We start from the raw sequence: 113,168 nt of genomic DNA on the forward strand, positions 1-113,168 counted from the left end.
AGACGGTGACCTCGTCAGAGACCGATCTTGTCCGCGTCCTCGAGGCGGATGGCCGCTTCGCGCCCAGTCCTGCCGCCGAGCAGTATCTGCCGCTGATCGAAGCGATCAGTGATGCAGAGCTCGAGCAGTTCTATCGCGACATGGTCGTCATCCGCGCCATCGACAATCAAGCCACGAACCTGCAGCGCCAGGGACAGTTGGCGCTCTGGCCGCCGAGTCGCGGACAGGAGGCGGCGCAGGTGGGATCCGCCCGCGCAGCGCGCACGCAGGACACGCTGTTCCCCTCGTACCGCGAGCACGCCGTCGCACGCATCCGCGGCGTCGATCCGATCGGCATCATCAAGCTGATGCGCGGAATCTCGCACGGCGGCTGGGATCCGACGGATCCCGCCAACGGCAACACGCGGCTGTACACGCTGGTGCTCGGCTCTCAGGTGCTGCACGCCACCGGCTACGCCATGGGCCTGAACTTCGGGGACCGCTCCGGCACCGGCGATCCGGAGCGCGATGAAGCCGTGATCGTCTACTACGGCGACGGCGCATCCAGTCAGGGCGACGTGCACGAGGCGATGGTCTTCGCCGCCAGCTATCAGACCCCGACGGTCTTCTTCCTGCAGAACAACCAGTGGGCGATCTCCGTTCCGGTCGCGACGCAGACCCGGGTGCCGTTCGCGCAGCGCAGCGCCGGTTACGGCATCGACAGCATCCGCGTCGACGGCAACGACGTGCTCGCAAGCTACGCCGTCTCGCGCGTCGCGCTCGACGAGGCGCGCGCGGGCAAGGGTCCCCGCGCGATCGAGGCGGAGACCTACCGCCTCGGCGCGCACACGACCAGCGACGACCCGACGAAGTACCGCACCAGCGACGAGGAGCGCTCGTGGGAGCTGCGGGATCCGATCCCGCGCATGCGCACCTTCCTCGAGGGGCGCGGCGCCGCCGGATCGCTCTTCGACGACGTGGATGCCGAGGCTGCGGATGCTGCGGATGATCTCCGCGTCCGCACACTCGCGATCGAGTCGCCGCCGGCGAACAAGATCTTCGATCACGTCTACAGCGAACCGCATCCGCTGATGGATGAGCAGCGCGCCTGGCGCGAGCAGTACGAAGCATCCTTCGAGCAGCCGGGAGCCTACGCATGACGCTCGAGACGATGCCGCTGAGCAAGGCCCTCAACGCCGGCATGCGCAAGGCCATGGAGAACGACCCGAGCGTGCTGCTGATGGGCGAGGACATCGGGAAGCTCGGCGGGGTGTTCCGCATCACCGAGAACCTGCAGCGCGACTTCGGCGAGAAGCGCGTGCTGGACACGCCGCTCGCGGAGTCCGGCATCGTGGGAACGGCGATCGGTCTCGCGATGGCGGGTTTCCGCCCGGTCTGCGAGATCCAGTTCGACGGCTTCGTGTTCCCGGCATTCGACCAGATCACCTCGCAGTTGGCGAAGATCACCAACCGGCACGAGGGTGCGCTCTCGATGCCGATCGTGATCCGCATCCCCTACGGCGGGCACATCGGTGCGATCGAGCATCACCAGGAGAGCCCCGAGGCCTACTTCGCGCACACCCCTGGTCTGCGGGTCGTGTCGCCGTCGACGCCGAATGACGCGTACTGGATGATCCAGGAGGCCATCGCCTCGAACGATCCGGTCATCTTCCTGGAGCCGAAGAGCAAGTACTGGCAGAAGGGCGAGGTCGAACTGGAGCAGTCCGCGGCCCCGCTGCACTCGTCGCGCGTGGTGCGCACCGGCACGGATGTCACTCTGGTCGGTCACGGGGCCATAGTCACGACACTCCTGCAGGCCGCCGCGCTCGCCGAGAGCGAGGGCACGAGCTGCGAGGTCGTCGATGTGCGTTCGCTGTCGCCGGTCGACTACGGTCCCATCCTCGACTCGGCCCGCAAGACCGGTCGTGTGGTCTACGCGCAGGAGGCTGCGGGCTTCACGAGTGTCGGCAGCGAGATCGCCGCGACGGTGATGGAGCGCGCGTTCTACGCCCTCGAGGCTCCGGTGCTGCGGGTGTCGGGCTACGACGCCCCGTTCCCGCCCGCGAAGCTCGAGGGCACCTTCCTCCCGGATGCCGACCGCATCCTCGAGGCCGTCGACCGGTCACTGGCCTACTGAACTTGAGTGAGCCGAATCCCGCGGGTCGTTGAGCGAACGAAGTGAGACGAAACGCATTGAGTGAGCGCAGCGAGTCGAAATGGCTTGCCCGAGCGAAAGGCACACCGCAATGAGCACGCAGAACTTCAACCTCCCCGATGTCGGCGAGGGGCTGACCGAGGCCGAGATCGTCACGTGGAAGGTCGCCCCCGGCGACGACGTCGCGATCAACGACGTGATCTGCGAGATCGAGACGGCCAAGTCTCTCGTCGAGCTGCCGTCGCCGTACTCCGGCGTCGTCGGCGATCTGCTGGTCGGCGAGGGCACGACCGTCGAGGTCGGCACCCCCATCATCAGCTTCGTATCGGATGCTGCGCCCGCTGCAGTCCCGCAGCCCGCTGCTCCTGCGGAGGAGGCCGGCGGCTCGGTACTCGTCGGTTACGGCACCGGCGCCGGCGCGACCTCTCGTCGTACCCGTGCCGCCGTGCGGCCGGTGCGTTCGTCGGTGGGAGTCATCGCGAAGCCCCCGATCCGCAAGCTCGCCCGCGACCTCAATGTCGACCTGTCCTCGGTCAGCCCGACAGGCGCTGACGGCGAGGTCACCCGCGACGACGTGGTGAAGCAGGCCTCGCAGGCGAGCGTGTTCCGCAACATCGAGACTCCGGAGTGGGGCGCAGTGCGCGAGGAGACCGTGGCGCCGAAGAGCGCACCGGTCGGGCTCGCTCGCGGGGTCGCCGCATCGGCTGCTCACGATTCGGATGCGCGCACCGAGTCGATCCCCGTCAAGGGCGTGCGCAAGGTCAGCGCCTCCGCCATGGTGCAGAGCGCGTACACCGCGCCGCACGTCACGGTCTGGAAGGAAGTCGACGCGACGCGCACGATGGAGCTCGTCAAGCGCCTGAAGACCTCAGCGGACTACGCCGACATCAAGGTGTCGCCGCTGCTGATCGTGGCGCGCGCCGTGATCTGGGCCGTACGCCGCAACCCGATGGTCAACGCGGCCTGGGTCGAGACCGAGGGCGGCGCCGAGATATCGGTGCGCCACTACGTCAACCTCGGCATCGCCGCGGCGACCCCGCGCGGGCTGCTCGTGCCCAACATCAAGGACGCGCAGGACCTCAACATGCGAGAGCTCGCGCGGGCGCTCAACCGCCTCACCCTGACCGCACGCGAGGGCAAGACGCCACCTGCCGATCAGCAGGGCGGCACGATCACGATCACCAACATCGGAGTGTTCGGGATGGATGCCGGCACCCCGATCATCAACCCCGGCGAGGCCGGTATCGTGGCGATGGGCACGATCAGCCAGAAGCCGTGGGTCGTCGACGGCGAGGTGCGTCCGCGGTACGTCACCACGGTCGCAGGGTCCTTCGATCACCGCGTCATCGACGGCGACGGCATGAGCCGCTTCATCGCCGACGTCGCCTCCATCCTGGAAGAGCCCGCGCTGCTGGTGGACTGATGTGAGACCTCGTTGAACGACCAAGGGAGGGGCGTCTACTGATGTCAAACTTTGCTGATGACCTCAACGCGTGGGTTGGGCGACAGGCCCAGTCCTCTGTGGAAGAGCAGATACTCGCCGCCTATGCGGAGGAGCATCCTGCTCCCGAGGGGCAGGAATGGTTTGTGGCGGGGCAGCAACGCGAGAGCGATGGGATCGCCTACCGCTTCGACTTGCGAGATGCCTCGGAGTGACGAGAAATCGCCGCTAGGCGAGCTCGCTGAGCCGCTGCTCCGCCAGTCGGGGCACCGCCCGCTCGCGCGCCGCACGACGTGCGGTCGCGATGGCCCCGACGGAGACGACCTCGGCGCCCAGCGTTGATGCGAGGATCTCCGGCGCCGGCAGATGAAGCTCATCGGGGAGGATGCGCCGGGCTGCGGCGAGCACGGGCTCGATGCTCTCGGCGACCGCCCCGCACACGATCACGCGCGACGGGTCGTACATGCTGCCGAGCACTCCGACGACGCGCGCGAGGGTCGCGCCGACGCGGTCGGTGATGCGCACGGCGTCGGCGTCTCCCGAGGCGGCGAGCGTCAGCACGAGGCGTGGGTCGATGTGCCGCCTACCGGCAAGGTGTCCGAGGGCGCTGTCGACCGTGATCTCGCCGTTCTCGACCGCGGCGCGAACCTGATCCTGAACGGCGTATCTGAGCCCGAAGGCCGAGCCGACACCCACGATGTGGTCGAACACGATGCTCTCGCCGACGCCGCCGTGCGCACCGTGCAGCACGTGCCCGTCGACGACGACTCCACCGCCGAAGCGCTCGCTGGCGAGCAGGGCGACGTAGTCGCGGCATCCGATCGCCGCTCCGACCGCGCCTTCGGCGATCGCAGCGAGCTGCGCGTCGTTCTTGATCTCCACGACGGGAGCCCAGTCGCGCAGTGCGTCGGCGAGGCCGGGGTTCGTCCGCTCCCAGAAACCGTCGGGATGCGGTGGCGAGACGCCGTCGCGGTTCACGGGGGCGGCGACGCCGGCGCAGAGCGCGAGCACACGGTCGCGGAGGATGCCCGCCTCCTCGAGCGCTGCACGCAGCCGCTCGAGGATCGTGCCCCTGCGCTCGTCGGCCGACTGGTCCGAGGAGATCTCCACCCGATGATGCACGAGCGTGCGGTCGAGCGGATCCGCGACGGTCACGGCGAGGTGCGTGTCGCCGGCGTCGATCCCGACGACGACGCCGAGATCGGGGGAGAGGGCGAAGCGCCGTGCGGGGCGACCGGAGCGGTAGCTCCCGGCGGCGCGGGCGTTGGGGAGTTCATGCAGCATGTCGGCGCCGACCAGGGTTTCGATCGCATCGATCGCGGTGGAACGCGTGAGCGAGGTGCTGGCCATGACGTCGCTGGCGGTGAACTCGCCGGCGTCCCAGGCGAAGTCGAGCACGGCGCCGACGCTCGCGCGTCCGGTTCCGAGACCTCTCGAGACTTCTGTCACACCCCTTGACCTTCCTGACGTTCCAATGAGAGAGTACCTCTCGGCAGAGTAGATTCGCTCGCTAGATTTAGTGGGTCGATCTACAGATCGGAAGGACGATGGTGTCTGAGAAACGAACACGGGCGTTGCGGATGACCGCCGGGGCTCTCGGCCTAGCGATGGTAGGGGCCGCCCTCACGAGCTGTGCGGCCGGCTCAGGTGCGGAGACGATCCGCTTCACGTTCAACAAACGCGAGGCGATCCCCTTCATGACGGATCTCGTCGCCGAGTACAACTCGTCTCAGGACGACGTGCACGTCGAGATCGACACGTCAGGCCCTGACGTCATCTCGGCCAGCTTCGTGCGCGGCAACCCGCCCGACCTCATCCTCGGCAACTACAACTACGAGATCGCGCGCTTCGTGCAGCGCTGCGCCCTCATCGATCTCTCCGATACGGATGCCGCGGCCAGCATCCGAGACGATCTGCAGCCGCTCATGGAGCAGTACGGATCGTGCGAGGGTCGCACGAGCGCCCTGCCCTACTCGGTGATGGCGGCCTCCGTGATCTACAACAAGGAGATCTTCGAGGAGCAGGGGCTCGAGGTCCCGCAGACGTGGGACGAGCTGATCGCGCTCTGCGACCAGCTGAAAGGGGCGGGTATCGACCCGTTCTACGGCACGTTCAAGGACGACTGGACCGTCGGGCAGGGCTGGTACGACTACGCGATCGGCGGCTCTGTCGACACGATTGACTTCTTCGACTCCATGGCGGCGGAAGGCGCCGCGGTCGGACCCGACTCCGAAGTCTCGTTCGAGAAGGAGTTCGCCGAGCCCATGGAGCAGATGATGCAGCTCGCAGACGACTACACGAATGCGGATGCCGCGAGCCGAGGCTACGGCGATGGCAACCTCGCCTTCAGCAAAGGTGAGGCGGCGATGTACATGCAAGGGCCGTGGGCATTCGGCGAGATCGCGAAGACCGCACCCGACCTCGAGCTCGGCACCTTCCCACTGCCCACCACCGATGATCCGGCCGACCTCGGCGTGCGCGTGAACATGGACCTCGGTGCGATGATCCCGGAAGGGTCGAAGCACCAGGAGGCGGCACGCGACTTCCTCGAGTATCTGTACCTCCCCGAGAACATCGAGGAGTACAACGCGTCACAGCTCGGCTTCACCCCGACCAAGGACGCTCCGGCCCCGGACGATCCGCGGATCGAGGGGATGATCGAGTACTACGAGAACGGGCAGATCTATCAGGGGCCATCGGTCCTCGTGCCCAAGACGATCCCGGTGATGAACTACGCGCAGGCGATGGTGCTCGGCGCCTCGACCACTTCGACGCTGCGCACCATGGACGCGGATTGGGCTCGCATCGCCTTCCGCGCGCCGATCCCGACCACAGGCGATGCGGCCGCCGGCGAGACAGAGGAGTCCGCACCGTGAGCACCACCGCATCCGCGAACATCACGCGGCCGAACAGCCCGACGACGGACACGACCGCCATCGTCACCGGGCAGGGGCGCAGGCTCCGTCGGCACACCCGAAGAGTTGAGCCGATCTACTACCTGTTCCTGCTACCGACCATCGTGCTGTTCACTCTCGCGATCACTCTTCCGGCCGTCATGGGGATCTTCTTCAGCTTCACGGACTCGATCGGCATCGGCGAGTGGAGCTTCAACGGATTGACCAACTACATCGCGATGTTCGGCGACCCGGCGATCCTGCAGAGCTACCTCTTCACGTTCGGCTTCTCGATCGCCACCGTGATCGTGGTCAACGTGATCGCATTCCTCCTGGCTGTGGGACTGACCTCCCGCATCCGCTTCAAGACCGGGCTGCGCACGATCTTCGTGATCCCGATGGTGATCTCGGGCATCATCATCGCCTACGTGTTCAACTTCCTGTTCTCGAACTCGATTCCTGCCGCTGGTGCGGCCACCGGCATCGGTTGGCTCGAGACGAGTCTGCTGGCCAACCCCGACCTCGCCTGGGTGGCGATCGTGGTGGTGACCGCATGGCAGGCCGTTCCCGGTGCCCTCCTGATCTACATCGCCGGCCTGCTCTCCGTGCCGAACGACGTGTACGAGGCGGCGAGCATCGACGGTGCGAGCAAGACGCAGCAGCTCACGCGCATCACGATCCCGCTCGTCGCGGGGTACGTCGTGATCAATGTGATCCTCGGGTTCAAGGGATTCCTGAACGCCTACGACATCATCGTCGGCCTCACCAACGGCGGCCCTGGGACAGCGACCCGCAGCGTCGCCATGACGATCATCGCGGGCTTCAACAGCGGCGACTACGCCTATCAGATGGCCAACGCGACGATCTTCTTCATCGTCGCCGTGCTCATCTCGCTCCTCCAACTCTCGCTGACTCGCGGAAGGAATGCGCTCTGATGTCGACGCAGACGCTCACCACCATCCCCACTTCGGGCAAGAAGCCGCGTGTGCGCATGGAGCGCGTCAACTGGTCGGGCACGATCATCCTGATCCTGTGCGCTGTCACCGTGCTGCTGCCGCTCTACGTCACGATCTCGATGGCGTTCAAGACCACGGGGCAGGCGGTCGACGGCAACGCCTTCTCGCTTCCCGCGCCGTTCAGCATCGACGGGTTCGTCGAGGCGTGGAATCTCACGAAGTTCCCGGTCGGCGCCGCGATCTCCCTGCTGGTGACGGCAGGCACTGTGATCGCGACGATCCTGCTGGCCGCCTTCGCGTCGTACGCGATCGTGCGGAACTGGGATCGGCGACTGTTCCGCTACTCGTTCTTCTACCTGCTCGCGGCGATGTTCATCCCCTTCCCGGTGGTGGCGCTGCCGCAGATCCAGTTGACGGGGCGAGTGGGCCTGGACAACCCGCTGGGCGTGATCATCCTCGCGACGATGTTCCAGCTGAGCTTCAGCGTGCTGCTGTTCACCGCCTTCCTGCGCTCGATCCCGATCGAGCTGGAGGAGAGCGCCCGAATCGACGGCGCGACGACCTGGCAGACCTTCTGGCAGCTCATCTTCCCGCTGCTCGCCCCGATGAGCGCCACGGTCGGCATCTTCGCGTTCCTGTACGCCTGGAACGACTTCATGATGCCGTCATTGATCATCTCCGACCCGGCACTGCAGACACTGCCGGTGCGGCAGAACCTGTTCCAGACGCAGTTCAGCAACAACTACAACGTCTCGTTCGCCTCGTATCTGATGGCGATGGCCCCGGCGATCCTGGCGTATCTGTTCACCCAGCGCTTCGTCATGGAGGGCGTCACGCAGGGCGCTGTCAAGGGCTGACATCATGACCACCGGTCCCTGAGCCTGTCGAAGGGCCCGCACCGCACCATCACCGCAAGACCACCGCAAGACCACTGCAAGACCACCGCAAGAAAGAAGGAGCACCACCCGTCATGACCGATCCGCTTCTCACCGAGACTCGCGAAGACGAGAAGACAGCAGCGTGGTGGCGTCAGGCCGCCGTCTACCAGATCTACCCGCGCAGCTTCGCGGATGCGAACGGCGACGGACTCGGCGACATCCCGGGCATCGTCTCCCGCGTCGACTATCTCGCGCAGCTCGGCATCGACGCGGTGTGGCTGAGTCCGTTCTACCCGTCGGCGCTCGCGGACGGCGGCTACGACGTCGCCGACTATCGCGACGTCGATCCGCGGCTCGGCACGCTGGAGGACTTCGACGCCATGGTCGCGGCGCTGCACGAACGCGGCATCCGCGTCGTCGTCGACATCGTCCCCAACCACACGTCCGACCTGCACGAGTGGTTCCAGGAGGCGCTCGCCGCAGGCCGCGGTTCGGATGCGCGTGAGCGGTACATCTTCCGTGATGGCGAGGGCCCCGATGGCGCTGAGCCGCCCACCGACTGGGGTGCCGCATTCGGCGGACCCGCGTGGGAGCGCGTCGAGGACGGGCAGTGGTACCTGCACAGCTTCGCCACCGAGCAGCCGGATCTGAACTGGGATCACCCCGAGGTGCGCGCGGACTTCCTGAAGACATTGCGCTTCTGGTCCGACCGCGGTGTCGACGGATTCCGCATCGACGTCGCACACATGCTCACGAAGGATCTCACCGAGCCGCTGCCGTCCCGCGCCGAGTTGGAGCTGCTCGACCGGTCCTCTGGCCGCCACCCGTTGGCCGACCGCGACGAGGTGCACGAGATCTACGCCGAGTGGCGGAAGGTCTTCAATGAGTACGACCCGCCGCGCACCGCGGTCGCCGAGGCCTGGGTCGAGACGCCGGAGCGACGCGCGAAGTACGCCTCAGCCGAGGGCCTCGGTCAGGCGTTCAACTTCGACCTCCTCGTCGCAGACTTCGCTGCCGACCAGTTCCGCCGCATCATCGCCGACAACCTCGAGCAGGCGCGGGCGACCGGGTCTTCGACGACCTGGGTGCTCTCCAACCATGACGTCACGCGGCACGCCACCCGTTACGGGCTGCCTCCCCTCGGCGGGCGTCCGGGCAAGCAGGGTGTCGAGTGGGTCGCGGCAGGTGGTCCGGAGGACGAGCTCGATCGCGCACGTGGTGCGCGGCGGGCCAATGCAGCGACGCTGCTGCTGCTCGGGCTTCCCGGCAGCACGTACCTCTACCAGGGCGAGGAGCTCGGACTGCACGAGGTCGCGGCGATCTCGGCCGAGCAGCGGCAGGACCCGTCGTTCTTCCGCGGCGCCTCATTCGACGGTCTCGGGCGAGACGGATGCCGTGTACCCCTGCCATGGACGGCATCCGGATCCTCGTTCGGATTCGGCGCCGACGGTGCGCACCTGCCGCAGCCGGCCTGGTTCGCCGAGCACGCCGTCGATGTCGAGGCGGCCGATCCGTCTTCGACGCTCTCGCTCTACCGTGACGCGCTGCGCCTGCGCCATCTGCTGCAGGCGGAGGAAGCGCTGGTCTGGACCGACACCGGGCGCGCCGACGTACTGCGCTTCGCGAGGCCGAACGGCTGGGAGATCGTGACGAACTTCGGGGAGGAACCGTTCGACCTGGCGGCGGATGCTGCGAACGTCGTGCTCTCGAGCCTCGCTCTTGACGGGCAGTTGCTGCCTGGTGAGGCCACGGCCTGGATCGCGCCGGCCTGAGGCTTCGGCTCGCTTCGCTCGCTCAACCCGTTTCGTCTCGCTTCGCTCGCTCAACGACCCGCATGGATATCACGCAGGAGGATTCTCTGCGGGGTGTTGAGCGCAGCGACGGGTCGAAGCCGTCACTGCGCTCACCGCCGCGATGAGAATGGTTATCATTAGCGTGTAGAGTCGAAGGCATGAAGAAGTCCGTCGTCGCATTCACGCTCGCATCCGTCTCCGCTCTCGTCCTCGCCGGATGCTCTGCCACGCCCGCGGCAGATGCAGGCGGGAGCGACGACGTGATCCAGGTCGTCGCCAGCACCAACGTCTACGGATCACTCGCCGAGCAGATCGGTGGTGACCGCGTCGACGTGACCTCGATCATCACCTCGGCTTCGCAGGACCCGCACTCCTACGAGGCATCCGCGCGCGATCGCCTGACCGTGCAGGACGCAGAGCTGGTCATCGAGAACGGCGGAGGATACGACGCGTTCATCGACACCCTGATCGGAGACTCCGACGTGAACATCTTCACGGCGGCTTCGTTCTCGCACGACTATCCCGGCAACGAGGGCCACGAGGATGCCGAGGGCGATGAGCACGCAGAAGAGGATCATGCGGAAGAGGAGGGCCACGAGGGCCACGACCACATCGAGGGCTTCAATGAGCACGTCTGGTTCGACCCGCACACGATGATCCACGTCGTCGAGGGCATCGCGGCCGAGTTCAGCGAGCTCGACCCCGACGGCGAAGCCGACTTCACGGCCGCCGCCGCCGAGATCGTCAGCGACCTCGAGGGCTTCGAAGCCGAGCTCGAGTCGATCGGCACCGAGGCCGGCAGCGCATCCGTGTTCATCACCGAGCCGCTACCCGGCTACATCGCCGCAGCCGCGGGCCTCACTGATGTGACGCCCGAAGGATTCGCCGAAGCAGTGGAAGAGGGCACCGATGTCGCACCAGCGACTCTGCTCGCCGCTCTCGACGTGATCGACAGCGGTGAGGTGAAGGCGCTGCTCACCAATGCGCAGACCGGTGGAGCTGAGACCCAGCGTGTCGAGGAGGCGGCAGAGGCCGCCGGCATCCCCGTCGTCGCCTTCACGGAGCTGCTCGAGGACGGATCGTCGTACTCTGAGTGGATGCGTGATGCGATCCAGGACCTCGCCGCCGCACTCCAGAAGTGAGTGGGGGCGCTCAAGGCGCTCAGGGGCCGGACGCGGCGCCGGTGCTCGAGATCACGGGCGCGGCGCTTCACCGCGGGCACCGGGAACTGTGGTCTGGACTCGATCTGACCGTCGAACCCGGTGAGTTCATCGCCGTGCTCGGGCCGTCAGGCTCCGGCAAGACCACGCTCATGCGGGCGATCCTCGGCCTCCAGCCGCTGAGTGCGGGCAGCATCCGCGTCGCTCGTCACCCCGTGCGCCGCGGCAATCCGCGCATCGGCTACATCCCTCAGCAGCGTCCCCTTCCGCCCGACACGAGCATGCGCGCGCGCGATGTCGTCGCGCTCGGCGTCAACGGCACCCGGTTCGGCTTGCCCATCCCGCGCCGCGGCGATCGCGCGCGAGTCGACGCACTGCTCGAGGGCGTCGGAGCATCGCACTTCGCGGATCGTCGCGTCGGCCTGCTCTCCGGCGGAGAACAGCAGCGGTTGCGGGTCGGGCAGGCCCTCGCCGATGCGCCGACGCTGCTGCTGTGCGACGAGCCGCTGTCGAACCTAGACCTCGCCAACCAGCTCGGCATCACCGACATCATCGACCGTCAGCGCCGCGAGCGCGATGCCGCCGTGCTGTTCGTGACGCACGATATCAATCCGATCCTCGGCCGGGTCGACCGCATCCTGTACATCGCGGGCGGTCGCTTCGTGCTCGGCACCCCGGACGAGGTGCTGCAGAGCCGCGTGCTCACGGATCTGTACGGCACGCCGGTCTTCGTGCTCCGCGCCGGCGACCGCCTGGTCGTCGTCGGGGTGCCCGATGCCGAGCCGCACCACGACCACGACGCGGGAGAAGTCGCATGATCGCGCCGACGGGTGTGCAGCAACTTCGGAGAACTGCACGTTCTTCGGAGGAATCGCACGAATCGCTCCGAGATAGCTGCACTTCTCCGAAGCCGGTGCTCGGCCCCGCGCCGGCATTGGTGCTCGGATGCTGTACGGAGGTGACCGCATGATCGCGCCGATGATCGACTGGGGCGATGTCTTCTCGTTCCAGGACTACGGCGCGCTCGTGGCCCTGCTCGCGAACTCCATCATCGCGGGCGCGGTACTCGGCATCGTCGGCGGCCTGATCGGTGTCTTCGTGATGCAGCGCGACCTCGCCTTCGCGGTGCACGGTGTGAGCGAGCTGTCGTTCGCCGGTGCAGCCGCAGCCCTGCTCTTCGGCGGCAGCGTGGTGGCAGGGTCCCTCGGTGGCGCGCTGGTCGCCGCGATCCTGATCGGTATCCTCGGTTCGAAGGCGCGGGATCGCAATTCGATCGTCGGTGTGCTGATGCCGTTCGGCCTCGGCCTCGGCATCCTTTTCCTGTCTCTCTACGATGGCCGAAGCGCCAACCGTTTCAGTCTGCTGACGGGTCAGATCGTCTCGGTGTCCAGCCCGGACCTCGGCTGGCTGATCGGCATCAGCGCCTTCGTTCTCATCGGACTGCTGGTGATGTGGAACCCGCTGCGGTTCGACTCGCTCGACAACGTCGCGGCCAGTGCTCGCGGCATCCCGACCAGGGCGCTCAGCCTGGCGTTCATGGTGCTGCTCGGCCTCATCGTCGCGGTCAGCGTGCACATCATCGGTGCGCTGCTGGTCATGGCGCTGCTGGTCACGCCGGCCGCGGCGGCCATGCGCGTGGCCGCCGGCCCGCTCACCGTGCCCCTGCTCGCGGCCCTGTTCGGCTTCGTCTCGGCGGTCGGCGGCATCCTGCTCGCGCTCGCCGGAACTCTGCCGGTGAGCCCGTACATCACGACGATCTCGTTCCTGATCTACGCGGGATGCTGGGTGGTGCAGCGCATGCGCGCGCGGGTGACGCGACGCTCTCAGCCCGTGACAAGCGCCGCGGCCTAGACTCTCGGTATGGCTCAGCGCAATACCTGGCAGCGCGAGCGAGTGCGCGAAGCGCTCGCGGATGCGCGCGGTTTTGTGAGCGCGCAGACCCTGCACGCCACGCTCCGTGATGAGAAGACCGGTATCGGTCTCGCCACGGTGTACCGTGCGCTGTCGGGTCTTGCCACCGCCGGCGACGCCGACACCCTGCAGAGCCCAGAGGGCGAGGCGCTCTACCGCGCCTGTTCGACCGAAGGCCATCACCACCACCTGATCTGCCGATCGTGCGGGCTGACCGTCGAGATCGAGGCGAAAGACGTCGAGGCCTGGGCGCAGCGCACCGCCTCGCTGCACGGCTTCAGCGAGGCGGAGCACGTCGTCGACATCTTCGGACTGTGCACTCCGTGCGCGAACCGGCGCGCAGCCGCTGAGGGATCAGCGTCCGCGTGAGCACTGTCAGCGCGCCGCGCGCGTCGACTGCTGCAGGGTCAGGTCGCAACCAGCGCGCCCCTCGCTCGCCATGGATCGGCGTCGGCCTCGGGGTCGTCGTCATCGCCGCGCTGTTCCTGATCGACAGGTTCGCGCCCGCGCTGTTCCAGGATGCGCTTCCCAGCCGCGCGCAGGACGGTCTCACGCTCGCATTGAGCGTGCTCATCGAGGCGCTGCCGTTCGTCGTACTCGGCGTCGTGCTGTCGATCGTGGTGCAGGTGTGGCTGCCGCCGGATCTCATCCAGCGCTGGCTCCCAACGAGAGGATGGGCCCGTCGTGCGGTGCTGTCGCTGCTCGGGATGCTGATCCCGGTGTGCGAGTGCGGCAACGTGCCCTTCGCCCGCGGCCTGATGATGCGCGGTCTGGCACCTGCGGAGGCGATGACCTTTCTGATCGCGGCGCCCATCGTGAACCCGATCGTGATCATCACCACTCATGCGGCTTTCGGGTGGGACGGCGGCATCCTGGTCGCTCGGCTCGTCGGCGGCTATCTGATCGCGAACCTCATCGGCTGGATCTACAGCCGCCATCCCTCGCCCGACGCCCTGCTCACCCAGCAGTTCACCGCCACGTGCGAGCGGGTGCAGCACGAGCACGGCACTCCGACCCGTCGCAGCCTGACGCAGTTCCTGATCGAGCTGCGCGCTGTCATGCCTGCCCTCGTCATCGGCTCCGCGCTCGCCGGTGCCGTGCAGGTGCTCGTGCCGCGTGACATGCTGCTCGCGATCGGCTCGAACCCGGTGCTCTCGATCGTCGCGATGATGGCGCTCGCGATGACGGTGGCGATCTGCTCGAACGTCGACGCCTTCTTCGCGCTGTCATTCGCATCGACGTTCTCGTCTGGTGCGCTGATCGCGTTCCTGCTGGTGGGGCCTCTGGTCGACATAAAGATGCTCGCGCTGCTGCGCACGACCTTCACGACGCGCACTCTCGTGGGCGTCGTCGCGGTCGTGGTGATGAGCGCGTTCGCGATCGGGATCGGGGTGAACGTCTTTGGCTGAGCAGACCCGCACTCGCTGGCGAGCCATCGCGACGCGCTGGCTCGGCCTCGGCCTGGCCGTCGTCATCTCGGTCGTGACGCTCGGCCTCGGCCTCACCGGTCGGCTCACGCTCTACATCAGCCCAGAGTCGATCTGGTTCGCGTGCGTCGGAGCGGTCGTCGTGCTCGCCGGAGCCATCTGGTCGTGCACGCTGCCATTGGGCGCGGAGACGGACCACGGTCACGACCACGGACATGCGCTAGCGGATGCCGTAGCCCCCCGGCGTGCGCTGAAGCTCGCCGGCGTCGTCTCGGCGGGAGTCGTCGCGAGCGGCGTCGTCATCGCGGCGCTCGTGCTGCCGCCCGCGTCGCTGTCGGTCGAGCTCGCGACGTCTCGGGCGGATGCGACCGGCCCCGTCTTCGCGGCTGCGGACGCCCCGACCCTCGGTGTCGCGGACACCACGGCCTTCGGGGTCGGGGAGTGGTCGAGCGTCTTCGCCACCGCCACCCGGCCGGAGGCGTACGACGGCTCGACCGTGACGCTGACCGGCTTCGTCACGCGGGGCCCCGACGCGGATGCCGTGAACCTCACCCGCATGGTCATCACGCACTGCGTGATCGACGCGCAGCCTGCCGCGGTGCCGGTGAGCGTCGACGCCGGCGAGAGCGGCAAGGGGCAGTTCAGCACAGGGCAGTTCAGCACAGGACAGTGGATCGAAGTCACCGGCACGGTCACCGCCGATAGCGACGGGTCGCTCCGCGTCGTTCCGGCCTCGGTGGTCGAGATCGACGAGCCAGAGGATCCGTATGAGTACTGAGGATCATCCCGAGGTGCCCCAGACGCGCGCCGAAGCCCGTGCCGCCCGCGAGGCCGCGGAGCGCGAGGCCGAGGAGCGAGAGCCGGCGGAGCGCGAGGCCGCGGAGCATTCGGGGACGGGTGCGGACACCGAGGATGCCTCCCCACGCGGGTCGTTGAGCGAGCGCAGCGAGACGAAACGCGTTGAGCGAGCGTCAGCGAGTCGAAACGAAGCGCCGAACCCGCCGGAGGTCCCGCGTGCGCCGGAGGGGGAGCGGCTTCGACTCCCTCCGGTCGCTCAGCCCGTTTCGTCTTCGACTGCTTCGCGGTCTCCGCTCAACGACCCGCAACAGGAGTTCCGGCAGCCGGAGTCCCCGCAGCCGGAGTCCCCGCAGCAGGAGTCCCCGCAACAGGAGTCCCCGCAACAGGAGTCTCCGCAGCCGGAGTCCCCGCAACAGGAGTCTCCGCAGCAGGAGTCTCCGCAGCAGGAGTCCCCGCAGCCGGAGTCCCCGCAGCAGGAACTGAAACGAACCCCCGATCGCCGCTTCCTCTACACGATCCTCGCGGTGCTCGCCGTGCTCGGGGTCGTGGTCGGGGGACTCAGTGCGGTCAGCCTCTTCCAGGGTCCGCGGGTGAGCGACGTCCAGGTCGATGAGGCCGAGGCCATCGACGTCTCGGGCAGCCGAGTGATCCTCACTGCCAACCAGTCGCTGCAGCAGATCGACGAGTCACAGGTCACGGTCGAGCCCGCTGTGCCGTTCACGGTTGACGCCGAGGGCCGTAGCATCGGCATCCGCTTCACCGTCCCTCTCGACGACTCGACGGAGTACACCGTGCGCGTCGCCGGTGCCACGGGCGCCGGCGGAGGGCCGGCATCCGATCTGTCGACCTCGTTCACCACGCCCGCTGCCAAGATCTTCCTGCTCAACCGCTCCGATGACGACGACTCGATCTTCCGCACCGACCTCAGCGGCGAGAATGCGGTGCCCGTCTTCTCGCATCCGCGCATCAACGACTATCGCTCGACGTCGACGCGACTCGTCGTCGCCGTCGAAGATGACGACGGGTCTCGGATCCTGGTGATGGACCACGACGGCGACAACGTCCGCGAGCTGCCCCTGCCCGGTGACGGTTACGTCAGCTCGGTGCAGGTCTCCGAGCGGGGCGGGCTGGTCGGCTACACGTATTCCGACCGAGAACTCAGCGAGGACACCGGGCGTGCGAGCGTGCTCGTCACCCAATCGATAGACGGTGACGACGAACCGCAGATCATCGAGGTCGGCGACGCCGAGGCCAGCATCGCCGAATGGCAGTTCGTGCCCGACTCGGCCGCGGTGCTGTTCATCGACTTCGCCGGCACGCTCTCCCTCGATGACCGTTCCGGTGGCGCAGGGGCGCAGAACATGGGCATCGCCGTGAGCCTGCCCGGCATCTCGCGCGGCACGTACACCGCGATCGTGCGGCGGGCCGACGGCAGCACCGTTGCGCTGAACCTCGCCGACGGCTCGGAGACTGCGATCACGGCATCCGATCCCGACTTCGGACCGGCGACGACCATCACGCCGTACCCCGGCGGCACGCTGCGGCACATCGTCGCACGGGATCCGAACGGCCTCCCCACGGGGCAGGCCATCATCCGGGTCGACGACGATGGTGCGGCGACCTCGCTGTTCGACGTCGCCTCGGGAAACGCGATCCTGCAGGCCTGCCCGTCGCCGAGCGGACAGTACGTCGCGATCACCGTCGCTCCGACGCTGGTCGAGAATCCCTATGACGACCTGCTCGTGCCGCTGCCGAAGACCCTTCAGACGCACCTGATCGACCTGCGCTCCGGTGAGGAGATGGTCGTGCTGACCGGTTTCGACGCATCGTGGTGCCAGATGGCGCCGCGGTTCTGAGCTCATGACGCTTCGCCGCGCGACCCGGGACGAACTCGCAGCGCTGCCGATCGAGGTCGCACCGAAGCTGCTCGGCGGCGAACTGCGCACAGTGGTCGGCGGCGCAGAGGTACGGCTGAGGATCACCGAGGTCGAGGCCTATCACGGACGCGGCACAGGAGAGCGGGCAGACCCCGGATCCCACGCGCGGATGGGCATGACCGCACGCAATGCCACGATGTGGGGAGAGCCGGGACATCTGTACGTGTACCTCAGCCACGGCATCCACTCATGCGTCAACGTCGTGTGCGGACCGGACGGGATCGCCGGCGGTGTGCTGCTGCGTGCGGGTTCGGTGGTCGAGGGCACGGATGCTGCGACCGAGCGATCGGGCAGATCAGGGCGCGACCTCGCCCGCGGTCCTGGTCGATTCGGGCAGGTGTCGGGCCTCCGGCATCCGCTCCACGACGGGATCGATGCGATCACCGGAACCGAGTGGCACGGCGCGAGCGCCCAGCTGTGGCTCGCAGGGGGCGCCTTCCGAATCGCGACGGGGCCGCGCGTCGGGGTCGCCGGGCTCGCCGGCACGCACGCGTTCCCCTGGAGGTTCTGGATCGAAGGCGACCCATCCGTCTCGGTGTTCCGCTGGGGGCGAGGCGCAGCCGACGCGCAGGCCATGCTAAACTGACTCCTTGTCTGCGCACACTCCTGTGCGTAGTTCGTGTGCTGTCTCCCTCCTTCGGTCGCTGAGCTCGTCGAAGCGTCGAGAGGTGCGGCGCGCAGACAAGGGATCTTGGGTGAGGCCGTCCGGTCTCACGGTAATGAAGGAGTAATCACATGGCAGCAGTGTGCCAGGTGACAGGAGCTGTTCCCGGCTTCGGTCACAACATCTCGCACTCGCACCGCCGGACGAAGCGCCGCTTCGACCCGAACGTGCAGAAGAAGACCTATTTCGTGCCGTCGCTCGGCCGTAAGATCACGCTGAACGTGTCCGCCAAGGGCATCAAGGTGATCGACGTCCGCGGCATCGAGAACGTCGTCAAGGACCTCAAGGCGAAGGGTGTGAAGCTCTAATGGCTAAGAAGTCTCAGGACATCCGTCCGATCATCAAGCTGCGTTCGACGGCAGGCACCGGGTTCACGTACGTGACCAAGAAGAACCGTCGCAACACCCCCGACCGTCTCGTGCTGAAGAAGTACGACCCGGTCGTCCGCAAGCACGTCGAATTCCGAGAGGAGCGCTAAACATGGCTAAGAAGAGCAAGATCGCTCGTAACGAGCAGCGCAAGATCATCGTCGAGCGCTACGCCGCCCGTCGTGCCGAGCTGAAGAAGACCCTGGTCGACCCGGCCGCGACCGACGAGGCCCGCGAGGCTGCTCGCGTCGGCCTGCAGAAGCTGCCGCGCAACGCATCACCGGTGCGCGTCCGTTCGCGCGACGCCATCGACGGCCGACCCCGTGGCATGCTGACGAAGTTCGGCATCTCGCGTGTGCGCTTCCGCGACATGGCACACCGTGGCGAGCTGCCCGGCATCACCAAGTCGAGCTGGTAAGCAACGCTTTCAAGGGGCGAGGATCTTCGGATCCTCGCCCCTTCTGCGTGCCCGGGGTCTCCCTCCTTCGTGAGGTGTGGGCGCGGCATCCGCTCGTCTTGGGGAGGTGGCGGTGTGGTTGCGGCATCCGCTCGTCCTGGGGAGGTGGCGCTTCGTGTCGCTTCAGGCGCGGGGAGGCGGCCCCAAGCACCACCTCCCGGGCGAATCACCCTAAAATCTGTGACTGGAGTGACGAAAGTGACGCGACACGCCTATGAAAACCCCAAAACCCGCGAAATGACGCGGAAATGTGGGCAGTGGTTGATACATTCGAGGCGGTCACTCGACCAGCGGGCGGCATCCGCTTCCCGAACCACAACGATGCGACACTTCGTCGCTGGAGGATGACATGGCTGACAAGTCCATCACCAAGACCGAGCTCGTCGCGAGCATCGCAAGCGCCACCGGCCAGAGCCAGGCCACCGTCTCGGGTGTCCTCGACGCACTCTTCGGCACCGTCTCCGACGCTGTCGCCAAGGGCAGCAAGGTCTCGATCCCGGGCTGGATCTCGTTCGAGCAGGTCGACACCGCAGCTCGCACGGGCCGCAACCCCCAGACCGGCGCCGAGATCAAGATCCCGGCCGGCAAGCGCGTCAAGGTGACCGCCGGTTCCAAGCTCAAGGCAGCCGTCAAGTAAGACCGCTCCTTTCGAAGGCCGCCCCTGCTCGTCGGGGGCGGCCTTCGTGCGTCACGCGGCCGTCCGCGCCGCACACCGTACGCGCATAGGCTGGATGGGTGACTTCTCCCGGCCTGCGCACCTCACGCCCGTCGGCGTACCGCGCGGTCGGTCTCGTGATCCTCGCGGTCGCAGCCGTCGTCGCGCTCGTCGTCGCTCTGCAGATCGGCGGGGGAGCAGCGCCGCCGCTGCTCAGCGATCCGGGCCCCTTCGTGCGGTGGGCGCTCCCGGCAGCTCGGATGGTCAACAACATCAGCGCAGCCGTCATGATCGGCTCGATGGTGCTCGCCCTGTTCGCCTTGCGCGCGGGCGAGAAGCCGTTCGAGACGGCGCTGGACGTCGCATCCATCGGCGCAGCCGTCTTCACCGCCTCGTCCGCTGCGACCGCGTTGCTCACCTTCCTCGGCGCATTCAACGTGCAGCTCAGCTTCGAGCAGCAGTTCGGTGAGCAGCTCGGACGCTTCCTGCTCACGCTTCCGCTCGGCCAGGCCTGGCTGATCACGACCATCATGGGTGCACTCGTCACGATCCTGGCGTTCGCGTGGCGTGGCTGGACATCCACCCTGATCGCGGCGGTCATCGCTGCGGCGGCCCTCCTCCCGATGGCGAATCAGGGCCATTCCGGCGCGCTCGCCGGTCACGCCATCGCCGTCAACTCGATCCTGTTGCACACGGTCGGCGCAGCCGTCTGGCTGGGCGGGCTGCTTCTGCTGATCGTGCTGCGTCGCGCAGGGGGCATCGATCACACCGACCTGGTGCGCCGCTATTCGTCGCTGGCGATCGCAGCGTTCTTCGTGGTCGCCGTGTCGGGAATCGCGCGCTCGACCGTCAGCCTCGGCGGCTGGGAAGGGCTCTGGACGCCGTACGGCCTCATCATCGTCGCCAAGGCGGTGCTGCTCGGCGGCATGGGCCTGCTGGGCGCCTGGTATCGCGCTCGGCTGATCCCTCGCCTCAGCGGCGAGAGCGCTTCGCGCTGGTTCTGGATGCTGGTGGTCTGCGAAGTCGCCCTGATGGGGCTCGCTTCGGGAGCGGCGGCGGCGCTCGCGCGCACGCCCCCGCCGACCGGCGAAACCGCCGCGATCCTGAAGACGCCCGCCGAACTGCTCACCGGCTCCCCGCTACCGCCCGAGTTCACGATCGACATGTGGTTCACCGGCTGGGACGTCGACATCCTCTGGGTCGTGGGCGCAGCCCTCGGACTGTTCTTCTATCTCGCCGGCGTCTGGCGCATGCACCGCCGTGGCGACAAGTGGCCGATCCACCGCACGATCTTCTGGGTGCTCGGGCTGATCATGCTCGTGTGGGTCACGTCGGGTCCGATCAACCTGTACCAGGACTACCTCTTCAGCGTGCACATGCTCGGGCACATGATGCTCACGATGGCCATCCCGCTGCTTCTGGTCTCCGGGGCGCCGATCACCCTCGCGCTGCGCGCGATCCACAAGCGCGACGACGGCACCCGCGGCGGCCGCGAATGGATCATGTGGGCCGTGCACTCGCGGTTCTCGAGGGTCATCACCCACCCCTTCGTCGCGGCCGGCCTGTTCATCGGCTCCCTGTGGGCGTTCTACTTCACCGACCTCGTCCGGTGGTCGATGTACGAGCACCTCGGCCACGAGTGGATGGTCATCCACTTCCTCATCACGGGCTATCTGTTCGTGATGAGCCTGGTGGGCATCGACCCCGTGCCGTATCGGCTGCCGTATCCCGGACGGCTGATCACCCTGATCGCGGTCATGGCGATGCACGCGTTCTTCGGCATCGCGATCATGATGCAGGAGGGGCTCATGGTCGCCGAGTGGTTCGGGTCGATGGCGCGCACGTGGGGTCCGACGCCTATGGAGGACCAGTACATCGGCGGCGGCATCGCCTGGTCGATCGGTGAGATCCCTACTCTGATCGTCGCGATCACCGTGGCGATCCAGTGGAGTCGCGACGACACCAAGGTGCAGCGCCGCAACGACCGTCACGCCGACCGCACCGGTGACGCGGAGCTTGCGGAGTACAACGCCCGACTCGCGGCCATGGCCGATCGCGATGCGCGTCAGGCGGCCCGCGAGAGCTGACCGCTCACTCTCCGGCGGATCCCACCCTGATGGATGCCGATCCGTCGGCGAGGATGTCGATCGTCCCGTTCACGCGGAACGGCACGTCCTCGGACACATGCTCGATCGAGCCGTCGAAGAGGGAACGGATGTTGACCTCGATGTGCGCGACGGCCTCGGCCGTGGGGATCGCCCATCCTGCGCCGCTCGGCTCGACCGTGACCGTCGGCTGCTGGCTGATGGTCCAGGTCGGGAGGTCCTCGATGCGGTTCTGCACCTTGAGCCCGAACGGGCATGCTGTCGGCTGCAGCACCTGCTGAGTGGCGCACTCGGTGAGGAACTCCTCGACTCGGGTCTGGACGACCGAGCGGAACTCCTCGGTCGGCTGCGTCTGGATCTCGACCGGGGTCTGCGTGAGCGGGGAGTCGGCCAGGATGCTGAGCCCCGGAGAACTGGAGATCGCAGTGTCGACCGTGATCGAGTACACGCCCGGAGTGAACACCAGCATCGGCAGAGGGTCCAGCGGCGCGGCCTCCATCCCGGCGGACGAGACCTGACGGCGGTCGATCTCGAATCCGTTGACCGCGAACCGGTCGGAGCCGAGCACGGTGAGCGAGACCGCCGAAAGAGGCGTGCGGGCGAATCGCCAGTTCGGGGTCACACCGGCCCAGCCGTCCTGCTCCACCTCGAACGTGCTCTTGCCGGGGTGGGAACCTGCCACGTACGAGACGGTCACAGAGGTGACGTCGTCGTCGGTGACCTCGTCCACGACGTCGACGTCGGTGAGGGGAGCGAGAGCGGCTTGGCGCAGGAGCGCCTCGGATGCTGTCTCCTCGATACCGGCATCGTCGAGGGTCGCGCGATCGATGGCGACGCCCGGTACCTGCAGTGCATCGGCGGCGCGGCCGGACGCCAACAGGTCGAGGTAGCGCGTGACGAAGGCGCCAGGACCGTAGTACTCCTTGTACAGTGCCGCTCCGCCGGCAGCGATCGCGCCGACGAGGAGCACGCCGACGACGGCCAGCGCCGTGAGGTCGACCCAGAGTCGGCGGCGCCGAGGCGTCGTCGGCTGGGGCTGATCCATGGCGCCAGTCTAGGAGGGCGGCCTGAGACAGCGCCGAGCGCCGCGACCCTTCGACAGGCTCAGGGAGCGTGACATTTCGACGGTCACGTACCATGAGAGTCGTGTCTCTTCCCGCCCTCTCGTCCGAGCAGCAGGAGCTGTATCGGCTCATCGAGGACACCAGGGAGCATGTCTTCATCACCGGCCGTGCTGGTACGGGCAAGTCGACGCTGCTGCAGTACTTCGCCTGGAACACCGAGAAGCAGATCGCGATCTGCGCGCCGACCGGTGTCGCGGCGCTGAACGTCGAGGGGCAGACGATCCACTCGCTCTTCCGCCTGCCGATCGGTCTCATCGCCGAGAGCGAGATCGAGCAGAACGACGCCACCCGCCGCATCCTCAACGCCATCGACACGCTCGTGATCGACGAGATCTCGATGGTCAACGCCGACCTCATGGACGGCATGGACCGCGCGCTGCGGCAGGCGAGAGGCCGGCGAGCCGAGCCGTTCGGGGGCGTGCAGGTGGTCATGTTCGGCGACCCGTACCAGCTTGCCCCCGTGCCGCCGCGCGGCGATGAGCTGCGCTACGTGCAGGATCACTACCGCTCGTTCTGGTTCTTCGACGCGAAGGTGTGGGCCGGGGCGACGATGGGCGAATCCGACGGACTCATCGATCTCGGCAGACATGGCGCCGAGCTGCACGTGCGCGAGCTGGTGCAGATCCACCGGCAGTCCGATGACGGCTTCAAGGCGATGCTGAACGCCGTGCGCTACGGGCGGGTGACGGCGGAGATCGCCGGCGTCCTGAACGAGCAGGGTGCGCGCACACCTCCCGAGCCCGAACCCGGCGAGGTGCCGATGATCACGCTCGCCACCCGCAACGACATCGTCAACAACATCAACCGACGCCATCTCGCGGCGCTCGCCGGCAAGGAGCAGACAGCGCGGGCCGAGATCAACGGCGACTTCGGGCGCGGAGATTCCTCTTATCCTGCGGATGCCGAGCTCAAGCTCAAGATCGGTGCGCAGGTCATGTTCCTGCGCAATGACGTCTCCATGGGCGGCGAGCCGCCGCGCTGGGTGAACGGCACGATCGGCACGGTGAAGCGCATCCTCGGTGGATCGGTGCGCGTGGAGATCGACGGCGAGAACGTCGATGTCGAGCCGGCCGTGTGGGAGAGGTTCCGCTACTCCTACGATCAGAACACCAAGACGCTCAGCCGCGACGTGATCGCAGAGTTCCTGCAGTTCCCGCTGCGGCTGGCCTGGGCGGTCACGATCCACAAATCCCAGGGAAAGACCTACGATCGGGCGGTCATCGACCTCGGCGGCGGAGCGTTCGCACCAGGGCAGACCTATGTGGCGCTCTCGCGCCTGACCTCACTCGACGGCCTCTACCTCTCCAGGCCGCTGCGTCCGAGCGACATCAGGGTCGATGAGGATGTGCGCCGCTTCATGCGGGAAGCGTGGGAGCGGGCGTCTACGCCCGCCCTTCGACAGGCTCAGGGACCGAACGCCTAAGCTGCGACGCGCACCCTGTCGAGATCTTCGAACAGCTCGGTGTTGAACCTGTATGCCAGCAGCACTTCGTCGATCACGCGCTCGCGCTCCGCTGCGTCCCAAGGCGCGGCATCCAGTTGTTCGCGGTAGACGTCCTTGAAGGCGTTGGGATCGGCGATGTCGTCGAACAGGTAGAAGCCGACGCCGTTCGTCTCGAAGCCGAACCGGCGCTGCATGACGCGCCCGATGAAGATGCCGCCGGAGAGGTCGCCGAGGTAGCGCGTGTAATGATGGGCGACGAAGCCGCCCACCCAGGTCGCTCCGACCTCGTTGATGCGGTCGACGTAGCGCTGTGTCGTCGGCAGTGGCGTGATGCTGCCCCGCCAGTCCGGGCCGATGAGGAACTCGAGATCGGCCTCGAGGGCGGGAAGGCGAGTCAGCTTGTCGCTGATGAACACCGCGGCGACCGGATCCTTGCGCATCCGCTCACCGGCGGCTTCCAGGGCCTCGTAGATGAAGAAGTGCTGCGTGACGAGGGCTGCGTAGTCCTCACGCGAGCCTTCGCCTTTGAGCAGGTCGGACATGAACCCGGCGTGCTCGCTGCGCGAGTGCGAACTCGAGGAGCGCTCGCGCAGGGCGGCGGAGAAGGAAAGGATTTCAGCCATGCCCTCAGTGTAAGGGCAACCTAACCTGCAGAGGAAGCCCTCGACCCTTCGACAGGCTCAGGGATCGACAGCCTCGCTCAGGGGTCGACAGCCTCAGGGATCGACAGCCTCGCTCGCTGAGCCTGTCGAAGCGTCGGCGCATAAGACCCTTCGACAGGCTCAGGGGTCGACAGGCTCAGGGTCGACAGCCTCGCTCGCTGAGCCTGTCGAAGCGTCGGCGCAGAAGACCCTTCGACAGGCTCAGGGGTCGACAGGCTCAGGGGTCGACAGGCTCGCTCAGGGGTCGACAGGCTAGTGCGGCCGTGGCTCGATGCCGAGCCTCTCGCACGCGGCGTCGTAGAGCGCCACGACCTCCCGGCGCACGGCCGGCCGCTCGGAGATCTCGCCGCCCGGCCACGGGACACGAAGCTCTTCCGGGATGCCGGCGCGGGTGATCTGCCAGACGCCGCCGTAGCCGTCGAGGTCGGTCATCACGGCATTCGTGATCTCGACATCGGATGCCGAGGTGTTGGCGCGCGCGATGAGCATGTTGTCGTCGGCGTGGTCGACGTTCATGTGGTGGAGGATCGCCGCGACGACGTCGGATTCGAAGATGTGAGGCACGTCATCACTGTACGTCTCCTCGGAGGGACGGCGCCGGATGATGGGTTTCAGGTTGTGCGCTTTAGACTCGGGAGCATAGATCTTCCGGGAGCCACCTTCATGCACCTTCTCTCGTCGCGCCGCTGGCGTGCCGCCGCCGCAGGCGCCGCTGCGCTCGCGCTCGTCCTGACCGGCTGCTCGTCCGAGGATTCCTTCTCCTACACGCCGCCCGAACAGGTCGATGCCGCCCTTCCGGATGACACAGCAGCCCAGCTTCAGGCCGCCGTCGAGAACGCGATGGTCGCGACCGGCTCGACCGGGGCGATCGTCGGGGTGTGGGTGCCGTGGAGCGGCACCTGGGTCACCGGCCTCGGTACCCAGACAGTCGAGGACCAGTCCGAGATCACGACCGACATGACCTTCCGCATCGCCGATGTCACGCGAATGATGACCTGTGATGTCCTGTACGGCCTCGTGGATGACGATGTCGTCGAACTCGACGCGTCGGTCCCCGAGTACGTGTCCGGAGTCGCCCAGATGGAGGACGTGACTCTGCTCGACCTCTGCAACGGCACCAGCGGCGCAGGCTCGTCCGAGACAGCGGTCAAGGGGATGTGGCTCAACACGCCGGAGCGCGTGTGGCCGGCGCTGGAGCTGGCGTCGTTCGGCCTCGGTCTGGACGCCGTGGAGCCGCGAACGACCTATCGTGATTCGGATGCCGGCTACCTTCTGCTCGGACTCGCCCTGGAGCGGGCCTCCGGCAAGAGCGCTTCCCAGCTCATCGCCGAGTACGTGACGCAGCCGCTGGAGCTCGCCGGGACCTCTCTCCCCGGCCCGACGGCGGCACCCCCAGGCGACGTCGCGCTCAGCGGCACCTATCTGCCCGCAATCGAGGGCGGCTACGACTGCGCTGCGCGCTCCGACATCACGACACTCTCCTCGAGCACCGGGTTCACCGATTCCGGCGCCGTCTCCACGATCGATGACCTCGGCCGGTACGTACAGGCGACGGCGCGACAGGGACTGCGCGACGAAGGAGCCAAGCCGGCCCGCTTCTCGGCCCCCCTCCCTGCGTACGCGGGTGCTCCCTCGTGGTATCAGGCGACGGGCGGCGCTTACCTCGTCGGTCCTCTGATCGGTCAGCACGGATGGACCCCCGGCTATGCGACTGCCGCATACTCCGACCCGACGACCGGGTTCACCGTCGCCGTCGTGCTGAACAACTCGACGGGGGGCGGCTCGCCCGCTGCGTATCTCGCCTGGGAGCTCGCGGCCATCGCCTCGAAGGCGCCGGCGGCGAGCGGCCAGACGGCGCCCGAGTTCGGGTTGCCCTTCACTGCCGAGCAGTACCGCCAGGCGATCACCGACTCCGCCGTCTGCGCCACGCCGCCGCCCGCCGAGTAGTCGTCGCGGTGTCACGTTTAGTGGGGGCATGCACCAGACGGAGAAGTCTGACCGCGTCCGCCGCATCATCGTCGCACTGACGGTCGCGGGGGCGGTCTTCGGCTCGGGTCTGCTGGGCGGAACGCCCATGCCGGAAGCGGCGGGCGGTGCGTTCGCCGCAGATGCCACAGTGCTCGCCCCAGCCGGGATCGCGTTCGCGATCTGGTCCGTGATCTACCTCGCTCTGGTGGCGTACGCGCTCTGGCAGCTGGTCCCGTCCCAAGCGGCGAAGCCGCTTCATCGCGCGGTCGGCTACGGCGTCGCAGCATCCGCTCTTCTGAACGCCGTGTGGCTCATGTGCGTGCAGGCGTGGCGTATTGCGGAGTCGTTCGTGATCATCGTGATCCTGCTCGGCGTGCTGCTGGTGACCTTCGTCCGGGTGTGCCGCAGGCCCAGGCGCGGCACGATCGCGGAGATCGTGCTCGTCGACGGGACGATCGGTCTTTACCTGGGGTGGGTGACGGTCGCGGCGGCGGCGAACCTCGCCGCCTGGCTCGCCGCCGTCGGGATGGATGCATGGGTGCAGGCCCCCGGGGTGCCCGGAGTGCTCACGCTGATCGTCGCCGGTCTCATCGCCCTGTTCACGGCCTGGCGCGGCGGGCGCTGGGCGCCGGCAGTCGCCACGGCATGGGGTCTCGTGTGGATCGCGGTCGGACGATGGTCCGAAGATCCGGCGGCACCGGGCGTCGCTGCCACCGCCGTCGTGCTGGCGGTCGTGGTGCTGGGGGTGACGGCGTGGCGGTTCCGTGCACGCACGACGCGTACTGCCGAGAAGGCCGGCATCCACGGGGATGGACTTCGGGGGGCTCGGCGCGGCACAGTTGATCAGTGACCACCTCCGCGCACTCTCGCCTCGTCCGCACCCCGCTCGCCGTCGGGTGGCAGGTGCATGCGGCATCCGGTCCCGCCGAGGTCGGCGCTGATCCGATTCCCGCGACGGTGCCGGGAGTGGTGCACCTCGATCTGCTGCGCGCCGGGCTCATTCCCGACCCCTATCTCGACGACAACGAGTCGGCGCTCGCCTGGATCGGCCTGGTCGACTGGACCTACCGCACGACCATCTCGCTGTCGGACGAGGCGCTGCGGGCATCCGCGCGGCATGATCTCGTCTTCGACGGGCTCGACACTGTCGCGACGATCACGCTCAACGACCAGGTGATCGCCGAGGTCGCGAACCAGCACCGTTCCTACCGCTTCGACGTCACCCGTGTCCTGACCGCGGGAGACAACGAGCTCACGGTCGCGTTCCGCAGCCCGGTGAGGTACGCGAATGCGCAGAGCGTCGCCCTTGGCGTGCGTCCGCGTCCGTATCCTCTGCCGTACGACGCGATCCGCAAGTCCGCGTGCAGCTTCGGTTGGGACTGGGGCATCGCCACATACACGAGCGGCATCTGGCGCGAGGCGCGTCTGGAATCGTGGTCGGATGCGCGGCTCGCGCAGGTGAGCCTGCATGCGCAGCCCGATGCCTCCGGCGGCGTGCTCTGGGTGCACGCGGCGCTGGAGCGCGCAGAGACCGTCCCGCTGTCGGTCACGGTACGCGTCGGCGACGTGACCGAGGTTCTCGAGGTCGCAGAGGATGCCGAGCATGTGCAGGCCGGCGTGCGATTGGAGACCGTCGAGCGGTGGTGGCCGACGGGATACGGCGAGCCGGTGCTGTACGACGTCGAGGTCTCGCTGTCCTCGGAAGACGCAGTGCTCGACGAGACGTCGCGCCGGGTCGGCTTCCGTGACCTGCGCTGGGACATGACACCGGATGCCGCGGGCACGCCGTTCACGCTGATCGTGAACGACCAGCCGATCTATGTGAAGGGCGTGAACTGGATTCCGGACGACGCGTTCCCGAGTCGCGTCGACCGGGGCCGCTACCGTACGCGGCTGAAGCAGGCGAAGGGTGCCAATCTGAACCTCATCCGCGTCTGGGGCGGTGGGATCTACGAGTCGGAGGACTTCTACGACCTCGCCGATGAGCTCGGGCTTCTGGTCTGGCAGGACTTCCTTTTCGCGTGCGCCGCGTATGCCGAGGAGGATCCGCTGCGCTCCGAGATCGAGGCCGAGGCGCGTGAGAGCATCGGCCGTCTCGCGCATCGGGCATCGCTCGTGCTGCTCACCGGCAACAACGAGAACACCTGGGGCTACGAGGACTGGGGCTGGAAGAGCATCCTGGACGGCAGGACCTGGGGCGCGCACTACTACTACGAGCTGCTGCCCGCACTGATCGCCGAGCTCGCACCGCACGTGCCGTATGCGCCGGGCAGCCCGTTCAGCCCCGGTGGCGGATGGGACGGAAGTGCGCAGACCGGCCCGCATCCGAACGACGAAGAGCACGGCTCGATGCACCTGTGGGAGCAGTGGAACCGCCGTGACTGGCCCACGTACCGGGAGCACAGACCACGCTTCGTCGCGGAGTTCGGGTGGCAGGGACCGCCGACCTGGACCACACTGACCCGTGCGATCAGCGACGATCCGCTCACCCCGGAATCGCCGGGCATGATCGTGCACCAGAAGGCGGCCGACGGCAACGCCAAGCTCACCGGCGGTCTCATCTCGCACTACCGCGTGCCGGGGGACATCGAGACGTGGCACTGGGCCATGCAGCTCAATCAGGCGAACGCGGTGACGTGCGCACTGGAGTGGTTCCGCTCGCTCGCCCCGCACAACGCGGGCGCGATCGTCTGGCAGCTCAACGACTGCTGGCCGGTCACGTCGTGGGCGGCGATCGACGGCGACGGGCGGGAGAAACCGCTGTACTTCGCATTGAAGAACGCGTTCGCGCCCCGGACGGTGTCTGTGCAGCCGGTGGATCCTGTGCAGCCGGTGGATCCTGTGCAGCCGGTGGATCCCGCGCAGCCCGCGGATGGCGGGCTGGTCGCAGTGCTTACGAACGACGCGGCTGAACCCTGGCAGGGCGAGGTCGTCATGCGTCGCATCGGGTTCGACGGCGCTGTTCTCGCGTCGGATGCCGTGCACGTCGAGGTCGCAGCGCGCGAGACGGTGCGCATCGACGTGCCCGCATCGCTCGCCGTAGCCGGCGATGCTGCACGAGAATTGGTGACGATCGAGGCGCTGGGCGCGCGTGGGCTGTGGTGGTTCGCCGAGCCGCGCGACAGCGCGCTGGCTGCGGCGCGGCTGTCATCCGAGGTGGAGGCTGTGGATGACCACGGCGGGTACGACGTGACGATCACGGCCGAAGGCCTGGTGCGCGATCTCACGCTCCTGGTAGACAAACTCGATCCTTCGGCCACGGTCGATCGAGGACTCGTGACGCTGCTGCCTGGTGAGCGGGCGCGGTTCCGCATCGGCGGGGCTGCTGCGTGGGTACCGGATGCGGATGCGGTGATCAGCCACTCGGTCGCCCGCTCCGGCAATCAATTGGTGAGGTGACGCACCTCTTGTCAAGGCCCTGGGTGCCGCCCGCAGGTCGCGGCTACCGTCGTGTCCATGATGGCAACGACGAAAGCATCCGGTAAGCAGGACCCCGCCAGCACGCGCCGCGCGGCACGCGGAGGGACCGGTGAGAAGAGCACGCGTCGGCAGAACGCCGAGAAGGGCTTCGTCGCATCGACGCAGCTCGGTGAGAACCTTCAGGCGGTGCTCGTCGATCTGATCGAACTCGCCATGCAGGGCAAGCAGGCGCACTGGAATGTGGTCGGTCGCAACTTCCGCGACACGCACCTCCAGCTGGACGAGATCATCGAGGCGGCGCGCGAGTTCAGCGACACGGTCGCCGAGCGGATGCGGGCGCTGCACGCGGTGCCGGACGGTCGCAGCGACGTCGTCGCGGCGACCACCACTCTCCCCGAGTATCCGCAGGGCGAGATCGACACGAGTGAGACCATCGACCTGATCACGGTCCGGCTCGAGGCGGTCGTCGGCACGATGCGCGACGTTCATGATGACGTCGACGAGGCGGATCCGACCAGCGCCGACATCCTGCACGCGATCATCGAGAAGCTCGAGCAGTTCGCCTGGATGGTCAGCGCCGAGAACCGCAAGCCCGCCACGCGCTGACCGCGAGACTGCAAGACCACGCCCAAACAGCGGCGACTCGCCGCATTCTCGGCGTGGTCTTGCAGTCTCGGTGGGTTTCAGTCGATCGGCCAGCCCGTGTACGCCTCGGCGAGGAATGAGCGACCGGCCTCGGACTCGACGACCGACCGCAGCTCTCCGGCTTGGCGGAGGTGGTCGAACTCACTGGCGTCTGGTGCGGTGTGCAGCATGCTCGTCATCCACCACGAGAAGTGCTGCGCCTTCCAGATTCGGCGAGATGCCTGTTCGGCGTAGCCGTCGATGAGGCGCTCGTCGTTCTCGGTCAGCAGCGCGCGCAGGGCACGGGCGAGCAGCATGACATCGGCGATGGCGAGGTTCATGCCCTTCGCGCCGGTCGGTGGCACGGTGTGCGCGGCGTCGCCGACGAGAGCGGCGCGTCCATGGCGCAGCTCATTCGCGACGAAGCTGCGGAAGCGCAGCACGTCGCGCTGGAAGATCGGGCCCTCCTTGAGTGTGGTGCCCGGCACGCGCGACTGCAGTGTCTCCCAGATCTGCTCCTCGCTCAGGGCGTTCGGGTCGGCGTCGGGGGCGCACTGGAAGTACATGCGCTGCACCTCCGGGCTGCGCTGGCTGATGAGGGCGAAGCCGTTCGGGGAGTTGCTGTAGATCAGCTCCTCGGCCGAGGGTGGCGCTTCGGTCAGGATGCCGAACCACGCGAACGGGTACTCGCGGAAGAATCCGCTGCGCGAGTCGCCGGTGATCGCCGGGCGCACGACCGACCGCGAGCCGTCGGCTCCGACCACGAAGTCTGCCTCGATCGTGAGCTCTTCGCCTGCGGCGGTGGTCGTCAGCACGCGAGGGCGTTCGCTGTCGATGTCTTCGACGCGGGTCGCTGTCACGCCGAAGCGCAGATCCTGCCCTGCGCCGAGGCGCAGCGCGAGCATGTCTTTGAGCACCTCATGCTGCGGGTAGAGCCACACGCTGCGGCCTACGAGGCCCGGAAAGTCGATGCGGTGTCCCTCGCCCTGGAAGCGCAGCTCGATGCCGTCGTGCCGGTCGCCCACCGTGTTCACGCGCGTGTTCGGATCGATCGCCGTGAGCAGGTCGACAGTGCCCTGTTCGAGGATGCCAGCGCGGATCGTGTGCTCGATCTCGTCACGGGAACGCTGATCGATCACGATCGACTCGATCCCGGCATCCGCGAGCAGGTGGGAGAGGATCAGGCCCGCTGGTCCTGCGCCGACGATTGCGACGCGGGTGCGGATCTTCTCCGGGTGCGGTGCTGCTGCTGCGTCCATGGCGTCTCCTTCGACGGGTGCTTCGGCGGTGGCGGACGACTTCGAGCCCGTGCCGACCAGTGTGCCCTGAGCGTCGGGCGAGGATCCGAAGAATCCCGTTGAACGGGAATCAGCGCGACCGGCCGAGATCGCGCTCGATGGCCTTCGCGGCGTCGAGCAGCGCTGCGACCGCAGTATCCGTCTCGCTCTCACGAGGCAGCACGACCGACAGCGCGGCGACGACCTCACCGTGGTCGCGCACCGGCACGGCGACGCCGGTGGAGACCGCTTCGATGGACCCCGGCGCGACGACGTATCCGCGACGCCGGATCGATGCGAGCATCGCGCGCAGCGTCGCGGCATCCGTCACCGTCTCCCTCGCCACCGCACGCAGCGGCCCGGCCAGCACCCGCTCGCGGATCGAAGGATCGGCGTGGGCCAGCAGCACCAGGCCCGACGATGACGCGTGCACCGGCAGACGGCCGGCGATGCGGGTGATGTTGGCGCCGGCATCCGGATGCGAGAGCCGCTCGAGGAAGAGCGCCTCCTCATGCTCGAGCACGGCGAGCTGGGTGTGCTCGCGGATCAGCGTCTGCACGCGCTCCATGTGCGGCAGAGCGGCCTGGCGCAACCGCAGGGCGCTCGAGCCCCGCAGCGCGAGCTCCCACAGGTGCATGCCGAGGCGGATGCGGTGGTCCTCATCGCGCTCCAGCAGCCCGGCTGCGACGAGGTCGCCGACGATGCGGTGCGCAGTGGATGCCGGCAATCCCGTGCGCTCGGCGATCTCCGTGGCGGTCTGCATCGTGCGCTCGGTGGTGAAGGTGTCGAGCACGCGCACGATCCGATCGGTCATCGAGTCGCCGGAGGGGGAGTTCGCCATGCGGCTAGCCTGCCACCTGTCGGTCACGGTGTGAGCGGATGCCGAATGGTCAGAGCCGGGTAACCTCGTCCCATGCCCTCCTCCACGCCCACCGCCGCGACGCCGTGGGCGCCGCTCGAGCCCCAGGCGGTCGCCCGGCTCCTCGCCGCGGCATCCGTTCGCTGGTGGCTGTCGGGCGGCGTCGCGCTCGACCGGTGGCTCGGGCATCCGATCCGTGCGCGCGAGAACATCGACGTGAGCGTCGTCGCTGCAGATCTCCGAGGACTGGTCGGGAACCTCCCTGAGGGGTTCAGCGCGTGGGTGCCGGGCGAGGATGAGATCGTGCCGTTCGCGGATGCTCCGCAGGAAGCCGATCTGCAACCGGTGCTCATCCGCGACGATGCGCAGAATGCCTGGGTTCTTCAGGTCAACGCCGAAGACGGAGCCCCGCGGGCCTGGGTCTACAAGCGTGACCCGCGGCTCACGCTGCCGTGGGACCGCGCGGTGCTCGACATCGACGGCATCCCCACCGGCGCTCCTGAGGTGCAGCTGGTCTGGAAGGCGCTTCGTCCTCGTGCGGAGGACACCACGGACAAGGATGCCGTCCTGCCGTCGCTCACGGAAGACGCGGTGTCGTTCTACGAGACCGCACTGCTGCGCATCCACCCGCATTCGACGTGGGCGATCCACGTGCGCAGCCCCTTCGCCCCGGCCAAAGCCAGCTGGAACCGCAAGAAGAACTGACGCCGATCCACCTGGGCTCTCCTTCACGTGCTATCGTTGGTACCCCAACGAATTTGGATCGGCAGTGTCGCCACAGCCGGAGTGATCGAAGGAGATCCCATGCAGTTCTACCGCGACGGATACCGCCCCGGTGACCCGGACGTCGTGCCCGCGGCGCCGCAGACGAGGGACCGCGCTGCCGAGCTCCCGAACGAAGTCGACGTGCTCATCGTCGGCACCGGGCCCGCCGGCACCGTGCTCGCCGCGCAGCTCGCGGCGTTCCCCGACATCACGACGCGCGTCATCGAGCGTCGGTCGGGCCCGCTCGAGGTCGGACAGGCCGATGGCGTCGCGTGCCGCACGGTCGAGATGTTCCAGGCGTTCGGTCTCGCCGACGCGCTCGTCCGTGAGGCCTACTGGGTCAACGAGGTGCGGTTCTGGGGCCCTTCCGAAGACGACCGCTCCAAGATCGCGCGCAGCGGCTGGGTCGACGACACTCCGGCGGGGCTGAGCGAGTTCCCGCACGTGATCGTGAACCAGGCGCGCATGCAGCAGTTCCTGCTCGATCACGCGGCGAAGTCCGCGAGCAGGCTCGAAGCAGATTACGGCGTGGAGTTCATCCGCTACGAGATGGACACCGCATCGGAGCATCCGGTCATCGCGACCCTGCGGCGGACCGAGGGCGAGGAGTTCACCGTCCGCGCCAAGTACGTGATCGGCTGCGACGGCGCGCGCAGCAACGTGCGTCGCGCTCTCGGCATCCGCCTGGAGGGCGATGCGGCCAACCACGCCTGGGGCGTCATGGACGTGCTCGCCACGACCGACTTCCCCGACTGGCGCACCAAGAACGTCGTGCAGTCCGCCGGCAAGGGCAGCCTGCTGATGATCCCGCGTGAGGGCGGCAACATGGTGCGCTGCTACGTAGACCTCGGTGTGGTGCAGTCCGGCGACGCGGAGATCCGCAAGGCGACGGCCGCCCAGCTCGCAGACGTCGCGAACGCGATTCTGCACCCCTACTCGATCGATGTGCAGCAGGTCGCCTGGTCGAGCGTCTACGAGGTCGGTCAGCGGGTCGCGGATCGCTTCGATGATCTGTCGCCGGAGTCCGCGGCGGATGCCACACCGCACCTGTTCCTCGCGGGCGACGCCTGCCACACTCACAGCGCCAAGGCCGGGCAGGGCATGAACGTGTCGATGCAGGACGCGTTCAACCTCGGCTGGAAGCTCGCCGCCGTTCTGCAGGGCCGCTCGGATGCTGCCCTGCTGCGCACCTACTCGGAGGAGCGTCAGGCGATCGCCGCCGACCTCATCGCATTCGACAAGCACTGGTCGGCATTCATCGCGCAGCCGGCGATCGACCCGGAGCACCCGGAGCGCGGCGGCGTCTCGCCCGCCGACATGCAGGCCGAGTTCGCGCGCCAGGGCCGGTACACCGCCGGACTCGCGACGACGTACTCTCCGTCGACGCTCACGGGATCGTCGGAACACCAGAGCCTCGCGCGCGGTTTCGAGATCGGCACGCGATTCCACTCCGCGCCAGTGCGGCGCGTGGCCGATGCCCGCCGTATGCAGCTCGGGCACTCCCACAGCGCCGACGGACGCTGGCGCATCTACGCCTTCGGCGACTCTTCGGGCGCAGCGCTGCGCGATCTCGCGACGTGGTTGGCAGAGGATGCGGACTCGCCCGTGCGCACGTTCACGGCAGCGGACGCCGACATCGACAGCGTGATCGACGTGCACGGGATCTTCCGCGGCTCGCACCACGACGTCGACGTCACCGCACTGCCGTCGATCCTTCTCCCGAAGTCCGGCCCGCTGGGCCTGCAGGATTGGGAGAAGGCCTGGGCGACCGACGACGCCGACGACATCTTCGCGCTCAGGGGCATCGCCGATGAGGGCGCGGTCATCGTGGTGCGGCCTGACCAGTACGTCGCGCAGGTGCTGCCGCTGACCGCGCGCGATGAGCTGCGTGACTTCTTCGGAGGGTTCCTGCTGCCGGTCACGGCCACCGTATCCGCCGCCTGAGGCCGTCGCGCCGTTGTGCCGTTGTGCCGTTGTGCCGTTGTGCCGTTGTGCCGTTGTGCCGTTGTGCCGTTGTGCCGTTGCGCCGTTGCGCCGTTGCGCCGTCGCTCCGTGCGCCGTCGCGCCCTGAGCCTGTCGAAGGGTCGACGGCGGCACCTCGGACGCTTCGACAGGCGCAGCGGTCGGAAGGCCTGAGAGGATGGATGCCGTGATGACCGTGCCCGACCTCCCCGAACCGCAGCGGCACGTCGGCAATCTCATCCGCCGGGCGCAGCAGTTGCATCTGTCGACCTGGGCACGCGTGGCCGATCCTGACATCACGAGCACGCAGTACAGCATCCTCACGATCCTCGATCGACTCGGGGAGGCGAGTCAGCGCGAACTCGGTGATGAGGCCGACCTCGATCGGTCGACGATCGCCGACCTCGTGCGCCGGATGGAGAAGTCCGGCCTCATCGCCCGGCAGCGTGCAGCGGGTGATGCGCGGCGCAACGTCGTCACCCTCACCGAGCACGGTGCCGGGGAGCGGAAGCGGCTCGCGCCGCTGGTCGTCGACGTGCAGCGCGAGCTCACCGCGCACCTTGAGGCGGACGAGGTTGCGGCGCTGTTCCGTGGACTGTGGCGGATGCTGGAGAGGTAGAAGGCCGGGAGCGCTTTGCGTGAATCGTTGCGGATCTACTGTCCGATTCACGCTAAATTGATCGCATGATCAACCGCGTGACGTGGGATCGGCTCGAGGCCGTCATCGCTGATTATCGAGCGACGGTCGAGGGCCATCCCGAGGCACTCGCCCAGATCGCCCGCGCCGAACTGGCCGAGTCCGTGCAGCAGTCGAACGCGATCGAGAACTCGACGCTGACGCTCGACGACACGGAGCGCATCCTCGCCGGGCTCATGCCGGCGGCGCGGCGCGATCTTCGCGAGGTGTACGAGGCGAAGAATCTCGCTGCCGTCACGGAATCGCTGATGACCGACCGCGAACCGTTCTCCGTCGACCTGATCCTGCGCTGGCACAGCATGCTCCTCGCCGGCATCCGAGATGACGTGGCAGGGAGGTTCCGGCATGCGGACGAGTGGGTGCGGGTGGGCGCGCATCTCGGCGCCAATCCTGCCTTCGTCGCCGATCTGGTCGCCGACGCCGTGACGCGCTTCCACGACGACGCGTCGATGGCGCCCCTCGAGCGCATCGCGTGGTTCCACTGCGAGTTCGAGGTCATCCATCCCTTCGTCGACGGCAATGGCCGAATGGGGCGGATGCTGATCAACAAGCAGTTGCAGGTCATCGGGCTGCCCGCGGTGATCGTGCGAGCGCGCAATCGGAGGGTCGACTACTACTCGTTGCTCGCGCAGTACGCGAAGAGCAGTTCCCACGACGGCATGACCAGGTTGCTCGCACTGCTGGTTCTCGAATCGCTGCACAAGCGCATCGCACTCATCAGCAGCCGCCGCGTGATTCCTCTCGCCGACTGGGCGCGTGCCGCGGGGATCAGCGGAGCGGCAGCGGCCAACAAGGCGAAGCGGCAGACGATCCCGACGTTTCGCATGCGGGACCGCTGGATGGTGGCGGAGGACTACCGCTGACGCGTCCGGTACTCACCGGCTGCGACAGCATCCAGCACCACCGAACGGAACCACCGCTGCGCCGGTGACAGGCTGGCCTCGCGCCGCGTGTAGAGCGACACCGGCGTGCTCTGTCCCGGCCAGGGGAGCTCGGCGATCTGCAGGCCGGGGAACCAGCCGCAGAACACCTCCGCGACGTGACGTGGTAGCAGCACGATCAGATCGGTGGCCTCCAGCACAGCCGGCACGGTCGCATACTCCTCGACGGTGAGCGCGACCTGGGGCATGAGACCGTGCTCTGTGAGCGCCTGCAGCGGGAACACGTGGCCGCCGCGCGCCGAGACGCGCACGAAGTGGCGTCCGGCGAACATGTCCGGTCCCGTCTCGGGGAGCGGATGCTGCCCTGACGACAGCGCGACGTACTCGACGGCGCGCACATGCGTGCGCCACAGTCGCGGACTGCCGATCATCGACACGGTCATCGCGAGGTCGATCGTGCCGCGGATGAGGCCGTCCTCGACCTGATCGGAGTCCAGGCGCGCCACCTGCAGGTGCGGGCTGGATGCTGCGCGAGCGAGCGCGGCCATGATCGGGGGCAGGAACGTCTGCTCACCGATCGAGGTGAGCCCCAGCGACAGTTCGCCACTGAAGCCGGCCGGCTCGAACGCCTCCGGATCGCTCACCGTCTCATCGATCTGAGCGAGAGCCTCGTGCAGCGGCGCGAACAGGGCGGTGGCCTTCGCGGTCGGCACCATGTCGTGCCCCTCGCGACGGAACAGCTCATCGCCGAACTTCTCGCGCAGCCGCCGCAGCGTATAGCTGACTGTCGGCTGCGTGACGTGCAGTCGCTCTGCGGCGGCCGTCACGCTGCGCAGCTCGTAGAGCACCACGAAGGTGCGCAACTGGTTCAGATCAGCCAGAGCCATCTATCGATCCTCTCTATGGGGAACGTGCTTCACATCTATTGGACTATATACAGCACCCGACCTAGAGTCGGGACCAGCAGCACCTTTGCGACAGCATCCGAGTTCAGCTCCGAGTGACAAGGACGACACGCGTTGATCATCGACATTCACGGCCACTACACGACCGCCCCCGCACAGCTGGGCGCCTGGCGTGACCTGCAGATCGCCTTCACGAAGGGCGACGGCGAGGCGCCCGATCCGGCATCCCTGCACATCAGCGACGACGACATCCGCGAGACGATCGAAGCCAACCAGCTCAAGCTCATGAACGAGCGCGGCAGCGACCTTACGGTTTTCAGTCCTCGAGCCTCGTTCATGGCTCACCACATCGGCGACCTCGCGGTGAGCGAGACCTGGGCGCGCATCTGCAACGACCTCGTCGCCCGTGTCAGCGAGCTGTTCCCCGATCGCTTCCTCATGGGCGCGATGCTCCCGCAGTCACCGGGCGTCGATCCGAAGACCACCGTCGCCGAGCTGACGCGCGCCGTCGAAGAGCTCGGCGCCGTCACTGTGAACCTCAACCCCGACCCCTCCGGCGGTGAGTGGAGCGCGCCGGCGCTCACCGATCGCTCCTGGTACCCCATCTACGAGAAGCTCGTCGAATACGGGATCCCGGCGATGGTGCATGTGAGCACCACCTGCCGCCCCGACGTGTTCCACACCACCGGCGACCACTATCTCGGCGCCGACACGACCGCCTTCATGCAGTTGCTCAAGGGAGATCTGTTCAAGGACTTCCCCGACCTCAAGCTCGTCATCCCGCACGGCGGCGGCGCGGTTCCGTACCACTGGGGTCGTTTCCGCGGGCTCGCGATGGCCCTCGGCAAGCCGGAGCTCGAAGAGCACCTCCTGAACAACGTCTACTTCGACACGTGTGTCTACCATCAGCCCGGCATCAACCTGCTGACCGAGGTCATCCCGACCGACAACATCCTGTTCGCGAGCGAGATGATCGGCGCCGTCCGCGACATCGACCCGCGCACCGGCCACTACTTCGACGACACCAAGCGCTACGTCGACGCCACCCCGAATCTCACCGACGCCCAGCGAGTGCGGGTCTTCGAAGAGAACGCCCGCCGCGTCTATCCGCGCCTCGACCGCGCCCTGACCGCCCGCGGTCTGTGAAAGGAACATCAATGCGACTGAACAACCTCGGCATCGTCCGCACCAGCATCGAGCGGCCCGACCCCGACGATGTGGCACGCCTGTCGCAGTTCGGCGTCGCGACCATCCACGAAGCGATGGGCCGCGTCGGACTGATGCGTCCCTACATCCGTCCCGCCTACAACGGCGCGAAGCTCTGCGGCCCGGCCGTCACGGTGCTGCTGCAGCCGGGTGACAACTGGATGTTCCACGTCGCCGCCGAGCAAGTGCAGGACGGTGATGTGATCGTCGCCGGCTGCACCACCGAGAGCGAAGACGGCTTCTTCGGCGAGCTGCTCGCGACCTCGTTGACAGCACGCGGCTGCAAGGGGCTGGTCATCGACGGTGGCGTCCGCGATGTCGCCGATCTCGAGAAGATGGACTTCCCGGTCTTCTCCCGCGCCATCAACTCCAAGGGCACGGTCAAGGCCACCCTCGGCTCCGTGAATGTGCCGGTCGTCGCAGCGAACGCGCTCGTCAACCCGGGTGACGTGGTCGTCGCCGACGTCGACGGCGTCGTCGTCGTGCCGCGTGAGCTCGTGGGCGCCGTGGCGGATGCTTCGCAGAAGCGCGAGGACAACGAAGAGTCCAAGCGCCAGAAGTTCCGCGAGGGCGTGCTCGGACTCGACCTGTACGGCATGCGCGAGCCGCTGGCCGCCGCCGGCCTCGAATACGTGGAGGACTGACATGGCGCATGGCGACCCTTCGACAGGCTCAGGGATCGTGACAGGCTCAGGGACCGTAACAGGCCCCTTCACCAAGACCGAGGGCTGGCTGGACTGGTACGACGGCCCGACGAGGCCGACGTTCCGCCTGCCGGCTGGCGCGGTCGACGCGCACTGCCACGTCTTCGGCCCCGGCGAGCAGTTCCCGTACGCGCCCGAGCGCAAGTACACCCCGTGCGACGCATCTGCCGAGCAGCTGTTCGCCCTGCGCGACCACCTCGGTTTCGACCGCAACGTGATCGTGCAGGCGACCTGCCACGGTGCGGACAACAGCGCCCTGGTCGACGCGCTGCGACGCAGCGAAGGCCGCGCGCGCGGAGTCGCGACCGTGCGTCGCGATGTCACCGACGCTCAGCTCGCCGAACTGCACGAGGCGGGCGTGCGCGGCGTGCGCTTCAACTTCGTCAAGCGCCTCGTCGACGCCGTGCCCACAGATTCCCTCGAGGAGATCGCCTGGAAGATCGCCCCGCTCGGATGGCACGTCGTCATCTACTTCGAGGCCGAGGATCTTCCCGATCTCTACGACTTCTTCTCCAGCATCCCTACCGACGTCGTCGTCGACCACATGGGCCGGCCCGACGTCACGAAGGATCCGAACGGCCCGGAGTTCGAGCTGTTCCTGCGGTTCATGCGTGAGAACCCCAACGTGTGGACCAAGGTCTCGTGCCCCGAGCGCCTCAGCGTGACGGGGCCCCGTGCCCTGGACGGCGAGCAGCACGCGTACACCGACGTCGTGCCGTTCGCCCGTCGCGTGGTCGAGGAGTTCCCCGACCGCGTGCTGTGGGGAACCGACTGGCCCCACCCCAACCTCAAGGACCACATGCCCGACGACGGGCTGCTGGTCGACTACATCCCTCAGATCGCGACGACGTCCGACCTGCAGCAGAAGCTGCTCGTCGACAATCCGCGCCGCCTCTACTGGCAAGAAGGAGCATGATCATGGCACTCGACAAGCCGTACAAGGACGTTCCCGGAACCACCATCTACGACGCCGAGCAGGCGCGTAAGGGCTACCACCTGAACCAGTTCTCGATGTCACTGATGAAGCCCGAGAACCGCGAGCGCTTCCTCGCGGACCAGGCTGCCTACCTCGACGAGTGGCCGCTGAACCCGGTGCAGCGCCAGGCGGTGCTCGACATGGACATGAACACCATGATCGCCGAGGGTGGCAACATCTACTTCCTCAGCAAGATCGGCGCCACGCATGGGATGAGCTTCCAGCAGATGGCCGGTTCGATGACCGGCATGAGCGAGGCGGCATACCGCGACATGATGGTGGGCGGCGGCCGCCGTCCGGAGGGCAACCGTCTCAAGGATCTCGACGGCTGGACCCCGCCCGCGCCGGGCGAGAAGGCCGACACGTTCCGGCCGAACGCACCGGCGAAGTACACCTCCGCGCTGTTCACCTCGCACGTGCCGGCGATCGGCGCCGCGATGGATCTCGGCAAGACCGAGGAGCCGTACTGGAAGAAGGTGTTCGACGGCTACCAGTGGACGCGCAAGTGGGCCAAGGAGCAGAAGCCCGACGTCGTCATCCTCGTCTACAACGACCACGCCACCGCGTTCGACGCGTCCATCATCCCGACGTTCGTGCTCGGCACTGGTGCGGAGTATCCCGTCGCCGACGAGGGCTACGGCCCGCGTCCGGTCCCCGGCGTCAAGGGGTACCCCGAGCTCGCGGCGCACATCGCACAGTCGGTCATTCAGGATGACTTCGACCTCACCCTCGTCAACGAGATGGTCGTCGACCACGGTCTTACGGTGCCGCTGTCACTGGTCTTCGGCGATCACGCCCCGGATGAGGAGTGGCCGGTCAGGGTCATCCCGCTCGCCGTCAACGTCGTGCAGTACCCGGTGCCCTCAGGTCGTCGCTGCTACGAGCTCGGGCGCGCACTGCGCCGCGCGCTCGACAAGTGGGACGGTGAAGAGCTCAATGTGCAGATCTGGGGCACCGGCGGCATGAGCCACCAGCTGCAGGGCCCGCGCGCGGGTCTCATCAACGAGGAGTGGGACAACGCGTTCCTCGATCACCTCATCGAGGACCCGCTCGGCCTGACCGAGTGGCAGCACATGGAGTACGTCGACGAGGCGGGTTCCGAGGGCATCGAGCTCGTCGACTGGCTGATCGCGCGCGGTGCGATGGACGACCAGTTCGGGGGAGAAACGCCCCAGATGAACCACCGGTTCTACCACGTGCCGGCCTCCAACACCGCGGTCGGCCACCTCGTTCTCAGCAACCCGGTCGGCAAGACCGACCTCGCTGCGGACGACACGGACGTCGCTGAGCCCGCGGACCAGGTGAATGCCCCCGAACCTGCGGAGACCGCGGCCGTGGCGAACGCCTGACATCCTGATATCGAACTGCGAAAGGGAGAGCGAATGACCGACAAGATCCGCGTCGCCGTCGTCGGCGCCAACGGCGCCTTCGGAATGAAGCACCTCGACGGCCTTCAGAACATCGCAGACGCCGAGGTGACCGTCGTCAGCGCGACGTCGCAGGAGAAGGCCGATGCTGTCGCCGCACAGTACGGCGTCGTGAACGCGGTGATCGGGCTCGAGGGCGTTCTCGGGCGCGACGATGTGGATGCCGTGATCCTCGCCACCCCGACGGGGCTGCACGCCGAGCAGACGCAGGCAGTGCTCGCCGCCGGCAAGCACGTGCAGGTCGAAATCCCGCTGGCGGATTCGCTGGCGGATGCTGAAGCCACCCTCGCTGCGGCGGAGGCGGCCGAAGCGGCCTCCCTCGTGGCCATGGTCGGCCACACGCGCCGCTTCAACCCCTCGCATCAACTCGTGCACGACAGGATCACCGCCGGCGAGTTCAACGTGCAGCAGATGGATGTGCAGACGTACTTCTTCCGCCGCACGAACACGAATGCCAAGGGTGAGGCGCGCTCCTGGACCGACCATCTGCTGTGGCACCATGCCGCGCACACGGTCGATCTGTTCGCCTACCAGGCGGGCAAGATCGTCGAGGCTCATGCGCTGCAGGGGCCGATCCATCCCGAGCTCGGCATCGCGATGGACATGTCGATCCAGCTGAAGAGCGAGACCGGCGCGATCTGCACCCTGTCGCTGTCGTTCAACAACGAGGGACCGTTCGGCACGTTCTTCCGCTACATCGGCGACACGGCGACCTACATCGCCCGCTACGACGACCTCTTCACCGGCAAGGAGGAGCAGATCGACGTGTCGCACGTGGCGGTGAGCATGAACGGCATCGAGCTGCAGGACCGTGAGTTCATCGCGGCGATCCGTGAGGGGCGAGAGCCGAACTCCTCGCTTCGTCAGGTGATCGACTGCTATCGCGTGCTCGGTCAACTGGAGGAGCAGCTCGCGTGAAGCTCCCCCGTATGGGATTGGGGTGCATGAACCTCAGTCACGCCTACGGCATCCCGCCGTCCGAGGGCGAAGGTCTGGCGCTGCTGCGCGCTGCGCTCGACAGCGGCGTCACCCATCTCGACACTGCGACGCTCTACGGCGCCGGCCGCAATGAGGAGCTGGTCGGTCGTGCCTTGAAAGGGCGCCGGGATGAGGTCGTGCTCGCGAGCAAGGCCGGCATGGCGATGATCGACGGGGTGAAGGTCATTGACGGACGCCCCTCGACACTCCGACAGCAGGTGGACGCCTCGCTCTCGCGGTTGGGCGTCGATCACATCGACCTCTATTACCTGCACCGCTGGGACAGGACCGTGCCGATCGGCGAGAGTGTCGGCGCGCTGGCTTCGCTCGTCGACGAAGGCAAGATCGGCGCCATCGGGTTGTCGGAGGTGTCGGTCTCCCGGCTGAGTGAGGCGCAGGTCGTCGCGCCGATCGCCGCCGTGCAGAACGAGTACTCGTTGTGGAGCCGAAACCCCGAACTCGGGATGCTGGAGGCGACGCGCTCTTCTGGTGTGGCACTGGTCGCGTTCTCGCCGGTCGCCCGCGGGTTCCTGGGTGACTCGGTCGGCGACCCGTCGGCGCTGGCGCCCAAGGACATCCGCCGGAACATGCCGCGGTTCCAGCCCGAGCATTGGCCGGCGAACGAAGCGCTGCTTCCGGACTGGCGCGCGCTCGCCGAAGAGGCCGGATGCACCCCGGCGCAGCTCGCGCTCGCCTGGCTCCTCTCGCGTGGCGATCACGTCATGCCGATTCCAGGGACGACGAGCATCGCGCACATGCATGAGAACCACGCCGCTGCGTCGCTGCCGATCGACGATGCCCTGCTGGCCCGCGCTGGTGAGCTGATCTCCACGTCCACTGTTTCGGGACCACGCTATGCGCCCGGTCCTGCCGCCGAGGTCGACGCCGAGACGTTCGAGGATGCCGCGTGAAGGCCATCTCGTCGATGGCGACCCGTCATGTGCTCGCCGACCTGGCGGCCGCGGCCGTCGCCGCAGGACTGCCGAAGCTGGACATCGAGTCGGTCGGCGGTGTGGATGCCGCGGATCGCGTCGCCACAGGGGAGCCGTTCGACCTCGTGTTCCTCGCCGCCGGCGCGCTCACGAAGCTGGCGGATGCCGGACATGTGGATGCTGCGACGGTGACGCCGCTGGTGCTCTCCCAGGTCGCGGTGGCGGTCGGCTCCGACTCGTCGGAACCCGCCGTGCGACCTGACGGATCTGCGTTCTCTGATGCTGCGGGTCTTCGCGCGGCACTGCGGGCTGCGAAACGGATCGGCTACTCGACCGGCCCCAGCGGCACGGCGTTGGTGGACATGATCGACGCCTGGGGGCTGACCTCCGAGCTCAGTGACCGCCTCGTGCAGGCGATGCCCGGCATCCCCGTCGCACGCTCGCTCGCGGACGGCGACGTCGATCTCGGTTTCCAGCAGCTCAGTGAACTCGTCGGTCAGCCGGGCATCCGCATCCTCGGGGTCATGCCCGACGACTGCGCGATCGACACTGTCTTCGCGGGGGCGGTGGCGACAGCATCCGCTTCGTCGGAGAGCGCCGCCGAGATGCTGGCGTTCTTCGCCTCCGAAGCCGCCGCGCCCATCAAGCAGCGCCACGCGTTCGGAGTTCCGCCTCGGGTGTGATCGGTAGGCCTCTTGCGAGAATGATCTCGTCCGGCAGAGCCGCCGGGCTCTCATCGAAGGACCGTCGACGTGACCACTCATATCTATGACGCAGTACGCACGCCGTTCGGACGTGCGGGCGGCGCGCTCGCGGGTGTGCGCCCCGACGACCTGGCCGCGACGGTCATGCGTGCGAGCGCCGAACGCGCGGGACTCGACCCCGCCCGCATCGACGACGTCATCTTCGGCGACGCCAATCAGGCCGGTGAGGACAACCGCAACGTCGCGCGGATGGGCGCGCTGCTCGCGGGCTTTCCGACGACCGTCACCGGGGTCACGGTGAACCGGCTGTGCGCTTCCAGTGTCGAGGCCGTCATCCAGGGTGCGCGCGCGATCGAATCCGGTGATGCCGAGATCATTCTCGCTGGCGGCGTCGAATCGATGAGCCGGGCCCCGTTCGTCGTGGAGAAGTCGGCGAAGCCGTACCCGGCCAGCGGCAATCAGACGATGTGGAACACCGCGATCGGATGGCGCATGACGAACCGTGCGCTGCCGACGCCATGGACCATCTCCAACGGCGAGGCTGCGGAGAAGGCGGCGCGGGTTGCACAGATCAGCCGTGAGGATCAGGACTCGTTCTCGGTGCGCTCGCACGAACTCGCAGCCCGCGCTTGGGCCGATGGCATCTATGCGGAGGAGGTCGTGCAGGTTCCCGGCGCCGAGCTCACGCGTGACGAGGGGATCCGCGACGGATCGACGATCGAGAAACTCGCCGGACTGCGACCGTTGTTCGCGGAGGACGGCACCGTCACGGCAGGGAACTCCTCGTCGATCAACGACGGTGCGTCTGCAGTGCTTCTCGGGGCAGAGGGCGCATTGGACGGTGAGCCGCTCGCGCGGATCACCGGGCGCAGCGCGCACGGCGTCGACCCTGACGACTTCCCGATCGCACCGATAGAAGCCGCGAACAAGGCTCTCGCCCGGGCCGGGCGCACCTGGGCCGATGTGGACTTCGTCGAACTCAACGAGGCGTTCGCCTCGCAGTCGCTGGCGTGCCTGCGCGGCTGGCCCGACCTCGACCCCGAGAAGCTCAACATCCACGGCGGGGCGCTCGCGATCGGGCATCCCCTCGGAGCATCCGGCGGGCGCATCATCGGTCACGCCGCCCACGAACTGCGCCGACGTGGCGGGGGCGTCGCCGTCGTCGCGATCTGCATCGGCGTCGGACAGGGACTTGCCGTCGTGCTGGAACGTTAGGCCGAGCCGACCACGAGCACTCAGGTCGCAGTTTCTGCCGCTCAGAACGCGCGATAACGGCAGAAATCGCGACCTGAACGAGTTCCTCAGCTCAGCCCATACCGGTGCGCGAGGATCACAGCGTGTATCCGATCCCTGGCCTCGAGCTTCATCAGCACCCGGCCGACATGTGTCTTGACGGTCGATTCACTGAGGTGCAGTTCTTCAGCGATCTCCGCATTGGTCAGGCCGCGGGCGATCGCGCGGAACACGTCGCGCTCGCGCTCGGTCAGGGCGGCGGTGGGGTCTGAGCCTGCGTCCGTCGCAGGCAGGCGCGGCCCGAGATGTTCGAGAAGTCGCCGCGTTACGCGCGGCGACAGGGCAGCATCCCCTCGGTGCACGGCCCGCACTGCCGACGTCATCTCGTGCCGCTGGGCATCCTTCAGGAGGAATCCGCTCGCTCCGGCGCGGATGGCGCCGAACGCGTACTCGTCGAGATCGAACGTGGTGAGCACGAGCACCCTGGTGTCGGGCATGGCCGCGACGATCGCCTCCGTCGCGGCGATCCCGTCGAGCCCCGGCATCCGGATGTCCATCAGCACGACGTCGGGGCGGAGCTCTCTCGCCCGTCTGATGGCCTCTTCGCCGTCACCGGCCTCCCCGACGACGCTCATGTCGGCCTCGGCCTCGAGAACCAGGCGGAAACCGACGCGAATGAGATCCTGGTCGTCGACGAGAAGAACGCGGATCGGCTCTGTCACTTGGCATCCTCAGGTCGATCGGAGATGTTCGGTTCGGATGCTGCGGGCAGTTCTGCACGCAGCATCCAGCGGCGGTCACCGACCGGGCCCGAACGGAACGAGCCGTTCAGGTGCGCTGCGCGCTCGTTGAGACCACGCAGGCCGAAGCCGCCGGTCCCGGCCGCGCCGGTGACGCCGTCGTTGTCGATCTCGATGACGACCGGATCGGTGGAATAGTCGATGTGTACCGCGATCCTCGTCGCGCCCCGGGCGTGACGCATGGCATTCGTGATGCCCTCCTGCACGATCCGGCCTATCGCGAAGTCCACGGCCGCAGGCACCTTCGGTTCGCCGACAGTCGTGAGAGTGACCGGGTATCCCGCGTTCTGCGCCGTGGCCACGGTGGCGTGCGGCGCGACGGATTCCATCGGCGCGAGGGGGATGTCGCCGGCGCCGTCCCGCAGCACTCCGAGCATCGATCGCATCTCCGTGAGAGCACCGCGGGCAGTCGCGGCCGCCGCAGTCGCGGCGTCCCTGGCGCGATCCTGGTCGCCGGTGGCGGCAGCGCCCTCCGACAGCGCGACGATCACGGTCAGCGAGTGCGAGACGATGTCGTGCATCTCGCGTGCGATCCTCGCGCGCTCTGCGGAAGCAGCGAGCTGAGCCTGCTGGTCGCGTTCGATCAGGAGCTGTCTGGAACGGCCGATCACCGCCTCGATATAGCGCTTGCGGCCGCCGACGTTCACACCGATGAGCGTTCCGATGAGGGCGAGGACGAGCTGACCGAGGACACCGTTCAACGCGATCTGGAGTGTGATGGCTCCGGTCAGCTGGAGGAGCAGAGAGACCAGCGTCAGTGAGCCGATGCCGATTGCCAGCCCGATCCAGGCGGCGCGCGTTGAGCGGTAGACCGCGAGCGCGTAGCTGGTCACGAGAAGGAGCGGACCCCCCGTGGGGTCCAGGACGAACAGGTAGGCGATCGCCACGGTGTACGCGGCAACGGATACGACGACCGGCCACTGGCGGCGGCGCAGCAGCAGAGCGCAGGTGACCACGACCAAGGCCACGATGACGATGTTGGCGATGACGGCGCCGCCGTCGGGCGGTGTGCCGTACGTGGTGAAGACCGTCGCCGGTGCGATCGAGAGGAGAAGGCACACGACCGCGATGAGGACGTCGGCGAAGACCGGATGTCGCGCCCAGAAGCGGCGGATGATGCCAGGGGGACGCGGAAGCCGCAGCTCCTCCTCCTCGCTGGAGAAGGCGCTGCGGCTGCGCTGTTTCGACACGGCCTCGACTCTACGCGTCGGTGCTTCGCGGCGTCGCGCTGTCACGCGTCGCGGGTGCGCAGCACGGCCCAGGCAGACAGCATCCCCGCTGCGACCCATGCTCCGAGCGTCAGATATGCCTCGCCGACGGGAAGTCCCCAGCCGTCCTGGGGAAGGATCGCACTCTGCGCGGCCGACATCGGCAGGTGGTTCGAGACATCGATGATCCAGCGCCACTCGTCTCCGGGCATCGCGAAGATGTTCATCACGATCGGAAGGATGAACAGCAGCCCGACGGTCACGGCGATCGCCCCGGCGCCTGAGCGCAGGATGAAGCCGAAGGCGACGCCGATCAGTGCGCACACCGCCATCGACACGGCCGCCGCGAGGATCGGGAGGAGCGAATCAGCAGGTGCATCCCAGGGGAACGGCGTGTCCCTCGACGCGAAGATCGGCGACACCGCGAGTGCTGCGGCCAGGGAGATGACCAGCGACGCGATGAACAGGAACACTGCCACAACGATCGCCTTGGCTGCGAGGACGGAACCGCGCACCGGGTCAGCCGCGAGAGTCGAGCGGATCATGCCCGTCGAGTACTCGCCGGTGACGGCGATGACTCCGAGGATGCCCGCGAGCAGCATGGTGAACTGCACCGGTGAGACGACGGCCTGGATCGGTTCGAAGCCTGGCACGTCCATCGACTGCGCGATGAGCAGGGCGACTCCGATCGTGACGATGGCGGTGATGCCGATCGACCACCACGTGGAGCGGAGGGTCGAGAGCTTGATCCATTCGCTGCGCAGTGCGCGGGGGAATGTGAGGCGGTACGACGAGCCTGTCTGGGAGCGCATCGCCGGTGCGGCTGTGGTGGTCATGCGAGTTCCTTTGCGGGATATTCGGCGGAACGGTATTCGACCGATTCGCCGGTGAGTGCGAGGTACGCGTCCTCGAGCGAGCCGTTGCTGGGCGTGAGCTCGTGGAGCGGGATGCCGCGGTCGGCGGCGATGTCGCCGATGCGGGATGCGGGCAGTCCGACGATCTCGAGGGAATCCGGGCTCGTGCTGACGATCTCGACGTCTGAGGCAGCGACGGCGGATGCCAGATCCGCCACCCGAGGACTGCGGACGCGCACGGTGGTGGCAGTCCAGGCGTGGACGAGCTCGTTCAGCGGAGCATCCGCCAGCACTCGTCCGCGACCCATGACGATCACGTGATCCGCGGTCTGCGCCATCTCGCTCATGAGGTGGCTCGACAGCAGCACGGTGCGGCCCTCGGACGCGGCGAAGCGGACGAACTGGCGCACCCAGCGAACGCCCTCGGGGTCGAGTCCGTTGACGGGCTCGTCGAGGATGAGCGTGTGCGGGTCTCCGAGCAGCGCCGAGGCGATGCCGAGCCGCTGGCCCATGCCGAGTGAGAACTTGCCCGCGCGCTTGCGGGCGACAGAGCCGATCCCTGCGAGATCGATGACCTCGTCGACTCGAGATGTGGGGATGCCGTGGGTCGCGGCCATCGCGCGGAGGTGGTTCCTGGCGGTGCGGCCGGTGTGCACGGCCTTCGCGTCGAGGAGCACTCCGACCTCGGTTAGTGGGGCGCGCAGGCGTCGGTACTCCTTGCCGTTCACCGTCGTCCGGCCCGAGGTGGGCTTGTCGAGGCCGACGATCATGCGCATCGTGGTGGATTTGCCGGCGCCGTTGGGGCCGAGGAAGCCGGTGACGGTACCCGGCTTCACGGTGAACGAGACGTCCTGCACTGCGGTCTTGTCTCCGAACCTCTTCGTGAGGCCTTCTGCTGTGATCATGACCTCAACGCTACGGAGGCGGTTCGGCACGCGCGTCCTCCCCAGGTACCGATCTGCAGCCGGCATCCGTGGCACCCCGGGCCCATCGCGAGAATTCACCGAGCAGGACGATAATGAACTGCTCGACACGAGCACCATGCCGCTGCCCATCATCCAGAACTGAGGCACTCCCGATGGCCATCATCGACAACGCGATCTATGTGGGTGGTGTCCGCACGGAGAATCCGCGCACCCTCAGCGAGACCTTCGAGACCATGCGTGAGCGCGGCGGGATGGGCTGGATCGGTCTGTACCGTCCCAGCGAGCATGAGGTCCGCGAGGTGGCGGACGAGTTGGGGTTGCATGCCCTCGTCGTGGAGGACGCGCTCGCCGGTCACCAGCGCCCGAAGATCGAGCGCTACGGGGACGTGCTCTTCCTGGTGCTGCGGCCCGCCCGCTATCTCGACGACGTGGAGGAAGTCGAGTTCGGCGAAGTGCACGTGGTCGCCGGACCTGACTTCGTGGTGACGATCCGCCACGCTGAGTCTCCCGATCTCGGACGTGTGCGCGCCAGGCTCGAGCACGATCAGCAGCTGCTCGCGCGCGGCCCCGAGGCGGTTCTGTACGCGATCCTCGACGAGGTCGTCGACGAGTACGCGCCGGTCCTCGCCGGACTCGAGAACGACATCGACGAGATCGAGAACCAGCTGTTCGTGGAGGATGCCGATGCGACCGAGCGCATCTACAAGCTCGCACGTGAGGTGATCGACTTCCAGCGGGCGACGCAACCGCTTCCCGGGATGCTGGAGGCGCTGCAGCGCGGATCCGAGAAGTATCAGGTGGAGGTGGAGCTGCAGCAGTACCTGCGCGACGTGCTCGATCACACACTGCGCATCGCCGATCGGGCGACGACCTTCCGGACAGTGCTCGACAACGCGCTCACGGTGGAATCGACGATCGTCGCGCGACGCCAGAACGAGGAGATGCGACGGATGACCGAGCTGAGCATCCGCCAGAACGAAGAGGTCAAGAAGATCTCGGGGTGGGCGGCGATCCTCTTCGCGCCCACGCTGATCGGCACGATCTACGGCATGAACTTCACGGTCATGCCGGAACTCGACTGGACATTCGGGTACCCGATGGCCGTCGGGGCGATGCTCGTGATGGGTCTTGGCCTCTACGCCGTCTTCAAGAAGAAGGGCTGGCTGTAGCGCTCAGCCGAGGTCGACCGGGAAGATCCGGTCATCATCCGGCGCCGGGGCGCCCCGACCGTCGGTGTTGTTCGTCATCGCCCAGACGGATCCGTCGGGGGCGAGCACGACGTCGCGCAGGCGCCCGTGCTCGCCGACGAGCTGCTCGGTCGAGGTGGTGAGTTCGGTGAGCGGAATCTCTCGGAGGCGCTCGCCGCGGAGGTTCGCGATGAGGATGACGTCTCCGACGACGACGATGCCGCTGGGGCTCGCGTCCTGCGGTGCCCACTGCTGCACCGGATCGATGAAGCCGTCCTGATCGGCGATGCCCTCGACTTCGGGCCAGCCGTAGTTGCCGCCGAGTTCGATGACGTTGAGCTCGTCCCAGGTGTCCTGACCGTACTCGCTGGCGTACATGGTCCCGTCGGCGTCCCAGGCGATGCCCTGGGGATTGCGGTGCCCGAGCGAATACACGGGAGAGTCGGGGAACGGGTTGTCCTGCGGCATCCCACCGTCGGCGGTGAGCCGGAGGATCTTGCCGCCGGGACTCTCACGATCCTGCGCGTTCTGCCTGTCCCCTGCGTCCCCGGTCGTGGCGTACAGCATGCCGTCCGGCCCGAACGCGATGCGGCCGCCGTTGTGATTGCGTGCTGCGGGGATGCCGTCGAACACGCGCTCGGCCGCGCCGAGGCTCAGTGAGCCGGGCTCGCCGTTCAACGCGAAGCGGTCGATGCGGTTCTCGTCGCCGGCCGTGTAGTACGTGTACAGGTGGCCATCGTGGACGGTGATGCCGAGGAGCCCGCCCTCACCCGCCGCAGCCACGCCGTCGATGACGGCGACCTCGCGGGCGCCGCCCGCGCCGTCGAGTTCGAGGATGCGCGCGGAGTCGCGCTCGCTCACCAGCGCGGTCGTGCCGTGGAAGGCCACTGACCACGGGGCATCGAGGCCGGAGACTGCGAGAGAGGATGCCGGTGTCTCCGACGCGGTCGGGGTTGCGGATGCTGTGGAGATCGAGGATGGCGTCGGGGGCGCGGCGCCATCGGGGGCGGTGCACGCAGTGAGTGCCGAGACGGCGAGGAGCAGCGGGAACAGACTCAGGAAGCGTTTCGTCGCCATGCACGTCACCTCTGTCTGCTCTCGCCGCCGCTCAGCCGTCCGGAGCGACTGATGTCAGAGCGGTGCGATCGGCCAGCGCCGCTGCGATCCGTATGATCGCTTCCGTCATCAGAGGCCGGGGCATCGCGAAGACGAAGCGGGTGAACCCGACGGCGGATACGCCGCAGGCTGCGCCGTCGGTCATCGCGACGCCGGCGTTGTCACGGAACCAGATGCCGAGATCGCCCGTGAGGCCGGTGGCACGGAAGTCGAGCATCGCGATGTAGGTGTCCTCCGGCGTCGTCATCCGCACCTCGGGGAGGTGTTCGGCGACGAGTTCGGCGAGCAGCCGGCGATTGCCGTCGAGGTACTCGACGACCTCCTTCAGCCAGCCGGCGCCCGCGGTGTAGGCGCCGACGTTCGCGACGGCGCCGATCGTCGACGTGCCGTGACCGACCCAGCTGCCGGTCGTCTCCCACAGCTCTGCGTCGTCGTCGTTGGACAGGATGATCTGCGCGCACTTGAGGCCCGCGAGGTTCCAGGCCTTGGAGGCGGATGCGGCGGTGATCGTGTGACCGGCCGCCGTCTCCGAGATCGAGGCGTACGGGATGTGCCGTGCGGGGGAGTAGACGAGCGGGGCGTGGATCTCGTCGGAGAAGACCCGCCCTCCCGCTGCCGCGACGGTGTCGGCGACGCGCTCGAGCTCTTCGCGCGTGGAGACGGTGCCGAGGGGGTTGTGCGGGTTGCACAGCACGAACAGTTCGCCGCCGTCGGCGAAGGCGGCGGTCACGGCATCGTGGTCGATCTGCCAGCGGCCGTCGATCTCCACACTCGGTACTTCGATGACCCGACGGCCGTGCATCTGCGGGACCATCAGGAACGGCATGTAGGCGGGCGTCGGGACGATGACGGCGGCACCGGGGCTGGTGAACTGCTCGATCGCGAACTCGAACGCCGCGATCACGTCCGGAACGTGGTGCACGCGCTCGGCCGGCACCTCCCAGCCGTAGGAATCCGCGTACCAAGCGGCTGTCGCCCGGGCGAGATCGTCGGCGAGTTGCTGCGGGAGGTAGCCGGTGAGCCCGCGTTCCAGCGCTCCGTTGACAGCATCCTGCACAGCCGGTGCGACGCCGAAGTCCATCTCGGCGACGAACGCACCGATCATGTCGGGGAACATCGTCCACTTCAGGCTGCCGGCCCCGCGCAGGTCGGCTTCCGTGATCGCGTCGAAGTGCTGGGGTGACATTCGCGCCGTCCTCTCGATCGGAGACTGGAGAACGCACTCTTGGCCGCTCCACTTTCCAGCGTAACGAGGATCTGAGACATGGGATCGGTCGTCGGAGGCATCCGTTTCCACTCCGGCTCCGAACAACGGGGGAGCACCTTCACGGGTGAGTTGGAGGAGATCGTGGCAAAGCGAAGCAGTGACCGACGATTCATCGCGTGGGCGGCACTCGCGGGCGTGATCGGCGGGGCGGTATTCCTCGCCACGGCGGAGCTGTTCGCATTGCTCTTCGCGCGTTCAGCCAGCCCGATCCTCGCGGTGGGCGGCTTCGTGATCGACATCGTGCCGCAGCCGTTCAAGGAATTCGCGATCGCGACCTTCGGCGAATACGACAAGATCGCCCTGCTGGCAGGGCTCGGTCTGGCCGTGACCATCGCCTCGGCGATCGCCGGTGTTCTGCAGCTCGTGCGTCCTCCGCTCGGCGTGATCGCACTGGTCATCGCCGGCGTGCTGTCGACCGCTGCGATCGTCACCCGGGCCGGCGTGGCGCCGCTCGCGTTCCTCCCGCCGGTGCTCGGTACGGTGATTGGATCGTTCCTGCTGGTCCTCCTCGTCCGACGACTGCGTGCATGGCGCGCGTCCACGGCCCCGAGCGATGGCGATCAGACCGAACCGATCGTCGACACGCCCTCGGCTCCGAAAGAGCTCAACCGACGAAAGTTCTTCGTGCTCGCGGCACTTGCCGGAGCATCCGCCGTCGTCATCGGGATCACGGCGCGAACCGTGAGCATGGCGGTCTCATCCGTCGAGACGATCCGCAAGGCGCTCAAGCTGCCGCCCCCGCGAACGAAGGTGACGGTGCCCGACGGAGCAGAACTCGACGTCCCAGGGCTCAGCAAGCTGTTCACTCCGAACGACGACTTCTATCGAGTCGACACCGCGCTGACCGTTCCCACGATCGATCCGGACACATGGCGTCTCGTCATCGACGGCATGGTCGATCAGCGCGTCGAACTGAGCTTCCAGGACATCCTCGACATGGGAGTCGACGAGTACGGGATCACCCTGACCTGCGTCTCGAACGAGGTCGGCGGCGAGCTCGTGGGCAACGCGATGTGGCTCGGTGTTCCGCTGCGCGACGTACTGCGCAAGGCGGGCGTGAAGTCGGGCGCCGACATGGTGCTCTCTCGCAGCGTCGACGGATACACCGCGAGCACACCGCTCGCGGCCCTCGTCGATGACGAGCTCGATGCGATCCTCGCGATCGGTATGAACGGAGAACCGCTGCCGCTCGAGCACGGCTTCCCGGTGCGGATGGTCGTGCCGGGCCTGTACGGCTACGTGTCGGCGACGAAGTGGCTGACCGAGCTCAAGGTCACCACCTTCGCCGCGGACGAGGCCTACTGGACGCCGCGCGGCTACAGTGCGGAGGCGCCGATCAAGTTCTCCTCCCGTCTGGACACACCGAGCATCGGCGAGGCCGTGCCGGCCGGACGCATCCCGATCGCGGGTGTGGCCTGGGCGCAGTCGGTCGGAATCGAGCGTGTGGAGGTGCGCATCGATGAGGGCGAGTGGATGCCGGCGACGCTGTCGACCCCCATCAACGACGACACCTGGGTGCAGTGGTTCATGGAATGGGATGCGACGCCCGGCACGCACTACGTCGCTGTTCGTGCCGTCAACAAGGACGGCGACCTCCAGATCGAGGAGCGCGCGCCCATCGCCCCCAATGGGTCATCGGGCTGGCAGCGCTCGCTCATCCGCGTGACGTGACTCAGTCCGCAGGTCGACGGGGTCAGAACTGCGCAGCCCTCGTGGACGTGCGGACGCGGTAGAGGCTGGTCGTGGCGGTGATGAAGAGGTCGGTTCCATCGGCACCGCCGAAGCAGAGGTTCGCGACCACCTCGGGGACCGGGATAAAAGTCAACTTCATCCCTTCGGGTGAGAAGACATGCACGCCGTCGCCGGCGGACGACCACACGTTGCCCTCGATGTCGACGGTGATGCCGTCTGGCAGGCCGACCTCGATCGCGGCGAACTTCCGGCCGTTGCTCGACTGAGCGTCATTCACGTCGTACGCGCGGATGCGGTGGTTCCGCCGCGCGCCCAGCTCCGGGCCGGTGTCGGTGACGTAGACGATGCTGCCGTCGGGTGAGAACGCGATCCCGTTCGGGCGGTCCATGTCGTCGATCACGGACGTGAGGCCGTCGGTATCCGACCATCGGAAGACATGACAGGCTCCGTACTCTCGGATGCCGGGATGTCCCTCACGAGGCTGAGTGATCCCGTAATCCGGGTCGGTGAACCAGTAGGAGCCGTCCGGCGCGAGTGCCACGTCGTTCGGGGAGTTCAGCCGATGCTCGCCCCACCGGCTGACGATCTCGGTGACGGTCCCGTCCGGCAGTTCCCGTTCCAGTCGTCGCCGGCCGTGCGAGCACTGCACGACGCTGCCGTCGCGGTCCAGCATCCGGCCGTTCGTGAACTCCACGTCGCTGCGATGAACGCTCACCTCGGAGGTCGCCGCCTCCCAACGCATGATGCGGTTACCCGAGATGTCGCTCCACCGCAGGACTCCTTCGTCGGGGATCCAGAGCGGTCCCTCCGACCAGGTCGCGCCGGTGGCGAGTCGTTCGACGGCTGAGCCGTGGGGGAGCAGGTCCGTTTCAGTCGTCATCGACGCCCTTCCGTTCCTGCCTCAGCGTAGGCGAGTCAACGCCGGGCGCGGTGACGCGGGCGCATCAGTGGTGGATCGCCCGCGTCGTCGCTCTACCTCGCGGCGAGCTGCGGGTAGAGCGCCTCGAGCGGAGCCGAGAGACCCGCTTTGACGTTCACCGAAGTGTCGTCGGCGAGCACCTCGTACTCGCCGGCCTCGGTGGCGTCGAGCACCTTGGCGACGAGCACGGCGGGGTCGAGCTTCGGGTCTGTGGTGTGCGCTGCCATCGCGGTGTCGACCCAGCCGACGTGAACTCCCACGACCTGCACACCTGCAGGCTGGAGCTCGAGTCGGAGCGAGTTCGTCGCCGACCACAGTGCCGCCTTGGTCGCCGAATAGATGCCTGCGACGGCGTACCAGCTCAGAGCCGAGTGGATGTCGATGATCGCCGTCTCGCCGCCGTGCGCCGCGAGCACGGGAGCGAACGCGCGCGCAAGGAAAAGCGGACCGAGGAAGTTGGTCTCGACATTCCGGCGGATCTCCTTGTCGGTGTGGGTGAGGATGCCGGGGGACGACGTGGATGCGCCGGCATTGTTGACCAGCACGGTCACGTCGGGTGCGGCTTCGACGGCAGCGCGAATGGACTCGGCATCCGTGACGTCGAGGGTGAGGGGGACAATCCGCTCGTCATCCCATTCGCGAGGGTTGCGGGCGGTGGCGTAGACCTTCGCCGCGCCGCGGGCGAGTGCTTCGCGGACGAAGTGGGTTCCGATGCCGCCGTTCGCGCCGGTGACGAGGACGATGGCGCCGTTCAATGAAGTCATGCGGGTCTTCTCTCTGGTTCTGATCTGTGGGCTCCCGTCGCCTCGGCGCGGAGCCGGGTCGTCTCGCACCTGCGTGCGAGAATGGGCGGATTCATATCCGAGCCCATACGGTGTTGACTACACTCATAACTGAGGTCAGTCATGCACTATTCCAGGAGGATCACAATGCCAGTGGCTCCACAGCCGCTCGGGCGGCGCGAGCGGAACAAGCAGGCCAAACTCGAGCGCATCACTGCTGCCGCCGGTGCATTGTTCGCGAAGCACGGTGTCGATGAGGTCACCACGCAGCAGATCGCTGAAGCGGCCGACATCGGCACCGGCACGCTGTTCTTGTATGCGAAGACCAAGGGTGAGCTATTGCTGCTGGTGCAGAACGCCCACTACACCGACGCTCTGGAACGCGGGCGCGCTGCGGCGGCCGACGCGTCGAACGCCTTGGACGGCGTCATGGCCTTGGTCTCCGCGATCGTCGACTGCAACCGCACGCAAGTGGAGAATGGCCGCACCTACCTGCGCGAGATGGTCTTCGGTGATCCTGCCGAGCCTCGTCACGCCGAAGCGCTCATGATCGTGGCGCAGACCGAGCAGGTGTACTCCGACATCCTGATCGACCGAGCGAAGGTGGCGACCGCGGAGGCGCCGTCGTTGGCGCGGGTGATCTCGGCCATCATGTTCCTCGAGATAGGGTCGAGCCTGAACGTCGACGCACGCACTGCAGAGATCCTGGCGAGCATCCGCACGCAGGTCGCAGCCATCTTGCCCGGGGAGCACTCATGACCGACTCCGACGCCGTATCCTCGACCGAACGAACACGCACGCTCAACTACCGGGTACCGGGGCGTGACAAGCGCGACCTCTTCTCGCGCACCGGTCTCGAGCAGCTGCGCGCGGTCGCATCGGGCGAGGTCCCGCCGCCTCCGATCAGCAGTCACATCGGGCTCGACTTCGTCACGATCGATGACGGAGACGTCGTGATGACGGCGGTGCCGGACGAATCGCACTACAACCCGATCGGCTCGGTGCACGGCGGGTTCTTCGCCACCGTGCTCGATTCGGTGTGCGGATGCGCCGTCCATTCGACGCTGCCCGCCGGCGTCGGCTACACGAGCCTCGAGATCAAGGTGTCGTTCCTCCGCCCGATCACGGCAGACACCGGACAGGTGACCGCGCACGGATGGGTGACCCGCCGCGGGCGCAGCGCCTCTTTCGCCGAGGCGGACATCCGCGACAGCGAAGGTCGTGTTCTTGCGACAGCATCCAGCACCTGCCTGATCATCCAGCCGGGTCCGCCGCCGAGCCCGGCCGCGTAAGCCGATTCAGTCCCCGATTCACGAGGTGATGACGGTCTTGCCGTTCACGCCGCGCTTGGCGATCGATTCGAGGGCATCCGGGGTCTCGTCGAACGAGAATGTATTGCCGACGACGGGCCGCAGGGTGCCGTCATCGATGAGGTCGGCGATCTCGCGGAGCTGGTCGCCGCTGGCGCTCATGAAGAGGAACTCGTATGTCACGCCGAGCTTCTTCGCCTGGCGGCGGACCTTGCCGCTCAGCGCCGTGATCGCCAGTCGGAGCAACGGATTCAGGCCGATCCGCTTCGCGAATGCGGGGTCGGGCGGGCCCGAGATGCCGATCGCCTTGCCGCCGGGGCGCAGGATGCGAAGCGACTTCTCGAGGTTCTCGCCGCCGACGCTGTGTGCGGATGCCGGTCACTAGTCTGTGCGGGGTCGAGACGATGCCGATCCTCGTGACCGCAGCATCCCGACTCGCGGAGATGATGCCGGATGCCGAGTACCTGCAGGTGCCGGAGTCGGTGGGGCACCGTATGGATCCTGAGGCGACCGCCCGGATCGTGGTGGCACGGGTGGCGGGCTGAAGCGTTCCGGCTTTTTGTGGAGGGACTGACGGGAATCGAACCCGCGCTATCTGCTTGGGAAGCAGAAGTTCTGCCATTGAACTACAGTCCCGAACCTGCTCATCAAGAACAGGTGAAGGCAAGCCTACCTGCACTCCCGCCCATGGCCAAAGCTCGGCAATCGCTTCGGCATCATCTGACCGCTGATGCGCCATTAGGCTGTACCCGTGCTTCTCAGCGACCGCGACATCAGAGCAGAACTCGCCTCCGGCCGGATCGGCCTCGCTCCGCACGAGCCGGAGATGATCCAGCCGTCAAGCATCGACGTGCGTCTCGACAGGTACTTCCGCCTGTTCGACAACCACAAGTACCCGTTCATCGATCCGTCGGAGGATCAGCCCGACCTCACCCACCTGATCGAGGTGAAACCGGACGAGCCGTTCATCCTGCACCCCGGCGAGTTCGCGCTCGGCGCGACGTTCGAGCAGGTCACTCTGTCGGACGACATCGCCGCGAGACTCGAGGGCAAGAGCTCACTCGGACGCCTCGGCCTGATCACGCACTCCACCGCAGGCTTCATCGACCCCGGCTTCACCGGTCACGTCACGCTCGAACTCGCGAACGTCGCGACTCTGCCGATCAAGCTCTGGCCCGGGATGAAGATCGGGCAGCTGTGCTTCTTCCGCCTGACCTCTCCCGCCGAGAACCCCTACGGCTCCGGCCCGTACGGAAACCGGTACCAGGGACAGCGCGGGCCGACGGCATCCCGCTCGTTCCAGAACTTCCACCGCACCGACGTGGGCAACACCACCCTGGGGTCGGTCGGCGGCTGACTCTTGCAGATCGCCGCCCTGCCGGGTGCGGATCGCCGTGTCACACGTAGTATCGAGAGCGTGAGCGGCGAAAACACGGAAGAACCGCAAGATCCCGGCGAGGATGCCACCACCGACGCGCCCGTATCGGGCGGTGAAGCGGCGGCATCCGTTCCGCCACCCGCCGCGCCGGGCGTGGAGCCCTTCGCGGTTCCGGCTCCGGAGACGATCGCGATTCCCGACGCCGAGACGGCCATCGAAGGCTTCGAGGTGCCGCCGCCACCCAAGTTCGGCGCAGCGCCGCCGGCTCCCAGCGCGGCGCCGGTCATCCCGCCGGCACCGTCAGAGAATGCGGATGCCGCGGCCGAGCCTGCACTGCGCAAGCGGAACACCTGGGCGCCCAACGACACGTGGACCTCGGCATCCGCCCACAAGCAAGAGGTCGTGCCTCCGACCGCTGCGCAGAAAGCCGAATCTCGAGCCGCAGCCTCGCGTGCCGCCACGGCCCGCGATGAGGCGAGCCGCAACTACGTCAGTCCGGCCGCCGGAGGCACGGAAGGGACCAGCTACCGCGGCTGGACCGTCGCGATCTTCGCAGGGCTCGCGGTGCTGTTCATCGGCGCCATCGTCCTGATCGGGATCCTCGTCGGCAATGCGCCGTCGGCATCGGCGTCTCACGAGGGGGCGACTGCCGAGCTGTCGATCGCCTCGATCCTCCCGCCGTCCGCCTGAGACCGAGTCGAGCTCGCGCCCAGCGCGATGAAAGAACAGGAACGGGGGTTGTGAATGCTCACAACCCCCGTTCCTGTTCCTCGTTGACGCGTAGCGCTCACTGCGCGTCGCGACCGCGGGTGAATCCCGCGTCGAAGCCGCGCTCGTAGGAGCCCTGCACGAAGCGTGCGAAGTGCGTGCGACCGCGGCCGTGGCCCCGGTGTTCGTAGCACTCGTGTCCGTTGCGGGCGTGCGGGCCGCCACGGTGGCCGTGGTCGGCATCGTGCGCGAACCGGCGGTCGCCGTGCTCGCAGTGTCCGCGTCCGTCGTAGTCAGGGGCGCCATGGCCCTCGTGGTCGAAGGACTGCGGGCCGAATCCGGGCTTGCCGAATCCGCGGGATCCGAAGCCGTGCGGGCCGAACCCGCGACCGCGTCCTCGGCCGAATCCGCGAGGGTCGGAGCCTCGACGTCCGCGTCCGCGGGGGAGCGGCGTCTCCTCGTTCCAGCCGAATGCGCGGGCGACTTGCTCGAGCGTGGCCATTGTGGTGGCGAGGTCTTCAGCGGGAACCGCGTCGGTGACCTTCGCGCGGATGCCGTCGACGATGCCGCCGAGGCGTTCCTTGGCCGTGCGGCCTTCGTCGGTCAGGGTCCACGTGCCGTCGGCATCCGTCACCCAGCCCAGCTCGATCAGCCGCGTCAGCTTGTGTGCGGGAATCGGACGATCGCTCTTCGGGCGGTCGGCCGGAACCGTGCCGTCGATGACGTTCAGGAGGCGCCATTCGCGGCGCGTGAGCCCAAAGGACTCGAAGGCGGAGGCGAACTCGGCCGCCATGAGGCGATCGACGGCCTTGAGCCAGAATCCGAACGGGCGGGAGTTCTCATCAGGGTTGATGGTGTTCATGGGAAAGTCCTTTGCGTGTAACTGTGCATGTATATGTAGTGTGACATGCAATACGGATACATGTCAAGTCGCATGTAAAATCGAACGCGTGAGCACAGACAATCCAGACCCGGCCGAGATCATCGCGCAGGCCCTCGGGCGTCTGCGCGGACGACGACCCCACGGCCCAGGACGCGGCGGTCCGCATGGGATGCGCGGAGATTTCCCGGGGGATCATCACGCGCATGGCCATGGGCATGGCGACCACCCGCCGCTCGGCCGTCGTGGAATCGTCCCTCCGCCCTGGGCCGGCGGACCCGGGGGACGTCTGGGCGGACCCGCGTGGATGCGGATGCTGGAGGCTCTGGCCGCGGCATCCGAACCGCTCAGTGTGAGCGCGCTCGGCGAGGCCGTGGGCGTCGACCAGCCGCGCGCCTCACGCCTCGTGCAGCAGGGGGTTCAGCGCGGGCTCGTGCAGCGAGAGGCCGACCCCGACGACGCACGTCGCACCCGCATCGCCCTCACGGAGACCGGCCAGAAGATCGCCCGCGGCATGCGTGGCGAGCGACGTGAGGTGCTGTCGAAGGCGCTCGAGTCGTTTACTGATGAAGAGGCCAGCGAGCTCGCCCGTCTGCTGTCGAAGCTCGCCGATAACTGGGGGAACTGACGCGGCATCCCGGCCCGCGCCCTACTCGATGACCGCCTGCTTGGCCTTCACGGGGAGCATTAGCACCAGGCCGACGAGCAGCACGATCACGATGCCGAGGATGCCGAGGCGCGTGTCGCCGCTGAGGCCGACGAACAGGGCGAACAGGGTGGGAGCCAAGAACGACACGGCGCGTCCCGTCGTCGCGTAGAGGCCGAAGATCTCGCCCTCACGGCCTTCCGGCGTGATGCGTGCGAGCATCGAGCGGCTCGCGGACTGCACGGGACCGACGAACATGCACAGGATGAGGCCGGCGATCCAGAAGCCGATCTGCGCATCGCCGATGAACAGCACAGCGGTGCCGGCGACCACGAGCCCGATGAGGGACGTCATGATCACTCGCTTCGGGCCGAAGGCGTCATCGAGACGTCCGGCGAGGATCGTGCTGATGCCGGCGACCACGTTGGCGGCCACGGCGAAGTAGAGCACCTGCGAGCTGGAGAAGCCGAACACCTGCGCGGCGATGATCGCACCGAAGGTGAATACGCCGGCCAGTCCGTCGCGGAAGACTGCGCTGGCCACCAGGAACATCAGCACCTGACGGTTGCCGTGCCAGAGCTTCTTTATCGTGCCGGCGAGCACGACGTAGGAGCGGAAGAATCCGACGCGGTTCTGCGATTCGCGCGCGGGAATCTCCGGAACGCGCAGCAGTACGGGGATCGCGAAGACCGCGAACCAGACGGCAGAGGCGAGCACCGCGAGCCGAATGTGCAGACCGCCATCCGTCGTGATCCCGAGCGGGCCGGGACTGGAGACCAGGCCGATGAATCCGACGAGCAGGATGACCAGCAGCACGATGCCGCCGACATATCCCATTCCCCAGCCGAAGCCCGAAACGCGCCCCATGTTCTCCTTCGTGGAGACCTGCACGAGCATGGCGTTGTAGTTGACTCCCGCGAACTCGAAGAAGATGTTGCCGACCGCGAGCAGCGTCGCGCCCAGGATGAGGTACTCGGGAGCGCCGACGACGAAGACCATCGCGGCCATGGCGAGCACGACGATGCCGGTGTTGATGGCGAGCCAGAGCTTGCGCCGCCCAGTGCCGTCGGAGCGCTGACCGAGCACCGGGGCGAGCACCGCGATGAGGACACCGGCGATCGCGAGGGCCCAGCCGACCAGGCTGGCGTTGCCCGCGAGGGCCGCGACGAGTGCGGGGTCTTTCGCGTCGCCGGCTGCGGCAGCCACGATCTCGGGGTCGACGAACAGCTGACTCGCGAGGAACGTGCTGAAGACGAACGTTGTGACGACCGCGTTGAATGCTGCGGATCCCCAGTCCCACAGCGCCCAGGCGAGAACGCCTCGGCTGCGGGAGGGTCGCTCGGAGCCGTCGATCTTCGGTGCGGAAGCGCTCATGCTCGAAGTCTGACGGGATCCGGTGAACGAGAGGTAGCGCCGCGCCGCAGGCCGCGTGTGGACAGCCACCTATCGGTCATGAAAATCAGATAATCTGATTTTATGAAGACGGTGACTGCAACAGAGGCAAGCAGGTCCTTTGCTGCGCTTCTCGATGGCGCGGAGCGCGGCGAACGGGTGGTGATCACGCGAGCTGGTCGACGTATCGCCGAGCTTGTTCCCGCCTCGACCGGCAACGGTCGGCCGTTGATCGACATGCTGCTGTCCACGCCCGTCGACATCGAGTTCGCCAGGGACGTCGCCGCTGCGCGTGAGGCCGTGACGTTGGATCCGCCCGCATGGCCCGCAGACTGATCCTCGATACCGGTGTGCTCGTTGCCGCGGAGCGGGAGCGGATCGCCGCCGGCATCCGCGAAGATGACGACGTCGTGATCGCGGCCGTGACCCTCGCCGAGCTTTACACAGGCGTGGACCTCGCGAGCGACGCCCGCAGAGCTTCGCGGCTTCTGAACGTCAACCGCGTGCTTGAGACGGTACCGATCGTCGCCTACGACGACGATGTGGCGTTTGCGCACGGTTCATTGCTCGCCCACGTTCACAGGACCGGTCGACCGCGAAGCGCCCACGATCTGATCATCGCGGCGACCGCTGTGGCGACGGGACGGCTCCTGCTCACGACTGATCGCGCCGCGCGATTCGGGGAGTTGCCCGGCGTGCAGGTCGAAGTGCTCGGCTGACGCTCACGCGTACGACGACGCCATCAACTCCGCGAACAGCTCGTCGGCATCGCACTCCACACGACGGACGAATGGTCGGATGCCGCGGACGGGCAGTCGGGTGCGGCATCCGCTCGCCTGTCAGCATGGAGACCATGACAACGACCGCATCCATACCCGTGAACGTCTCCGCCCCCGTCGAGCGGATCCGTTACGGCGCTCTCGTCGTCATGATGCTTCTGAGCTTCCTGCTCGTCACGGCAGAGTTCCTGCCCAATGGCATGCTCACCGAGATGGCCGACGCGCTCGGCGTCACGCCGGGTCGGGCAGGGCAAACCGTCACGGTCACGGCGGCCTGGTCGGAAACCTCACGATCGGACTGATCATCGACCGCTCGTTCCGACTGTTCGCCGTGCTCGCGCCCGCCGTGATCGCGGTGGCGGTCGCCGCGACCATCCTGCTCTCCGGCTCGGTCCTCGGTGTCGGGATCGCCGTGTTCGTGTGGGGTTTCTTCTTCGCATCGTGGGGGCGCTGCTGTTCGGGCTTTCGAACCGCGTACGCGGGTGAGCTGGGGTTGCGTCAGGCGGGTACGTGGGTGCGCTGTGACCGCCATGCCGACGGCGTCACGCCGACGTGACGGCGGAACGCACGGCTGAATCCCTCGTCCGAGGCGTAGCCGAGCTCCCTCGCCGTGTCTGACACCCGCCGTGTCTGACACCGATCTCGCTTCGGCGAGCATCGACTTCGCGGCATCCATCCGCACGTCGGTGACGTAGCCCGCCGGAGACCGGGGCTATTCCGCGGCGCGCGCAGACGGCAGGCGCGGAATCGCAGCAACGAGCGTGCGCGCGTAATCGGTCTGCGGGTCGTGCAGCACGTCGCCGGTCGCGCCGGCCTCCACCACGCGGCCGTTCTGCAGCACGACGGTCCGTTCGCAGAGTGCCGCGACAGCGCTGAGGTCGTGCGAGACCATGACGAGCGCGAGCCCGCTCTCGCGGCGGAGTGTCTGCAGCAGCTCGATCACCTGAATGCGGGTGGTGACGTCGAGCGCGCTCACCGGTTCGTCGGCGAGCAGCACCCGCGGCTTCGACACGACGGCGCGCGCGATCGCGATGCGCTGGCGCTGTCCACCGGAGAACTCGTGCGGATATCGCCGCAGCACATCGGCGTCGAGGCCGACGGCGGCGACAGCATCCGTCACCAGGCGACGCGCCTCGTCACCGCTCGCTATGCCGAGCGATCGCAGCGGCTCGGCGACGATCCGGTCGATGCGCTGACGCGGGTCGAGCGACGAATAGGGGTCCTGGAACACGGTCTGCACATCCGCGCGGAAGCGACGCATGAGCCCACGATCGCGACGGTCGAGCGGCACGCCGTCGAAGAGCACGTCGCCGGTACGGGGCGTCGCGAGCCCGAGCAGCAGCGAGAGGATGGTCGACTTGCCGGCGCCGGACTCGCCCACGAGTCCGACGGCTTCGCCCGCCGAGACGTCGAGCGAGACGTCGTCGACCACGGTGCGGTGGCCGTACGCGAAGCCGGCTCCGCGCAGCTCCAGAATGCTCATCGACCCACCTCCCCATCGGTAGGCGGCGAGGCTGGCGGCGAGGCCGGAGGCGAGGCTGGCGGCGAGGCCGGAGGCGAGGCTGGCGGCGAGACCGGCGCGTCGAGGGCGGAATCCAGCGCCCGCGCGCTCGCGACCAATGCCGCCGTATACGGATCGTGCGGTGCGCCGACGATCTGCTCGACCGTCCCCTGCTCGACCGCTCGCCCGCCGCGCATCACGACGACCCGGTCGGTCATGCGGCTGACGACCGCCAGGTCGTGACTGATGAACATGAGCGCCATGTCGCCTTCCGCGATGAGCCGATCGAGCAGGGCGAGGATCTCGTCCTGCACCGTCACGTCGAGTGCCGTGGTCGGCTCGTCAGCGATCAGCAGCCTCGGGCGGGCGGCGAGGGCGATCGCCGTGGCGACGCGCTGACGCTGTCCGCCGGAGAGCTCGTGCGGGAACGCCCTCGCGAACCGCGGGTCGGGCAACGACACGTCTTCGAGCGCGGCGCGCACGGCATCCTGGAGCGCGACTCCGCGCAGGCCGAGGTGGCGGCGCATCGGTTCGGCGATCTGCCGTCCGACGCGCATGAGCGGATCGAGCGCCGTCAGCGGCTCCTGGAACAGGATGCCGGCCACCGGGCCGCGCAGCGGACGAAGCGCTCTGTCCGGAGCACTGACGACCTGCGTGCCGTCGAGCAGCACCGACCCCGACGAGGTGAGTGCGTCAGCAAGGAGCCCGGTGACCGCGAGGGACGTCACGGACTTTCCCGATCCGGACTCTCCGATCACGCCGACACGCTCTCCCGGAGCGATCGTGAAAGACACGTCGTCGACCAGACGCTGCCGGCCGGCAGAGACGGTCAGGCCGGAGACGTCGAGGAGATTCATCGTCGCCTCCTGCGGGTCGGGTCGATGAAGTCGCGGAGGCCGTCGGCGATGAAGTTCACGCCCAGCACGAGCGTGACCAGAGCAACGCCGGGAGCGATCGCCCCGACCGGCGCAGTGAGCACCGTGCCCTGCGCCTCCTGCAGCAGCCGGCCCCATGACGCGTTGGGCGGTGGCGCGCCGAGGCCGAGATACGACAGGCTCGCCTCGGCCAGCACTGCCGCGCCGAACTGCAGGGCGAGGTTCACGCCGAGTGTCGGGGCGATGTTCGGCAGCACGTGCAGCAGCACGATGCCGGGCCAGCGCGTACCGCTCGTGCGCGCAGCGGTGATGAACTGCTCCTGCAGCACACGACGGGCGAGGATGCGGGTGAGCCTGGCGACGACTGCAGACATCGCGAGGCCGATCGCGAGGATCGCCGACCACAGGGACGCGCCCTGCACGGCGACGACGAGCATCGCGAGCAGCAGCACGGGGAAGGCGATCACGACGTCGAGCGTGGCGGAGAGCGAATCGTCCACCCACGGCCTGGCGAACGCGGCGATGAGACCGATGAGCACACCCAGCACGGCGGCGAGGACGACCGAGCCTATGCCGACGAGAAGGGCGATCCGTGCGCCGATCATGAGCTGCGTGAACAGGTCGCGTCCGAGCTTGTCGGTGCCGAGCAGGTGTGCGGCGCTCGGCCCCTCGAGCCGTCCGCCGCTGATGTCGGAGGGCGGGTAGGGCAGCCACACCAGCGAGACGATCGCGAGCAGCACGACGAGCCCGGTCAGCGAGAGCCCGAGCACGAGTGTCGCTCGGCGTCCGCCGCGGCGGTGGGGCGCAGCATCCTCCAACTCCTGTTCGATCACGGCGCTCATCGATTGCCGGCCACACTGCCGCGCAGGCGCGGATCGATCAGGCGCTGGGCGATGTCGGCGATGAACCCGACGAGCAGCACGAACAGGGTACTCACCACGAGCACGCCCTGGATGTTGGCGAAGTCGTGCTGCTCGATACCGGTCAGCAGCATGCTGCCGAGGCCGGGCAGCGAGAAGACGCTCTCGACGACGACGGCGCCCAGCAGGGTCGTCGAGAGCTCGATGCCGAGGATCGCGACGACCGGCACCGCACCGTTGCGCAGACCATGTCGCAGCAGCGCTTCGCCGAGGCCGGAGCCGCCGGCGCGTGCGGTGCGCAGGTAGTCACTGCCGAGCACGTCGAGTGTGGCCGCGCGCACGTAGCGGGCGAGCGAGGCGCTCATGACGATCGCGATCGTGATCACGGGAAGGATGAGGGCGCGCAGCGCCTCTGCCGGATCCTCCCAGTCATCGCGCGGGAACCCGCCGGAGGGGAGGAAGCCGAGACCGAGCGCGAATATCCACACCAGGATGATGCCCACCCAGAACACCGGCACCGCGATGCCGAGCTGCGAGAAGCCGGAGAGCACCGAACCGTACCAGCGGTCGGACTTCACGGCGGCGGTGATGCCGACGACGAGCGAGATGACGAGCGCGAGCGCGAAGGCGAGGAGGGTGAGCGGCAGGGTGATCTGTAGGCGGGAGGCGATCTCCGGTGCGACGGGGAGTGTACTGATGTACGAGTCGCCGAGGTCGAAGCGCAGCATCTGGCCGGCCCACGTGAAGAACTGCTGCGCGAGCGGCTGGTCGGAGCCGACCTGAGCCTGCGCCGCTGCGATCTGCTCCGGCGTGGCATCCACCGACAGCAGTGCGTTCGCCGGATCGCCGGGCAGCAGTCGCAGCAGCACGAAGATCACGATCATCGCGACGACGAGCGACACGACGAGGAACGCGAGGCGCCGGAGGAGATAGGGGAGCATGAGAGCGATCAGTCGGTGTGCGGGTCGCCGTCCGCGACCCGCACACGCTGAGATGGGATCAGGACTTGACGATGTCGTAGGCGAAGAACTGCGAGTTCAGGCCATTGACAGGGTATCCGGTGACGTCCGCTGAGGCGACGACGATCTGCGGGTATAGGTAGAGCCAGACGCTCGCGGCGTCCTCGGCGATCTGCTCGTTCACCTTCTTCAGCAGCTCGGTCTGCTCCTCGGGTGTCGCCGCCTGCTCGGCTTCGGCGACCCACTGCTGCACGTCGGCGTTGTCGTAGCCCCAGTAGAAGTCGGGGTTGCCGTACCAGACGACGTCGCGGTCGTTCACGTGCTCCTGCAGCGTCGCCTCGAAGTCGCGCTCCTTGAAGACCTTCGTGTACCACTCGTCGGCGCTGATGGTGTTGATGTTCACCGTGATGCCGACTTCTGCGAGCTGCGACTGCAGGAACTCCGCGACGGCGGGGTGCGGGTCGTAGCTCGGGGTGTCGAGCGTGAACTCGAAGCCGTTCGGGAACCCCGCCTCGGCGAGCTGCTGCTTCGCGAGGTCGACGTCGTACGGGTTGACGTCGGTGAGGTCCTCGTACCAGGGGTCGGTCGGCGGAACCATCGAGCCGATCAAGGTGCCGTAGTCGGCCCAGATCGAGTTCAGGAGCTTCTTCGTGTCGATCGCCGAGTAGATCGCCTTGCGCACGAGCGGGTCGTCGAAGGGGGCGACGCGGTCGTTGAAGGCGAGCAGTTCCTTGGTCGTCGAGGTGCCCTCGCTGATCGTGTAGTCATCGTTGTCGAACTGCGCCAGCGCGTCAGGGCTCTGGATGCTGGTGATCAGGTCGATCTCGCCGGTGAGGAGCGCGTTGCTCTGCGCAGTCGCGTCGGTGTAATAGTCGAAGACGACCTCGCCGTTCTTCGCGGGCTCGCCCCAGTAGTCGTCCCAGCGGGTGAGGGTCAGGGTGCTGCCCTGCTTCCACTCGTCGAGCGTGTACGGTCCGGTGCCGTCTTCGGTCGTGGTGAGGTCGGTCGCCTCGCCGTTGACGATCCAGATGTAGGCGAGGTTGTACAGGAACGAGATCGACGGCTCGGAGAGCGTGAAGACCACAGTCGCGTCGTCCGGCGTCTCGACAGCGGAGATGACAGCGAACGAGGATGCGCGGGCGGATTGCGAGTCCTCGGCGGTGACGGCCTCGACGCTGGCCTTCACGTCTGCCGAGGTGAGTGCCTTCCCGGAGTGGAACGTGACATCGTCACGAAGCGTGATCGTGTAGGTGAGCCCGTCTTCGCTCTTCACGGCATCCGTCGCGAGCAGCGGTTCGACCTCGCCGTCGTCGGCGAGCCGGTACAGACCCTCGTACACGTTGCCGTTGAAGGCCTCCGTGACGCCCTGCCCACCACCCTGCGTGTTGCTGAGGTTCTGCGGTTCGTAGAGCGAGCCGATGTGGATGCTGGCATCTGCGCTGTCCTCGGCTGTCGGGGCGCTCGACGAGCAGCCGGCGAGGACGAGTGCCGAGACGGCGATGGCCGCGGCGAGCGCGAGTGGTCTTCTCAAGAGGTTCTCCTGGTGTTCGGGATGCTGTGTGCGTCGTGTGTGCGTCGTGTGTGCGGGTCAGAGCGCGGCGTAGATGTCGAAGTCGCCCGTGAAGACGACGTTCTTCTCTCCGGCGCGGATCGGCTCCGTGAACCGGTTCTGGGCCGGCGGCATCGGGCAGTTGTACTGCGCGGAGAAGCCGCACGGCGGCACGAATGCACGGTTGAAGTCGAGCACGACGGTGCCCTCGCTGCCGAACTCGGCGGTCTCGCGCGGCACGAAGAGGAAGCGTCCGGCCCCGTAGGTCTCCGTGCCGTTCGTGGCGTCGCCGAACACGAGCAGCAGCGAGCCTGCGTCGTCGAACGCGGCCAGACGGTGCTCGACTCCGTTGCGAGTGAAGGTGATGTCGCCGGGGACGACGAGCTCGCGTGAGCCGCCGTTGTCGCGGATGTGCTCGAAGGGCACGGTGCGGTCGGTGTCCACTGGGGTGAACTGCGCCTCGATCACCCAGTCCGGGTCGTACTCGTAGGTGTCGATGCGGTCGAACGCCTGGATCGCGGGCGACTCGGCGTCCCAGACGCGCAGGCCGTACTCCGGCTCACCCGTGGTGAGGTCCTTGCGCTCGAGGGCGGTCACGGTGACGGAGGCCGAGGCGCGCTCGGTCGCCAGGTCGGGACGCTCGGATCCGGTCCAGCGCGTCTCGACGAGGGCGAGATTCCCCGTCCGAGCCGTCACGGCGTCGCGGCGCTCGGACTGCCAGCGGACGTGGTCTTCGTGCGTGGTCACAGGTGTGGACATGGCTCTTCGATGCTAGGAGAAACGGTGGTGACGCGCGGACCGCGACGTCACAGCGGGCAACAGAGGTATTGCGTCGCAGTCGCCGCGCCTCCTATTCAAACGCATGAGCACTCGCGGCTATTCCGGCGGGGCGATCAGCGCACGGGACGTCGAACATCAACCTTTCGGATGAGAGGGCAGCACGTGGCTTCGCCGCCGACCTGCGTAGGCTTGTGAAGTCCCGAACAGCAAGGAGCACGATGTTTCGCACGCCTGCCCGCCTCTATCGAGTCCTCGCCATCGCCGAGGCGATCACCTGGACCCTTCTGATCGGCGCATTGATCGCGCGAGCCGTCGGGGCGCCGCCGATCGTGGTCACGATCGCGGGAGGCATCCACGGATTCGTCTTCCTCTCCTATGGTGCGACGGCGATCCTCGTGGCCTTCAACCAGCGCTGGTCGATCGGGCTCGGCGTCCTCGCCGTGGCGAGTGCGATCGTTCCCTATGCGACCATCCCGATGGAGATCTGGCTGCACCGCGCCGGGCGGCTCAAGGGCGACTGGCGCCTCGAGGAGAGCGAGCACCCGCAGGACCGCACCTGGTACGACCGCACGATGCGCTGGTTCCTGCGCCGGGCGTGGGTTCTCGTGGCGCTCATCGCCGTCGCCGTGGTCGCGCTCTACGTGATCCTGCTGACGATCGGCCCTCCCGGCGGCAAATGACGCAAGTGCGAATGCCCGGAAGTCGAGCTGACCCGCGCGTCAGCGGAGAAGGGTACGGAGCGCTTCGCAGACATCAGTGAGGCTGCGTTCCAAGCGATTGAGGATCTCGTCGCGTTCGTTGTCGCTGTTCTGCCAGTTCCGCAGCTCGGCCATGAACACACCTTGGCAAGCTCCGGCGACGGCCATCGGGACAGCGCTGTTCGGGTCAAGCTCCTCCGCTGCGGCGACGTGTTCAGCGATGGCGCTCTTCCATCGCTCCCAGTGCGCGAAGGCCTCGGCTCGCAGCGAAGGATACGAATCCAGCAATTGAAATCTCTCCAACCAGACCTCACTCGAGTAGAGCGCAGAACGCGTCGAAGTGATGACCGCGGAGCGGATCGCCGACAACGGATCATCCGGCGCAGCCTGGGCAAGAGCCTCCAGCAGCCATTCGATCGTCGCGTCGAACGGCCCCCAGATCACCCCTGACTTTGAACCGAAGTATCGGAAGAAAGTGGTCCGGCCGATATTGGCCGCGGACGCGATCGCGTCCACGCTGACCGCCTCGTACCCATCTCCCAGCATCATCGCGATGGCGACCTGTTCCACCGAGCTTCGGGACGCAGCCAGTGGACGACCGCGGCCGTTTCCACTCCCGGATGTCATCCCCCCACTGTAAGCGCCGGCACCCCGGAATGTCCCTGTCACGGGATTAGTAGGACTGAGGCCCACTATGCTTGAGGGTGCCGACAGGAGACCCCACCGGGGCTTCTACCGACTCGGTATCGCACACAGTGGTGCCGACAGACGCACGAAGGAGATCCCGACATGGGAAAGCTAGACGGCAAGGTTGCCATCATCACCGGCGCGGCACAGGGCATGGGTGAGGCCCACGTTCGACGCTTCGTCACCGAAGGTGCGAAAGTCGCCCTCACCGACCTCAACGAGGAGCGCGGACAGCAGATCGCGAACGAGCTCGGCGACCAGGTGCTTTTCGTGAAGCACGACGTCACGTCACTGGCCGATTGGAAGCGCGTCGTCAGCGAGGTCGAGGAGCATTTCGGCGCCCCCGTGACCGTGCTCGTCAACAATGCCGGCATCATCGGTCCGGTCGTACCCACCGTGGACTTCGACGAAGACGACTACCTCAAGGTCGTCGCCGTCAACCAGCACTCGCAGTTCTACGGTATGAAAACCGTGATCCCCTCGATGCAGAAGGCCGGAGGCGGGACGGTCGTCAACATCTCCTCCACGGCTGGCATGGTCTCCATCGTCGGGGCTCCGAACCTCGCCTACGTGGGTAGCAAGTTCGCGTCCCGTGGCATGACCAAGCACGTCGCCATACAGTATGGCCCCGACAACATCCGAGTGAACTCCGTGCACCCCGGTTACATCAAGACCCCCATGATGGCGGCCGCCACCGACGAGGACGGTGGCGGGATCGCTGACGTCGTCCCCATCCGCCGCATGGCCGAGCCCGACGAGGTCTCCAAGCTCGTCCTCTTCCTCGCCTCCGAGGACTCGTCCTACATCAGCGGCATGGAGCACGTCATCGATGGAGGACTCACCGCCTCCTGAGCCATCCACGCGGAGAGGGGTGCGTCGCCGGCCGGCATCTTGGGCGCCGGCCGGTTCGGCGCTCCTCTTTATCGGCCTCGATGTAGACGGAGTCCGACAGTACATCGCCTTCAGCGGATGCACCGTTCTATGTGCCGCCGGTGCCGCTGCGAGATGCGCACCGTCGCTCGGACTCGATCCGTTCGAACTGATCGAAGGGCTGCATGAGCTGCTCGCTACGGGGTATGCGATCGCCGCCGCCGATTACCCAGGGCTCGGGGTCGACGGCGCATCCTCGTACCTGCTCGGCATCCCCGCGTCGAACAGCATGCTCGATGTCGCCCGCGCCGCAAGGGCGCTGACCGGCACCGGAGCGCGTGAGCGACTGCTGCTGTGGGATCATTCGCAGGGCGGGCAGGCCGCGCTTTTCGCCGCAGAGCGGGCGTCTTCACACGCACCGGAGCTGAAGTTGGAGGGTGTGGCCGTTGCCGCGCCTGCCGCGAACCTCAGTGCCCTGATGTCTGCCGACATCGTCAACCTCTCCGGCACCACGATCGCCTCGTTCGCGATCCCCGCGTACGCGGCGGCGTTGGCGGAGGTCGACACGGGCATCGGCCGAACACGACCTGTTGAAAGTTGAGCGGACTCATGTCAACTTTGTTTTGACAGCGATCGGGTGTCGTTGTACAGTTGAGCCATCGCGACTCAGGTTTCACTGATCGCCGCAGATTTACCAACCAATCAACGTCAGCAACAGAAGGAGAATCACATGGCACGTGCTGTTGGAATCGACCTCGGTACGACGAACTCCGTCGTCAGCGTCCTCGAAGGTGGCGAGCCGAAGGTCATCGCCAACGCCGAGGGCTTCCGCACCACTCCCTCGGTGGTCGCATACACGAAGGACGGCGAGGTGCTCGTCGGTGAGACCGCGAAGCGCCAGGCCGTCACGAACGTCGACCGCACGGTCGCCTCCGTCAAGCGCCACATGGGCACCGACTGGAGCTTCGACATCGACGGCAAGAAGTGGACGCCGCAGGAGATCTCCGCGCGCATCCTCATGAAGCTGAAGCGCGACGCCGAGTCCTACCTCGGTGACACCGTGACGGATGCCGTCATCACCGTCCCCGCGTACTTCAACGACGCCGAGCGTCAGGCCACGAAGGAAGCCGGCGAGATCGCGGGCCTCAACGTGCTGCGCATCATCAACGAGCCGACCGCCGCCGCTCTGGCCTACGGCCTCGACCGCGGCAAGGAGGACGAGCTCATCCTCGTCTTCGACCTCGGTGGCGGAACGTTCGACGTCTCGCTGCTTGAGGTGGGCAAGGACGACGACTTCTCCACGATCCAGGTGCGCTCGACCTCGGGTGACAACCGCCTCGGCGGTGACGACTGGGACCAGCGCCTCGTCGACCACCTCATCAAGCAGTTCAAGGAGACCACCGGCGTCGACGTCTCGGGTGACAAGATCGCCCTGCAGCGTCTGAAGGAGGCTGCGGAGCAGGCGAAGAAGGAGCTTTCCTCTTCGACCAGCACCTCGATCAACCTGCCGTACCTGTCGCTGACCGAGTCGGGCCCCGTGTCTCTCTCCGAGACGATCACGCGCGCGAAGTTCGAGGACCTCACCAAGGACCTGCTCGACCGCACGAAGAAGCCCTTCGAGGACGTCATCCGCGAGGCGAACGTCAAGGTCGCCGACATCGACCACGTCGTGCTCGTCGGTGGATCGACCCGCATGCCCGCCGTCGCGGAACTCGTCAAGCGCGAGACCGGTAAGGAAGCGAACAAGGGCGTCAACCCTGACGAGGTCGTCGCCGTGGGCGCAGCCCTGCAGGCCGGTGTCCTCAAGGGCGAGCGCAAGGACGTCCTGCTCATCGACGTCACGCCGCTGAGCCTCGGCATCGAGACCAAGGGCGGCCGCATGACCAAGCTCATCGAGCGCAACACGGCCATCCCGACCAAGCGCAGCGAGACCTTCACCACGGCAGACGACAACCAGCCGTCCGTCGCGATCCAGGTCTTCCAGGGCGAGCGCGAGTTCACCCGCGACAACAAGCCGCTCGGCACGTTCGAGCTCACCGGCATCGCACCGGCGCCCCGTGGCATCCCGCAGGTCGAGGTCACGTTCGACATCGACGCGAACGGCATCGTGCACGTGTCCGCCAAGGACAAGGGCACCGGCAAGGAGCAGTCGATGACCATCACCGGCGGCTCGTCGCTGTCGAAGGACGACATCGAGCGCATGGTGCGCGAGGCCGAGGAGAACGCCGCTGAGGACAAGAAGCGTGCAGACGCTCTCGAGCAGCGCAACCAGGCCGAGACTCTGTCGTACTCGATCGAGAAGCTCATCAAGGAGAACGAGGACAAGCTCCCCGCCGACGTCAAGGACTCCGTCCAGGCTGACGTCGATGCTCTGAAGACGGCTCTCGCAGGCGAGGACGACGACGCCGTGAAGGTGGCGTTCGACAAGCTGAACGAGTCGCAGGGCAAGCTCGGCGAAGCGATCTACGCGCAGTCGCAGGCGGATGCCGCATCCGAAGCCGGCGCCGCCGACGGCGAGACCCCGGCCGATGACACCTCGGACGACGAGGATGTCATCGACGCCGAGGTCGTCGACGACGAGGATCCTTCGACAGGCTCAGGAACCGAGAAGTAACCATGACGGACAAGAACTTCAACGAGAACGGTGAAGTTCCTGAGGACGAGGGGTCGGATGCTGCGGCATCCGGCCCATCGCCGCAGGAAGGCGCAGCGCCGCAGGAGAACCCGGATTCCGCTGAGGCTGCTGCCGCCGAAGGATCCGACGACGACCTGACGATCGACGACCTCACGGTCGATGACATCCTCGGTGCCGAGCAGACCGGCGAGGCCGCGGCGGAAGACGCCGTGCTCGCCGATCTAGAGAGCACGCTGCTCAACGACCTCAAGCGTCTGCAGGCGGAGTACGCCAACTACCGTCGGCGCACCGAAGATCAGCGTCAGCTCGAGATCGACCGTGCGAAGGGCGAAGCGGCCAAGGGCCTGATCCCCGTGCTCGACGATCTCGACCGCGCGACCCAGCACGGCGATCTCGTCGAGGGGACGCCGTTCTTCGTGATCGGCGAGAAGATCCGCACGATGGTCGAGCGCCTCGGTGTCGTCGCCTACGGCGAGAAGGGCGAGGAATTCGACCCGCAGCACCACGAGGCGATCTTCCAGCAGCCGACCCCAGGAGCAGAATCCTCGACGATCCTCGAGGTCGTCGAGGTGGGCTATCGCCTCGGCGATGTCGAGCTGCGCCCGGCGAAGGTCGTCGTCGCGGTGCCCGCTGACCCTTCGACGGGCTCAGGGACCGATTAAGCACGCATGGCTAGCCAGGACTGGTTCGACAAGGACTTCTACAAGACGCTCGGCGTCGAGAAGAACGTCAGTGATGCGGATCTGAAGAAGACGTACCGCAAACTCGCGCGCAAGTACCACCCCGACTCCAATCAGGGTGATGCGAAGGCCGAGGCGATGTTCAAGGAGATCAGCGAGGCGTACTCGGTGCTCTCCGACCCCGAGCAGCGCAAGGAGTATGACGAGATCCGGGCCATGGGCTCGGGTGCGCGGTTCACTGCGAGCGGCGGCGGTGCTGGCGGCTTCGAAGACGTGTTCAGCCGGTTCGGTCAGGGCGGGAGGGGCCAGAGCAACGCCGACTTCGAGGACATCTTCGCGATGTTCAACCAGAGTCAGGGCGGGAACTTCGGCTCCGGCCGCTTCGGTCAGACAAGCGGCGGATACCGCGGCTTCGGTGGGCCGCAGAAGGGCGCCGATGTCACGGCGCGCACCACGCTCGATTTCGTCACCGCCGTGCAGGGCGAGACCATCACTCTGCAGGGCGAAGACGGCAAGCCGTTCAAGGTGAAGATCCCCGCCGGCGTCGCAGACGGGCAGAAGATCCGTCTGCGCGGTCGCGGGCGTCCTTCACCCGATGGCGGCGAGAGCGGTGACATCGTCGTGCAGATCAAGGTGCGTCCGCATCCGGTCTTCACGCGCGATGGTCTGAATCTGCGCCTCACGGTGCCGGTGACCTTCACCGAGGCGACGCTCGGTGCGACGATCGAGGTTCCGACGCTGGCGGGCGACATCGTGAAGCTGCGTGTGGCACCGGGCACACCGTCGGGACGCGTCCTGCGTGTCAAGGGCCGGGGAGTCGCATCGTCGAAGGGCACCGGTGATCTCCTGGCCGAACTGCAGGTCGCGGTGCCGACGCACCTGGACGACGCCGCGCGCGAAGCGCTGCAGAAGTTCCACGACCTGGAGCCGAAGGAGAACCCGCGTGCGGAGTTGATGGCGAAGGCGCAAGCCTGATCCCCGCGGGTCGTTGAGCGAGCCGAAGGCGCAGGCTGATCCCCGCGGGTCGTTGAGCGAGCCGAAGGCGCAGGCTGATCCCCGCGGGTCGTTGAGCGAGCCGAAGGCGAGACGAAACGCATTGAGCGAGCGCAGCGAGTCGAAATGCAATGAACGGTACGAAGGAAGGTGATCGCGATGGTCGAGGATGAGGACGCCCCGATCTTCGCGATCGCCGTCGCCGCAGAGCTCGCGGGCATGCACCCGCAGACTCTGCGTCAGTACGACCGGATCGGACTCGTCGTCCCCGGTCGCACACGCGGCGGATCCCGCCGCTACTCCGCGCGCAACATCGCTCAGCTGCGCGAGGTCGCCCGCCTGTCCGCCGACGGCATGAGCCTGCCCGCGATCGCCCGCCTGCTCGATCTCGAGGACGAGGTGCGGATGCTGCGCCGCAGAGTCGTCGATCTCGAAGGGGCCTTGCGTGCCGAACGCGAGAACCGCCCAGGCGTGCGTGTCTTCGCCGCCGGCGCGAGCGGCGTCGTGCCCGTGCCGAGCGGTCGGCGCATCCGCCGCTCCACCGACATCGTGCTGTGGCGGCCGGGCGGACGCGGCGAGGACTGACGCCTCGCCGCTTGAACTCAGTGAACCGGGCAACGCCCGGGCGCCGCGTCCATGGCAAGGACTCGTGCGCCTGAGGTCGGCTTGGTCGGAAGGCGTCGAAGGTTCACGCCGAGCCCCGTCCCCAGGATCGTGATGCGAGGGTCGCTCAGCGCCGCGACCGCAGCCGCGAGCCCGGCGATCGCGAGCTTCTCTCCTGGGCAACGGTGGCCGGACGGCACCTCGCCACCGCCCTGCGGCACGAATGCCTTGAGCGCCTCATAGTCGCCGACGCCGACGAAGCGTTCGGGATCGAACTCGTCCGCGCGTTCCCACGATCGCTCATCGGTATTGGTGCCGAGAATATCGAGAACGATCCGGCCCCCGGAGGCCACACGTTCACCGTCGAGCTCGATGTCGGCGATCGCGAGGCCGGGCAGCATCGGCACGAACGGAGCCGTCCGGCGGATCTCCTGCGCGAAGGCCGTCGCGAGAGGCCCGCTCACCAGTTCCCCACGTGCGGCGGCCTCGGCAGCGATGCGCTCACGCCATTCGGGTCGGTCGTGCAGTTCCTTCGCCGCGAATGCCGCGAAACGCGCGACGGCGACCATCGGTCGGATGCTGTTCTGCAATTCGATTCCTGCGGTGCGTGCAGGCAGCAGCTCACCGCTCTGGTCGCGGTGGCCGGCCCATTCATACAGCGCCGTGCCTTCTGCTGCCGTCAGCGCACCAGAGCGCACCGCCTCGATCAATCGTTGCGCATGCCGGTCGGACCATCGCCGGTTGATCCACGCGAGCAGGTACTCGGGGGAGTACGGCACTCCGAACCCGTCCACGATCTGAGCGAGGCGGCCAGCCCACCGCGTCTTCGCCGCCGCCGTCCCCGGTAGCCCGGCCCATCGCATGATCGCGCGTCCGAGCGCACCCACTGCCGCGTCGTATGCGCTCCGGGTGCCGCCGCCCGTCCACGCAACCAGTTCTTGCTGCCACTCGCGCTCGAGGTGCGGCAGCAATCGTGCGACCTGCGCGTCGTCATAGGCGACGTCGACGAACGTCGACTTGCGGTGATGGTGCGCGTCGCCGTCGAGACTGTGGACGGAACCGTGACCGAACAGCGTCTCCTGAACGATCGCCGGCATCGCACCATGGCGCTTCACCTGGTGCTGGTCGTAGAAGGCGTCGACGCCTTCGGCTCCGCGCACGAAGAGTGTGTCGTCGCCGAGCAGGCGCATCGGCGCTGATCTGGCGCCGCCGCGCACCCGCTTCCAGATGTTCGCGCCGAAGCCGTAGCCGCGGGTGAGGAGCGAGGGGGCGTCATCATGAAGCACATCGATGGCTGCTGATCGTGTCTCGTCGGACTGCATGGAAGCCAGGTTGCCAGACCGGAGTGCCGCAGATCCAGGGGGCGCGCGAGAGGAGTGACTGTGCTAGCGAGCGCGATCGGTGTGTATCCTGTCAACAGTCAACAGGAGGTCATCGTGACGCAGGCAGTGAAGCGTGGTGAGTCCCTTGGTGCCCAGGTCGCAGGTGTGCTGCGACAGCGCATCGTTCGTGGAGAGCTAGCTCCGGGCGAGCGCATCACCGAAGAAGCGCTGGCCGAGGAGTTCGCCGTCAGTCGCGGTCCGATCCGCGATGCGCTGATGCAACTCAGCTTCGAGAAGCTGGTCGAGGTGCAGCGCCCACGCGGGGTGTACATCGTCGGCCTCACCCGGGACGATGTCGATCAGCTCTACAGTCTGCGCGGCGCCCTTGAGCAGTTGGCGCTGTCGCGCGCGATGAGGGTCGAGGACCCGGCTCGATGGACGGCGATGGCGGCGGCCGTCGGCCGCATGGGCGAAGCCGCGGATTCCGGAGATCACGCCGCCTTCGTCGCGGCAGACCTCGAGTTCCACTCGCAGATCTATGCCCTGGCCGACCATCCTCGGCTGGCGGGCGCCTGGAGTCAGTATCTGCCGACCTTCGCGGCACTGCTCGAAGTGACGATCAACCACGACGACGACCTGCACGAGTCCTCTGGTGACCACGTCAAGCTCATGGACGTCATGCGCACCGGCTCGCCTGAGCAGGCGGCGGCGGTGTTGACCGAGCACCTCGACGGCGCGCGCGATCGGATGCTGAGCGAACTCTCTCAGCGGCGCTCCTGAATCAGCGCTCGGACGTGCGAGGTTCGGCGCTCCGTGTTGATTGTTAACAGTCAACAATGCTACGCTCGGCTCGTCGGTAAGGTCCCCACCTGCACTCAAAGAGGAGCAAAGATGCCCATCAAGCGAATGAACCGCGTGCTCGCAACCGCCGCGGTCTTCACCACAGCAGCACTGGTCATGTCCGGATGCACGAAGGTCGAAGAGGGCGGCGACGCCGCGTCCTCCTTCCCCGAGAAGGACATCCGGCTGATCATCCAAGCCAATCCAGGAGGTGGCTCCGACCTGTCGTCGCGAGCCCTCGCCACCGAACTCGAGAAGATCCTCGACGTCAGCGTCATCCCCGAGAACATGCCAGGCGCCGCCGGCGCGCTCGCCATGGAGTACGTCGCCGAACAGGACCCAGACGGCTATGTGATCGGCTTCGGCCCCGTAGAGATCGCGATGCTGAATACGACGCAGGACGCGAATGTCTTGCCCGAGAACTTCGACATGCTCGGCCAGATCATGCTCGCCCCCGGCGTCATCACCGTGTCGGCGAGCAGCGACATCCAGACGCTCGAGGATCTCGTAGCCCAGTCCAAGACCGCACCGGTCACCGTCGCCAACTCGGGTGCAGGATCGATCTGGGAAGCGGCGAGCATCGCCCTCGGCACCGAGACCGGCGGCGAAGTGACGCCGGTTCCCTACGACGGTGGTGCGCCCGCCGTTGCCGCAGCGGCGTCCGGTGAGACCGTCGCCGCAGTCTCAGGCCTCGGTGAGGCTCTTTCGCAGGGCTCCGCTGTGCGCATCCTCGCCGTCATGAACGACGAGCGTCACCCGGACGCACCGGACGTGCCCACTGTGGAAGAGGCCATCGGTAGCGAGATCGTCTTCGGCGGCTGGGGCGGAATCTACGCTCCCGCCGGTCTCCCTGACGACGTTCACGACACACTTGAGGCCGCCATCAAGGAGGCCGTCGAGTCGGATGCGTACACGAAGTTCCAGGAGGACGCCGGAAACCTCGTCGTCTACCGCGACTCGGCTGAGTTCACCGAGTTCGTCGGTGAGCAGTTCACGCTGTTCCAGGATCTGCTGGGCTGATCACGTGACGGAGGTCGGAGTCAGTTCCGACCTCCGCACAGCCGGAGGAAGCACATGTCTTCATCAGAAGTCGCAGACAGCGACGAGTACCAGAGCGCGACGCCATCCCGTGCGCTCGAGATCGCATTCGCCGTGGTGGCGCTCGCCGTGACCGCCGGCTATCTGATGTTGACGACGCAGATCTCGCTTCGGCGAGAGGCGGCACCAGGGCAGATCGATGCGCGCTTCTGGCCGATGGTGCTCGCCGTCACCGGAATCGTCGTGGCGATCGTGCTCCTCGTCATCGCGATCACTCGCCCGCCGTCAGGGCGTGAGGACATCGAGCGCATTCAGCCAGGAGGCGTCATGCGGGTCGCGGCGACCCTCGTGATCTCCATCGCGTTCATCGCTCTGTGGTCGCTCGGCAGCGTCATCCTGTTCGGCTACCGCATCGAGGTGTTCCCGATCGCAGCCGCCCTGCTCATGGCCGGCCTCATGCTCGTGTACGGGCACCGGCGCTGGCTGAGTCTCATCATCTACACCGCATCGCTCACGGCGTTCATCTACGTCGTGTTCGGGATGCTGCTGAGGATCCCGCTATGACCCCGCTGCTGGAGGGGCTGAACTCGCTCCTCGACATCTCGATCCTGCTGTACATGCTCGTCGGCCTGCTGCTCGGCTTCATGGTGGGTGCGTTCCCCGGCATCACAGCCACCATGGCTGTCGCCCTCGCGGCCGGCTTCACCATGACGCTTGAGCCGGTGCAGGGCCTTGCGGTGCTGCTCACGATCTACGTCGCCGCGAACTTCGGTGACCGGGTGCCATCGATCCTCATCAACACGCCAGGCACTCCGGCATCCATCGCCACCACGCTCGACGGCTATCCGATGGCCAAACAGGGCAGGGCCGGCCTCGCCCTCACGATGTCGGCCCTCGTGTCAGCGGTCGGCATCCTCGCCTCGCTCGTGCTGTTCGCGCTGGCGGCCGTGCCGATCGCCAGCTTCGCCCGCGACTATTTCAAGTCGCCCGAGCTGTTCGCGCTCGTCGTGTTCGGCATCGCGATCATGATCGGCATCTCGTCGAAGTCGATGCTCAAGGGCATCCTCGCCGGCCTCTTCGGTCTCATGCTCGGCACCGTCGGCACATATGCCGCCACGGCTGACAAGCGCTTCACCTTCGGGTCCCTCGATCTCGTCGAGGGTGTGAACTTCATCGCCGTGATCATCGGGCTTTTCGGCATCGCCGAGCTGTTCGATCAACTGCTCACGCATCGCAAGAGCCATGTGCGTCCCATCTCCAGCCTCGGTCGCTGGTGGCCGAACAAGGCCGAGTTCGCGCAGAGCGGCCGGGCGACGGCAGTGGGCGGCGCGGTGGGACTCGGCGTCGGGCTCATCCCCGCCGCGGGTGGCGACATCGCCGGGCTCATCGGCTGGGAGCGCGCCCGCAAGGCCTCCAAGAAACCGGAGATGTTCGGGAAGGGTTCGATCGAAGGAGTTGCGGCATCCGACACAGCATCCAGCGCGACGCTCGGCGGATCGCTCACCACGACTATGGCGCTGGGCATTCCCGGCGACTCGGTTATGGCGGTCATGATCGGTTCGATGATCATCTGGGGCATCACGCCGGGGCCGACTCTGTTCACCGACCGGCCAGACCTCGTCGTCTCGATCGTCGGCATCATGCTCGTCGCCACGCTGCTGTCGCTGGGTCTGAGTCTGGTGCGCATGAAGGGCATGGTGAAACTGCTCGACGTGCCGCAGCCGTACCTGTGGAGCGGCATCCTGATCTTCTGCATCATCGGCACCTACGCCACGTCGAACAGCCTGTCGACCGTCATCACGATGCTCGTGTTCGGCGTGGTCGGTGTCCTGCTCAAGCGGATGCAGGTGCCAGCGGGCCCCGTCGTACTGGGCCTTCTCCTCGGTCCGCTCGCCGAGGAGAACCTCGCGCGAACTCTCGCCATCCTGCCGACCAGGCCGTTCTTCGAGGTCGTCAGCCCGATCGCGATCGTGCTGCTCGTGCTCGCGGTGCTCTCGATCGTCATGCCGGCGATCCGCGCCGCCCGCAAGCCGCGCACTCAACGTGCGTCGTTCGCAGAGTCGGTGCTCGACACCGCGAGCATCACGCAGCTCTCGAAAGCGCATGACGAGCTCGCCGCCGACCCCGACCTGCTCACCTCGACCGTGCGCAACCCCCAGGCGCCCAGGACGCGTCGTTTCCGCAAGAACTCCAAGGAGAACAAGAAGTGACCCGCTATGACATCCTCACCGCGATCCCGACCGCGTTCCACCGCGACGGGAGCCTCGATCTCGATGGGTCGCGCGCGATCTTCCGTTACGTGGGGGAGTCGGGCAACGAGGGTGCGTTCGTGCTCGGCACGACGGGGGAGTTCCCCGCTGTCGACGTGACCGAGTTCACGGCTCTCGTCGAGGCCGCTCTCGCCGAACTCGCGGATCGGATGCGGGTCGTGGTGCACGTCGGTCAGCCCAGCGCGTTCGAAGCTGTGCGGCTGACCAGGATCGCGCGCGAGCTCGGCGCGACCGAGTTCGCGGCGCTCACCCCGTACTACCTGCGTTCGACGGACGACGCGGTCTTCGACTACTTCCAGGGCGTGTCGGATGCCGTCGGCGACGGGCGCCTGTACGTGTACATCTATCCTGCGCGCAGTGGAAACCCCGTCTCGCCCGAGCTGCTGGTGCGGCTGTCGGCGCTGCCGAACGTCGTCGGCGCGAAGATCAGTGAGCTCTCACTTGATGACATCGCCGCGTACCGTGCGGTCGTTCCCGAGGACTTCGAGTTGTACACCGGCGCGGACCGCGACCTGATCGCCGCCGTCGAGGTGGGCGCTCAGGGTGTCGTCTCAGGGGTCTCGTCGGTCACGCCGAAGCCGTTCCGCGCGCTGGCGGATGCCGGACGCTCGAACGACCCGGCCGCGATCGCTGCGGCGCAGGCGGATGTCGACGAGGTCGTCTCACTCATCGGCGGCGACATGGCGCGAATGAAAGAGGGATACCGTGTGCTCGGCGTGACCGATGCGTACTGCCGCATGGCCATCGCCGAGCCGACGGACGCCGAGCGCGCCGATGTCGCGCAGGTTGTGGCGCGGCACCGCTGAGCCGCGCCTCTCTCGCGTGATCAATCCAGCGGCTCGACCGAGAACCGGAACGTCGCGCCCTGCCTGAACGGCTCCACGACCTCGAAGTTCTCGAATGCGGGTCCGCCAGGAATGGGAGATGCGCTCGCCCAATACGACCAACGCGCGTTCACCAGTGCCTCGAGCTCTGGATGCGGGTCATCGACGGTCCACGTCTGTCTGGCCAGTCGGCCGAGGAAGTGCCAGTGCTTCGCCGTGTCGTCGGAGTAGGCGGCTGACCACGGGTCGGTCTCATCACCGATGGCGCTGACGATCGCGGCCTCGCCGTCGCGCCGCAACTCGGACAGTGCGAATCGTGCGTGCTTCGCGAAGGCGGTGCCCGAGAACCCGGGCCAGAGTGCAGCCGGTGTCACGGTGCGGTCGGCGAGCTCCAGTGTGCGCAGCCGTGCCCAGTTGCCCATGGTGGCTGTGAGGACGAGGTGGCTCAGCGGAGCCGAGTCGTCTTCCGCGAATCCGGCGACCTCCACCTCGTGCGGGCGATCGGCTCGGAAATGCACGCGCACCCGCACATCCGCCCCGCTGTCGAAGCGCTCGACGCCGATCCAGACCGTGAGGCACTCGACTCCGTCGATGGTTTCGGTCACGCCCTGCGCGACACCGTCGGGGCCGTCGCCTGGTCGATCCATGGACCAGAGGCGCTTGCCGCGCAGGCCAGGATCGAGCGTGCTCGGCTCGAGTTCGGAGTACCCGCGCTCGGTCTGCCCCTCGACGACGGGCTCGATCGCGATGAAGTTCACCAGACGCTCGCGGGGGTGGTCGAGGTATGGCGTGAAGATCCGCAGCAGCCCGCGCGGCCCGGGGATCGGCGGAATGCCGACCTGCAAGCCGTCGGGGTGCCCCCAGCGCGGCTCGGCGTTCTCGGTCGACTCTGGTCGTGTCCATGATGAGTGCATCCTGAACACGGTAGCGACCTGAAATCGATTTCGCTAGAGTGGCGCTGATCGAGGAGGATCATGCGACATGACCGCACGTCCATTCGCCGTACCGCTGCGGTCGCAGCATCCGCTCTGATGGCCATCGGGCTCGCGGCATGTTCAAGCGGAGCGAGCGTGATCGTCGATCCGAATCCGGACAAGCCGTTCGTTCTCGACGGCGTCTCGAATCTCACGGAGATCGCTCAACTCACTGGGCCGGACGCGATCAACGACACCTCGTCGGTCTCTGTCGCCGGCACGGATCTGGGCTCCATGGTGAACGTCGACGACAGGACGTACTTCTTCTTCGGTGACACGTTCGGCGAACGCGATCCCGAGTCCATCGGAGGGCAGGGAGGGTTCTGGCGCTCCAACGTCGCGGCCTGGACGACGGATGCCGACCCGAGCGACGGCATCACCTTCGACGACTGGGTCACGGATGACATCGGGCTGGCCGCCGCGCTCATCGAGGGCGATCACGACGCCAACGACGCGGAAGGCGAGGTCACGAAGATCCCGACCTACGGCTTCGCGGTGGGTGAGACGATCTACGTCTCGTACATGTCTGTGCGCCACTGGGGCGAGCCGGGCGCTTGGGATGCGAACCACTCGGCGCTGATCGTCTCGCATGATGACGGCGCTTCCTGGATGCCGGTCGAGGGCGTGCAGTGGCCGGGGGATTCGAACTTCGTCCAGTTCGCGACAGTGCCGGTCACCGAGGACGGCGTGGACTACGTCTACTTCTGGGCGATCCCATCGGGACGCTTCGGCGGTGTTCAGCTCATGCGTGTGCCCGCGACGGAGGAAGCGGTCGAGGATCAGACCTCCTACGAGTACTTCGCCGGGGCGGATGGCGCGGAGCCGCATTGGAGTTCCGAGATGTCGGATGCCGAGACGATCGTTGAGGGAACCATCGGCGAGCTGTCGGTGATGTGGTCGACCTATCTCGACCGCTGGATCATGACGTACTCGGATGGCGGTGACGCATTCATTCGCGAGGGGCTCACTCCGTGGGGACCATGGGGCGATCCCCACGAACTGGTGTCGGGCGCCGACTATCCCGGTCTCTACTCGCCGTACCTCAACCCGCGATACGTGTCGGGCGATGGTCAGACGATCTACTTCACGCTGTCGCTGTGGGGGCCGTACAACGTGTTCTGGTTCTCGGCCGATCTCGAACGTGCGAGCTCAAAATGATGACGCTTGCGCATGAAATCGATTTCGCATATTCTGACGCTACCCGGTCAGAGACGATCGACTGGCATGGGCGGGCGCCCCTTCGGCGCCGGCCCAACACACAGCAAAAGACTCGATGGTGAGTCGTGTTCCTGAGGAGGAACCAATGAGAACGACACGCACTCGTCGCACCGTCATCGCCGCACTCGGCGCGCTGACCGTCGGCACGATGCTCGCAGGCTGCGGATCCGGTACGCCCGGAGAGGCTGCAGGCGACGGTGGCGGAGAAGCCGGCGTCACCACCATCCAGTTCTGGCATCGCACGTTCACCCCGGTCGAGAACGAGTGGTACGAGGGCATCGTCAAGAAGTTCAACGAGTCTCAGGACGAGATCAAGGTCGTCGACACCGAGGTCCCCGCCGACGCCTGGGACCAGAAGATGAAGGCAGCGCAGGCCGCGGGCAAGGCTCCTGACGTCTACACGCACGCGGGCAGCATCCAGGATGCCGTCAACGCAGGGCAGCTGCACGACCTCGATTCGATCGTTCCGAAGGACGCGCTCGCGGAGATCATCGACGCGGCGAAGCCCGTCTCCGAGATCGACGGCACGTTCTACGCGTATCCGCTGCTGCTCGAACCCCAGACCGTCCTCTTCTGGAACAAGGACCTGCTCGACGCGGCCGGCGTCGATTCGGAGAACGGCCCCGAGACCTGGGACGACCTCATGGCGGCCTGCGCCAAGATCCAACCGACGCTCGGGTCGGGTCAGTACTGCATCTCACCCGCGCAGGACGCAGCCACCTTCGCGTGGTCGTCGGTCGGCCAGCAGCACAACTTCGCCGGTCACACAGCGCTGACCGACGACTGGACGGCGCCGAACATCGACGACGACGGCTACCGCGCGATGATGGAGCAGTACAAGACGCTCTGGGACGAGGGCTACATGCCCAAGCAGCCGCTTGCCGCATACGTCGAGGGTAAGGACTTCGGCGAGCAGAAGGTCGCCTTCAAGGTGTCCGGCTCGTGGATGATGTCGGAGATCGGGTCCGACTACGCCGATCTGCTCGGCAAGACCGGTATCGGCGCGTTCCCGAACGCGGAAGGCTCCGACGACCGCACGGCCACCACGCTCGGCAACTTCAAATGGGTCGTCGATGCGAAGACCAAGAACGCCGATGCCGCCGGTGAGTTCCTCAGCTGGGCGATCGCCGGCGACCCGGAGAACGTCGTGCCGTTCTTCGTAGACACGCAGTTCACGAAGGTGCCGGTCCGGCAGTCCGTGCAGGATGCCGTCGCCGAGAGCGACGAAGCCGGCGACGCACCATGGTCGGACATCATCGTCAACGAGATCGCACCCACCGCGATCCCCGAGCCGACGTACCCGTGGGACGTCTCGCTCGCCGTCGGCACCGCTTTCGAGTCGGTCATGAAGGGCGCAGCATCCGCTGACGACGCGATCAAGACCGCGAACAACGCGATCCAGACCGTGATCGATCGCGACGGACTGGCCGATAAGGCACCGAAGAACTGACAGCGCTCACGTCGAGGGCCGGGGCCATCCCGGCCCTCGAACCGCGACGCACCCGAACGATGAGGTGGACATGGCCAGTCAAGCTGTGCAAGAACGCCGGATGATCCGGCAGAGGCGGAACCGGCATCGATTCCGGGACGACAAGATCGCCTACTGGTTCCTGGTGCCGGTGGTGGTCCTGCTCGGGATCTTCGTGATCTGGCCGGCGATCTACGCGGGCTACCTCTCGTTCCAGAACTGGAGCTTCTACAAGGACCCTGAATTCGTCGGCTGGAAGAACTTCACGGATGTGATGTCAGACCCGCTGTTCTGGTCCTCTGTCGCTCGCGGCTTCGGCTTCGTGGCGTTGACCGTGCCGCCCATGCTGGTCCTGGCATTCCTTTTCGCCAGCCTGGTCGTCAGCGTCGGCAAGAGGTTCGCCGGCATCCTGAAGGTCAGCATCTACATCCCGACGATCATCTCCGCGGTGATCACGTCGATCATCTTCGTGCTCATCTACGACTACTCCGGCGGTCTGCTCAACTGGTTCCTCGCGTTCTTCGGTATCGATCCGATCGCGTGGATCGGCGACCCTGCATGGGCGCTGCTCGCCATCGCGGTTCCGGCGATCTGGCTGGGCATGGGTCTCACGTCTCTGATCATGGTGGCGGCGATGGTCGACATCCCCCAGGAGTTCTACGAGGCCGCCGCGATGGAGGGCGCGAACTGGTGGCAGAAGACCGCCTACATCACACTCCCGCAGATGAAGAACATCCTCCTCTACCTTCTGATCACCGGCTTCGTCGCCGCGATTCAGCAGTTCGAACTTCCGCTCGTCATGACGAACGGCGGGCCTCTGGATTCGACCATGCTGCCGAACCTGTTCATCTTCAATCACTTCCGCAACGACATCAACGTCGGCTACTCGATCGCCGCCGCCCTGCTGATGTTCGTGGTGCTGGGCACGGTCTCGGCCGTGGTCTTCAGATTCGTCAACTCGGAGAGGCTGGTGGACTGAGATGGCCATCGTTCAGGACACGACGCGGATCGTCCTCGCAGGCAAAGAGCCCCAGCGCAAGCCGCTGCCGCGCACGCCCGGCTCGTGGCTGGTGCTCATCGGCAAGGGGATCGCCGGACTCCTGTTCCTCGTCGCCGCGCTCTTCCCGCTCGCATGGATGGTGATCGCCGGCTTCAAGTCGAAGACCGAGGTCATTCAGACGCCGTTCCAGTTCTTCCCGGAGGTGTGGAAGTGGGAGAACTACGTGCAGATCCTGTCGGATCCCACGTTCACGCTCACCATGGGGTGGACGTTCATGGGCGCCGTCCTGTTCACGCTCCTCAGCCTCACGATCAACTCGCTCGCCGCTTATGCGTTCGCACGGTTGGAGTTCCGGTTCAAGAAGACGATCTGGACGATCGTCATCACCACGATGTTCATTCCGGCCATGACGATCCTCCTCACCAGCTTCATCGTCGTCACCAAGCTCAGCATGCTCGACACCCTCGCGGTGCTCGTTCTGCCAGGAGCCGCGAGCGCGGCGACGGTGTTCTTCATCCGGCAGTTCTACCTCAACATCCCGGCGAGCCTCGAAGAGGCGGCGATGCTCGACGGATGCGGACGATTCGCGATCTTCGTGCGGATCTTCCTGCCGCTGTCGAAGCCGCCGTTCGTCGTGATGGGCATCACCGCGTTCCTCGCATACTGGAACTCCTACGTCTGGCCGATCCTGACGATCACCAGCCCTGAGCGTTTCGTCGTGCAGCAGTACCTCGCGACGTTCCGCTCCGAGCGCTCGACAGAGCTGGGACTGCTGATGGCAGGTTCCGTGCTCGCGGCCGCGCCCGTGGTCATCCTGTTCCTCATCTTCCAGCGCCAGATCATCGGCAACATCAAGATGGCAGGGCTGAAGTAGCGATGCTGCTCTCGGTGACGGGGGCGAGCGGCGTCGGCAAGTCGACGGTGCTCGCGGCCCTCGAGGCATCTGACCTCGGGGGCGACGTCACATGCGTCGAGTTCGATTCGGTCGGGGTCCCGGCCGGGGCGGACACGGCATGGCGGCACGGTGCGATCGAGCACTGGTTCCGCTTCGCGGTCGAGGAGCAGGATGCCGGGCGGCACGTGCTGCTGGCAGGGCAGGTGCCGCCGGGGGAGCTACTGGCCGCGCCGTCGGTCGATCGGCTCGACGGCATCGCCGTCTGTGTCTTGCACTCCTCACCCGAGGTGCAGGAAGCTCGGCTTATCGGCCGCGGTGAAACCGCCGACTCTCTCGTGCACCATCTGCGATTCGGTGTCTGGTTCGGCGCACACGCGCGGGATCCGCAGCACGCCCCCGAGGTCGTGCGAGTCGAGACGGCCACGCGCATGGTCTGGGAGCGGTGGGAGCACCTCCAGCCCGACGATCCGCGGTGGCCGGTAAGCATCATCGACACAGACGCCCTGTCGCCGGCGGATGTCGCCGAGCGCGTGAAGTCCTGGGTGCGAACGGTCCTGACTGGTCGCAGGCGCAGAGGATAGCCGCTCGCATGACAGAGAAGATGCGCTATGTGCCGTTGCCTGGATCGGACGGTCCGACGCGGTACGAGTACGGGCCTCAGTCCTCACAGCGTCCCGAAGTCACGGCGGGGCGCATGGTTCGCTTCCATATGGCGACGTCGCGGTCGTTTCCTGGCGCGAGCAGAGACGTCCGGGTGCACATCACCGCGGCGGCAGAACGATTCGAGCGCTCTGCCGTGACGGTTTTCCAGGACGGGGGCCTCTACTACGATCCTGCAGGCGAGGTGCGTGCTGGCGTCGTGCTCGACAATCTTGTTCACGACGGACAGATGCCTCCTTCTGTCGGCGTCTTCATCGATCCGGGTGAGCCGGGGAATCGGAACGCGGAGTATGACGCGTTCGACGCCCGTTACGCCGATCTGGTCATCGATGAGATCTTGCCGAGGGTCGCCGACATCGTCTCGATCGAGGATGACGCCGCGAGGCGCGCGATCGTCGGCGGCAGCAGTGGTGGAAACTGCGCGCTCACAGCGGCGTGGTGTCGGCCGGAGGCATTCGAACGTGTGGCGATGTTCCTATCCAGCTTCGCCCAGATTCCTGGCGGCAATCCGTATCCGGATGCCATCCGCGCGGGAGCGCCGCGGCCACTTCGCGTCTTCCAACAGGCTGGCACCAACGATCTCAACGCACGTTCTACTCACATGAACTGGTTGAGCGAGAACCTGCAGGTCGCGGCAGCGTTCGCGGAGGCGGGTTATGCGCACAGATTCGTTCTGGGCGACGGAGGCCACGACCTCAATCACACCGGCGTGCTGCTGCCGGACGCCCTCGGCTGGTTGTGGGAGTGATGGGTCCAGTGAGCGTGTGAGACTGTCTCAGACGAAGCGGACCCAGTTCGCGCCGGTGCCGGTTTCGGCCCGCTGAAGCAGTTCGAGCTCATCATCGCGGACGGCGTAGAGGGAGACGGTCGTCGACCGTTCTCCGGCGGCGATGAGATAGGCGCCGTCGGGGCTGACGGCGAACCCACGTGGCTGTGTCTCGGTGACGGTGAAGCGCGCCGGTGCCGACACCGATCCGTCATCGGCCACTGCCACCGCGCCCAAGATGCTCTCGGTGCGCTCCGAGCACCAGAGGCGGTTGCCGCCCGCGCCGAAGTGCAGGTCGGCGCCCCAGATGTAGTGGTTCGCAAGCGGGTCAGCGCCGAAGACGCTGTGGCCGAGCCCCTTGGTCGTGTCGTACGCAGTGGCTTCACCCCGAAGGGTGAGCTCTCCGCTGGTCGTGTCGCGACCGTAGTGCAGCACTTCGCCGGAGAACTCGGTGAGCACGTACACCGCATCCTGCGCCGCGTTCAGCACGAGGTGGCGCGGGCCGCTGCCCGCCGGGGCGGCGACTGTCGCAGGCTCCAGCGGCGCGAGCCGAAGGTCGTCCGCCAACGCATACTGCGCCACCAGGTCGGCGCCCAGCGCCACGAAGTAGGCGAAGCGGCCGTCGGCGCTCGGCAGCACGGAGTGCAGATTCGGGAACTCGATCCTCGAAACCGGCTCGCCGACCTTGCCATCGGAGACCGGGCAGCTGATGCCGTAGCCGCCGCCGTACGACGCACCGAGCAGGCCGGTGCCGTCGGCGGTCAGAGCGAGGTAGTTCATTCCTCCGTCGGGCAGATCCAGGCGCGACCTGGACGTGAGCTGCCCGCTCTCGCGATCCAACGAGAGAGTCAGGATGCCGGCGGGGGAGCCCTTGACTCCGGCATAGACGAGATCGCGACCGGCGTCTACGGCGAAAGTCGAGCATCCGTCGAGACCTTCGGTGACGGCCAGTCGCTCGAGCCGCCCGTCTTCGAGGCGGAAGGAACTGATGGTGCCGTCGCCCGCATTGGCGACCAGGACGAGCGAAGAGTCGGTCATCCCTCGATCGTACGGGTTGGTGGCCTCACCAGACGGTGTAGCCGCCGTCGGCCATCACGTCGGATCCGGTCATCAGGCTCGACGCGTCCGAAGCGAGGAACAGGATGATCGATGCGACTTCGTCCGGAGTGCCCAGACGGCCGGTCGGCGTGCGCTCACGCCAGATCTCACCGAGCTCGGGCTCTCGCTCGAGCAGTGCCGCGGTCAGATCGGTGGCGATATAGCCGGGGGAGACCGAGTTGACGCGCACTCCGCGGTCGGCCCATTCTCCGGCGAGCGTCTTCGTGAGGTGCATCACGCCGGCCTTCGACGCGTTGTAGCTCACCTGCTTCTGCGGGAAATTGCTCACAGATCCGCTCATGGAGGCGATGTTGACGATCGCGCCGCGACCAGCGGCAAGCATGTGCCGGCCGAAAGCCTGGCAGACGTGGAACGTGCCGGAGAGGTTCACATCGATGACACGCGTCCAGTCCTCGGCGGACATGTCTTCTGCGCTCGCCGAGCGCACGATGCCGGCGGCATTCAGCACGACGTCCGGGGTGCCGAGTCGCGCCACCAGTTCATCGGCCGCGTGTGCCACGGCGCCGGCATCCGTCACATCGACCTCGACGAACTCCGCTTCCAGGTCGACGTCGCCGTTGGCGAGATCGAGTACGACCACGCGCGCTCCCTGCGCGAGGAAGCGGCGAACGGTGGCGAGGCCGATTCCGCGACCGCCGCCGGTGGCGACGATGAGCTTGCCCTTGAGATCGGGATATATGGCGTCAGTCATGTTCAGCGCTCAGTCCCGCGGTGCCCGTGGTGGGGTCGCACCGATGTCGGGAACCGGAGCGGTTCCTAGGTGAACCTCCAGGTCGTCGGCGCTGGGCGTCCTCGGGCGGCGAGCGGTAGGCCGGTCGAGGTAGAACACGGCAGTGGAGGCGATGTCGTCGCGCAGCGGCAGATAGCGCCAGCCGCTGCGCCATCCGAGCGCTTGGATGTCGACCTTGGGGATGCCGGTGGTGAAGTGGATCGGATCGAGCAGGTGCCAGCGGTACATGCCGAAGCGCTGCTGGCTCACGTACAGGCCGTCGGGTTTGATCACCTGAGGCATGCCGAGGTAGGGGGTGGAGAACTCGGTGTAGCCCTTGCCGGGGATGTCGAAGTTCCACGCACCGCCGAAGTAGTCCTCGGTGCCCGTGCCGGCGATCGTCGGATAGTCAGTGTCGTCGTCGAGGTAGAACTTGATCTCACCCTCCCCCCACCAGCCGTTGGAGTTGACGCCCCAGGCGATGTAGGTGCCGACGTACTGGCCCTGACCCTCGATGCCCTCGAGGATGACGTGCGGTGTCCGATCTTCGAGCGGGTTCGACCGGCGCCACTGCGCGTGGAAGTACGCGTCGTTCGAGTAGTCGCCACCGATCTCGTAGGTGACCTGGTAGTAGACGCGCACATCGACTTCGGACGTGTTCTCCACCGTGAGGCGAGCGCCTTCGCGGAACGGCATCGGCCAGTAGGAGTTGAAGCCGCCGTGCGGGTTGGCGGCGATCGTCTGCGAGTTCACCTGCGCGAAGACACCCCAGCCGTTGCAGAAGAAGTCGCCGTAGGGAACCTCAACCGCCGGCTCCTCCGCGCCGTCCCAGTAGGCGCGCAGCAGCAGTGTGCGCCAGTTGTCAGTGTGGGTGGTGATCCAGATGTGCGTGATCTTGCCCGCGCCCTGGATGTTCGCGAGATCGAACGTCTCGCCCGCCTTGATGTCCACGCTCGGGGAGATCTTCCAGCCCGGCCCGAGGTCGCGCGCGCACTCGGCGCCCGTTCCGGTGGTGGCTCGCCCGCCGCCGCCGACGGATCCGTCGAAGTTCTCCGGCGAGATCGATCGGGTCTGCACCGGGCGCAGGGCTGCGATCGTTGCCAGGTCAGAGGGTGAGTGAGTCATCTCTACTTTCACGTCCTTGTGTCTGTGTGGAATGTGCAGCGGCGATGCCGACGCAGCGAGATCGTGACCACTGTAATCGATTTCAGATTTGCGCGCCACAGAACGTCGCACGCGCGATACTGTTGCTTCACGCCCGGTTCGACCGGAGTATGCAGTGAGGGTGGGCATGGCCACGATCTACGACGTCGCAGAGCTGGCCGGCGTGTCTCCGGCGACTGTCTCGCGCGTTTTCAACGGTACGAGCGTCTCCGTCGAGAAGTCGAAGGCGGTGCGGGATGCCGCGAAAGAGCTGAAGTTCGTTCCGAGTCGCACAGCGCGCACGCTGCGAAGGCAGAGCTCCGAGGTGATCGGTCTGATCATCCCCGACATCGAGAATCCGTACTTCACCGAGATGGCACGCGGGGTCGAGGATGTCGCCTCTGAGGCCGGATACTCGGTCGTGCTGTGCAACTCGGACGCTCAGGTCGAAAAGGAGTCGACGTATCTGCAGATCGCGATCTCGGAGAACATGTCCGGCGTGATCATCGCGACCGCATCTGAACTGTCAGACCTCGATCTGATCCTGGCGACAGGACGACCGCTGGTGGCGGTCGACCGCAGCACGACTTACGACGTCGACGGCGTGGTGATGGCGAACCGTGCTGCCGGCACGTCGGCGACGAAGGCCCTGATCGACGCCGGATATCAACGGATCGCCTACATCGGCGGTCCGGAGCACATCGACACGGCAGCCGAGCGCGCAGCCGGGTGGCGGGCCGCGCTCACGCAGGCGCAGCCTGAGGCTGATCTCGCCGCACTGCTGCGCTTCGCGACCTTCCGCGTCGACGGTGGCCGCGCGGCGATGGAAGAGCTGCTCGCCATGCCTGAGCCTCCGGACGCGGTCGTCGCGGGCAACAACCTCATCGGTGTGGGAGCGATCCAGGTGCTCACCGAGCATGGGCTCACGCCGCCGAAGGTCGGTGTCGCGGTCATCGGCTCGTTGCCTTTCACGACCCTGTCTCCCACGGCTGTCACGGTCGTTCGGCTGCCAGCGCGTCACATGGGAGTCACGGCGGCCAAGATGCTGCTGGAGCGGATCGGCGGCGATGAGCAGCCCGCCCGCACAGTCGTGCTGCGCAACGAACTGCAGGCGGCCAGCGTTCTTCGCTGAGCACCCCGAGCGCAGCCCCGCTCTCGGGGCGTCGTTCGCGCTTGCGTCATGAAATCGATTTCGCGTACAGTTGCACAGAGGATCTGCGTTCAAGGAGGACCGCCCATGCGCTACTCGCTCGGAGTCGACATCGGCACGTCGAGCACCAAGGGCGTCCTCGTCGCGGCGGACGGCACGATCGCCGCATCCGCAACACGTGCCCACGAGGTCGACCGTCCCCACACCGGATGGGTCGAGATGGATGCGCACATCTGGTGGGACGAGTTCGTGAGTATTGCGAATGAGCTGACCACGGCGCATCCAAATGCGGAGATCACCGCCGTGGGCGTGAGCGGGATGGGCCCGTGCGTGCTGCTCGCCGACGCCGATGACGAGCCCGTGCGACCCGCGATCCTCTACGGCGTCGACACGCGCTCCGGTGCCCAGATCGCGCGCATGACGGACGAACTCGGCATCGATGAGATCACGCGCGTCGGCGGATCGACCCTGACCTCTCAGGCGGGCGGCGCGAAGATCGCCTGGATCTCCGACGAGGAACCGGATGCGTGGACCGACGCCCGGCGCTTCTTCATGCCGGCATCCTGGCTCGCCCGCAAGCTCACCGGCGCCTATGTGCTCGACCACCAGTCCGCGAGTCAGACGTCTCCGCTCTACGACATCGAGAACGAGACCTGGTACGACCCGTGGTGGCAGCGGTACGCCGGCACGATCGAGCAGCCGCGACTCACCTGGGCGGGCGACATCGCGGGTGAGGTGACAGCCGCGGCATCAGCTCTCACCGGCATCCCGGCGGGCACACCGGTCATCACCGGGACGATCGATGCGTGGACTGAAGCGGTCAGCGTCGGCGCCCACGAGGTCGGCGATCTCATGCTCATGTACGGCACGACGATGTTTCTCGTCGCGACCGGTGCGGAGACCCTGCGCACGCCGTCGATGTGGACCACGGCCGGGGCGTTCCCCGGCACACGCAACCTCGCCGGCGGACTCTCCACCTCCGGCGCACTCACCGCATGGCTCAAAGACCTCACCGGATCCGACTATCCGGAACTCCTCGCTGAGGCCGAGTCCTCGGGCGCGGGCGCCAGAGGCCTGCTGATCCTGCCGTACTTCGCAGGGGAGCGTACGCCCATTCAGGACCCGGACGCCCGCGGCATCGTCGCGGGGCTCACGCTCGAGCATGGCAGAGGCGATCTGTACCGCGCCGCACTCGAGGCGACCGCGCTGGGGGTGCGCCACAACGTCGAGACCATGCGGGCTGCGGGTGCCGACATCCGCCGCATCGTCGCGGTCGGCGGCGGAACGCAGGGGCAGCTCTGGCTGCAGGTCATCTCGGATGTGACCGGCCTCGTGCAGGAGGTGCCGGCGACCACGATCGGCGCCAGCTACGGTGCCGCATTCCTCGCTGCATCCGCCATCGCCGCCGACGGTGCGGCACCCGCGATCGCCGATTGGAACCCGATCACGCAGACCATCACGCCGAACCCCGACCTCCGCAGTTTCTACGACACGCTCTTCGATCGCTACGTGCGGCTGTACGAAGGCACGAAAGACGTCGCCCACGAACTTGCGGCAGAACAACGAGGAGCGTCCCATGCGTGAGCGGCGACATGGCGACGACCCGCGTCGCGCGCGCGGCATCCCGCACACCTCCCAGGCGACCGCCTTTCCTCTCGGCGGCATCGGCACGGGGAACGTGTCGATCGGTGCGCGAGGCGAGCTGCGCGATTGGGAGTTCGAGAACCTGCCGGACAAGGGCAGACGCAACCCGCACTCGTTCTTCGCGATCCATGCCGCTCCGCAGGATGGGCCGGCGGTGACCCGAGTGCTCGAGGCGCGGCTCGAGGGTCGCCACGACGCGGATGCAGGTTACGCCTTCGACCAGCTCGCCGGGCTCCCGCGGCTGGATTCGGCGACGCTGCACGGCGAATATCCCGTCGTCGACGTCGACTTCACCGATGAGGTGCTGCCCGTCGATGTGGCGCTGCACGCGTTCACGCCGTTCGTTCCGCTGGACGCCGACGCATCCGGAATCCCCGCCGCGGTGCTGCGCTACCGCGTCACGAATCCCGGCACGACCCCGGCCGCCGTCACAGTCGTCGGCAGCATGTCGCACACCGCCGGCCGCGCGAAGCCGGGCACCGATGCGCCGTGGGGCATGCGCGGTACTCAATCCGTGCAGTGGCGAGACGACGGCGCCGTCCGGGGACTCGATTTCGACATCGACCTGCCGAACGACGACCCCGGTTACGGAACGCTGAGTCTCACGACGACGGATGCCGCGACCACCGTGAAACCGCAATGGGTCACGAGCTACTGGCCCGATGGGGCACGCCTGTTCTGGAACGACCTCACCGACGACGGGATGCTCGCACCTGAGCCCCGACTGACGCTCGAAGACCGTCCGCGCGGCCTGTTCGCCGAGCTCGACGATGCGGTCGATGGCAGCTTCACCGAAGAGCAGATGATGGCGCGGCTCCCGCGCATCCGCACCGGTTCCCTGGGGATTGTGCACACCATCGCGCCGGGTGAGAGCGTCGACTTCGAGTTCGTGCTGTCATGGAGCTTCCCGAACCGATCGCGTGGATGGCATGGCCACATCGTCGCTGCTGACGCGGAGGCCTCCGGTGTCGTCAAGAACCGCTACGCGACGCTCTGGCCGGACGCCTGGTCGGCCGCTGCGTACCTGCACGCGAATCTTCCTGCACTCGAAGAGAGCACCGAAGCGTTCGTCGACGCGCTGTACGGCGGGAGCCTCGACCCCGCCCTCACCGATGCCATCGGCGCGAACATCGCCGCGATCCGCTCGACGACCGCCTTCGTGCTGGAATCGCCCAACCCGGCACTCGGCGACGGCCCGGTCTTCGCCGCCTGGGAAGGGTCGTTCGATCATTCTGGGTCGTGCGAGGGGACCTGCACGCACGTGTGGTCGTACGCGCAGACGCTCGCATGGCTGTTCCCTGCGCTCGAGCGCAGCGCACGCCGGGCCGAGTATCTGCTCGAGACCGATGACTCCGGTGCACAGAAGTTCCGCGGCAATCGCATCTTCGGCGGACCGTCATGGTTCATGGGACCGGCGGTGGACGGCCAGCTGGGCACGCTCCTGCGCCTGCATCGCGAATGGCGCTTCAGTGGCGACGACGACTTCCTCGCCGAACTGTGGCCCGCGGCATCCCGCTCGCTCGACTATGCCGCGCGCGAGTGGGATCGCGACGGCGACGGCCTGCTCGACGGCGAGCTGCACAACACCTACGACATCGAGTTCCACGGCATAGAACCGCTGGCGAACGGCATCCACCTCGCCGCACTCCGTGCCGGAACGCGCATGGCAGCCCACCTCGATGAGGGCGAGAAGGCTCGGACGTGGGCGGAGCAGGCCGACCGGGTAGCTGAAGCCATGGACGCCGTGCTTTGGAACGGCGAGTACTACCGGCAGGTCATCGACGATCCTGACAGCCACCGCTATCAGTACGGCGACGGTGTGCTCTCGGATCAGTTGCTCGGGCAGTTCCACGCCTTCGTGGGCGGGCTCGGGTACATCCTTCCCAAGGATCACGTCGACTCCGCGCTCGCAGCGATCGTCGGCCACAACCACCGCCCTGATCTCTCGGCGCACGAGAGCACACAGCGCGTCTACGCCCTGAACGATGAGGGCGGCCTGCTGCTCGCGTCATGGCCCGACGGTGGCCGTCCCGCGATCCCGTTCGTGTACTCGGACGAGGTCTGGACCGGTATCGAGCATCAGGTCGCGGCCTCACTGCTCTTCGCCGGTCGTGTCGATGACGCGCTGCTCATCGAACGCACGCTGCGGGCTCGCTACGACGGTGCGCATCGAAGCCCCTGGAACGAGATCGAGTGCGGCAATCACTACGCGCGCTCCCTCGCCTCGTGGGCGCTGCTGCTCGGCGCGAGCGGAGCGCAGTGGGATGCGCCGACGCGCACGCTCGCCTTCGCCCCGGCCCGCGACGTGAACGAGCCGTTCCGCAGCCTGTTCACGACGGGCTCGGGATGGGGGAGAGTCGAGATCGATTCATCCGGCCTCACCCTGCGCCTCGACGGCGGAACCCTCGACATCGACGAACTGCTGTTGCACGGCGAGAGCATCGCCCGCGGCATCCGACTCGTCGCGGGTGAATCTCACACCACGCGACTTCCACAGACCCCAACCCCGGAGGAATCATGAGCACCTACACCCTTCCCGCCGCGGCATCCCGCCCGGCATCCGCCCCGAAGACCGCGTACCTGATCACCTCCGGTGATCTGCGCGAGTCGGCCAACACCGCGGGGTGGGCGACGCAGGCCGCGCTCGAGGTCAGCGTCACCGGCGTCTTCAACGAGCTCGGCTGGAACGTCATCCGCGCATTCGACGTCGACCCGGAGACCGGCCACGGCTACATCTCGAGCCAGCGCATGGGCATGGAGGTCTTCAAGAACATCCCGACCGACGCCCCGCTGATCGTCGCGATCGCCAACTGGCAGTACTCGCATCACGTGCTCGCAGGGCTCCGCACGCACGAGGGCCCGATCCTCACGACCGCGAACTTCGCACCGGACTGGCCGGGGCTGGTCGGCCTGCTCGGCCTGAACGCCGGACTCACCAAGATGGACAAGCCGTACTCGTCGACCTGGTCGGTCGACTTCTCCGATGACTGGTTCAAGGCCACCATCAAGGAGTGGATCGAGACCGGCACGATCACCCATGACTACTCGCACGTGCGCGAACTGCCGGCCCTGCCGGACAGTCCAGAGAAGCAGCTCGGCGAGGCGCTTGCCGCGCAGCTGCGCGACGAGAAGGCCATCATCGGCGTCTTCGACGAGGGCTGCATGGGCATGTACAACGCCATCTTCGACGACGAACTGCTCAACCAGACCGGCATCTACAAGGAGCGACTCTCGCAGTCGGCGCTCTATGCGGAGATGCTTCAGGTGCAGGAGTACGAGGCGGATGCCGCATACGACTGGCTCATCGATCACGGCATGACCTTCCGCTACGGCGAGGACGGTACGACCGAACTCACCCGCGAGCAGGTGCAGTGGCAGATGAAGATGTACATCGCCGCTCTGCGCATCGCGGATGACTTCGGACTGGATGCTGTCGGCATCCAGTACCAGCAGGGTCTGAAGGATCTCGTCCCGGCGTCCGACCTCGCTGAAGGCATTCTGAACTCCACCGAGCGCCCTCCGGTGACCTCGCGCGACGGCTCGCGCGTTCTGCACGAGGGCCGCGCGTTCCCGCACTTCAACGAGGCCGACGAGGGCGTCGGGGTCGACGCTCTGGTCACGGACCGCGTGTGGCGTGCCATGGGCCTCGTGCCCGACAACACCCTGCATGACGTGCGCTGGGGCGAGGAGTTCGACGGCCAGTTCGTCTGGGCGTATGAGATCTCCGGTTCGGTGCCTGCCTCGCACCTGGGCGGCTGGGACAAAGCAGAAGGGTGGCGACAGGGGCACGTGTTCTTCCCCGCGGGTGGGGCAACGCTCAACGGCGTCTCCATGCCGGGTGAAGTGGTGCTGAGCCGCGTCTTCATCGCCGACGGCATCCTTCAGGCCGACATCTTCCGCGCATCCGTCGTCGAGCTGCCGGAGGAGGAGACCCAGCGCCGCAAGGCCGCCACGAACGAGGAATGGCCGCTCGCGCACGTCGTGCTGCACGGCGTCTCTCGCGACCAGTTCATGGCACGCCACAAGGCGAACCACGCCCAGCTCGTCTACGCGCCCGACGCTGAGACCGCCGACAAGGCACTCATCGCGAAGGCGGCGATGTTCGACGGCATGGGCATCAAGGTGAACCTGATCGGCGACGTCGCGATCTGATCGGGCGCCCCCGCTCGAGACCGAGTTTCCTGCACGAGACCGATCGTGTGGAGGTCGGTCTCGTGCGGAAAACTCGGTCTCGGCCGGCGGGTTACGATCTGACTCATGCATGACGACACCTCACTCACCATCGGCCGCGTCAAGCGAGTCCTCGAAGAACGGATCCGTCCCGCGATCCATTCGGCGCCCGTCCCGCTCACGGTCCAGGCGCACGAGCTGCCAGGCGAGCCCATCGCTCCATCCGACGGTCTCGCGCTCGAGTACGCACCGGCGCGAGTGGGCGAGGCGTGGGGACCGGCATGGGGAACCACCTGGTTCCGGCTCACCGGACAGGTGCCCGCAGAGTGGGCGGGCCGCCGTGTCGAGGCCGTCATCGATCTGGGCTTCGACGTCAACATGACCGGCTTCCAGTGCGAAGCGCTCGTCTACCGTGCCGACGGAACGCCGGTCAAGAGCCTCAACCCGCGCAATCAGTGGCTGCCGATCGCCGAGGTCGCAGCGGGTGATGAGCCGGTCGAGCTGTACCTCGAGGCCGCGTCCAACCCGGTGCTGCTGGATTACCACCCCTTCCTCCCCACGCAGGAGGGCGACATCCTCACCTCATCGAAGGAGCCCCTGTACCGCGCTCGCCGGATGGATCTCGCGGTCTTCGAGCCCGACGTGTTCGAACTCGCCCTCGACCTCGACGTGCTGCTCGAGCTGCAGGCAGAACTTCCTGCGACCGCGCCGCGCCGCATGCGCATCCTGCAGGCGCTCGACAACGCGCTCGACGACCTCGACCTTCAGCACATCGTCGAGACGGCACCCGCTGCCCGTGCTCAGCTCGAAGACGTGCTCGCCGCACCGGCAGAGGCCAGCGCGCACCGCATCTCCGCGATCGGCCACGCCCACATCGACTCGGCCTGGCTGTGGCCGCTGCGCGAGACGATCCGCAAGGTCGCCCGCACCACGTCGTCGATGACGTCGTTGCTCGAGGAGCAGCCGGACTTCCAGTACGGCATGTCGAGTGCGCAGCAGTACGCCTGGCTGAAGGAGCACCGTCCAGAGGTCTTCACGCGCGTGAAGGCCGCGATCGCCGAGGGGCGCTTCCTGCCGCTGGGCGGCATGTGGGTCGAATCCGACACGGTCATGCCGACCGGTGAATCGCTCGTGCGCCAGTTCTCGCACGGCCAGCGCTTCTTCGAGCGCGAGTTCGGCATCCGCTCCAGGGGCGTGTGGCTCCCCGACAGCTTCGGCTACTCGCCGGCACTGCCGCAGCTGATGCGCCGCGCCGGATTCGAGTGGTTCTTCACGCAGAAGATCTCGTGGAACCAGCAGAACGCCTTCCCGCACCACAGCTTCCTGTGGGAGGGCATCGACGGCTCGCAGATGTTCACCCACTTCCCGCCGATGGACACGTACAACTCGCAGCTCTCGGGCATGGAGGTCGCCAAGGCCGCCCGTCAGTTCAAGGAGAACCGGGTCGCCACCCGTTCGATCGCACCGGTCGGCTGGGGCGACGGCGGTGGCGGCACGACGCGTGAGATGGTCGGTCGCGCCAAGCGAATGAACGACCTCGAAGGAAGCGCACGCGTCGAGTGGCAGCATCCTGATGCCTTCTTCGACGCTGCGAAGGCCGAACTGACGCATCCCGCCGTCTGGGTCGGCGAGCTCTATCTCGAACTGCATCGCGGTACGCTCACGAGCCAGCACGGCACCAAGTCGCGCCACCGCTGGGCGGAGCATGCGCTCGTCGAGGCCGAGCTGTGGGCGACGACGGATGCTGTGCGCAACGGCACCCCGTATCCGCAGGCCGAACTCGACGAGCTGTGGCAGATCGTGCTGCTGCACGAGTTCCACGACATCCTGCCTGGAACGTCGATCGCGTGGGTGCATCGTGAAGCCGTCACCGCGCTCGAAGCCGTCATCGCGAGGGCGAAGGCGATCTCGGATGCTGCGCGCCGCTCCCTCGCAGGCGAAGGCGACCGTGCGCTGGTGTTCTCCCCGGTCTCGGTTGCAGGGCCGGCGCCGCTCGGAGCGACGGTCGCCGCGGCATCCGCTGATTCCGTCTCCCTCGACGCATCCGGCGATGACATCGTGCTAGCGAACGCGCTGGTGCGCGTGAGGATCTCGGCAGAGGGGCTCATCGTCTCGGCTGTTGATCTCGCCACCGGTCGCGAGGCGGTCGCAGGCGGCAAGGCCGCCAACCTGCTGCAGTTGCACCAGGACTTCCCGAACATTTGGGACGCGTGGGACATCGATCGGTATTACCGCAACCGCACCACCGATCTGCGCGATGTGACCGGCATCCGCTCCCGTCTTGTCGATGGCGTCGCCGAGGTCGTCATCGAGCGTGCCTTCTCCGAGTCGACGATCACGCAGACCCTCACGCTCGAACCGGATTCGCGGACCGTCAAGATCGTCAACGACATCGACTGGCGCGAGACCGAGAAGCTGCTCAAGCTCGCATTCCCGCTCGATGTGCAGGCATCGCATACCGAGGCCGAGACGCAGTTCGGCTACCAGGCGCGCGTGACGCACACGAACACCAGCTGGGAGGCGGCGAAGTTCGAGACCTCGATGCACCGTTTCGTACTGGTGCGCGAACACGACTTCGGCGTCGCTCTGGTGAACGACTCGATCTACGGCTACGACACAATGCGCGAGGTGGAGGACGATTCGGTGACCACCACGGTGCGGCTGTCATTGCTGCGCGCCCCGCGGTTCCCCGACCCCGACACCGACCACGGCCGTCACGTGATCACCACCGGCATGGTCATCGGTGCCGGGCCCGCCGAGGCCACCAGAGCCGGCATTCAGCTCAACGCTCCGTCCACCGTGCTGCGGGGCCGTGCCGATGTCGCTCCGCTCGTGTCAGTGAGCGGAGACGGCATCATCGTGTCGAGCGTCAAGCTCGCGGATGACGGCTCGGGCGACGTCATCGTGCGCGCGTATGAGTCGCTGGGGCGACGTGTCTCGGGATCGCTCACGGCGGACTTCGATCACCGTGAGATCCGTGAGGTGTCGCTGATCGAGGACGCCTTGGACGACGCCCGCATCGGCGGCGACCTGAAGCTGCGGCCCTTCGAGGTGCGCACTCTCCGCATCGTGCGCTGAATCCGTGCGATCAGCGGGGCCTCCCTCTCCTGCGCCGAGGTGGCAGTCGGCCGCGAGCGGGTAGTCTGGCCACACGATGAGGATGACGCGTCGCCAGCTGCTGATCGGCGCCGGAGCAGGCGCTCTCGGCGTGCTGCTTGTTTCCTGCACGCCCGAGCCGACGCCGACGCGAACCCCGACGCGCACGCCGACTCCGTTGCCGACGACGAAGGTGCCCGCACCCGCCGCGAGCATGCGCAGTGCATGGGCGACAGACCCGTTCTCGCGTGGTGCCGTGAGCTATACGCGCATCGGCGTGCAGTCGGCGACGCGTGAGACCCTCGCCGAGCCGGTCCAGGGGCGGGTGTACTTCGCCGGCGAGGCGACCGATGCCGACAACCCCGGCACGATGCGAGGCGCCATCCACTCCGGTGAGAGCGCGGCGATGCGCCTGCGTGCCACCGTGGAAGCAGGCGAGCGCATCGCGGTGATCGGTGCGGGCCTCGCCGGGGCGACCGTCGCCGCTGACCTCGCCGACCTCGACGTCGAGGTGACAGTCTTCGAGGCGCGCGATCGTGTTGGCGGACGCATCCACTCCCAGGTCGAAGATGACTGGCCACTGCCCGTGCAACTCGGCGGGTGGCTGGTCGGGGCGGACGATGACACCGCCCTCGCCGAGACCGTGGAACTGGCGACGGCGCTGTGGCGCTCGCCCGAGGGCGCGATCGAGCCGCCGGCGAACGCTGCGATGGAGACCGCGATCGCCGCGGCGCGGGCACTCCCGGCCGATGTCTCGCTGGCCGAGGCTCTCACCGCGACCGGCGCGGACCCGGAAGAGCCGACTCTCGCCGCGCTGCTCGCGTACCTCGCGACCACCTCGGGGGCCGACGCGGAGAAGCTCTCGGCCTGGTTCCCCCCTGCGTTGCCGCTCGCCGTCTCGCAAGGCTTCATCGGAGATCTCACGGAGTTCGTGCAGGAGCGGCTGGGGGATGCACAGCTGACCCTGTCCTCGCCGGTGACCCGCATCGCCTACGACGACTCAGGTGTCAGCCTGCGGCTCGGAACAGGAGAGTCGACGTCGTTCGATCGTGTCGTGGTCACGGTTCCGCTCGGTGTGCTGCAGCGCGAGGGCATCGAATTCGCCCCTCCGCTGCCTTTCACGCACCGAGGGGCATTGAACGCGCTCGGCATGGGGCACGTCGAGACGATCTGGCTGCGCTACGACGAGCCGTTCTGGGACACCGATGCGACGATCTGGCATGTCGTGGGCGATGGCCTGGGCGGCGGTGGCCTGGTGAGGGAGGACACGGTGCCGGTGCGCACCTGGATCAACCTGCTTCCGGTCACCGGAGAGAATCTGCTGGTGGGCATCGTCGGCGGAGACGACGCAGAGAAGTTCGCCGAACTCGAGGAGGAGGGCGCGCTGCTGTCGGCGCTCACGTCGCTCGAACTCTTCCTGCCTTCCGCCGCGACGGGCTGACCCGGCTGATCACCGCGAGCACGGTGGCGACGAGCGCGAAGATCGCCAGGGCGAGCGCGCTCGTGAGCAGGAACTCCCCGATCCCGCTCACCTGGCGCAGGTCGAGGAAGTAGTACGGGTACCAGCCGATCATCGGCCCGCGCCACATCGTCACGCCGCCCCACACGAGCGGGAAGACAAGGGATCCGGGGATGATCCACCACGGCACGGAGCGGTGCCCCGGTGTGAGCGTCCATGCGATCGCCGCGAAGGCCGGCAGCCAGAAATGCAGCACCTGATCCGACCATGGCACGTCGACACGGATGCCGCGGAGCCCGGCCTGCCAGACGATGAGCGCGAACGCGAGCCCTGCGGTGATCGTCCACGTGAGGACGAGTGAGAGGGCGACGCTGAACCAACGCGGATCATCGTCGCGGCGGAAAGCGATGACCCCGCCGATCACGAGCAGCACGACGAGCGCGAAGTTCGATTCGACGGTGAGGTACGCGAAGAAGTTGCGTCCGGCGATGGTCTGGGAACTGAGGCCCCAGAACAGCCGGTGAATGAGCGCAGCGAGGCACACGGCCGCCGTGACAAGGCGGAGTGCGCCGAACATCGTTCGTGCCCTCACTGCCGCCAGCCTCCCCTTTCGACGCGGTTCCACGTCATCCGGCGATTCTACGGAGGACTGCCCCGGTGTCGAACTCGCGGTCACCGATCGACGGGCCCCAGCCGGCTCAGATCCCGAGGTCGTCGCTGCCACAGAGCACACCGCGAGGAGCGTGCACCCGATCACGAGCCCGATCTCGCGGAGGCTGACCACGCCGACGACGCGACGCGCGTGATCGCTCACCGCAAGCGTGTAGATCGTCTCCGCATCGGCGAGACGTGCACGCATCCGGCGCAGCGTCTGCACGATCTGCCAGGTCGGCACCGGTGAGAGTGTGGCGGATGCTGCCGCGAGATCGCGACGCGACAGTCTCTGCTCGATCAGGTCGAGAAGGTCTGCGGCTGCCTCCGCCAATGTAGTCCATCAGACTGCGGGATGTCTGCGTGCCGCGATGAACGCGCGGTGGTCGGCGAGTGAGACCGCCGCATACTCGCGACTCCATGACAGCAGCGCGTCGGCGATCGACCTGCCTCCGCCGATGTAGCCGGCGACCTCCGTCGCCGACACCGATTGGCTGTGCGCACGCGCGAGCGTCGCGGCGCACGCCCTGGCGTAGGTGACGAAAGGCCCGTCATCGAGTTCCTCCACCTCGACGCCGCCCTTCATGTCGTGGAACTGGCGGACGTAGAAGTCGCCGTTGGGACTGCGCAGATGGCCGAGGAACGGATCGGAGAGCGCCTGCAGTATCCGCTGCATCGCGACGACTCTGGCGCCCTCGCCGGACGCCTCGATGAGCTCGGTCAGCACGGCCGGCTGCGCCACGCGGCCGTACTGCACCAGCACGCTCTGTGACGCCTGCTTCGGCTGCATGAGGAGGGTGTGGCCGTCGCCGTCCTCGAACAGCACGAGGTAGCAGCGGGTGCCCACGCTGCCCACGCCGACCACACGTCTCGCGACGTCCGACACTGCATAGTGCTGGAGCAGCAGGGCGACGTCGCTGCTGGCGGTGCGACGGTACTGCTCGACCAGGTCGTCGACGAGGTCATGCAGCTCAGGCCCGACGGCGCTGAGGGTCGGATGCTGGTGCACGAAGCGTCGCCGACCGTCGGTGCCCGTCTCGGTCAGGCGCTGCACGGCGCGTTCGCCGGTGCGGCGCTGCGCCTGTTTCACGGCCTTGCGGATTGCGCGCTGCGCGTCGCGATCGAGCATCTTCTTGGTGGATTCGACGTCGAAGTGCGTGAAGTAGCGCTCGGTCGGGCTGAGCGCGGTGTTGGTCCGCATGCCGCGAGCGTACGACTTCACGGCGGCGCGCACGGCGTGCTCGATCACGGCATCCGAGCGTCCGGATGCCTGACCGCCGACGACGATGCTCGCGGTGAGTCGCTTCACATCCCACTCCCACGGTGCCCACGCGGCCTCGTCGAAATCGTTCAGATCGAACATGAGGGCGCGCTGCGCCGAGGCGTAGAACCCGAAGTTCGACACGTGCGCGTCGCCGCACGCGGCGACCAGGATGCCGGAGTGCGGCCCGTCCGCGAGGTCGGCTGCCATCAGAGCGGCAGTCCCACGGTAGAACGCGAAGGGACTCGCTGCCATGCGCTCGGCCCGCAGCGGGACGAGATCGGGCAGGCGAGTGGCATCCTGCTCGGTGAGGATGCCCAATGGATCGCGGGGCGCATCCGAAAGCAGAGCCAGATCCGCGCGCGGCGCCGCTCGTCGAGCGCTCCGCCCCTGCTCCAAGAGCTCGGTGCGGGAGGGCGGGCGTGCCGACGTGGTGCTCATCGGCCAATGATGGCAGGCGATGGCTCGCGGAAGGAACGAAGCGGCTCTTCGGGTGGTCAGTCGGCAGCGAGGAGGAACGGCCGTGCGGCGGGTGGATCCGATCAGGCTGGATCGATTCGCAGTACGTCGGGCGACTCTCCGCCTTCCAGGTCGTCGGAGATGCGGATGCTGCGGGCCAGATCATCCAGTGCGGGGATCAGCGTGCCGAACGTCTCGCGGGAGCCGCCCACGGCGGTCAGCGTGACCAGGTGCGTTCCGGTGTCCCACGTGTACGTGGCGAATGGAGGTGCGGATGGCTGCTCGGGGAAGGACATCACGAGCTTCTCGCCGACGCCGAGTCGGGTGGGGAACGACTCGGTGTCGTCGTACTCCATCGGCATCATGGCCCTGGCCGTGCGCACGTCGTTCGTCAGTTCCTGCGTCGTCGCCATCGCGACCACGAGTTCGGGTTCGGACTTCCATGTCCACACCAGCACGCGGCCGTCCGCGCGCTTCATCATCGCCGGCGCGAGTTGGCTGATCGCCCACGCGCCGATGCGCGTTCCGCGAGCCGGGGTGCCGCCGCCTGCCTGCACGGCATTGCCCATCAGCATCCGCAATGCGGCCTTGCGGTGACGGCGCCCCTTCCAGCCGAAGGAGTCGGTCACGGGGATCCAGAGCTGCGGGTCTGCGGAGCTGGCGATGCGCATGTCACCACGGTAGAGGATGAGTCTGCGTGAGAACCCTGACTCCGGCTGGCCTCCCGAACGCCCGCAGACCGCTCGGGTAGAGTTGCCAGCGCCCTGAACAGGGCTCTTCCCCGACGCGTACCGTAAGGCTGCCATTCGTGACCTCCTCTGACGCTCCGATCGACAAGATCGCCTCGTCGAGCGCCCCCGAGCCCACCCCGTCACGCAGTGATCGACCGCTGCGCATCGTGATCGGATGCGACACGTTCGCCCCGGACATCAACGGAGCGGCCCGCTTCGCCGAGCGGCTGGCGGCAGGTCTCGTGCAGCGCGGTCACGATGTGCACGTCGTTGCGCCGAACCGGAAGTACCGCAGAGCGGAGCCCCAGACCGAGGTGATCGAGGGCGAGCCGATGACGCTGCACCGGCTGCCGTCGGTGCGGTGGGCGCCGCACGACTGGCTGCGGTTCGTGTGGCCGTGGCGCACCAAGCACTATGCCCGCAAGGTCATCGATCGTGTGCAGCCCGATGTCGTGCACATCCAGTCGCACATCGTGATCGGCCGTGGACTCGCGCGCATCGCGGCTGAGCGCGGCATCCCGATCATCGCCACCAACCATGTGATGGCCGAGAACATCCTCGATCACACCACGATGCCGAAGTTCATCGACGACCTGGTGCTGCGCTTCGCCTGGGCCGATGCCAAGCGCACCTTCGACCTGACGCGCGCCATCACCACCCCGACACGTCGCGCCGCCGACTTCCTCGAGCGCACCGTCGAGGTGCAGGGTGTCATCCCGATCAGCTGCGGCATCGACCGCACGCAGTACACGCCCGTGCTCGCACCGCGTGACAAGAACCGCATCATCTTCGTCGGCCGCCTCAACGCCGAGAAGCAGGTCGAGGTCATCCTGCAGGCGATGACGAAGCTCGACCCGTCGCTCGAGACGACCTTCGACATCGTCGGCGGTGGCGATCAGCGCAAGAACCTCGAGCGGCTCACGGCCGAGCTCGGTCTCGCCGACCGCGTCACGTTCCACGGACGCACCACTGACGCGGAGCTGCGTGCACTGCTCTCTCGCGCGAGCCTGTTCGTGATCGCCTCGATCGCCGAGTTGCAGTCGATCGCGACCATGGAGGCGATGGCGTCGGCCCTGCCGATCGTCGCAGCGAATGCCGTCGCACTGCCGCACCTCGTGCACGACGGTGAGAACGGCTACCTGTTCGAACCGGGCGACGCCGACGACCTCGCGGCACGCCTCACGGATGTGCTCACGGCGGAGCCTGCCGCGTACGAGCGGATGCAGCAGGCATCGCTCGACGGCGTCATGGTGCACGACATCAATCGCACGCTCGACACTTTCGAAGCGCTCTATCGCGACGAACCGCTGCCGGCGTAACCATGCACATCGTCTTCTTCGGCGATCAGCACCTCGACTCGCTCGGCGGCGCGCAGGTGTCGATGAGGCTGCAGCGACGATATCTGGAGCGCGCGGGGCACACCGTGACCGTCGTCGCCCCGGCGATGCCCCTTCGACAGGCTCAGGGGCCGAAGGGCCAGGGGCCGAAGGGTCAGAGGCCGAAGGGCCAGGGGCCGAAGGGCCAGGGGCCGAAGGGCCAGGGGCCGAAAGCCGCGGACGCCGGCTACCTTGACCTGCCATCGGTCCCGATCACGGTCGACCGCGAGTACTCGATGTCGTGGCCAGGCAGACGCACCGACCGATTCCTCGATCGGGCGTTCGCGCACCGGCCGCCCGTCGACCTCGTGCACGTGCAGGCCGACTTCTGGGGTGCATTCATCGGGCATCGCTTCGCACATCGCCACGGCATCCCTGTGGTGCACACCATGCACAACCGTGTCGATGTCGGCATGGCCGCCGTCACCCCGCTGCACAAGCCTGTGCTCGCGGTGCTCAATCTCTGGCGGCGGGCGGCGATGAGGGGGATCGGCAGTCCGGTCGGCGGCAGCGACGGCTGGGCGTTCCTGCGGGGTATCGCCCAGGGGTCGAGCGCTGTGACGGCACCTTCCGGCCACTTCGCGCGCCGCCTCGAGCAGCACGGTGTCTTCGATCCGGTGGACGTGGTGTGGAACGGCATCGACGATGAGCTGCTGGCGCAGACCCTCGCGGCGCGGGACTCGAACGTCGCGCCCGGCACCCGGCGTCCGCGCTTCGTGTGGCTCGGGCGGATGAGCCCGGAGAAGCGGCTGCTGCCGTTCCTCCAGGCGGTCGTCGAATCGCGTGTGGATGCCGAGATCGAGGTGATCGGCGGCGGCGGGCAGCTGCGCGCCGCCGAGAAGATCGCGCGCGGTCATGACGGCATCCGGTTCGCCGGTCGGCTGCCGTATGCCGAGACTCTCGCCCGGATCGCCGCGGCGGATGCCGTGGTGCAGACATCGATCGGATTCGAGACGCAGGGCATGACGCCGTTCGAGGCGGCGACCCTGGGCACGCCGACCGTCGTCAGCGACCCGGACATCGCCGGCGAGCTGCGCGGCGGGCTGTGGGAAGTGCCGGATGCGTCGGTCACCGCGCTCACCGAGACGCTTCAGCGCGCAGCATCCGACATCGTGGCAGGTCGCGCGCCGACGCCCGATCCGGACGTCGCGGCGGCGTTCCGCCAGTCATCGCGCACGGCCGCGATGATCGAGGTCTACGAGCGCGTGCTCGCGCAGCGCTGAGAGTGCGCATGACGGCGTGCCGGACTTCGACTTCCGCGGCGTCACCGCCGACCCGCGACTTCGGTTCGGCTGCCGTGCTGCGGCAGAACTTCGCGCGGGTACTGGCCACGACGCCGACGGCGTATCGCGCGAAGTTCGCGTGCGCAGACGAATCGGCCGCCTGACCCGCTCAGTCGTCAGCGCGCGACCAGTGCGCCGGTGTCGGCAGGGTCGTCTGGCGCACATCGAGCCCTGAATGGCCGACGGCAGCCAGGCAGTACAGCAGCGACTGCGTCGGGTAGCCGTGCGGACGGTTGTCACGGATGATCGCCGCGTCGTCGGTGGGGTCGAGAGCAGCGGATGCCGCGAGCAGCTCGATCCACTCAGCATCCCAATCGTCCGACCTGGCGGCGTGAGCTCGGAACTCCGGCAGCCATCTGGCGATGCGCGCGGTCGCCGGGTCATCGAGTCCGTCGTGCGCGATCATGTGCACGCCTGTCGGCACGGGTGTCTCGGTCAGGCTCTCACCGTCCCACGACAGCACGCGCGCAGCATCCGGCCCCACCTCGAGAAGGTTGAAGCCGTGCATCCGCAACGGCGCCACGGGAGAGCGGCCGGCGACGGATTCCAGCGCCAGGGTGCCGCGGGTGAGCACCTGATCCTCCGGGAGGTCGAGCACGTCGGCCCGGTTGAGCAGCACGGCGAGGCGTCGACTGCTCGGGTCGGCCGCGAGCCAGGCGCCGCCCGCACGGCGATCGCGGATGCCGGTCACCCCCGGATAGCGCTCGGGCCACCATTCGCCGAGAGAGTCCCATGCGCGCTGCGGATCCTCGTCGCGGACCGCGAGCAGTCGCGACCCTCTGGATCCATCAGTCGCGAGCTCAGCGACATCGATCACGACGGTGCACACGGTCGCCAGTCTAGGCGGTGCGAGCTGAGGGCAGGCGGTTTACCGCACGCCCTTCATGAGGCGCAGCACCGGCTTGGCGCCGAGCAGCATCGCCACGCCGACCGCCGCCGCGATGAGTCCGAGCACGAGGAAGTACGGCACCTCGTTCGCCGGATCGTAGAAGACCGCGAGCTGACCTGCCAGTGCCGTACCGAGCGACACGGACAGGAAGAACAATGCGACCATCTGCGTGTGGAAAGCCTGCGGGGCCAGTTTCGTCGTCACGGACAGCCCGACGGGGGAGAGCAGCAACTCGGCCACGGTGAACGCGAACAGGATGCCGATGATCGCGAGCAACGGTGTCGAGTTCTCGCCGCCCCCTGCGAAGGGCAGGAACAGCAGGAACGCGCCGCCCATCACGATCGCGCCGAGCCCGAACTTCACCGGCGTCGACGGCTGCCGCTTACCGAGTCGCGTCCAGAGCCAGGCGAAGACGCCCGAGAGCACGATGATGAACACGGGGTTGATCGACTGCACCCATGACACCGGCATCTCCCAGCCGAACAGGTCGCGGTTCAGGCGCTTGTCCGAGTACACGGTGAGCACGGTGAACTGCTGCTGGTACAGCGACCAGAACGCCACCGAGGTGAGGAACAGCGGCACGAACGCCCACACGCGGCTGCGTTCCTCGGATGTGACCTTGCCACTGCCGATGATCACGGCGAAGTACGCGATCGTCGCGGCGATGACCGTGATGATGACGACCAGTGCGAGGTTGTCGGCACGGATGATCCCGGTGAGGACGAGCACGACGATGACGACCACCGCTGCCGCTGCGATGCCGCCGACGAGCGGGTAGCCGCGCCGCGGCAGGGGGTTCGAGACCTTCCGGGCCTCGTCAGGAAGCGCGCGACGACCGAACGAGTACTGCACGAGGCCGGCCGTCATGCCGACAGCGGCCAGTCCGAAGCCCC

General features: G+C 67.2%; 111 protein-coding genes, 1 tRNA gene and 2 pseudogenes (1 of these 114 cut by a window edge). 77 read left to right on the forward strand and 37 right to left on the reverse strand.

Features of this window, described 5'->3' with window-relative positions; translation table 11 throughout:
* The first annotated feature begins 5 nt into the window (after positions 1-5).
* From J1M43_RS02135 to J1M43_RS02150, 4 genes are all read left to right on the forward strand, one after another.
* A complete protein-coding gene (locus tag J1M43_RS02135; RefSeq protein WP_206475583.1) occupies positions 6-1,139 on the forward strand; it encodes a thiamine pyrophosphate-dependent enzyme in 1,134 nt (377 codons plus the stop codon).
* Complete coding sequence (locus tag J1M43_RS02140; RefSeq protein ID WP_206475584.1) at positions 1,136-2,116, forward strand: alpha-ketoacid dehydrogenase subunit beta; 981 nt, start codon at positions 1,136-1,138, stop codon at positions 2,114-2,116. Before J1M43_RS02135 ends, J1M43_RS02140 begins: the two co-directional genes overlap by 4 nt.
* A gap of 109 nt (positions 2,117-2,225) precedes the next feature.
* A complete protein-coding gene (locus J1M43_RS02145) occupies positions 2,226-3,557 on the forward strand; it encodes a dihydrolipoamide acetyltransferase family protein (protein WP_206475585.1) in 1,332 nt (443 codons plus the stop codon).
* Positions 3,558-3,598: 41 nt separating this feature from the next.
* Entirely contained in the window at positions 3,599-3,790 is a 192-nt protein-coding gene (locus J1M43_RS02150) for a hypothetical protein (RefSeq protein ID WP_033105708.1), read from the forward strand.
* A gap of 13 nt (positions 3,791-3,803) precedes the next feature.
* Here J1M43_RS02150 and J1M43_RS02155 read toward each other — a convergent pair whose 3' ends face one another.
* On the reverse strand, positions 3,804-5,024 hold the full coding sequence (locus J1M43_RS02155) for an ROK family protein (protein WP_206475586.1): 1,221 nt from the start codon (positions 5,022-5,024) through the stop codon (positions 3,804-3,806).
* Positions 5,025-5,125: 101 nt separating this feature from the next.
* Here J1M43_RS02155 and J1M43_RS02160 point away from each other — a divergent pair, with 101 nt between their 5' ends.
* From J1M43_RS02160 to J1M43_RS02240, 17 genes are all read left to right on the forward strand, one after another.
* Complete coding sequence (locus J1M43_RS02160) at positions 5,126-6,451, forward strand: ABC transporter substrate-binding protein (RefSeq protein WP_374058507.1); 1,326 nt, start codon at positions 5,126-5,128, stop codon at positions 6,449-6,451.
* A gap of 59 nt (positions 6,452-6,510) precedes the next feature.
* The gene (locus tag J1M43_RS02165; protein WP_206477290.1) at positions 6,511-7,404 is read left to right on the forward strand and encodes a carbohydrate ABC transporter permease; all 894 of its coding nucleotides are present in this window, start codon (positions 6,511-6,513) and stop codon (positions 7,402-7,404) included.
* Positions 7,404-8,282: a carbohydrate ABC transporter permease gene (locus tag J1M43_RS02170; protein WP_206475588.1), complete on the forward strand. Its 879-nt coding sequence runs from the start codon at positions 7,404-7,406 to the stop codon at positions 8,280-8,282. Before J1M43_RS02165 ends, J1M43_RS02170 begins: the two co-directional genes overlap by 1 nt.
* A gap of 113 nt (positions 8,283-8,395) precedes the next feature.
* The gene (locus J1M43_RS02175; protein WP_206475589.1) at positions 8,396-10,075 is read left to right on the forward strand and encodes a glycoside hydrolase family 13 protein; all 1,680 of its coding nucleotides are present in this window, start codon (positions 8,396-8,398) and stop codon (positions 10,073-10,075) included.
* A 179-nt stretch (positions 10,076-10,254) separates the two neighbouring features.
* A complete protein-coding gene (locus J1M43_RS02180; protein ID WP_206475590.1) occupies positions 10,255-11,238 on the forward strand; it encodes a metal ABC transporter solute-binding protein, Zn/Mn family in 984 nt (327 codons plus the stop codon).
* Positions 11,239-11,279: 41 nt separating this feature from the next.
* Entirely contained in the window at positions 11,280-12,074 is a 795-nt protein-coding gene (locus tag J1M43_RS02185; protein ID WP_307823198.1) for a metal ABC transporter ATP-binding protein, read from the forward strand.
* 148 nt (positions 12,075-12,222) lie between these two features.
* Complete coding sequence (locus tag J1M43_RS02190) at positions 12,223-13,107, forward strand: metal ABC transporter permease (RefSeq protein WP_206475592.1); 885 nt, start codon at positions 12,223-12,225, stop codon at positions 13,105-13,107.
* Positions 13,108-13,116: 9 nt separating this feature from the next.
* On the forward strand, positions 13,117-13,536 hold the full coding sequence (locus J1M43_RS02195; RefSeq protein ID WP_033105714.1) for a Fur family transcriptional regulator: 420 nt from the start codon (positions 13,117-13,119) through the stop codon (positions 13,534-13,536).
* Positions 13,537-13,637: 101 nt separating this feature from the next.
* The gene (locus J1M43_RS02200) at positions 13,638-14,576 is read left to right on the forward strand and encodes a permease (protein ID WP_307823524.1); all 939 of its coding nucleotides are present in this window, start codon (positions 13,638-13,640) and stop codon (positions 14,574-14,576) included.
* The gene (locus J1M43_RS02205; protein WP_241245173.1) at positions 14,569-15,372 is read left to right on the forward strand and encodes a TIGR03943 family protein; all 804 of its coding nucleotides are present in this window, start codon (positions 14,569-14,571) and stop codon (positions 15,370-15,372) included. The genes J1M43_RS02200 and J1M43_RS02205 overlap by 8 nt, the downstream gene beginning before the upstream one ends.
* A complete protein-coding gene (locus J1M43_RS02210) occupies positions 15,362-17,248 on the forward strand; it encodes a hypothetical protein (RefSeq protein WP_206475594.1) in 1,887 nt (628 codons plus the stop codon). Before J1M43_RS02205 ends, J1M43_RS02210 begins: the two co-directional genes overlap by 11 nt.
* Before the next feature lie 4 nt (positions 17,249-17,252).
* Entirely contained in the window at positions 17,253-17,915 is a 663-nt protein-coding gene (locus J1M43_RS02215; protein ID WP_206475595.1) for a DNA-3-methyladenine glycosylase, read from the forward strand.
* Between the two features lie 149 nt (positions 17,916-18,064).
* Positions 18,065-18,301, forward strand: a complete 237-nt coding sequence (gene rpmB, locus J1M43_RS02220; protein WP_206475596.1) for a 50S ribosomal protein L28 — start codon at positions 18,065-18,067, stop codon at positions 18,299-18,301.
* The gene (rpmG, locus tag J1M43_RS02225; protein WP_033105718.1) at positions 18,301-18,471 is read left to right on the forward strand and encodes a 50S ribosomal protein L33; all 171 of its coding nucleotides are present in this window, start codon (positions 18,301-18,303) and stop codon (positions 18,469-18,471) included. The genes rpmB and rpmG overlap by 1 nt, the downstream gene beginning before the upstream one ends.
* Before the next feature lie 2 nt (positions 18,472-18,473).
* Positions 18,474-18,779, forward strand: coding sequence for a 30S ribosomal protein S14 (gene rpsN / locus J1M43_RS02230; protein ID WP_206475597.1), 306 nt, complete (start codon positions 18,474-18,476; stop codon positions 18,777-18,779).
* A 388-nt stretch (positions 18,780-19,167) separates the two neighbouring features.
* Positions 19,168-19,455, forward strand: a complete 288-nt coding sequence (locus tag J1M43_RS02235) for an HU family DNA-binding protein (RefSeq protein WP_033105720.1) — start codon at positions 19,168-19,170, stop codon at positions 19,453-19,455.
* A 98-nt stretch (positions 19,456-19,553) separates the two neighbouring features.
* Positions 19,554-21,560, forward strand: coding sequence for a cytochrome c oxidase assembly protein (locus J1M43_RS02240; RefSeq protein WP_307823202.1), 2,007 nt, complete (start codon positions 19,554-19,556; stop codon positions 21,558-21,560).
* Between the two features lie 4 nt (positions 21,561-21,564).
* Here J1M43_RS02240 and J1M43_RS02245 read toward each other — a convergent pair whose 3' ends face one another.
* A complete protein-coding gene (locus J1M43_RS02245; RefSeq protein WP_033105721.1) occupies positions 21,565-22,623 on the reverse strand; it encodes a hypothetical protein in 1,059 nt (352 codons plus the stop codon).
* A gap of 92 nt (positions 22,624-22,715) precedes the next feature.
* On the opposite strand from J1M43_RS02245, the gene J1M43_RS02250 reads away from it, so the two are divergent.
* Complete coding sequence (locus tag J1M43_RS02250) at positions 22,716-24,125, forward strand: AAA family ATPase (protein ID WP_052166843.1); 1,410 nt, start codon at positions 22,716-22,718, stop codon at positions 24,123-24,125.
* Here J1M43_RS02250 and J1M43_RS02255 read toward each other — a convergent pair.
* Positions 24,122-24,769, reverse strand: coding sequence for a heme oxygenase (biliverdin-producing) (locus J1M43_RS02255; RefSeq protein ID WP_033105723.1), 648 nt, complete (start codon positions 24,767-24,769; stop codon positions 24,122-24,124). The genes J1M43_RS02250 and J1M43_RS02255 overlap by 4 nt on opposite strands.
* A gap of 291 nt (positions 24,770-25,060) precedes the next feature.
* The gene (locus tag J1M43_RS02260; protein WP_033106477.1) at positions 25,061-25,372 is read right to left on the reverse strand and encodes a DUF2470 domain-containing protein; all 312 of its coding nucleotides are present in this window, start codon (positions 25,370-25,372) and stop codon (positions 25,061-25,063) included.
* A 99-nt stretch (positions 25,373-25,471) separates the two neighbouring features.
* On the opposite strand from J1M43_RS02260, the gene J1M43_RS02265 reads away from it, so the two are divergent.
* Genes J1M43_RS02265 through J1M43_RS02280 form a run of 4 tightly spaced genes read left to right on the forward strand, consistent with a single transcriptional unit; the run spans position 25,472 to position 30,802 of the window.
* On the forward strand, positions 25,472-26,755 hold the full coding sequence (locus J1M43_RS02265) for a serine hydrolase (protein ID WP_033105724.1): 1,284 nt from the start codon (positions 25,472-25,474) through the stop codon (positions 26,753-26,755).
* 28 nt (positions 26,756-26,783) lie between these two features.
* On the forward strand, positions 26,784-27,626 hold the full coding sequence (locus J1M43_RS02270; RefSeq protein ID WP_206475598.1) for a tryptophan-rich sensory protein: 843 nt from the start codon (positions 26,784-26,786) through the stop codon (positions 27,624-27,626).
* Positions 27,623-30,175 (forward strand): glycoside hydrolase family 2 protein, encoded by a 2,553-nt coding sequence (locus J1M43_RS02275; protein ID WP_206475599.1) that lies wholly within the window; start codon positions 27,623-27,625, stop codon positions 30,173-30,175. The genes J1M43_RS02270 and J1M43_RS02275 overlap by 4 nt, the downstream gene beginning before the upstream one ends.
* A gap of 60 nt (positions 30,176-30,235) precedes the next feature.
* Positions 30,236-30,802: a DNA starvation/stationary phase protection protein gene (locus J1M43_RS02280; RefSeq protein ID WP_033106479.1), complete on the forward strand. Its 567-nt coding sequence runs from the start codon at positions 30,236-30,238 to the stop codon at positions 30,800-30,802.
* A 77-nt stretch (positions 30,803-30,879) separates the two neighbouring features.
* Here the strand turns inward: J1M43_RS02280 and J1M43_RS02285 are convergent, their stop codons facing one another.
* Both J1M43_RS02285 and J1M43_RS02290 read right to left on the reverse strand, forming a co-directional pair.
* Positions 30,880-32,079: a 4-hydroxybenzoate 3-monooxygenase gene (locus tag J1M43_RS02285; protein WP_033105726.1), complete on the reverse strand. Its 1,200-nt coding sequence runs from the start codon at positions 32,077-32,079 to the stop codon at positions 30,880-30,882.
* A gap of 109 nt (positions 32,080-32,188) precedes the next feature.
* Complete coding sequence (locus tag J1M43_RS02290) at positions 32,189-32,938, reverse strand: IclR family transcriptional regulator (protein WP_033105727.1); 750 nt, start codon at positions 32,936-32,938, stop codon at positions 32,189-32,191.
* Positions 32,939-33,010: 72 nt separating this feature from the next.
* Between J1M43_RS02290 and J1M43_RS02295 the strand changes: the two genes are divergently transcribed.
* The 4 genes from J1M43_RS02295 to J1M43_RS02310 all read left to right on the forward strand — a co-directional run bounded on the left by J1M43_RS02295 (position 33,011) and on the right by J1M43_RS02310 (position 37,243).
* Positions 33,011-33,661, forward strand: coding sequence for a nucleotidyltransferase domain-containing protein (locus J1M43_RS02295; RefSeq protein ID WP_033105728.1), 651 nt, complete (start codon positions 33,011-33,013; stop codon positions 33,659-33,661).
* Positions 33,662-33,760: 99 nt separating this feature from the next.
* The gene (locus J1M43_RS02300; protein ID WP_206475600.1) at positions 33,761-35,665 is read left to right on the forward strand and encodes an FAD-dependent monooxygenase; all 1,905 of its coding nucleotides are present in this window, start codon (positions 33,761-33,763) and stop codon (positions 35,663-35,665) included.
* A 208-nt stretch (positions 35,666-35,873) separates the two neighbouring features.
* Positions 35,874-36,302, forward strand: coding sequence for a MarR family winged helix-turn-helix transcriptional regulator (locus J1M43_RS02305; protein ID WP_160175047.1), 429 nt, complete (start codon positions 35,874-35,876; stop codon positions 36,300-36,302).
* 65 nt (positions 36,303-36,367) lie between these two features.
* On the forward strand, positions 36,368-37,243 hold the full coding sequence (locus J1M43_RS02310; RefSeq protein WP_206475601.1) for a Fic family protein: 876 nt from the start codon (positions 36,368-36,370) through the stop codon (positions 37,241-37,243).
* Here J1M43_RS02310 and J1M43_RS02315 read toward each other — a convergent pair.
* Entirely contained in the window at positions 37,234-38,148 is a 915-nt protein-coding gene (locus tag J1M43_RS02315) for a LysR family transcriptional regulator (RefSeq protein ID WP_206475602.1), read from the reverse strand. The two genes, J1M43_RS02310 and J1M43_RS02315, sit on opposite strands and share 10 nt — an antisense overlap.
* 132 nt (positions 38,149-38,280) lie before the next feature.
* On the opposite strand from J1M43_RS02315, the gene J1M43_RS02320 reads away from it, so the two are divergent.
* From J1M43_RS02320 to J1M43_RS02355, 8 genes are all read left to right on the forward strand, one after another.
* Positions 38,281-39,312: an amidohydrolase family protein gene (locus J1M43_RS02320; RefSeq protein WP_206475603.1), complete on the forward strand. Its 1,032-nt coding sequence runs from the start codon at positions 38,281-38,283 to the stop codon at positions 39,310-39,312.
* Between the two features lie 11 nt (positions 39,313-39,323).
* Positions 39,324-40,016: a 4-carboxy-4-hydroxy-2-oxoadipate aldolase/oxaloacetate decarboxylase gene (gene ligK / locus J1M43_RS02325; RefSeq protein WP_206475604.1), complete on the forward strand. Its 693-nt coding sequence runs from the start codon at positions 39,324-39,326 to the stop codon at positions 40,014-40,016.
* Between the two features lies 1 nt (position 40,017).
* Entirely contained in the window at positions 40,018-40,992 is a 975-nt protein-coding gene (locus tag J1M43_RS02330) for an amidohydrolase family protein (protein WP_241245174.1), read from the forward strand.
* A 2-nt stretch (positions 40,993-40,994) separates the two neighbouring features.
* Positions 40,995-42,401 (forward strand): protocatechuate 4,5-dioxygenase subunit alpha/beta, encoded by a 1,407-nt coding sequence (locus J1M43_RS02335; protein ID WP_206475605.1) that lies wholly within the window; start codon positions 40,995-40,997, stop codon positions 42,399-42,401.
* A gap of 33 nt (positions 42,402-42,434) precedes the next feature.
* Positions 42,435-43,397: a Gfo/Idh/MocA family oxidoreductase gene (locus J1M43_RS02340; protein ID WP_206475606.1), complete on the forward strand. Its 963-nt coding sequence runs from the start codon at positions 42,435-42,437 to the stop codon at positions 43,395-43,397.
* Between the two features lie 11 nt (positions 43,398-43,408).
* Positions 43,409-44,368, forward strand: a complete 960-nt coding sequence (locus J1M43_RS02345) for an aldo/keto reductase (protein ID WP_052166845.1) — start codon at positions 43,409-43,411, stop codon at positions 44,366-44,368.
* Complete coding sequence (locus tag J1M43_RS02350; RefSeq protein ID WP_200880973.1) at positions 44,365-45,072, forward strand: substrate-binding domain-containing protein; 708 nt, start codon at positions 44,365-44,367, stop codon at positions 45,070-45,072. The genes J1M43_RS02345 and J1M43_RS02350 overlap by 4 nt, the downstream gene beginning before the upstream one ends.
* 69 nt (positions 45,073-45,141) lie before the next feature.
* Positions 45,142-46,308, forward strand: a complete 1,167-nt coding sequence (locus J1M43_RS02355; RefSeq protein ID WP_033105734.1) for a thiolase family protein — start codon at positions 45,142-45,144, stop codon at positions 46,306-46,308.
* A gap of 86 nt (positions 46,309-46,394) precedes the next feature.
* Here the strand turns inward: J1M43_RS02355 and J1M43_RS02360 are convergent, their stop codons facing one another.
* Genes J1M43_RS02360 through J1M43_RS02375 form a run of 4 tightly spaced genes read right to left on the reverse strand, consistent with a single transcriptional unit; the run spans position 46,395 to position 50,093 of the window.
* Entirely contained in the window at positions 46,395-47,048 is a 654-nt protein-coding gene (locus tag J1M43_RS02360) for a response regulator transcription factor (protein WP_033105735.1), read from the reverse strand.
* Complete coding sequence (locus J1M43_RS02365) at positions 47,045-48,316, reverse strand: sensor histidine kinase (protein WP_206475607.1); 1,272 nt, start codon at positions 48,314-48,316, stop codon at positions 47,045-47,047. Before J1M43_RS02365 ends, J1M43_RS02360 begins: the two co-directional genes overlap by 4 nt.
* A gap of 41 nt (positions 48,317-48,357) precedes the next feature.
* Positions 48,358-49,170 (reverse strand): ABC transporter permease, encoded by an 813-nt coding sequence (locus J1M43_RS02370; protein ID WP_206475608.1) that lies wholly within the window; start codon positions 49,168-49,170, stop codon positions 48,358-48,360.
* Complete coding sequence (locus J1M43_RS02375; RefSeq protein ID WP_206475609.1) at positions 49,167-50,093, reverse strand: ABC transporter ATP-binding protein; 927 nt, start codon at positions 50,091-50,093, stop codon at positions 49,167-49,169. The genes J1M43_RS02370 and J1M43_RS02375 overlap by 4 nt, the downstream gene beginning before the upstream one ends.
* 173 nt (positions 50,094-50,266) lie before the next feature.
* On the opposite strand from J1M43_RS02375, the gene corA reads away from it, so the two are divergent.
* Complete coding sequence (gene corA / locus J1M43_RS02380) at positions 50,267-51,283, forward strand: magnesium/cobalt transporter CorA (RefSeq protein ID WP_206475610.1); 1,017 nt, start codon at positions 50,267-50,269, stop codon at positions 51,281-51,283.
* A gap of 3 nt (positions 51,284-51,286) precedes the next feature.
* Here the strand turns inward: corA and J1M43_RS02385 are convergent, their stop codons facing one another.
* Positions 51,287-52,378 (reverse strand): sorbosone dehydrogenase family protein, encoded by a 1,092-nt coding sequence (locus J1M43_RS02385; RefSeq protein ID WP_206475611.1) that lies wholly within the window; start codon positions 52,376-52,378, stop codon positions 51,287-51,289.
* A gap of 31 nt (positions 52,379-52,409) precedes the next feature.
* Positions 52,410-53,603: a MalY/PatB family protein gene (locus J1M43_RS02390; protein ID WP_206475612.1), complete on the reverse strand. Its 1,194-nt coding sequence runs from the start codon at positions 53,601-53,603 to the stop codon at positions 52,410-52,412.
* A 78-nt stretch (positions 53,604-53,681) separates the two neighbouring features.
* On the opposite strand from J1M43_RS02390, the gene J1M43_RS02395 reads away from it, so the two are divergent.
* On the forward strand, positions 53,682-55,355 hold the full coding sequence (locus J1M43_RS02395) for a molybdopterin-dependent oxidoreductase (RefSeq protein WP_206475613.1): 1,674 nt from the start codon (positions 53,682-53,684) through the stop codon (positions 55,353-55,355).
* A 22-nt stretch (positions 55,356-55,377) separates the two neighbouring features.
* Here J1M43_RS02395 and J1M43_RS02400 read toward each other — a convergent pair whose 3' ends face one another.
* The gene (locus J1M43_RS02400) at positions 55,378-56,256 is read right to left on the reverse strand and encodes an SMP-30/gluconolactonase/LRE family protein (protein WP_206475614.1); all 879 of its coding nucleotides are present in this window, start codon (positions 56,254-56,256) and stop codon (positions 55,378-55,380) included.
* A 92-nt stretch (positions 56,257-56,348) separates the two neighbouring features.
* Positions 56,349-57,059, reverse strand: coding sequence for an SDR family oxidoreductase (locus tag J1M43_RS02405; protein WP_206475615.1), 711 nt, complete (start codon positions 57,057-57,059; stop codon positions 56,349-56,351).
* Between the two features lie 165 nt (positions 57,060-57,224).
* Between J1M43_RS02405 and J1M43_RS02410 the strand changes: the two genes are divergently transcribed.
* Complete coding sequence (locus J1M43_RS02410) at positions 57,225-57,836, forward strand: TetR/AcrR family transcriptional regulator (protein ID WP_206475616.1); 612 nt, start codon at positions 57,225-57,227, stop codon at positions 57,834-57,836.
* The gene (locus J1M43_RS02415) at positions 57,833-58,369 is read left to right on the forward strand and encodes a PaaI family thioesterase (RefSeq protein ID WP_234001549.1); all 537 of its coding nucleotides are present in this window, start codon (positions 57,833-57,835) and stop codon (positions 58,367-58,369) included. Before J1M43_RS02410 ends, J1M43_RS02415 begins: the two co-directional genes overlap by 4 nt.
* Before the next feature lie 18 nt (positions 58,370-58,387).
* Here J1M43_RS02415 and J1M43_RS02420 read toward each other — a convergent pair whose 3' ends face one another.
* Entirely contained in the window at positions 58,388-58,714 is a 327-nt protein-coding gene (locus J1M43_RS02420) for a zinc-binding dehydrogenase (RefSeq protein ID WP_206477295.1), read from the reverse strand.
* Between the two features lie 44 nt (positions 58,715-58,758).
* Here J1M43_RS02420 and J1M43_RS02425 point away from each other — a divergent pair, with 44 nt between their 5' ends.
* Positions 58,759-58,932, forward strand: coding sequence for a hypothetical protein (locus tag J1M43_RS02425; RefSeq protein WP_160175048.1), 174 nt, complete (start codon positions 58,759-58,761; stop codon positions 58,930-58,932).
* A 17-nt stretch (positions 58,933-58,949) separates the two neighbouring features.
* On the opposite strand, the gene J1M43_RS02430 is transcribed toward J1M43_RS02425, so the two are convergent.
* Positions 58,950-59,023 (reverse strand) — tRNA-Gly (locus tag J1M43_RS02430).
* Positions 59,024-59,138: 115 nt separating this feature from the next.
* Here J1M43_RS02430 and dcd point away from each other — a divergent pair.
* Both dcd and J1M43_RS02440 read left to right on the forward strand, forming a co-directional pair.
* On the forward strand, positions 59,139-59,744 hold the full coding sequence (gene dcd, locus J1M43_RS02435; RefSeq protein WP_033105743.1) for a dCTP deaminase: 606 nt from the start codon (positions 59,139-59,141) through the stop codon (positions 59,742-59,744).
* Between the two features lie 60 nt (positions 59,745-59,804).
* The gene (locus J1M43_RS02440; RefSeq protein WP_033105744.1) at positions 59,805-60,455 is read left to right on the forward strand and encodes a hypothetical protein; all 651 of its coding nucleotides are present in this window, start codon (positions 59,805-59,807) and stop codon (positions 60,453-60,455) included.
* A 97-nt stretch (positions 60,456-60,552) separates the two neighbouring features.
* Here J1M43_RS02440 and J1M43_RS02445 read toward each other — a convergent pair whose 3' ends face one another.
* Entirely contained in the window at positions 60,553-61,335 is a 783-nt protein-coding gene (locus J1M43_RS02445; RefSeq protein WP_033105745.1) for a MarR family winged helix-turn-helix transcriptional regulator, read from the reverse strand.
* A gap of 88 nt (positions 61,336-61,423) precedes the next feature.
* Between J1M43_RS02445 and J1M43_RS02450 the strand changes: the two genes are divergently transcribed.
* Entirely contained in the window at positions 61,424-61,981 is a 558-nt protein-coding gene (locus tag J1M43_RS02450) for a MarR family winged helix-turn-helix transcriptional regulator (RefSeq protein WP_235272344.1), read from the forward strand.
* Positions 61,982-62,002: 21 nt separating this feature from the next.
* Here J1M43_RS02450 and J1M43_RS02455 read toward each other — a convergent pair whose 3' ends face one another.
* Positions 62,003-63,373 carry an MFS transporter gene (locus tag J1M43_RS02455; RefSeq protein ID WP_206475617.1) on the reverse strand — a complete coding sequence of 457 codons (1,371 nt, stop codon included), beginning with the start codon at positions 63,371-63,373 and terminating at the stop codon, positions 62,003-62,005.
* Positions 63,374-63,475: 102 nt separating this feature from the next.
* Between J1M43_RS02455 and J1M43_RS02460 the strand changes: the two genes are divergently transcribed.
* The 4 genes from J1M43_RS02460 (at position 63,476) to J1M43_RS02475 (ending at position 64,726) form a co-directional block, all read left to right on the forward strand.
* Positions 63,476-63,727: a type II toxin-antitoxin system Phd/YefM family antitoxin gene (locus J1M43_RS02460; protein ID WP_033105747.1), complete on the forward strand. Its 252-nt coding sequence runs from the start codon at positions 63,476-63,478 to the stop codon at positions 63,725-63,727.
* Positions 63,712-64,110 (forward strand): PIN domain-containing protein, encoded by a 399-nt coding sequence (locus tag J1M43_RS02465; RefSeq protein WP_033105748.1) that lies wholly within the window; start codon positions 63,712-63,714, stop codon positions 64,108-64,110. The genes J1M43_RS02460 and J1M43_RS02465 overlap by 16 nt, the downstream gene beginning before the upstream one ends.
* A 125-nt stretch (positions 64,111-64,235) precedes the next feature.
* Entirely contained in the window at positions 64,236-64,472 is a 237-nt protein-coding gene (locus tag J1M43_RS02470; protein WP_206475618.1) for an MFS transporter, read from the forward strand.
* Positions 64,473-64,501: 29 nt separating this feature from the next.
* Positions 64,502-64,726, forward strand: coding sequence for a hypothetical protein (locus J1M43_RS02475; protein ID WP_033105750.1), 225 nt, complete (start codon positions 64,502-64,504; stop codon positions 64,724-64,726).
* On the opposite strand, the gene J1M43_RS02480 is transcribed toward J1M43_RS02475, so the two are convergent.
* From J1M43_RS02480 to J1M43_RS02510, 7 genes are read right to left on the reverse strand one after another with little or no spacing between them, the layout of a single operon-like run.
* Positions 64,669-64,842: an AraC family transcriptional regulator gene (locus J1M43_RS02480; RefSeq protein ID WP_234001555.1), complete on the reverse strand. Its 174-nt coding sequence runs from the start codon at positions 64,840-64,842 to the stop codon at positions 64,669-64,671. The two genes, J1M43_RS02475 and J1M43_RS02480, sit on opposite strands and share 58 nt — an antisense overlap.
* A 40-nt stretch (positions 64,843-64,882) precedes the next feature.
* Positions 64,883-65,653 carry an ABC transporter ATP-binding protein gene (locus tag J1M43_RS02485; protein WP_206475619.1) on the reverse strand — a complete coding sequence of 257 codons (771 nt, stop codon included), beginning with the start codon at positions 65,651-65,653 and terminating at the stop codon, positions 64,883-64,885.
* On the reverse strand, positions 65,650-66,528 hold the full coding sequence (locus J1M43_RS02490; protein ID WP_206475620.1) for an ABC transporter ATP-binding protein: 879 nt from the start codon (positions 66,526-66,528) through the stop codon (positions 65,650-65,652). The genes J1M43_RS02485 and J1M43_RS02490 overlap by 4 nt, the downstream gene beginning before the upstream one ends.
* Positions 66,525-67,388, reverse strand: a complete 864-nt coding sequence (locus J1M43_RS02495) for an ABC transporter permease (RefSeq protein WP_206475621.1) — start codon at positions 67,386-67,388, stop codon at positions 66,525-66,527. The genes J1M43_RS02490 and J1M43_RS02495 overlap by 4 nt, the downstream gene beginning before the upstream one ends.
* Positions 67,385-68,347: an ABC transporter permease gene (locus J1M43_RS02500; RefSeq protein WP_206475622.1), complete on the reverse strand. Its 963-nt coding sequence runs from the start codon at positions 68,345-68,347 to the stop codon at positions 67,385-67,387. The genes J1M43_RS02495 and J1M43_RS02500 overlap by 4 nt, the downstream gene beginning before the upstream one ends.
* A 58-nt stretch (positions 68,348-68,405) precedes the next feature.
* The gene (locus J1M43_RS02505) at positions 68,406-69,896 is read right to left on the reverse strand and encodes an ABC transporter substrate-binding protein (RefSeq protein ID WP_206475623.1); all 1,491 of its coding nucleotides are present in this window, start codon (positions 69,894-69,896) and stop codon (positions 68,406-68,408) included.
* A 57-nt stretch (positions 69,897-69,953) separates the two neighbouring features.
* Positions 69,954-70,673 carry a DUF1684 domain-containing protein gene (locus J1M43_RS02510; RefSeq protein WP_206475624.1) on the reverse strand — a complete coding sequence of 240 codons (720 nt, stop codon included), beginning with the start codon at positions 70,671-70,673 and terminating at the stop codon, positions 69,954-69,956.
* Positions 70,674-70,912: 239 nt separating this feature from the next.
* Between J1M43_RS02510 and J1M43_RS02515 the strand changes: the two genes are divergently transcribed.
* Entirely contained in the window at positions 70,913-71,374 is a 462-nt protein-coding gene (locus J1M43_RS02515) for a DUF3817 domain-containing protein (protein WP_206475625.1), read from the forward strand.
* Between the two features lie 39 nt (positions 71,375-71,413).
* On the opposite strand, the gene J1M43_RS02520 is transcribed toward J1M43_RS02515, so the two are convergent.
* The gene (locus J1M43_RS02520; protein ID WP_206475626.1) at positions 71,414-72,019 is read right to left on the reverse strand and encodes a TetR family transcriptional regulator; all 606 of its coding nucleotides are present in this window, start codon (positions 72,017-72,019) and stop codon (positions 71,414-71,416) included.
* A 162-nt stretch (positions 72,020-72,181) separates the two neighbouring features.
* Here J1M43_RS02520 and J1M43_RS02525 point away from each other — a divergent pair, with 162 nt between their 5' ends.
* The 6 genes from J1M43_RS02525 to J1M43_RS02550 all read left to right on the forward strand — a co-directional run bounded on the left by J1M43_RS02525 (position 72,182) and on the right by J1M43_RS02550 (position 77,842).
* Complete coding sequence (locus J1M43_RS02525) at positions 72,182-72,931, forward strand: SDR family NAD(P)-dependent oxidoreductase (protein ID WP_206475627.1); 750 nt, start codon at positions 72,182-72,184, stop codon at positions 72,929-72,931.
* Between the two features lie 19 nt (positions 72,932-72,950).
* Positions 72,951-73,550 (forward strand): lipase family protein, encoded by a 600-nt coding sequence (locus J1M43_RS02530; RefSeq protein WP_234001560.1) that lies wholly within the window; start codon positions 72,951-72,953, stop codon positions 73,548-73,550.
* 129 nt (positions 73,551-73,679) lie between these two features.
* Complete coding sequence (gene dnaK, locus J1M43_RS02535; protein WP_206475629.1) at positions 73,680-75,563, forward strand: molecular chaperone DnaK; 1,884 nt, start codon at positions 73,680-73,682, stop codon at positions 75,561-75,563.
* A gap of 2 nt (positions 75,564-75,565) precedes the next feature.
* Complete coding sequence (locus tag J1M43_RS02540) at positions 75,566-76,246, forward strand: nucleotide exchange factor GrpE (protein ID WP_206475630.1); 681 nt, start codon at positions 75,566-75,568, stop codon at positions 76,244-76,246.
* A 6-nt stretch (positions 76,247-76,252) separates the two neighbouring features.
* Positions 76,253-77,239 carry a DnaJ C-terminal domain-containing protein gene (locus J1M43_RS02545; protein ID WP_206475631.1) on the forward strand — a complete coding sequence of 329 codons (987 nt, stop codon included), beginning with the start codon at positions 76,253-76,255 and terminating at the stop codon, positions 77,237-77,239.
* Between the two features lie 177 nt (positions 77,240-77,416).
* On the forward strand, positions 77,417-77,842 hold the full coding sequence (locus tag J1M43_RS02550; protein ID WP_033106492.1) for a heat shock protein transcriptional repressor HspR: 426 nt from the start codon (positions 77,417-77,419) through the stop codon (positions 77,840-77,842).
* A gap of 17 nt (positions 77,843-77,859) precedes the next feature.
* On the opposite strand, the gene J1M43_RS02555 is transcribed toward J1M43_RS02550, so the two are convergent.
* Entirely contained in the window at positions 77,860-79,182 is a 1,323-nt protein-coding gene (locus J1M43_RS02555; RefSeq protein ID WP_206475632.1) for a cytochrome P450, read from the reverse strand.
* A gap of 114 nt (positions 79,183-79,296) precedes the next feature.
* Here J1M43_RS02555 and J1M43_RS02560 point away from each other — a divergent pair, with 114 nt between their 5' ends.
* From J1M43_RS02560 to J1M43_RS02580, 5 genes are all read left to right on the forward strand, one after another.
* Entirely contained in the window at positions 79,297-79,962 is a 666-nt protein-coding gene (locus J1M43_RS02560; protein WP_033106493.1) for a GntR family transcriptional regulator, read from the forward strand.
* A gap of 111 nt (positions 79,963-80,073) precedes the next feature.
* Positions 80,074-81,042 (forward strand): tripartite tricarboxylate transporter substrate binding protein, encoded by a 969-nt coding sequence (locus J1M43_RS02565; protein ID WP_033105761.1) that lies wholly within the window; start codon positions 80,074-80,076, stop codon positions 81,040-81,042.
* Between the two features lie 54 nt (positions 81,043-81,096).
* Positions 81,097-81,624: a tripartite tricarboxylate transporter TctB family protein gene (locus tag J1M43_RS02570; protein WP_033105762.1), complete on the forward strand. Its 528-nt coding sequence runs from the start codon at positions 81,097-81,099 to the stop codon at positions 81,622-81,624.
* Positions 81,621-83,270 (forward strand): tripartite tricarboxylate transporter permease, encoded by a 1,650-nt coding sequence (locus J1M43_RS02575; RefSeq protein WP_206475633.1) that lies wholly within the window; start codon positions 81,621-81,623, stop codon positions 83,268-83,270. The genes J1M43_RS02570 and J1M43_RS02575 overlap by 4 nt, the downstream gene beginning before the upstream one ends.
* Complete coding sequence (locus J1M43_RS02580; protein WP_206475634.1) at positions 83,267-84,136, forward strand: dihydrodipicolinate synthase family protein; 870 nt, start codon at positions 83,267-83,269, stop codon at positions 84,134-84,136. Before J1M43_RS02575 ends, J1M43_RS02580 begins: the two co-directional genes overlap by 4 nt.
* Positions 84,137-84,156: 20 nt before the next feature.
* Here J1M43_RS02580 and J1M43_RS02585 read toward each other — a convergent pair whose 3' ends face one another.
* Positions 84,157-85,068 (reverse strand): hypothetical protein, encoded by a 912-nt coding sequence (locus J1M43_RS02585; RefSeq protein ID WP_241245175.1) that lies wholly within the window; start codon positions 85,066-85,068, stop codon positions 84,157-84,159.
* 60 nt (positions 85,069-85,128) lie between these two features.
* On the opposite strand from J1M43_RS02585, the gene J1M43_RS02590 reads away from it, so the two are divergent.
* The 6 genes from J1M43_RS02590 (at position 85,129) to J1M43_RS02615 (ending at position 91,117) form a co-directional block, all read left to right on the forward strand.
* Positions 85,129-86,286 carry a DUF4185 domain-containing protein gene (locus J1M43_RS02590; RefSeq protein WP_206475635.1) on the forward strand — a complete coding sequence of 386 codons (1,158 nt, stop codon included), beginning with the start codon at positions 85,129-85,131 and terminating at the stop codon, positions 86,284-86,286.
* Positions 86,287-86,431: 145 nt separating this feature from the next.
* Positions 86,432-87,796 carry an extracellular solute-binding protein gene (locus J1M43_RS02595; protein ID WP_206475636.1) on the forward strand — a complete coding sequence of 455 codons (1,365 nt, stop codon included), beginning with the start codon at positions 86,432-86,434 and terminating at the stop codon, positions 87,794-87,796.
* Positions 87,797-87,866: 70 nt separating this feature from the next.
* Positions 87,867-88,793: a carbohydrate ABC transporter permease gene (locus J1M43_RS02600; RefSeq protein ID WP_206475637.1), complete on the forward strand. Its 927-nt coding sequence runs from the start codon at positions 87,867-87,869 to the stop codon at positions 88,791-88,793.
* Between the two features lies 1 nt (position 88,794).
* Positions 88,795-89,688 (forward strand): carbohydrate ABC transporter permease, encoded by an 894-nt coding sequence (locus tag J1M43_RS02605; RefSeq protein ID WP_206475638.1) that lies wholly within the window; start codon positions 88,795-88,797, stop codon positions 89,686-89,688.
* Positions 89,689-89,690: 2 nt separating this feature from the next.
* Complete coding sequence (locus J1M43_RS02610; protein WP_206475639.1) at positions 89,691-90,290, forward strand: hypothetical protein; 600 nt, start codon at positions 89,691-89,693, stop codon at positions 90,288-90,290.
* Between the two features lie 8 nt (positions 90,291-90,298).
* On the forward strand, positions 90,299-91,117 hold the full coding sequence (locus tag J1M43_RS02615) for an esterase family protein (RefSeq protein ID WP_241245176.1): 819 nt from the start codon (positions 90,299-90,301) through the stop codon (positions 91,115-91,117).
* A 27-nt stretch (positions 91,118-91,144) separates the two neighbouring features.
* Here J1M43_RS02615 and J1M43_RS02620 read toward each other — a convergent pair whose 3' ends face one another.
* From J1M43_RS02620 to J1M43_RS02630, 3 genes are read right to left on the reverse strand one after another with little or no spacing between them, the layout of a single operon-like run.
* On the reverse strand, positions 91,145-92,173 hold the full coding sequence (locus J1M43_RS02620) for a beta-propeller fold lactonase family protein (RefSeq protein WP_206475640.1): 1,029 nt from the start codon (positions 92,171-92,173) through the stop codon (positions 91,145-91,147).
* Positions 92,174-92,198: 25 nt separating this feature from the next.
* Positions 92,199-92,945 carry an SDR family oxidoreductase gene (locus J1M43_RS02625; RefSeq protein WP_206475641.1) on the reverse strand — a complete coding sequence of 249 codons (747 nt, stop codon included), beginning with the start codon at positions 92,943-92,945 and terminating at the stop codon, positions 92,199-92,201.
* Positions 92,946-92,954: 9 nt separating this feature from the next.
* Positions 92,955-94,088 carry a glycoside hydrolase family 172 protein gene (locus tag J1M43_RS02630; RefSeq protein ID WP_206475642.1) on the reverse strand — a complete coding sequence of 378 codons (1,134 nt, stop codon included), beginning with the start codon at positions 94,086-94,088 and terminating at the stop codon, positions 92,955-92,957.
* 166 nt (positions 94,089-94,254) lie between these two features.
* On the opposite strand from J1M43_RS02630, the gene J1M43_RS02635 reads away from it, so the two are divergent.
* The 6 genes from J1M43_RS02635 (at position 94,255) to J1M43_RS02660 (ending at position 105,607) form a co-directional block, all read left to right on the forward strand.
* On the forward strand, positions 94,255-95,238 hold the full coding sequence (locus tag J1M43_RS02635) for a LacI family DNA-binding transcriptional regulator (protein ID WP_206475643.1): 984 nt from the start codon (positions 94,255-94,257) through the stop codon (positions 95,236-95,238).
* Positions 95,239-95,343: 105 nt separating this feature from the next.
* Positions 95,344-96,840 carry an FGGY-family carbohydrate kinase gene (locus J1M43_RS02640; RefSeq protein ID WP_206475644.1) on the forward strand — a complete coding sequence of 499 codons (1,497 nt, stop codon included), beginning with the start codon at positions 95,344-95,346 and terminating at the stop codon, positions 96,838-96,840.
* Entirely contained in the window at positions 96,833-99,421 is a 2,589-nt protein-coding gene (locus tag J1M43_RS02645) for a GH116 family glycosyl-hydrolase (RefSeq protein ID WP_206475645.1), read from the forward strand. Before J1M43_RS02640 ends, J1M43_RS02645 begins: the two co-directional genes overlap by 8 nt.
* On the forward strand, positions 99,418-101,052 hold the full coding sequence (locus tag J1M43_RS02650; protein ID WP_206475646.1) for a fucose isomerase: 1,635 nt from the start codon (positions 99,418-99,420) through the stop codon (positions 101,050-101,052). Before J1M43_RS02645 ends, J1M43_RS02650 begins: the two co-directional genes overlap by 4 nt.
* Before the next feature lie 105 nt (positions 101,053-101,157).
* Complete coding sequence (locus tag J1M43_RS02655; protein WP_206475647.1) at positions 101,158-104,148, forward strand: glycoside hydrolase family 38 C-terminal domain-containing protein; 2,991 nt, start codon at positions 101,158-101,160, stop codon at positions 104,146-104,148.
* Positions 104,149-104,224: 76 nt separating this feature from the next.
* The gene (locus tag J1M43_RS02660) at positions 104,225-105,607 is read left to right on the forward strand and encodes an FAD-dependent oxidoreductase (RefSeq protein WP_206475648.1); all 1,383 of its coding nucleotides are present in this window, start codon (positions 104,225-104,227) and stop codon (positions 105,605-105,607) included.
* On the opposite strand, the gene J1M43_RS16615 is transcribed toward J1M43_RS02660, so the two are convergent.
* The 3 genes from J1M43_RS16615 to J1M43_RS02675 all read right to left on the reverse strand — a co-directional run bounded on the left by J1M43_RS16615 (position 105,564) and on the right by J1M43_RS02675 (position 108,667).
* Positions 105,564-106,610: a Pr6Pr family membrane protein gene (locus tag J1M43_RS16615; protein ID WP_241245177.1), complete on the reverse strand. Its 1,047-nt coding sequence runs from the start codon at positions 106,608-106,610 to the stop codon at positions 105,564-105,566. The two genes, J1M43_RS02660 and J1M43_RS16615, sit on opposite strands and share 44 nt — an antisense overlap.
* Positions 106,611-106,619: 9 nt before the next feature.
* Positions 106,620-107,978 (reverse strand): DUF2252 domain-containing protein, encoded by a 1,359-nt coding sequence (locus J1M43_RS02670; RefSeq protein ID WP_206475649.1) that lies wholly within the window; start codon positions 107,976-107,978, stop codon positions 106,620-106,622.
* Between the two features lie 101 nt (positions 107,979-108,079).
* Complete coding sequence (locus J1M43_RS02675; protein ID WP_206475650.1) at positions 108,080-108,667, reverse strand: hypothetical protein; 588 nt, start codon at positions 108,665-108,667, stop codon at positions 108,080-108,082.
* Positions 108,668-108,804: 137 nt separating this feature from the next.
* Here J1M43_RS02675 and J1M43_RS02680 point away from each other — a divergent pair, with 137 nt between their 5' ends.
* From J1M43_RS02680 to J1M43_RS16620, 3 genes and pseudogenes are all read left to right on the forward strand, one after another.
* On the forward strand, positions 108,805-110,046 hold the full coding sequence (locus J1M43_RS02680; protein WP_374058508.1) for a glycosyltransferase: 1,242 nt from the start codon (positions 108,805-108,807) through the stop codon (positions 110,044-110,046).
* Positions 110,047-110,048: 2 nt separating this feature from the next.
* Positions 110,049-111,326, forward strand: a complete 1,278-nt coding sequence (locus J1M43_RS02685) for a glycosyltransferase family 4 protein (protein WP_206475651.1) — start codon at positions 110,049-110,051, stop codon at positions 111,324-111,326.
* Between the two features lie 59 nt (positions 111,327-111,385).
* Positions 111,386-111,490: pseudogene (locus J1M43_RS16620) on the forward strand (AraC family transcriptional regulator); the annotation flags it as partial.
* A 5-nt stretch (positions 111,491-111,495) separates the two neighbouring features.
* Here J1M43_RS16620 and J1M43_RS02690 read toward each other — a convergent pair.
* Together J1M43_RS02690 and J1M43_RS02695 are read right to left on the reverse strand one after the other, a co-directional pair.
* A complete protein-coding gene (locus J1M43_RS02690) occupies positions 111,496-112,215 on the reverse strand; it encodes an NRDE family protein (RefSeq protein ID WP_206475653.1) in 720 nt (239 codons plus the stop codon).
* A gap of 39 nt (positions 112,216-112,254) precedes the next feature.
* A pseudogene (locus J1M43_RS02695) lies at positions 112,255-113,168 on the reverse strand (peptide MFS transporter); its annotated part runs 340 nt beyond the window's last position; the annotation flags it as partial.

The sequence above is a fragment of the Microbacterium sp. KRD172 genome, from assembly GCF_017168295.1.
GTDB lineage: Bacteria > Actinomycetota > Actinomycetes > Actinomycetales > Microbacteriaceae > Microbacterium > Microbacterium profundi.

Coding starts and splice junctions, on each gene's coding strand:
- J1M43_RS02140 (WP_206475584.1), top strand. CDS start 1,136: ATGACGCTCGAGACGATGCCGCTGAGCAAGGCCCTCAACGCCGGCATG.
- J1M43_RS02145 (WP_206475585.1), top strand. CDS start 2,226: ATGAGCACGCAGAACTTCAACCTCCCCGATGTCGGCGAGGGGCTGACC.
- J1M43_RS02150 (WP_033105708.1), top strand. CDS start 3,599: ATGTCAAACTTTGCTGATGACCTCAACGCGTGGGTTGGGCGACAGGCC.
- J1M43_RS02170 (WP_206475588.1), top strand. CDS start 7,404: ATGTCGACGCAGACGCTCACCACCATCCCCACTTCGGGCAAGAAGCCG.
- J1M43_RS02175 (WP_206475589.1), top strand. CDS start 8,396: ATGACCGATCCGCTTCTCACCGAGACTCGCGAAGACGAGAAGACAGCA.
- J1M43_RS02180 (WP_206475590.1), top strand. CDS start 10,255: ATGAAGAAGTCCGTCGTCGCATTCACGCTCGCATCCGTCTCCGCTCTC.
- J1M43_RS02190 (WP_206475592.1), top strand. CDS start 12,223: ATGATCGCGCCGATGATCGACTGGGGCGATGTCTTCTCGTTCCAGGAC.
- J1M43_RS02195 (WP_033105714.1), top strand. CDS start 13,117: ATGGCTCAGCGCAATACCTGGCAGCGCGAGCGAGTGCGCGAAGCGCTC.
- J1M43_RS02210 (WP_206475594.1), top strand. CDS start 15,362: ATGAGTACTGAGGATCATCCCGAGGTGCCCCAGACGCGCGCCGAAGCC.
- J1M43_RS02215 (WP_206475595.1), top strand. CDS start 17,253: ATGACGCTTCGCCGCGCGACCCGGGACGAACTCGCAGCGCTGCCGATC.
- rpmB (WP_206475596.1), top strand. CDS start 18,065: ATGGCAGCAGTGTGCCAGGTGACAGGAGCTGTTCCCGGCTTCGGTCAC.
- rpmG (WP_033105718.1), top strand. CDS start 18,301: ATGGCTAAGAAGTCTCAGGACATCCGTCCGATCATCAAGCTGCGTTCG.
- rpsN (WP_206475597.1), top strand. CDS start 18,474: ATGGCTAAGAAGAGCAAGATCGCTCGTAACGAGCAGCGCAAGATCATC.
- J1M43_RS02235 (WP_033105720.1), top strand. CDS start 19,168: ATGGCTGACAAGTCCATCACCAAGACCGAGCTCGTCGCGAGCATCGCA.
- J1M43_RS02245 (WP_033105721.1), bottom strand. CDS start 22,623: ATGGATCAGCCCCAGCCGACGACGCCTCGGCGCCGCCGACTCTGGGTC.
- J1M43_RS02250 (WP_052166843.1), top strand. CDS start 22,716: ATGAGAGTCGTGTCTCTTCCCGCCCTCTCGTCCGAGCAGCAGGAGCTG.
- J1M43_RS02255 (WP_033105723.1), bottom strand. CDS start 24,769: ATGGCTGAAATCCTTTCCTTCTCCGCCGCCCTGCGCGAGCGCTCCTCG.
- J1M43_RS02265 (WP_033105724.1), top strand. CDS start 25,472: ATGCACCTTCTCTCGTCGCGCCGCTGGCGTGCCGCCGCCGCAGGCGCC.
- J1M43_RS02270 (WP_206475598.1), top strand. CDS start 26,784: ATGCACCAGACGGAGAAGTCTGACCGCGTCCGCCGCATCATCGTCGCA.
- J1M43_RS02280 (WP_033106479.1), top strand. CDS start 30,236: ATGGCAACGACGAAAGCATCCGGTAAGCAGGACCCCGCCAGCACGCGC.
- J1M43_RS02285 (WP_033105726.1), bottom strand. CDS start 32,079: ATGGACGCAGCAGCAGCACCGCACCCGGAGAAGATCCGCACCCGCGTC.
- J1M43_RS02290 (WP_033105727.1), bottom strand. CDS start 32,938: ATGGCGAACTCCCCCTCCGGCGACTCGATGACCGATCGGATCGTGCGC.
- J1M43_RS02295 (WP_033105728.1), top strand. CDS start 33,011: ATGCCCTCCTCCACGCCCACCGCCGCGACGCCGTGGGCGCCGCTCGAG.
- J1M43_RS02300 (WP_206475600.1), top strand. CDS start 33,761: ATGCAGTTCTACCGCGACGGATACCGCCCCGGTGACCCGGACGTCGTG.
- J1M43_RS02305 (WP_160175047.1), top strand. CDS start 35,874: ATGACCGTGCCCGACCTCCCCGAACCGCAGCGGCACGTCGGCAATCTC.
- J1M43_RS02310 (WP_206475601.1), top strand. CDS start 36,368: ATGATCAACCGCGTGACGTGGGATCGGCTCGAGGCCGTCATCGCTGAT.
- J1M43_RS02315 (WP_206475602.1), bottom strand. CDS start 38,148: ATGGCTCTGGCTGATCTGAACCAGTTGCGCACCTTCGTGGTGCTCTAC.
- ligK (WP_206475604.1), top strand. CDS start 39,324: ATGCGACTGAACAACCTCGGCATCGTCCGCACCAGCATCGAGCGGCCC.
- J1M43_RS02330 (WP_241245174.1), top strand. CDS start 40,018: ATGGCGCATGGCGACCCTTCGACAGGCTCAGGGATCGTGACAGGCTCA.
- J1M43_RS02335 (WP_206475605.1), top strand. CDS start 40,995: ATGGCACTCGACAAGCCGTACAAGGACGTTCCCGGAACCACCATCTAC.
- J1M43_RS02340 (WP_206475606.1), top strand. CDS start 42,435: ATGACCGACAAGATCCGCGTCGCCGTCGTCGGCGCCAACGGCGCCTTC.
- J1M43_RS02345 (WP_052166845.1), top strand. CDS start 43,409: ATGGGATTGGGGTGCATGAACCTCAGTCACGCCTACGGCATCCCGCCG.
- J1M43_RS02370 (WP_206475608.1), bottom strand. CDS start 49,170: ATGACCACCACAGCCGCACCGGCGATGCGCTCCCAGACAGGCTCGTCG.
- J1M43_RS02375 (WP_206475609.1), bottom strand. CDS start 50,093: ATGATCACAGCAGAAGGCCTCACGAAGAGGTTCGGAGACAAGACCGCA.
- corA (WP_206475610.1), top strand. CDS start 50,267: ATGGCCATCATCGACAACGCGATCTATGTGGGTGGTGTCCGCACGGAG.
- J1M43_RS02385 (WP_206475611.1), bottom strand. CDS start 52,378: ATGGCGACGAAACGCTTCCTGAGTCTGTTCCCGCTGCTCCTCGCCGTC.
- J1M43_RS02390 (WP_206475612.1), bottom strand. CDS start 53,603: ATGTCACCCCAGCACTTCGACGCGATCACGGAAGCCGACCTGCGCGGG.
- J1M43_RS02395 (WP_206475613.1), top strand. CDS start 53,682: ATGGGATCGGTCGTCGGAGGCATCCGTTTCCACTCCGGCTCCGAACAA.
- J1M43_RS02400 (WP_206475614.1), bottom strand. CDS start 56,256: ATGACGACTGAAACGGACCTGCTCCCCCACGGCTCAGCCGTCGAACGA.
- J1M43_RS02405 (WP_206475615.1), bottom strand. CDS start 57,059: ATGACTTCATTGAACGGCGCCATCGTCCTCGTCACCGGCGCGAACGGC.
- J1M43_RS02410 (WP_206475616.1), top strand. CDS start 57,225: ATGCCAGTGGCTCCACAGCCGCTCGGGCGGCGCGAGCGGAACAAGCAG.
- J1M43_RS02415 (WP_234001549.1), top strand. CDS start 57,833: ATGACCGACTCCGACGCCGTATCCTCGACCGAACGAACACGCACGCTC.
- J1M43_RS02425 (WP_160175048.1), top strand. CDS start 58,759: ATGCCGGTCACTAGTCTGTGCGGGGTCGAGACGATGCCGATCCTCGTG.
- J1M43_RS02445 (WP_033105745.1), bottom strand. CDS start 61,335: ATGAACACCATCAACCCTGATGAGAACTCCCGCCCGTTCGGATTCTGG.
- J1M43_RS02455 (WP_206475617.1), bottom strand. CDS start 63,373: ATGAGCGCTTCCGCACCGAAGATCGACGGCTCCGAGCGACCCTCCCGC.
- J1M43_RS02460 (WP_033105747.1), top strand. CDS start 63,476: ATGAAGACGGTGACTGCAACAGAGGCAAGCAGGTCCTTTGCTGCGCTT.
- J1M43_RS02465 (WP_033105748.1), top strand. CDS start 63,712: ATGGCCCGCAGACTGATCCTCGATACCGGTGTGCTCGTTGCCGCGGAG.
- J1M43_RS02470 (WP_206475618.1), top strand. CDS start 64,236: ATGGAGACCATGACAACGACCGCATCCATACCCGTGAACGTCTCCGCC.
- J1M43_RS02480 (WP_234001555.1), bottom strand. CDS start 64,842: ATGCCGCGAAGTCGATGCTCGCCGAAGCGAGATCGGTGTCAGACACGG.
- J1M43_RS02485 (WP_206475619.1), bottom strand. CDS start 65,653: ATGAGCATTCTGGAGCTGCGCGGAGCCGGCTTCGCGTACGGCCACCGC.
- J1M43_RS02490 (WP_206475620.1), bottom strand. CDS start 66,528: ATGAATCTCCTCGACGTCTCCGGCCTGACCGTCTCTGCCGGCCGGCAG.
- J1M43_RS02495 (WP_206475621.1), bottom strand. CDS start 67,388: ATGAGCGCCGTGATCGAACAGGAGTTGGAGGATGCTGCGCCCCACCGC.
- J1M43_RS02500 (WP_206475622.1), bottom strand. CDS start 68,347: ATGCTCCCCTATCTCCTCCGGCGCCTCGCGTTCCTCGTCGTGTCGCTC.
- J1M43_RS02510 (WP_206475624.1), bottom strand. CDS start 70,673: ATGTCCACACCTGTGACCACGCACGAAGACCACGTCCGCTGGCAGTCC.
- J1M43_RS02515 (WP_206475625.1), top strand. CDS start 70,913: ATGTTTCGCACGCCTGCCCGCCTCTATCGAGTCCTCGCCATCGCCGAG.
- J1M43_RS02520 (WP_206475626.1), bottom strand. CDS start 72,019: ATGACATCCGGGAGTGGAAACGGCCGCGGTCGTCCACTGGCTGCGTCC.
- J1M43_RS02525 (WP_206475627.1), top strand. CDS start 72,182: ATGGGAAAGCTAGACGGCAAGGTTGCCATCATCACCGGCGCGGCACAG.
- dnaK (WP_206475629.1), top strand. CDS start 73,680: ATGGCACGTGCTGTTGGAATCGACCTCGGTACGACGAACTCCGTCGTC.
- J1M43_RS02540 (WP_206475630.1), top strand. CDS start 75,566: ATGACGGACAAGAACTTCAACGAGAACGGTGAAGTTCCTGAGGACGAG.
- J1M43_RS02545 (WP_206475631.1), top strand. CDS start 76,253: ATGGCTAGCCAGGACTGGTTCGACAAGGACTTCTACAAGACGCTCGGC.
- J1M43_RS02550 (WP_033106492.1), top strand. CDS start 77,417: ATGGTCGAGGATGAGGACGCCCCGATCTTCGCGATCGCCGTCGCCGCA.
- J1M43_RS02555 (WP_206475632.1), bottom strand. CDS start 79,182: ATGCAGTCCGACGAGACACGATCAGCAGCCATCGATGTGCTTCATGAT.
- J1M43_RS02565 (WP_033105761.1), top strand. CDS start 80,074: ATGCCCATCAAGCGAATGAACCGCGTGCTCGCAACCGCCGCGGTCTTC.
- J1M43_RS02570 (WP_033105762.1), top strand. CDS start 81,097: ATGTCTTCATCAGAAGTCGCAGACAGCGACGAGTACCAGAGCGCGACG.
- J1M43_RS02575 (WP_206475633.1), top strand. CDS start 81,621: ATGACCCCGCTGCTGGAGGGGCTGAACTCGCTCCTCGACATCTCGATC.
- J1M43_RS02585 (WP_241245175.1), bottom strand. CDS start 85,068: ATGCACTCATCATGGACACGACCAGAGTCGACCGAGAACGCCGAGCCG.
- J1M43_RS02590 (WP_206475635.1), top strand. CDS start 85,129: ATGCGACATGACCGCACGTCCATTCGCCGTACCGCTGCGGTCGCAGCA.
- J1M43_RS02595 (WP_206475636.1), top strand. CDS start 86,432: ATGAGAACGACACGCACTCGTCGCACCGTCATCGCCGCACTCGGCGCG.
- J1M43_RS02600 (WP_206475637.1), top strand. CDS start 87,867: ATGGCCAGTCAAGCTGTGCAAGAACGCCGGATGATCCGGCAGAGGCGG.
- J1M43_RS02605 (WP_206475638.1), top strand. CDS start 88,795: ATGGCCATCGTTCAGGACACGACGCGGATCGTCCTCGCAGGCAAAGAG.
- J1M43_RS02610 (WP_206475639.1), top strand. CDS start 89,691: ATGCTGCTCTCGGTGACGGGGGCGAGCGGCGTCGGCAAGTCGACGGTG.
- J1M43_RS02615 (WP_241245176.1), top strand. CDS start 90,299: ATGACAGAGAAGATGCGCTATGTGCCGTTGCCTGGATCGGACGGTCCG.
- J1M43_RS02620 (WP_206475640.1), bottom strand. CDS start 92,173: ATGACCGACTCTTCGCTCGTCCTGGTCGCCAATGCGGGCGACGGCACC.
- J1M43_RS02625 (WP_206475641.1), bottom strand. CDS start 92,945: ATGACTGACGCCATATATCCCGATCTCAAGGGCAAGCTCATCGTCGCC.
- J1M43_RS02630 (WP_206475642.1), bottom strand. CDS start 94,088: ATGACTCACTCACCCTCTGACCTGGCAACGATCGCAGCCCTGCGCCCG.
- J1M43_RS02635 (WP_206475643.1), top strand. CDS start 94,255: ATGGCCACGATCTACGACGTCGCAGAGCTGGCCGGCGTGTCTCCGGCG.
- J1M43_RS02640 (WP_206475644.1), top strand. CDS start 95,344: ATGCGCTACTCGCTCGGAGTCGACATCGGCACGTCGAGCACCAAGGGC.
- J1M43_RS02645 (WP_206475645.1), top strand. CDS start 96,833: ATGCGTGAGCGGCGACATGGCGACGACCCGCGTCGCGCGCGCGGCATC.
- J1M43_RS02650 (WP_206475646.1), top strand. CDS start 99,418: ATGAGCACCTACACCCTTCCCGCCGCGGCATCCCGCCCGGCATCCGCC.
- J1M43_RS02655 (WP_206475647.1), top strand. CDS start 101,158: ATGCATGACGACACCTCACTCACCATCGGCCGCGTCAAGCGAGTCCTC.
- J1M43_RS02660 (WP_206475648.1), top strand. CDS start 104,225: ATGAGGATGACGCGTCGCCAGCTGCTGATCGGCGCCGGAGCAGGCGCT.
- J1M43_RS02670 (WP_206475649.1), bottom strand. CDS start 107,978: ATGAGCACCACGTCGGCACGCCCGCCCTCCCGCACCGAGCTCTTGGAG.
- J1M43_RS02675 (WP_206475650.1), bottom strand. CDS start 108,667: ATGCGCATCGCCAGCTCCGCAGACCCGCAGCTCTGGATCCCCGTGACC.
- J1M43_RS02685 (WP_206475651.1), top strand. CDS start 110,049: ATGCACATCGTCTTCTTCGGCGATCAGCACCTCGACTCGCTCGGCGGC.